The following is a 106,528-nucleotide window of genomic DNA, read 5'->3' as shown; positions in this document are numbered from 1 at the left end:
CCCCGGTGTATGAAGAGGGTGGGACACTTACCGAAACAACGTGCGGATGCCAAGACGATTCGTAAGCTGCTGTTTATCGTAAGGTTACTGGCGCGTGCCCCCGACAGGGAGGCTCATCCATGCCGTCCCTCTGCGGAAGCTTCGCTTAGCGCAGCAATTCCATGCGCACGGTCGCCTTGCCGGCGCGGTACATTCCGATCTGGTGGGCGGCGGCCAGGCTTACGTCGAGTACGCGGCGGCCGTGGAACGGGCCGCGGTCGTTGATGCGCACGACCACGCTCTTGCCGTTCGCCTTGTTGGTGACCTTGAGCTTGCTGCCGAGCGGCAGCGTACGGTGGGCGGCGGTGAGCGCCTGCGGGTTGAAGCGCTCGCCCGACGCGGTCCGGTTGCCCGCGAGTTCGCGGCCGTAGAAGCTCGCCACCCCATCGCCGACATGTTCGACGTTCGCCTGAGCACTTTCGTCGATCACGACTTCCGCTTCGGGCAGCACGGGGGCTACTTCCTCCAGCGAGCGGATCACTTCGGCCGTTGCCATCGGAATTGTGGCGTTACCCGCGCTGGAGGTCATGAGACCCGCAGTCGCGAGCGCAAACAAGGCCTTGGCGCCAAAACGCGCTTGAAAAACGGTCATTCGGAAGCCCCTCCGTATGTCTGGGGGGAGCTAACCTCGACAATCTTACCGAGTCCCCAACTGAGAGATGCGCCGGGCGTGACTTGCGGTGAAACGAGCCAAATATAGTTAAGAATCGTGGAACATGTCGCTTCTCGACTTGTTCACATGCTCCTGTCACCTTCGAATCCATGCGCGAGAAGGAGCTTCGGCTCGCCCTCATCTGCTATGGCGGGATCAGTCTTGCCGTTTACATGCACGGCATCACCAAGGAGGTGTGGCGCCTCGCCCGCGCAAGCCGTGACTGGCACGCCGGCGAGCCCGGGGGCGAGGATTGCGCCTATCGCGCGTTGCTCGACACGATCGCTTCGGAGGGAGAGGTCGAGCTTCGAGTTCTGGTCGACATCCTCACTGGCGCGAGCGCGGGCGGGATCAACGCCATCTTCCTCGCCGAAGCGATCTCGACCGGCCGCTCGCTGGAGCCACTGACCGATCTTTGGCTCGATACCGCCGATATCGATCGGCTGCTCGATCCGGACGTCAACCGCGTGTCCCGCTTCGCCAAGAGCGCGGCGGTGCCGGTCGCCTGGGCGCTGTCCGCCAGGCGCGGCGGGGCGGCGCTGAGGACGGTCGAGCCCGAGCATCGCGACGAGGTGCGAACCAAGCTCGCGCATTTCGTCCAGGCGCGCTGGTTCGCGCCGCCGTTCAGCGGTCCGGGTTTCACGAACATGCTGCTCGACGCGCTGGCGGCGATGCGCGCGGCGCCTTGCGGGCCGCCGCTGCTTCCCGATCACCAGCCGCTCGACCTGTTCGTGACCGTGACCGACTTCCACGGCTATCCGGAGCGGCTGCGGCTCAACTCGCCAGTCGAGGTGGCGGAGACCGAGCATCGGCTCACCCTGTCTTTCCGGGACGCAGGCGGCCCCGCCCGCAAGCTTGCGGATGCCGCCGAACTCGCGTTCGCCGCGCGTGCGACAGCGAGCTTCCCCGGAGCCTTTCCACCCTTTCGCGTGGGCGAACTCGATTCGGCGCTGGCAACACGCGATCAGACCTGGCCCGGCCGGGACGAGTTCCTCGCCCGCGCCTTGCCTCGTCACCATGCGCTCGGAGAGGTCGGCCGGGCGGTGTTGATCGACGGCTCGGTGCTGGCCAACGCGCCGTTCCGGCCCGCCATGGACGCCCTGAAGAGCCGACCAGCCCAGCGCGAGGTCGATCGCCGGTTCGTCTATATCGATCCCAAACCCGGTATCCGGAGCGTCCGCCTGGGGCCGGCCGGCGAGGCCCAGGCGCCCGGCTTCTTCGCCACCCTGTTCGGCGCCTTGTCCGATATTCCCCGCGAACAGCCGATCCGCGACAATCTGGAGGCGATCGACGGGCGCTCGGCACGGATCCGGCGGCTGCGCCACATCGTCGAGGCAATGCGCCCGGAAGTGGAGGCGGCGATCGAGCGCGCCTTCGGCGCCACCTTGCTGCTGATGCGGCCGACCCCGGCGAGACTGGCCGCGTGGCGCACGCGCGCCCAGAACGTCGCCGCGCGCGAGGCCGGTTACGCTTACGCCGCTTACGGGCATCTGAAGCTCGCCACCATTGCCGAGGAAGTGGCGGCCAACCTGTTCCGGCTGGGCGGAGGGGGCGATCGGGCAAGGCAGGAGAGCGTGCGAGAGGCGGTCTGGCGCGAGGTGCGCCGGGCCGGGCTGACGGAGGCGGCGGCGATCACCGGCGGGGCCGCGCGGCGCGACGTGGTGGATTTCTTCCGCGCCTTTGACTTCTCCTACCGCACTCGTCGCCTCCGGCTCATCGCGCGCCGGATCGGAGAACTTGACCTGCAGCCGAATGCGCCGCGCGAGTCGCTGCAAGCAGCGCGCGCGATCGTCTATGAGATGATCGGGCGCTACCGGCAGGCTGCGGACGGAGATGGCAGCATGCTGGTCGGCGCCGAGCATGACGCGCCTGGCGCGATGGCGGCCTTGGCCGACCGGCTTGGGTTCAAGGGGCTGGACGACGAGGCAGATGCGCGCCTGACCGAAGCGCTCGCCGCCCTGCCCAAGCTCGAGCGCCGCGCGCTGATCCTGACCTATCTCGGCTACCCGTTCTACGACATCGCCACCCTGCCGCTGCTCCAGGGCGAGGGGCTGGACGAGTGGGACCCGGTCAAGGTCGACCGCATCTCGCCCGACGACGCGACCGCGATCCGGAGCGGAGGCGCGGCCGCCACACTGAAAGGCATCCAGTTCAACAGCTTCGGCGCCTTTTTCAGCCGCGCTTATCGCGAGAACGATTATCTGTGGGGCCGGCTGCATGGGGCCGACAGGCTGATCGACATCGTCGCCTCGACCCTGCCCGAGGACCGTCGCCTGTCCGCGGAGCGGATCGGGGAGCTCAAGAGCATGGCGTTTCGCGCCATCCTCGACAAAGAGGCGGAGCGACTTACGCTGATCGCCTCGCTCATCGATCAACTCCGCGCCGAAATCGGTCCACCCCCGTCATGCCGGACTTGATCCGGCATCCACCTTCTTGTCGGAGCTACAAAGCAAAGAGGACCCCGGATCAAGTCCGGGGTGACGTGACTGTGAACTGAAATGGGCTGTGGACGTCCCGATCCATTTGCTAGACGCTGGCGCGGCCAGGCGGGAGAGGTTTGACATGCAATTCCTGAAAACGCTCTTCTGGGTGGCGCTGGCCGTGGTCCTGGTCCTGTTCGCGCACGTGAACTGGAAGCCGGTGACGCTGGACCTGTGGGGCGGGCTGCAGGCCGATATCAAGCTGCCGGTCCTGATACTCGCGGCGTTTCTGCTCGGTTTTCTCCCGACCTTGATCGTGCATCAGGCGCGGATGTGGACGATGAAGCGGCGGCTGGAGGCGCTCGAGCGCCAGGCCACCGCGACGGCGCTGGCCGCCCCCGCGCCCTCGCAATCCCTGCCAGCGTTCGCCGAACCAGTGCCGGCGCCGCCTGAGCTCCGGCCGGAAGCCGAACGGATCGCCACCGACAACAAGGTCTGGCCGGCGCCGTGAGCAGTCCGATCTTCGTTGCGATCGACACGCCGGATATCGACCGGGCGGAAGCCATCGTCACCCGCGTCCGCCGCCATGTCGGCGGGATCAAGCTCGGTCTCGAATTCTTCGCTGCCAATGGGCGGCAAGGCATCCGCGCGATGGCCGATCTCGGCCTGCCAATCTTCCTCGATCTCAAGCTCCACGACATTCCCAATACGGTCGGCAAGGCCGTCCAGGCGTTGAGGGCGCTGGAGCCGGCAATCCTGACGGTCCACGCGGCCGGCGGCCGGGCGATGATGGAGGACGCCAAGGCGGCCGCCCCGGCCGGCACCAAGGTGGTCGCCGTGACGGTGCTGACGAGCCTCGACGGCGACGATCTCGCCTCCATCGGTCTTCAAGCCGACCCGCACGTCCAGGTCCAGCGGCTGACGGCGCTGGCGCGGGAGGCGGGCCTGGACGGCGTGGTCTGCTCCGGCAACGAAGTCGCGGCTGCGAGGAAGCTCTGGCCCAGCGGCTTCTTCGTCATCCCCGGGCTCCGCCCCGGCGGCGCGGGCGACGGCGACCAGAAGCGCGTCATGACGCCGCGCAAGGCGCTTGACGCCGGCGCCTCCATTCTCGTCATCGGCCGCCCGATCACAGGCGCCGAAGATCCGGACCAGGCGGCGCGGGAGATCGGCGCCACGCTGTAGGAAAGGGTTGCTTTGAGGAAACTGGACAAAGCCAAAGGCTTGATCCATCGCTCCGGCCCGAGGAGTATTCCATGAGCTGGCTCACCCGCGTCCGGCAATCGATCCCGTTTCTTCCCAAGCGCGAGACGCCTGACAATCTCTGGCACAAGTGCCGCAGCTGCGATTCCATGATCTTCACCAAGGAATGGGAGGAGAGCGATTTCGTCTGCCCGAGCTGCGATCATCACGATCGGATTGGCCCGCGCCAGCGTTTCGAGCGGTTGCTCGATCCCGGCTACTCCATCCTGCCAACGCCGCCGGTGCGCGAGGACCCGCTCAGGTTTCGCGACCAGAAGAAGTATAGCGACCGCATCAAGGCGGCGCGCCAGCAGACCGGCGAGCCGGACGCGTTGCTGAACGCGCGCGGGACGATCGAGTCCCACAAGGTGATCGTAGGCGTGCAGGATTTCGCCTTCATGGGCGGATCGATGGGCATGGGAGTCGGCGCAGCCTTCGTCGCCGGCGCGCGCGCCGCGATCGATCAGGGCTCGCCCTATATCGTCTTCACCGCCGCGGGCGGCGCACGCATGCAGGAGGGAATCCTCTCACTGATGCAGATGCCGCGCACCACGGTGGCGATCTCCGAATTGAAGGAAGCGGGGCTGCCGTACATCGTCGTCCTCACGGATCCGACAACCGGCGGCGTCACCGCCTCGTACGCCATGCTGGGCGACGTCCACATCGCCGAACCCGGCGCGTTGATCGGCTTCGCCGGCCAGCGCGTGATCGAATCCACCATACGCGAGAAACTGCCGGAAGGCTTCCAGCGCGCCGAGTATCTGCTGGAGCATGGCATGGTCGACATGGTCGTCCACCGCCGCGAGCTGAAGCCGATCCTGGCGCAGCTGATCGGCTATCTCACGCCTGCGAGAGAAGCGGCCTAGCCGTCATGCTGAACTTGTTTCAGCATCCATCTTCGCACCCGGGCGAGGGTGGAGAAATGGACCCTGAAACAAGTTCAGGGTGACGGGCGGTGCCCGACTTCGCCCGTTCCGATTCGCCGCTCGTTCAGCGCCAGCTCGATCGCCTGGCCGCGCTCACTCCGCCGGCGGACGTGCTTGGCCTGGAGCGCATCACCGCCCTGCTCGCCCGGCTCGGCAACCCGCACCGGGCCCTTCCGCCCGTGTTCCATGTCGCCGGCACCAACGGCAAGGGTTCGACCTGCGCCTTTCTTCGCGCGGCGATCGAGGCGGCCGGCCTGTCCGCCCATGTCTATGCCAGCCCGCATCTGGTCCGCTTCAACGAGCGTGTCCGACTGTCGGGCAGGCTGATCGACGACGAGGCGCTCGCGAACCTGCTGGATGAAGTGCTCGGCCATGCCGACGGCATCGGCGCGACCTTCTTCGAGGTGACCACCGCCGCGGCCTTTCTGGCCTTTTCGCGCGAGCCGGCGGACGCCTGTGTGATCGAGGTGGGGCTGGGCGGCCGTCTGGACGCCACCAACGTGATCGAACGCCCCGCGGTCTGCGGCATCGCCCATCTGGGGCTCGATCACCAAGCCTTCCTCGGCACCCGGATCGAGGCAATCGCGGCTGAAAAAGCCGGCATCGCCAAGCGCGGCGTGCCGCTCGTCACCCAGCTTTACTCGACGCAGGTGGCAAGCCGGGTTGCCGAGGCGGCGAAGGCCAACGGCGCGCCCTGGCTGCCGCGGGGTGGGCCGTGGGATGCGATCGGCCAGGGTCAGCAGCTCCGCTATCGCGACCGCGAGGGCAAGTTAGACCTTCCCTTGCCCCGCCTTCCAGGCGCGCATCAGGCGATGAACGCGGCGCTGGCAGTTGCGATGATCCGCCATCAGGACGCGATCGCCATCGGAGAGTCGGCGCTGCGCGCGGCGATGGGCTGGGCAGAATGGCCGGCGCGCCTGCAGCGGCTTGGCGCCGGGCCGTTGACCGCCATGCTCCCGCGCGGCTCCGAACTCTGGCTGGATGGCGGACATAATCCCGGAGCAGCGCGCGCCGTGGCCGATCATTTCCGCTCGCACGTCCCCGCCGACCGGCCTTTCCACATCGTCCTCGGGCTTCTCGAGGCGAAGGACGCGACCGGCGTGCTGAAGCCGTTTCGCAATCGCTCCATCACGCTCCATACCGTGCCGATCGCGGGTCACGCTCATCACGCTCCGGCCGCGGTCGCCGCGGCCGCGCGCGAGGAAGGCATCACCGCCCTTCCCGCCACCGGCTTCCTTGAGGCGCTCGGCTGGATCGGCCGTCATGCCGACCGCGCGGCGCCGCCGATCGTGCTGATCCTCGGCTCGCTTTACCTGGCCGGCGAGGTGCTGAAGGCGAACGGCCAGGAACCCGCCTGAGCGGATCAGTTCGGGCGCTTGCTCGCGGGGCGCGGCCTGGCCGGGGTCGCCCGATGGCGCGGCGGCGCGCCTGCCGGCTTATGGCGAAGCGGCGCGCGCGGGGCGCCCTGCATCGGCTCGATCAGCACGCCGCCTTCGCCGTCGGGATCGCCGCCCGCAGTGCGCTTGACCGAAGCGGCAAATCGGCTCGCCACCGCGCGCGGAACTTCGAACGCGGTCTCGGTCGGCTGAATGCGGATCGCGCCGATCTCCGACTTGGTGATGTGGCCGCGTCGACAGATCAGCGGCAGCAACCAGCGCGGATCGGCATTGTGCCGCCGGCCGATATTCATGTGGAACCAAACGGTATCGTCGAAGCCGGCGCGCGGCCCTTCGGCGCGGGCCGGCGCAGCGGCTTGCGGACCCCCATCGACCAGATCCTCCGGCGAAGGCATGCTGGCACGATGCGCGCGAACCAGGGCGGCCGCGATGTCCTCCGGCGAGCGCTCGGTCAGCAATCGTGCGCCGAGCTCGCGATCCTCATCCTCATATTCAATCGGCTCGAGCAGGGCCCCGAGCAGACGCTCGCGATCGTTCTTGCGAATGTCCTCGGGGGTAGGCGGCTGCAGCCACTCGGCCGCGATCTTGGCGCCGCGAAGCATCGCATCGACCCGCCGCCGACGCGGATAGGGAACAAGCAGGATCGCCGTACCCTTCTTGCCGGCGCGGCCGGTGCGGCCGGAACGGTGCTGCAGCGTCTCGGCGTCGCGCGGCAGCTCGACGTGGACGACCAGCGACAAGGTCGGCAAATCGATGCCGCGCGCGGCGACATCGGTCGCTACGCAGACGCGCGCACGGCGGTCACGCAGCGCCTGAAGCGCCGCGTTGCGCTCGTTCTGGCTATGCTCGCCCGACAGCGCGACCGCCTGAAACCCGCGCTCGATCAGGCTGGCATGGAGCCGGCGGACATTTTCGCGCGTCGCGCAGAACAGCATCGCCGTCTCCGCCTCGTGCAGCCGCAGCAGGTTCACCACCGCATGCTCGATATCGGACGGCGCGACCGTCACCGCCTGATAGCTGATGTCGCCATGGCCGCGCTCCTCGCCCACCGTCGAGATGCGCAGCGCGTCACGCTGGTAGCGCTTGGCGAGCGCCACGATCGGCTTGGGCATCGTCGCCGAAAACATGAGGGTCCGGCGCTCAGGCGGCGAAGCGTCGAGGATCGCCTCCAGCTCCTCGCGGAAGCCCATGTCGAGCATCTCGTCGGCCTCGTCGAGCACCGCGACGCGAAGGCCCGACAGGTCGAGCGCGCCGCGCTCCAGATGATCGCGCAGGCGCCCCGGCGTGCCCACCACGATGTGCGCGCCCCCGCTGAGCGCGCGGCGTTCCTTGGACGGGTCCATGCCGCCGACGCAGGTGGCGACGCGCCCGCCGGCCTTGCCGTACAACCAGACCAGTTCCCGGCTGACCTGCAACGCCAATTCGCGGGTGGGCGCGACGACCAATGCGAGCGGCGCAGCGGCGCGTGGCATGCCGCCGCTCTCGTCCAGCAGCTGCGGCGCCATGTTGAGGCCGAACGCGACCGTCTTGCCGGACCCGGTCTGGGCCGAAACGACGAGATCGCGCCCGCCCGCCTCCGGCTCGAGCACGGCGGCCTGGACGGGTGTGGGCGCGGTGTAGCCGCGGGCGACGAGCGCCTCCGAAAGGAGCGGCGGGAGAGAAGAGAAAGGCATAGAATTCCAGATGGGAGGCGCTGCGGCTGAGGCAAGCGGAAGTTACGTGTTCACATATCGTCGGCCCGGACTTGATCCGGGCCAGGGCTATCTCGAACCGCAAGAAGAAGAAAAGCCCAGCCCCGGATCAAGTCCGGGGTGACGAATGGTGGAAAAACCAGAGGACTCGAAACGAAAAGGGCGGCCCCGCGCGGAGCCGCCCTTTCCTGTCCGACCAAGCGGCACTCGATGGGACCCTTTGGTCCCCGTCGAAGTACCACTTTGATGGGCTTACTTGAGCTCGACGGTGCCGCCGGCTTCCTCGATGCGCTTCTTGAGTTCTTCGGCTTCGGCCTTGCCGATGCCTTCCTTGACCGCCTTCGGAGCGCCTTCGACCAGCGCCTTGGCTTCGCCCAAGCCCAGGCCGGTGATCGCACGCACTTCCTTGATGACGTTGATCTTCTTGCCACCGTCGCCGGTGAGGATCACGTCGAACTCGGTCTTTTCTTCCTCGACCGGAGCGGCGGCACCGCCACCGGCAGCCGGAGCCGCAACGGCAGCGGCGGCCGAAACGCCCCAGCGCTCTTCGAGCGCCTTGGCGAGATCGGCGGCCTGGAGGACGGTCAGCTCGGAAAGCTGATCAACGAGGGATTGAATGTCTGCCATTTTAAGTCTCCGTTTCAATTGGTGTTCCTGCGAAAGCAGGAACCCGTGCTCCTGCCTTTGCAGGAGCACGGGTTGGTTCAGTCGGTAATCAGGCGTCCTGGGTCGCCGCGTCCTTGGCCGCATAGGCCCCGAACACACGCGCCAGCATCGCTCCCGGTTCGCTGATCGTGCGCGCGATCTTGGTCGCGGGCGCCTGGATGAGACCGATGATGGTCGCACGCAGTTGATCGAGCGAGGGCAGTTCGGCCAGCGCGCGAACCCCGGCGAGATCGAGGACCGTGTCGCCCATCGCGCCGCCGACGATCTCGAACTTGTCGGTCGTCTTGGCGAAATCCACGGCGACCTTGGCGGCCGCAACGGGATCGGCGGATGTGGCGAGCGCCGTCGGCCCGGTCAGCATATCGCCGATCGGAGCGTAGGTGGTGCCCTCGAGCGCGATCAGGGTGAGCGTGTTCTTGGTCACCTTGAAGCTGGCGCCGGCATCCCGCATCCGGTTCCGCAATGTGGTGGACTGGGCCACCGTCATGCCGAGATTGCGGGTGATCACCACCACCTGCGTCTCGGAGAACGTCTGCTTCAGCGCGGCGACCTGCTCGGACTTTTGAGCTCGATCCATGCACTCTTCCTTCACTTTGCCCGCCGGATACGTCCGTCGGGCAGGTTGAACGCCACGCGGCAAGCCGCATGGCGCTTTGTGTCCGAGGGGATCGGTTGACTGCCCGACGCTATGAAGCTCGGCAGACTCGGCCACCTGGCCGGTGAAACTCTTCCCCGTCTAGGCTGGAGATTAAGGCCGGAAACCCGGCCACCAACTGTCTCGGACGGCGCAAGGCGGAACAAGCCCGCCAGGCGAAGCCAGCGCCTATACAGGCTTTTGCTTTTCGATCAAGCGCCTGACCGGCCCGTCACCAGTTCAGGTGATCCATCCCGTGGATCAGCGCGCCGCCCAACCAGCCCTGGACGAGCAGCGCGAGGGTGATCGCGCCCAGGGAAAGGCTCATGGCCCGACTGCCGATCGCCGGGCCTTGTCGCCACGCCCACATGCCGAGCGCGGCGCCGAGCAGGCCGATCAGGGTGCCGAGCCAGCGATGGGCGCGGAGCAACGGATCGGCGTCGGACAGGCTCCAGCCGGCGTTGATCCAGCCAAGCAAGGCCGCTCCTGCCGCAGCCGCGCCGGCAACCACGACCAGGGCGCGCAGCGTGTCCTCCGGCCGCCCCTTGCGGCGGCGGACCAGCAGCAGCGCCACCCACGCCACGGGAAACAGGGCAAGCGGGAAGTGCACCGCGAACGGGTGAGTGCGGCCGACCCAGTCCGCCAGCCGCTCGGGCCAGGGCCGCGCCGCCTCCGCTTCGATACGGGCGAGATCGTCCTTCACCGCCTCGTGCACCGCCGGCGACATCGGGTGCGGGATGGTCCGCGCCGCGGCCCGCGGGTGCTGGGCTGCGATTTGCACCGCTCGGCTCTGCTCCGCGATCTTCTTCGCATGGTCCTTGTGCGCCGCCGCCGAAGTGGCGGCGAGCGCCAGAACCAACAGGGCGAAGGTCCCGCGGGTCAGAACCATGCACGAAGGCCGACCAGGAAGCTCCACCCGCCGGCATCCTCGCCTTTCGCCCGCCGGAAGTCCGCCGTGCCGCCGAACGCCCGCTCATATTCGACGCCGACGTACGGCGCCAGCTGCGGCTTGAACTCGTAGCGAAGCCGCAATCCCAGCTCCGCAGTGGACAGGCCGGAGCCGATGCCGAGCTCCGGCACGTCCTGCGCGGCAAGGTCGAATTCGACGCGCGGCTGCAGGATCAGCTTCTGTGTTACGCGCTGGTCGTATTCGGCCTCCACGCGCGCGGTGAGATCGCCCTTGGCCGAGAGGAAAGCGGCGGCGTCTACCTCGAACCAGTAGGGCGCGAGGCCCTGCACGCCGAGCACGAGGTGGGCGCGGTCGGGGCGCGGGCGCAGGTCGTAGCGCGCGCCCGCCTGCAGGTCGAAAAAGGGGCCGATCGCATGGCTCCACAGCGCCTGCACTTCGGCCTGCTCAACCGCACCGCCGACCGCGCCCTCGCCCTCGGTCTTGACCCAAAGCTTGTCGATGTCGCCACCATACCAGCCCTGCCCGTCCCAGGCGTAGCCGTCGCGGCCGTCGCGGATACGCGCCTCCAGCCGGTCGACCAGCAGCTTGCCGACCCGGTGGTCCCCATGCTCCGCGCGAATGCCCTCGCGTGCAGCGGCCATGCGTTCCGCCCCGAACAGGCCATCGGCGGCATGAGCCGGCCCACTCAGCGCGGCCGGGGGTGGCGGCGCATTGGGCGGCGTCGGCGCGCCTGCTTCGTGACCGGCATGAACATCCGCCTGGCCCATGTCGTGCCCGGCGTGAGCATCGGGCTTGGCCTCCATGTCGTGCCCGGTGTGCGGGTCGGCCGTTTGCGCCTGATGCCCCGCGTGGGGATCCGGCTGCGTGGATGCCGGCATGTCATGCCCGGCGTGGGGATCGGCCACCGGTTCTTGCGCCGCCTTGTGGCCGGCGTGCGGGTCCGCCGGTCTCGGCTTAGCCCGCGCTGTCGCTGGCGTAGCGCGTTTTGGCTGGGCCTTCTTGCGCGCCGGCGCCTTGGCGGCAGCCCCTGGCTTCGCCACAGCCTTTTTCGCTGCCGGCCTTTTGGCCGTGGTCTTCCGGGCCGCCGGCTTGGCGGGGGCCGGCTTCTTCGGCGCCGGCTTTGCCTTTGGCATTGGCATGGTGTGCCCGCCATGATGGCCGTGATGCTGCGCGAGCGCCGGCGCGGTGAGCGCGGACGCCGCGGCAAGGGCGATGAGGAGCCGCATCATGCCGCCGCTCCGTCCATCGGGCGCACCGTCACGATCCGCATCATGCCGGCATGCATGTGGTAGAGCATGTGGCAGTGGAAGGCCCAGTCTCCGGGAGCGTCCGCAGTCAGGTCGACGCTGACCTTGCCGCCGGGCAGGACCATCACCGTATGCTTCATCGGCTGGTTGCCGCCATGCCCGTTAACCACCTCGAAGAAGTGGCCGTGCAGGTGCATCGGATGCGTCATCATGCTGTCGTTGATCATGGTGATCCGCACCCGCTCGTTGCGCTCGAAGCGGATCGGCTCCGGGTTCTCACTGAACTTCTCGCCGTCGATCGACCACATGAAGCGCTCCATGTTGCCGGTGAGGTGCACCTCGACATTGCGGGTCGGCGCCCTTTTGTCCGGATTGGGGCTGAGCGAGACGAGATCGCGATAGGTCAACACCTTGTGGCCGACATCCTCCAGCCCCAAGCCCGGATCACCGGTGCGGTCGACCGGATTGGGCGCGATCATGTCAACGCCGGCGCCCACCTTGACGCTTGGCGGCAGCTTGGAGGTGTCGCGCATGTCGTGGCTCATCGCGCCTGAGCCTGAGCCTGCGCTTGCGCCATGCCCCATCGCAGCATGATCCATCCCGCCGCCGCCGCCATGCGCACCATGATCCATGCCGGCCATGCCGCCCATTCCCATGTCCTTCATGCCGAGCGTCGGCCGCTTGCGCAGCGGTGGGACCGGCGCGCTCATGCCCATGCGCGGCGCGAGCGTCGCGCGGGCAAGCCCTGAGCGGTCGATGCTTTCGGCAACGAAGGTGTAGGCGCGGTCCTCCGTCGGAGTGACGATCACGTCGTAAGTCTCGGCATTGCCGATCTTGAACTCCTCGACGGTGACCGGCCGCACATATTGCCCGTCCGCTTCGACGACTGTCATGGCGAGGCCGGGGATGCGGACGTTGAAGATGCTCTGTGCGGCGGCGTTGATGATGCGCAGCCGCACCCGCTCGCCCGGCCTGAACAAAGCCGTCCAATTGTCCGCGGGGCCGTGCCCGTTGGCGAGGTAGGTGTAGGTCTCCCCCGTCACGTCGGCGATGTCGGTCGGGTCCATCCGCATCCGGCCCCACATGGCGCGCTCCGCGGCGGACATCGTGCCGGTGGTAAGCGTCTGCTTCTGCCGATTGAAGAAGCCGCCCTCCTGCTTGAGGCGGGCGATCACCTGGTGCGGGTGAAGAAAGGTCCAGTCGCTGAGCACGATCACATGCTCGCGATCATAAGAGACCGGATCGGCGCCCTTGGGATCGATGACGATCGGCCCGTACAGCCCTTGCTGCTCCTGCAGCCCGGAATGGCTGTGATACCAGTAGGTACCCGCCTGCCGGATCGGGAACTCGTAGATGAAGGTCTCGGCGGGGCGGATGCCCGGAAAGCTCACTCCGGGAACGCCGTCCATCTGGAACGGCAGCAAAAGGCCGTGCCAATGGATCGAGCTGTCCTCGTCTAGCGCGTTGGTGACGTGGATGCGAACATCCTGACCTTCGCGCAGGCGGATCAAGGGCGCGGGCAAAGTGCCGTTGACGGTCACCGCATGGCCGCTTCGGCCGCCCAGCGCGAAACCCGAATGGCCGATCTTGAGCCGGATATCGGACCCGGAAAGCGTCTGCGCCTGGGCAGCGGCGCCGGTTGAGCCAGTCTGCGCCCAGGCGGGGAACAGGCCGGAAAGGCCCAGCCCGGCGCCGCCGAGCGCCGCGCCGCGGAGCAAGGCCCGCCGGCCAAGCATGGGTAGATGTTCCATGTTCAGGTCTCGCATTCTTCCAAGCGACCTTAGGGCCGCCGATTGATCCGGAATCATGCCGGCGAACCGGCCCGTGGATCAGGGATTGCGAGGAGGTCGCGGCTCGGCTTCGGGGTCAAGTCCGGCGTTCGTCACGAAGATGCGCACGGACGGGAGGATGGCCGCAACCGTCTGCGGACGAGGCATCGGAGTGGCTACAGCCGGGATGCAGGAGCACACAATCGCGCAATCAACAGCGGTGGCAGGCGCTGCTTTATCAGGCGCGCTCTGCCCTTCCTCGCCCATTTCCATGCAATGGGACTCGGCAGCGGCCGTGTGAGACGCTCCCATGGCGACCGCCTGGTGCGAACCCAACATGCCGAGCGGCGCCAAGGTCAGCGCAAGCAGGGCAAGAAGCCGGAAGAGAAAGCCGATCCGCACCGGCATGAGTTAGGAGTTCAGGAACCCGCCCGCAACCGCGAGCGGGAGACACAAGCTCTTCAGCTCGCCCGCGCGACCTGCTTATCCGTCAGCAGCTGCTGAAGCTCGCCCGCCTCATACATTTCCATCATGATGTCGGAGCCGCCCAGGAACTCGCCCTTCACGTAAAGCTGCGGGATGGTCGGCCAGTCGGAATAAGCCTTGATGCCGCCCCGGATTTCCGGGTCCTGCAGCACGTCCACCGTCTCGAACTGCACGCCGAGATGATCGAGGATCGCCACCGCCTTGCTCGAAAATCCGCATTGCGGGAACAGGGCGGAGCCCTTCATGAACAGCACGACGTCATTCGAGCGGACGATCTCGTCGATGCGGGCATTGGTATCGGTCATATGCTGGTCCTTAATCCGGTGTCGCGGTGGTGAGCTGGAGCGCGTGGAGCACGCCGCCCATCCGCCCGCCCAAGGCTTCGTAAACACGCCGCTGCTGGGCGATGCGCGGCTGCCCCCTGAAACTTTCTGAAATCACGCGCGCGGCGTAATGGTCGCCGTCGCCGGCCAGATCGGTGATCTCCACCCGCGCGTCCGGGATACCGGCGCGGATCAGGGCTTCGATGTCTTCGGCCGCCATCGCCATCAGCCTTGCGACTCCATCATCTGCCGCCGCGCTTCGACCGTTTTGTGCTCCAGCGCGTCGCGGATCTGCGCCTCGTCGCACTCGACCCCGGCCGAAGTGAGGTCACCCAGAAGCTTGCGCACTACGATCTCGTCGCCCGCTTCCTCGAAATCGGAACGCACCAGATCGCGCGCGTAGCCGTCCGCCTCGACTTCGGTCAGCCCCATCAGCTTGGCCGCCCACAGCCCCATCAACCGGTCGCGCCGCGCCACCACCTTGAACTGCATCTCCTGGTCGCGGGCATACATATTCTCGAATGCCCGTTCACGATCGTCGAAAGTGGTCATGAGTGTCCTTGGCTGGTGTTAGGTTCAGATAAGCGCGAAGCGTGGGGCGCGCAACGACGAGGTACGAAGGTCGAAAACGAGGTTATGCAGGTCAGGAATTTACAGGTAAGCAATCTCGGATGCGAGAGCCGGATTTCGATGTCGATGGATGGTGTCTTGATGATGGCGAGGAATACCATCGAGAAGCACCTGAGACGTTCTGGATCCCCAGCAAAGCAGCTCGCGAAGGGCTATATCCAGGCGACCTCGCCAAACTGATCTTCCGTATCGATGTCGGCGGGGAGGACAAGCAGGTCGCAGTGGAGCGCATGTGGGTGCTTGTTCGCGAACGTATTCCGAACGGCTACCTCGGCATTCTCGACAACAATCCCCATGCAATCGAGGAAAACGATGAGCTTTGGAGCGGCATCGAGCTGCCGTTCTCGGCTCGTCACGTGATTGATATCGACACGGCAAATGAGAAGACGATCACTATAGCCGCCGAAGAGCCCAGGAGACGGTGGCCAATCCGATAATTGCGGATTGTCCGTTCGTGATTTCACATGGTCACCACAAGCTTTCCAACCGCCTGCCGCGCGGCCATGTGGGCGATCGCCCCGCCGCCCTGCTCCAGCGGCCACGTGCGGCTAACTTTGGGGGCGATCTTGCCCTCGTGCCACAGGCGGAACAGGGTGCGGATGTGGGCGGCGTTGGCGGCCGGATCGCGCGCGGCGAAGGCGCCCCAGAAGACGCCGCATACGTCGCAGCTCTTGAGCAAAGTAAGGTTGAGCGGCAGCTTCGGGATGCCGGCCGGGAAGCCGACGACGAGATAGCGTCCCTCCCAGGCGATGCTGCGCAAGGCCGGCTCGGCATAATCGCCGCCGACCGGATCGTAGATGACGTCCGCGCCCTGTCCGCCGACCGCTTCCTTGAACTGGACGGCGAGCGCCTTGCTCGCCTCCTTGTCGAACGGCCCCTGCGGATAGACGATGACAAGATCCGCGCCCGCCGCCCGCACCGCCTCGGCTTTCTCCTCCGACGAGACCGCGCCGATCACGCGCGCTCCGAACGCCTTGCCGAGTTCCACCGCTGCCAAGCCCACTCCGCCCGCCGCGCCGAGCACGAGCAAGGTCTGCCCCGCCTCCAGCTTCCCGCGATCGAGCAAGGCGTGGATCGAGGTCGCATAAGTGAGGATCAGCGCCGATCCCTCCTCGAAGCTGCGTTCCGGCGGCAGCGGCAGCGCGGTCGCGGCCTGCACGACCACCTTCTCCGCCAGCCCGCCATGCCCGATCATCGCGATCAGCCGGTCGCCCTCGCTCCAGCCGGTAACGCCCAAGCCGACCTGCTCGACCACGCCCGCCACTTCCCCGCCCGGAGCGAATGGCCGCGGCGGCTTGAACTGATACTTGTCCTCGATGATCAGCACGTCCGGATAATTGATCGCGCACGCCTTGACCCGCACCAGCAGCTGCCCGGGACCGGGCGCCGGATCGGGCAGGTCGGTCAGTTCGAGCGTCTCCGGCCCTCCCGGCGCGTTTGAGAGCAGGGTCCTCACTGCGCCGCCCGCGGGAATGCGGGCAGCTTCGCCACGTCTGTCGGCTCATGCTGAATGATCACCTTGGCCTTGAGGGCGCTTGCGATCGCTTCAAACCGGTCATGCGAGCCGAGCGTGTCGCTCCGATCGGCGTTGAAGCTCGGCACGCCGCGGCTGCGGCGGTTCTCGGTGAAATGGAACTGATCGCCGCTCAGCAGCACCGGGCCGCTGCGCAGGCGGACCAGGAGCGCCTGGTGCCCCGGCGTATGCCCGGGCATGTCGAGGATGGTGACGCTGCCGTCGCCGAACACGTCATGGTCGCGCCGGATCGGCTCGACCTTGCCCGCGCCGCTCGCCCACGGCGCGATCCGATTGGCGTTTTGGCCGGCCTTGGTGGCTTCGAAATCCTCGGCCCCGATCAGCAGGGTCGCCTGCGGGAAGTCCGCCGCCTGGCCGATATGATCCTGGTGATTGTGGCTGATCCCGACGAAGTTCACCTGCGCCGGACGCACGCCGATCTCGGCCAGCTGGTCGACGATGCGCCGCCGGACCACTACCGTCATGGACCCCAGCGACGAGTTTTGGCCGGCATTTTCCCCCGGCAGCCCGGTGTCCCACAGCAGCAGGCGATCGCCGTTGCGGATGAGGTAACAGCTGTTGGTCAGCGTTTTGGACTTGCCAACATAAGCGAAGGTGTCGGAGAAGACGTTGAGGTCACCGACCTGGATCGAGCCGCAATCGAGCCGCCACATCGACAGCGCGGGCCGGGTGCTCGGGGCGGCCTGCATGCCGGACAGGGCGAAAGCCGCCACGCCTGCCGAGAGCGTCTTCAACCAGCGCATGGCTGTTCCTCCTAATTTGCGCCGATCAGGAAACCGGCATTGTAGGCCCACCGCCCCGCAATGACCGCGATCAGAGCAATCGCCACGAGGATCAACAACAGTCGTGTATAGCGGGACATGCCGGTCAGCTTTCGTAAGAAGCCGTGGTTTTGGCGGCGACCTCATCAGCACCAACCCCCGGCGCCATCTCGATCAGCCGGAACGAGCTGCCATGGTCCGGCCGGTGGAACACGGCAAGGTCCGTGATCACCATGTCGACCACGTTCTTCCCCGTCAGCGGCAGCGTGCATTCGGGGATGAACTTGGGATCGCCGTTCTTGGAGACATGCTCCATCACCACGATGATCTTCTTGACGCCCGCGACCAGATCCATCGCGCCGCCCATGCCCTTGATCATCTTGCCCGGGATCATCCAGTTGGCGATGTCGCCGCCCTGGCTCACCTCCATTGCGCCGAGCACCGTCAAATCGATATGCCCGCCCCGGATCATCGCGAAACTATCGGCGGAGGAGAAATAGGAGGAGGAAGGCAGCTCCGAGATGGTCTGCTTACCGGCGTTGATGAGATCGGGATCGACCTCGTCCTCATAGGGAAACGGCCCGATGCCCAGCATTCCGTTCTCGGATTGCAGCGTGACCGTCATCCCCTGCGGGATGTTGTTGGCGACGAGCGTCGGGATGCCGATACCGAGATTGACGTAATAGCCGTCGCGCAGTTCCTTCGCAGCGCGCGCGGCCATCTGATTGCGGTCCCAGGGCATCTTTCTGTCCTTCTACCAGTAGCGGGACACGGCGAAATCGTCGAACAGAGCTTCGTTCGAAACGAGTCGCATACCCGCGATTTGCGCTTGAGCGATGAGCATCCGGTCCCAAGGGTCCTTATGCTTGATCGCCAACAGCCCCGCCCTTTGTCCATGCTCCGCGCTGATGGGGAGAATCGCGAAACCGCAACGCTCCACTTCCACGACAAAGTTTTCGGCGAGGGAAGGGCTGACTTTAAGGTTACCCAGCCTGTACTTAGTCGCAATCTCGAAAGCCGAAGCCGCGCTTACGAAGATGACGTTCTCGCCGGTTTCGATGCCGACTCTTGCCTTTTCCGACAGGAGTTCAGGCTCCTGCGCCGCCCAGATCAACGCGTGAGTGTCGAGGAGCAGCCTCATTCGTCCGGCGGCTTATAGAGCGGATCGGTCGGAAGCGACTCACCATTCCAAAGCTCGAGTTCGTCGTCGGGCAATGGATCCCAAAAGCCGTAAGCAAGAGGATCACTGCCTTTGCTATCGCCGCGTAACCAGCCAAGCTGGCGACTCTTCGGCGGTGCCGGGTTCAGAGGCACAAGCCTTGCTACCGGCGTCTTGCCGCGCGCAAGCACGATTTCCGCGCCCGCTTCGACCTCGGCCAGCAGGCGCGACAGATGGGTCTTCGCCTGATGCACCGCGACCACCCTCGCAGCCGTATCAAGGGGTGTTTCGGCGTTCATGACTAAGCCATTAGCTAAGTCGACTGGTGAATTCAAGCAGGCTCCCTCTGCCGCACCATCCGGAACTCGATCTTCTTGTCGTAGGGCGCGCCCAGGATCATCCGCTTCACGTAGATGCTCGGCAGGTGGATGCTGTCCGGATCGAGGCTGCCGACCGGCACGATCTCCTCCACTTCGGCCACACACACCCGCCCCGATGTCGCCGCCGGCTGGTTGAAGTTGCGCGCGGTCTTGCGGAACTGAAGGTTGCCCGCCTCGTCGGCGCGCCAGCCTTTCACGATCGACAGGTCCGCCCTGATGCCCCGCTCGAGGATGTAGGTCTCGCCGTCGAACTCCTTACGCTCTTTGCCCTCGGCAACTTGGGTGCCGACGCCGGTCTTGGTGTAGAAGCCCGGAATGCCGGCGCCGCCGGACCGCATCCGCTCGGCGAGCGTCCCTTGCGGACAGAATTCCACCTCGAGCTCGCCGGCCAGATACTGCCGCTCGAATTCCTTATTCTCGCCGACATAGGACGAGATCATCTTGGCGACCTGCCGCGTACGCAGCAGCTTGCCGAGCCCCTCATTATCAATGCCGGCATTGTTGGACGCGACGGTCAGGTCCTTGACCCCGCTCGCCTGGATCGCGTCGATCAGCCTCTCGGGGATGCCGCACAGGCCAAACCCGCCCGCGCATATCGTCATGCCGTCGAACAACAGCCCTTCGAGGGCCGCGGCGGCATCGGGATAGATTTTCTGCATGGCCACTCCGCTCTGGACGCTATCGCGATAAGCGGGTGAAACAGGGCGGGTCAAGGAAGGCGGAGCCAAGCGATGACGGATCAAGCCACGCCCAACCTGCCGTCGCGTGACTTCGAAGCGACCTCCCGCTTCTACGCCGCGCTAGGCTTCACCGAAGGCTGGCGCGACGAGGGGTGGATGATCCTGGAGCGCGGCGGCCTGATGCTCGAATTCTTCGCCCATCCCGAGCTCGACCCGCTCACCAGCTGGTTCAGCTGCTGCCTGCGACTCGACGATCTCGACGGCTTCTACGCCCTGTGCAGGACCGCCGGCATACCGGAGGCCCAAACCGGACAGCCGCGCCTCCACCCGCCACGCGTGGAGGCTTGGGGCGGCCGCATCGGCTATCTGGTCGATGCCGATGGAACGCTGATCAGGCTGATCCAGAACAGCCCGAAATAGACCTCAGCCCTTAAGCTTGCCCAGCACGCCCTGCAGCTGCATCGCCGCGGACATGTCGCCCTCGACCTTGAGCTTGCCCTGCATGAACGCGGTCATGCCGTCGAGCTGACCGGACGACATCGCCTCCCAATCGGCCCAGCTCACCTTGATCGTCGTGTCGGCGGTGCCGTCCTGCTCCGTCACCTGGTTGGCCTGGCCGTCCAGCATCAATGCGCCCTCCGGCCCGAAATCGATCTTCACCCGCTTGCCCGGGAGCCAGGCCTGGGCGCCGTTCATCTTCGTCGCGAGTTCACTCTTGGTCATGTTGATCTCCGCTCGTTTCGGCTCCCGTACTTTACGTCAACGTCAAGTCAAGCGCCGCCTCGACTGACATTCAGGCCAAGCGTAGAGCGCAAGCATGACACAGCGCACCGGCGGCCGCATCCTGATCGACAATCTGCTCGCCCAGGGCTGCGACCGTATTTTCACCGTGCCGGGGGAGAGCTTCCTCGCCGCCCTAGATGCGCTCCACGACACGCCTGCGATCGATCTCGTCGTCTGCCGTCAGGAAGGCGGCGTTGCCTATATGGCAGAAGCGGACGGCAAGCTGACCGGCCGCCCGGGAGTCGCGTTCGTCACCCGCGGCCCGGGCGCGGCCAACGCGGCCATCGGCGTCCATGTCGCGCACCAGGATTCGACGCCGATGCTGCTGCTGGTCGGCGATGTCGCGCGCGGCGACCGCGACCGCGAAGGTTTCCAGGAAGTCGATTTCCTGACCTTCTTCGCCCCGCTCGCCAAGTGGGTCGGCCGGGTGGAGGACGCCCGGCGCATCCCCGAATATGTCGCCCGCGCTTACTCGACCGCGATGTCCGGCCGGCCCGGTCCGGTCGTGCTGGTCCTGCCCGAGGACATGCTGCGCGACGAGGTCGAAGCAATCGACCGGCCCAAGGTCCACCCGCCGGTCCAGCCCGCCTGCGCGATGGCGACGGCGACCCTGATGGGCCTGCTCGGCGACGCCGCCGCCCCGGTCGCGATCGTCGGCGGCGCCGGCTGGGACGCCGCCGCCTCGCACCATTTCGCTGCCTGGGCCGAGCGGATCGGGCTCCCCGTAGCCGCCGCCTTCCGACGCCAGGATGCGATTCCGAACGGCTCACCCGTCTATGCCGGTAATCTGGGCTACGGACCCAATCCGAAGCTGGTTGAACGCGTCAAAGCGGCCGATCTGCTCCTCGTCGTCGGTGCCCGCCTCGGCGAGGCGACTACCGACGGCTATACCCTAGTCACCTCCGACCACCCGGACCAGATCCTGGTCCACGTCCACCCCGATCCGAACGAGCTCGGCCGCGTCTACCTGACGGACCTCGCCCTTTGCGCCGACATGCGCGAGTTCGCGGAGCTGGTCGAAAGCTGGGATGACGATGTGATCTCGTTCGATGCCGGCGCCGAGGCGCATCGCGAATGGCTGGATTGGAACGAGCCCAAGCCCCGCGAAGGCGCCGCGCTCGATCTCGGTCAGGTCGTCGCCGAACTCCGCCGTGCCCTTCCCGCCGACACAATCGTGTGCAACGGCGCGGGCAACTTCTCCGGCTGGTTCCACCGCTTCTGGCATTATGCGGCCTGCCCGAGCCAGCTCGCCCCCACCAACGGCTCGATGGGCTACGGCCTTCCCGCCGCGATCGCCGCCTCGCTGCGCTTTCCCGACCGCCAGGTGCTGTGCGCGGCCGGCGACGGCGACTTCCTCATGAACGGGCAGGAGCTCGCCACCGCTATGCGGCAAGGTGCCAACCTGCTCGTCCTAGTCATCGACAATGGCAGCTACGGCACGATCCGCATGCACCAGGAACGCGAATACCCCACCCGCGTCACCGCCACCGACCTCCAAAACCCCGACTTCGCCGCCCTCGCCCGCGCCTACGGCGCATGGGCGGAAACAGTGAAGCGCACGGAGGACTTCGCCCCCGCGCTCTCGCGTGCTCAAGCGGAACGCGGCTTGAAGCTGCTGCACCTCAAGACCGATGTCGAGCAGATCACCAGTGCCACGACCATAACAAAGCTGCGGGCGCGCTCGTAGGAAGCACGCCGCCGGTGATTGTGAGCGCTCACAGCTTGTTGATGACGCCCTTGATCTTGCCTTTAATTTCCTGGCCGTCGCCTTTCAGCTCCTGCGCCGCGCCTTCTTCCCGAACGCGCTCGTTGCTGCTGCCTTGCTTGAGGTTGCCGGCGACCTGATTGCCCGCGCCCTTCAGCTTGTCGGTGAATTCGCCCATTGCTCTACTCCTCGTACCTGTCGGCGCGCCGGAACTGGCGCCGATCCGAATGGGCAAGGAACGCGGCCCCGCTCGTCTCGGTTCCGTTACAACCCGAACGGGTACATCTCCTCCTCCGCGCCCGCGGGCTGCTCAGGCCCATCCAGCGGCGTCACCGCTGTCGTCTCGTCGAACCACACCCAGGCGTCGAACTGGTTGGGCAGGACCGCCTGAGCATAGTGGCTCCAGCGCTCGGTTTCCGGGCGGTAGATCACGCCGATGAAGCGCTCCAGCCGGGCTTCCAGCAGCGGCTCGATCAGCGCGTCGGCCTGCTCCTCGCGTAGGTCGAGCAGGAAGCGCTCGATGCCTGCATCGTGGCACTGTCGTTCGTAGCTGCCGGCGAGTGACGGCCGCACCTGCTTCACCTCCATGGGATCGTCCCAGTCCGTCGCTGCCGCCACGGTGCCGGTGTGGGTGCCGAAGCCGATCAGCCGCGCCTGGTGGCCCCATTTCTCTTTGCACAATTGCCCGATGTTGAGCTCGTCCCGCTGCTGGCCCATCTCGGTATGTGCGGCGTTTCCGATATGGCTGTTATGCGCCCAGACCACCGCCTTCGCGTCCGGGCCCTTGGCGTCGAGCAGCTGGCAGAGCGTCTCGAACATGTGCGTGTCGCGCAGGTTCCAGCTCTCCGCCGCGCCGTGATACATGACGCGGTAATAAGCCTCAGCATTGGCGACCAGCCGCGCATTGGCCGCAGCGTCGAGATATTCGTCGCCATTCTCCTCGACATATTCGGCGCGCTTACCGAGCAGCTCGCGCAGCATTTGGACGACCTGCTGCTCGCATTGCGCATAGCCCTTGGTCAGCGCCATCCGGCCATAGCTCTGGGGATTGCGGGCGTAGGGCCCGAGGCACCCGTAACGCTCGCGCGCCACTGCCGCGGCTTCCGGATCGACATCGTCGAGATAGTCGATCACCGCCCGTATCGAGCCGCCGAGATTGTACAGATCCAGGCCGTAGAAGCCGGCCATCCGCTCGGCCTCTACCACCCCATTTCGGCTGCGCATCCAGCGCACGAAGGCCTGCACGTCGGTGTTGCGCCACATCCAGGTCGGGAAACGCTCGAACGCCTTCTCCTCGCCCTCGCGAGGCGGGCGGTTACGGACATAGCGGTCGATCACCGCCGCGTCCGGCCAGTCCGCCTCCACCGCCACAATCGTGAATCCATGCTCCTCGATCAGCCGTTGCGTGATCGCCGCGCGCGCCCGGTAGAACTCGCTGGTGCCGTGGCTCGCCTCGCCGAGCAGCACGACCTTGGCGTCAGCGAAGCGATCGAACAGCGCACCGAAGGCCGGGTCATCCAGCTCGGGCAGCGGCTCGGCATGGTCGCGGATCAGCTCGGGCAAGGACCGCGGGTCCGCCCGTTCGCCCTTCTCCGTCCAGGCATGGGCGCCGATCAGCGGCACGAAGCGGACCGCGCCGATCTCCTCCTGCTCGAACTCGTCCTCGCTGGTCCGGGTCACCTTGACGAGCTTCTGCACCTCCTGCGGCTCGCCGACCGGCATGACCAGCCGCCCCCCCACCTCCAACTGCATCAGCAAAGGCTCCGGGACATGGCTCCCACTCGCCGAGACGATGATCGCGTCGAAGGGCCCCTTGTCGGGATAGCCGCGCGTGCCGTCGCCTTCGTAGATCGAGACATTCTCGTAACCGAGCCGCTCCAGCCGCTCGCCCGCGATCTTCGCCAGTTCCTCATGCCGCTCGATCGCGATCACTTCGTCCACGACCCGCGCGATCAGCGCCGAGGCGTAGCCGGAGCCCGCACCCACTTCGAGCACCTTGTCGGCGGAGCCGAGCTCCGCCGCCTCCATCATGAGTGCAACGATGTAAGGCTGCGAAATGGTCTGCTCCGCCTCGATCGGCAGCGGCCCGTCCTCGAACGCGAACTCACGAAGGTGCTCCGGCACGAACGCCTCGCGCGGAACCGTGCGGAAGGCGTCGAGGATCGCCGGGTCCGAGATGCCGCGAGCAGCGATCTGCTTCTCGACCATTCGGGCGCGGGCGGCTTCTGTCATGGCGGAGCAAACGGCCGCGATGCGGGCGCGTTCCTGGGCAATCCTCAGGCTTCTTCGTGGAGGCTCAACCCCGCCGGCAGCCGCTTCACTCGCTTACCCTGCATCATCTCATCGACCGCTTCGAGCGCGGCTTTCAAGCCCTTGTCGCTATACGGCTTGGCCAGCCAGCCGACCGCAAGCTTACGCGCTTCCTCCGGCAAGTCCGCGGTCACGAACAGGACGGGGACGTTCCGGGCCGCCGCGGCGCGCGCAACGTCGGTGCCGTCGCCATCGCCCGACAGGCTGATGTCGCTGAGGACCAGATCGATCTGCTCTTCATCGATCAGGCGGGTGGCGTCTTCCAGATTGTCGACCGTCCCGACGACCTTATAACCCGCCTCGCCGAGCAGATGCTCGTTGTCGAACGCGACCAGCGGCTCGTCTTCGACGACGAGGATCCGGCTGATCACTCTTTTACGCTTACCGAACATCATGGGGGTGCCCTGTTCCTTCCTCCCGCGTAACGAGCATTCGGGCGACTTGTGCCGGAGCCGCCAAGCGATTCGGCGCGTTCCGCCTTCGACACACATCAAACCCGATCACTGTTGCACGGAGAACACTCTGCCCCCGCCCCCATCCCCCCGCGAAGAACAACGTATCGCCAAGCTGCTCGCCCGAGCAGGGGTCGCCTCGCGCCGCGACATCGAGCGCATGATCGCGGATCGCCGAATCTCGATCGACGGCAAGCCGGTCGAGACGCCCGCGACCCTGCTCACCTCGCTGCGCGGCGTCACGGTGGACGGCAATCCCGTCCAGGCTGCGGCCCCCGCCCGCCTGTTCCGCTATCACAAGCCGACCGGGCTTCTGACAGCGGCGCGCGATCCCAAGGGCCGGCCGACCATCTACGACAAGCTCCCGCCCGGCCTGCCGCGCGTGATGCCGGTCGGGCGGCTCGACATGAACACGGAAGGGTTGCTGCTGCTCACCACAGACGGCGAGTTGAAGCGCCAGCTCGAACTCCCCTCCTCGGCGGTGGAGCGCACCTACCGCGCCCGCGTGTTCGGCGACGTCAGCCAGGAACAGCTCGAGCAGCTGATCCACGGTGTCGAAATCGAAGGCATCCGCTATGGTGCGATCGACGCCAATCTGGAGCGCCGCACCGGCCGCAACGGCTGGGTCGAAATGCGCCTGACCGAGGGCAAGAACCGCGAAGTCCGCCGCGTGCTCGAATATCTGGGGCTCCAAGTCTCCCGCCTGATCCGCGTCGCCTACGGCCCGTTCGTCCTCCAGGACATGCCCGCCGGCGCCGTCGACGAAGTGCGGCAACATGACCTCGTGATGTTCCGGAAGACAATGAAAAGCCCCTCTCCCCTTGTGGGAGAGGGTAAGGGAGAGGGGCGCGCCGCGTCTGCGGCGCAGGAGACTCAACGGGCCCCGTCGAAAGCGCCGGTCGCGGCATCGAGCCGCGCCCGCCGCTCCCCCTCTCCCAACCCTCTCTCACGAGGGGGGAGGGCTTAGATGAGGATCATCGCCGGTGAATGGCGCGGCCGCCCGCTCGTCGCGCCCGAAGGCCGCGCCACCCGCCCGACCAGCGACCGCGCCCGGGAAGGCCTCTTGTCCATGCTCGCCAGCCGCCTCGGCAGTTTCGACGGCCTTCGCGCCGCCGACCTGTTCGCCGGCACCGGCGCGCTCGGCCTGGAAGCCCTCTCGCGCGGCGCCGCCCATTGCCTGTTCGTCGACAATAACGGCAACGCCGTCGCCGCGATCGAGCGCAATCTGAAGTCCTTCGTCGCCGACGATCGTGGCGACGTCCGCGCTCAGGCCGTCGAATATGCCCCGCCGCCGCCCGCGCCCTGCAACCTCGTCTTCCTCGATCCGCCTTACTCGGCCGGGATGTCCGAAGCCGCCCTCGCCCGCATCGCCAACCCCGCCTGGCTCGCCCCCGGCGCCCTCGTCAGCCTCGAAACCGACCGCACCCGCCCCGCCCCGCCGCCCGGCCTGGAGATCGAAACCGAACGCCGCTTCGGCAAAGCGCACCTGACCCTGTTCCGCTGGGCCGGCTGAGCGCGTTCGTCGCTCCGGCGGCGACGCCCGTCACATTGCGCTCGCCCCGTGCTCTTGATTGTCCAAAGCACGTCAAATGAGCGCTCCCGGCCCGGACCCGAACATCGATTGCCTCGCCCGCGCCCTCGCGGCGAGCGCCGGGCTGAACTGGGAGCGGCTCGATCACTACCCCGGATTCACGCGTGGCCGCTGGCGCTCGGAAGCCGAGCGGCTCATCGGCAAGATGGGGCGCCGGGAGAACCGGGCCGCCTAGCTCTTAACTCAGGCGAAAAGGTTGCCGAGCGCCGCTCCGTTCCCTAGCTGTTCAGGGGTGACCCAAGCCGTAGCCGCGACATCTGATCCCATGGCCGAACCCGCTTATCTGCGCGGCCTCAACGCCCCCCAGCGCGAGGCGGTGCTGACCACCGAAGGCCCGGTGCTCGTTCTCGCCGGCGCCGGCACCGGCAAGACGGCGGCGCTTACCGCCCGCCTCGCCCATCTGATCGCTACCCGCCGCGCCTGGCCGTCCGAGATCCTTGCCGTCACCTTCACCAACAAGGCCGCGCGCGAGATGCGCGAGCGCGTCGGCCGCATCGTCGGCGACGCGGTAGGGGGCATGCCCTGGCTCGGCACCTTCCACTCCGTCGCCGCCAAGATGCTGCGTCGCCATGCCGAGCTGGTCGGGCTTCAGGCCAATTTCACAATCCTCGACACCGACGACCAGCTCCGCCTGCTCAAGCAGCTCATCACCGCCGCCGATCTCGACGAGAAACGCTGGCCCGCCCGCAGCCTCGCCGGCCTGATCGACCGCTGGAAGAACCGCGGCTGGACTCCGCGCGAAATCGACGCCGCCGAGAGCGAAGCCTTCGCCAACGGCAAGGGCGCGCAGCTCTACGCCGCCTATCAGGAGCGCCTCAAGACGCTCAACGCCTGCGATTTCGGCGACCTGCTGCTCCACATGCTGGTGATCCTGAAGACCCACCGCGACGTGCTCCAGCACTATCAACAGCGTTTCAAATATGTGCTGGTCGACGAGTATCAGGACACCAACCAGTCCCAATATCTCTGGCTCCGCCTGCTCGCCCAGGAGCGCAAGAACATCTGCTGCGTCGGCGACGACGATCAGAGCATCTATTCCTGGCGCGGCGCGGAGGTCGCCAACATCCTTCGTTTCGAGGTCGACTTCCCCGGCGCCGCGATCATCCGGCTCGAGCAGAATTACCGCTCCACCCCCCACATCCTTGCCGCCGCGTCCGGCGTCATCGCGAACAATGGCGGCCGCCTCGGCAAGACGCTCTGGACCGAGGAAGCGCAGGGCGAGCAGGTCAGCGTGATCGGCGTCTGGGACGGGCCGGAGGAAGCGCGCCGCATCGGCGAGGAGATCGAACGCATCCAGCGCCCCGGCGGTAAACTGGACTCAGTCGCGATCCTAGTCCGCGCACAGTTCCAGACGCGCGAACTCGAAGACCGCTTCATCGCAATCGGCCTGCCTTACCGCATCGTCGGCGGCTTCCGGTTCTACGAACGCGCCGAGATCCGCGACGCGCTCGCTTATCTGCGCGTCATCGCCCAGCCCGCCGACGATCTCGCCTTCGAACGCATCGTCAACACGCCCAAGCGCGGCCTCGGCGACAAGGCGGTCGCTAAGGTGCACGGCTTCGCGCGCGCCGCCGGCGTCTCGCTCTTCTCCGCCGCCGCCCAGATCCTCGACACGGACGAGCTCGCGGGCGCCGCCCGCAATTCGCTCGGCCGCCTCGTCGCCGACTTCGCCCGCTGGCGCCAACGCCTGAACGAGCTCCCCCATCCCGAGCTCGCCCGCCTCGTCCTCGACGAGAGCGGCTACACCGCCATGCTCCAGGCCGACCGCTCGGCCGAGAGCGCCGGCCGCCTCGAGAACCTCACCGAGCTTACGCGAGCCATGGAGGAATATGAGACTCTCGGCGCGTTCCTGGAGCATGTCAGCCTCGTCATGGAGAATGACGCCGAGCGCGATGTCGAGAAGGTCACGATCATGACCATCCACGCCGCCAAGGGGCTGGAGTTCGACACCGTCTTCCTCGCCGGCTGGGAGGAAGGCGTGTTCCCCTCGCAGCGCTCGCTGGACGAAGGCGGCACGGCCAGCCTGGAGGAGGAGCGCCGCCTCGCCTATGTCGCGATCACCCGCGCGCGGCGAAAATGCTTCATCATCCACGCCGCCAATCGCCGCATCTACGGCCAGTGGACCAGCTCGATCCCGAGCCGCTTCGTCGCCGAACTGCCCGCCGCCCACATCGCCCAGGAAACCACAATGAGCGGCGGCGAGAGCCTATGGCGCGCCAACTGGTCCGAGCGCGCCGATCCCTTCGCGGACCTGCAACGCGGCTCCGGCCGCGGCCCCGGCTGGCAACGCGCCGCGACCGGCGGCTTCGAACGCACGCCTCCCCGCGTGGTGGAAGCAAGAGCCAGCGCCGTCAGCCTCGGCAACCCCGGCCGCACCGACATCGCCCTCGGCGCCCGCGTCTTCCACAGCAAGTTCGGCTACGGCAATGTCGCGCAGATCGAGGGCAACAAGCTCGAGATCGACTTCGAGCATGCGGGTAGGAAGCGGGTACTGGATAGCTTTGTGAGTTTGGGATGAGCTACTCTCGCAACCCCAAATTGTCCCGATTCGCCAGATGGGCAACCGCAAGACCGTTGTAGTCAAACCAGTTCCGTGTCGTGCTTGCCACTGCCCCTATTGTCGCTTTGAATTGCTCCAGCGTCGCTCCGCCGAGAACGTGACTCGAAAACGTATTGAAATACGCACGAGACTCACAGCGGGCGAATACGTCAAAGGGTCGGAAGCGTCGACCTGCAAACACTAGACTTCTCGGATACCAGCCTCTTGTGGGTTCCTGGTCGGCTAAGGAAGAACGAAGCAAGAGAATAAAGTCTGCCTGCATCATATCTTCGAATGAGGGATTCGCATTTCGATGCGCCTCCTCCATGAGGTCAGCTTGCAGATCGATTCTGTTCAGCTTAAGTCTTTGGGTGCGTCGAGTTAAGCTTTCAGCATAAGTATTGAATATAGAAAAGTCGGAGGTCGTCCGTCCCCCTGATGTTTCTTCCCGGCGGACGAGATATGGTTTTGATAGGGCCTGCCCTAATAGGTCAAATCGTTCCTCTGCAAGGAGCGCGCCACAAAACGCTAAGAAAGCCTCGTAAACAACGATCTTGTACGGGTCGTATTGCCACGCATGCCACCTACTCACTTCAGGTCCACGAAACATCAGCGTTCCTAAGCCCTTCGAAAAGGCTTAACAGTCGCTGAGCCGCAACTCCGTCATATCGCGCGATAATCAGGGTGAGGTCGGTGATCTGCCTAACGTAGGGCCTAAGTTGCTCGACCGAACGCAGAACAATCTCATCCGCTTCCTCCTCGTCGGAGAAGGAGGGAACTCGATTGCTCATCTCTGAGATCACTGCCTCGGCGAACTCCCGCGTGGCTGCAGCGGCCGCGGGGCTTCCCTGCTTGATGGCACTTTCAGCCCGCCGCAGTTTCGACGTGGTGCCCGTTGTGGCAGAAGTCTCCGGGTCTACTATAGAGGAAGGAGGTTGGCCTAGCTTCGGCTTGATGTACCTAGGCTTGCCCAACAGCCAACGAAGCAGTTCCTCGTAACTACTTTCGTCATTCTCGGATGAGGTGAAGTCAAAGTAGATACGCCCGCCGTAGAAAGATGGTCGATAAGCTTTACCATTCTCGTCTAGCTCGGTGACGATCGCGGCATATTTGTCCTGTTTCGTATTATTGTACAGTTCAGGCGTGATTATCTGTGCCTCTGCGCCGACACCCCCGGAGCGTCCGTCTGCTTTTTCGGCGTAAGCCTTGTCACATACCATGATAACTTTGCTCACGTCCGGGTCGCTGACCATGCCCTCCATGAACGCGTAAGCGTCGTGCCCGGGACGCAGATCCCACTTGTCCAGCACCACGTTTATGCCGTCCTCCACAAGACGGCTTGCGAGGGCTATGACCCAAGCTTCGCGCGTTGGAGACGACCACGAGTAGGACATGAAGGCCTTGATGGCCTTAGAGGTGGTTTCGCTTGCGTCCATTTAGCAGGGTCCTCGTGAGGATCGTTGCACAGCGTGAGTGGCCTTCAACTATCGTGAGTTTACGTATCGACATCCGGGGAACACGGAGTTCCGGGCGAATTCAGGGACACAGTGCCTATTCCGATTCTTGTCCTACGCCGCCCCGATAGTTATTCCCTCCTCCCGCGCCCGCACCCCTGCAAGGGCGTGGGCAGCCTGCATCCGCATCAGCGTGTCGGCCTTGAGCCCGAACGCCTTTTCAAACCGGATCGCCATTTTCGCCGACAAGCCCGCTTTGCCGTTGAGCAAATTGCTTGCCGCCCGCCGGGTCACGCGCAGCCGCTGGCTGAGCGCAGTGACGCTCAGCCCCGCCGGCTCGACGATCTCTGTGCGCAGCCACGTGCCCGGATGCACCGCGAAGCTGCCGTGAAGCTTGGCTGGCATGGCGGGCGGGTTCATCTCATCTCCTGGATTGCGGTGCAACTCGGAGCGGCAGCGAATGCACTACTCGATGACCGAAGCTCGGGCGAGGTGGTTCGAGCTTGCCCGCCGTGCGGAGGCCGGAGAGGAGGTCGTACTCATGCGATACGGTCGTGCCGTGGCATCCCTGCGGCAGACGAGCTCGGTGGCTCCTCCACCGCCGACGGGCAGCCAAGCGCCCACGCGGGACTGAACTAAGCGTCTGAATTGCTGTCCTACAGCAACCCTTTCGATCCATAGTGAGGCGGTGCCGAGTCGCGCACCCGCTCTTTTTAAAGTTTAAGGTCGGAGATCCAGCTTCTTGAAGCGGCTCGAAATCAAGCGTGGACCGTGAACATCGTGAACTTCGCCACCGCTCGGCGTGATTTGATCGGTACGTGGCGTGACCTTCGTCACCTTCGCCCTCACTCATCGTCAGGGATCGTCGCTTCCTCCCAGCGGTCCGGCTCCACTCGCGCCTCCCACTCGTGGCTGCCGCTGATCGTGAACGGCACAGGTCGTCCCCATTCGTCGCGGGCGGGGCGGTAGCGGAAGCGTTGCTGGATCAGGCGGCAGGTGCCGGTGTCGAGTTCCCGCTCGCCGCTCGAGCGGGTGACGGTGCAGCTCGACACGCGGCCCGTCGGCGCCACCACGAAGCGCAGCCCGACGGTGCCGCCGCGGCACGTCTCCGGGTTCCGGCAGGGTATGTCCCGGTCGTAAATGCGCCCCGCGATCTGGCGCGGTCCGGTCGCGACACCGCCGCCCCCGCCGCCGCCCGTGCCGTTGCCGCCGCGCCCGCTGCCCAGGCCATTGCCCTGCCCGCCCGCGCCCGTTCCGGGGCCCGGCACCGGAGCCGCGCCGGCACTCGCCTGCGCCCCCGGCCCGGCGATTGGCGCCGCCACCACCGGAGTCGGCACCGGCAGCTCGATCCTGCGTTCCGGCGCGACGATCTGGGTCGGGCTGGACTTGAGGTTGGGCGGAGCGGCCGCGCCCTCTTCTCCTTTCGGAGCCGGCTTGATCCGGGGCGCCTTCTCCTTGCTCTTCTGAGGCGGCGGGATCGGTTCGGGCAAGGGCGGCGGGGGCGGCGCCTCGCTGATGTCGAACATCTTGAGCCGGTCGTCCGCGATCTGCGCCACATCAACGCCCAGCCCCACGATCAGCGCATAACCGAGCAATGCATGAAACACGGCGACCACGGCCGCCGATCGGATCCGGTCCTGTTTGTCTACTCGATGCACGGCATCACTCGCGCCATTGCTGTCACGCCCCCTTTACCACGCGGAGATGAACGCTAGGCCATATGGAATGGGAACACGGGGTCTAAGAACATGAAAAACAAGCAATGGCTGGCCGCCGCCGCGGCGTTGGGAGGCGTGGCGACGGCCGCCGGCGGGCAGCAGGCTCCAGCCGTGGGCGGAGCGGATTGCGAGCTTCACGTCTGGCCGGCCGGCGATCTCAAGGCCGTTACCCAGGGCTGGGTGTTCAATCACACGCTCAACCAGGCCTTCGATCTCGCGAAAGGCGGGACCGCGAAGCCGGCCGTGCTCGCCCCCGAACGCCAAGTCACGTTGCTTCAGGCCATGGACCTGCCGATGGCGCTCAAGCTGCCGCCGCAAACCCGGGTCGTGATGCATTCCGAACCGCTCCCGCGCAGCCGGGAAGGCGCCAAGGAACGTCAGTCCCCGTCATCATCGCCTTGCTATTCCGAGCTGGTGGTCAGCCAGATCTTCTACGATGACGCGCCGATGGCGCGCGGCGGGCTGAAGACGCTGGCGCTCTATCGCGTTTTTGCCGATGCGCCGCTCCTCCGGACGAGCTTCGCGACCTGGACGGAGACCGAACTCAGCACCTTTCCGGCCAAGTCGGCGGCCGAGGCGCGTGCGGCCGACGAGGAGCTGATCCTTGCCTATCGCAGCAACCTGCGCGGCTTTGCCGGCCACGCACTCGCGCCGCCGAAGAAGAAGGGCCGCAAGAACTAGGGATTTGCTGCAACACTCCGGAAGCAAAGCCTTTTCGGCGACCGCTCGATCTCGACAGGGAAAACCGGGGCGCTAATTTGCCGGCGCTCGGCAGCGATGCCGAAGGGGAATTGAGGGGACTGACATGATTTCGGGAAACAAGCCGGCCTTGGCGCTGGCGATCGCTGCCGCCGTTCTGGGAACCGCGGCCTCTGCGCAGATGCAGGAAGCGGCCGTACCCTCAACGGCAGCCTCGGCCGCGAGCGAATGCGAACTGCACGTCTGGCCGGCGGAGCGGTTCAATGCGATGACCACCGGATGGCTGAGCGGCTTCGGCGTCGTCGGCGCGGTGGCGGACGCGGCCGGCAATGCCGACAAGAACAAGGACAATCGCACCCAGATCGCGGCTGCGCTCGATTCTCAGGGTCAGGTCGACGCGCTGACCTCGATGAACCTGGTCGAGTTGCTCAAGGCGAAGCCGTCCAGGATCGTGGTCCATTCCGAAGCGCTGGACCGCAAGACCATCAACAAGATCGACACCCGCCGCGCCCAGTCGACATCGCCTTGCTATGCCGAACTGATCGTCGCCGACGTCTTCTACCACAAGGCGGCGATATACGGGCGGTCGCTCAAGACGCTGTTCATGTACCGCAATTTCGGCACGTCCGAAAAGAAGCCTGCCATCTACAAGGCGTGGGGCGGCAACGGCCTGAAGCTCTTCCCGCCCAAGGACGGCGAAGACGTGCAGGCTGCGAACAGCGAACTCGTCTCCGTGTTCAAGGCCAATTTCGAGGAATTCGCCAAGAACGCCCGCGGCAATGCTGCGACTTCCGGCAAGACTGCGGCCCGATAAACGGGGAACCTGCGTCGGCACGGACGCTTTGCGCTCATTGCCAACAATGAGCGGAGGGCGGACATGCCGTATTTCGAAGCGCGCGACGGGACGGAGATCTACGTCAAGGATTGGGGTCATGAGGGCGGCCGACCGGTCGTCCTGATCCATGGCTGGCCCCTGTCGTCCGACAGCTGGGACGATGTCGCCGTGCCGCTTGCCGACGCGGGCTATCGCGTTCTGGCCTATGACCGGCGCGGCTTCGGGCGCTCGGACCAGCCGTGGGAAGGCTACGATTACGACACCTTCGCGGACGATCTGGCGGATGTGCTCGAATCGGCGGAGATCGAGGGCGGCGCGGCGCTGGTCGGCTTCTCGATGGGCGGCGGGGAGGTTGCGCGCTACATGTCGCGGCACGGCGGCCAGGGCGTCACCCAGGCGGTGCTGATCGGGTCGGTGGTGCCCTATCTCCTCAAGGGCGACGACAATCCCAACGGCGCGGACGCATCGGTGTTCGAGGGCATCAAGGTCGGCATCCGGAAGGACCGCCCCGATTTCTTCCGCAGCTTCTTCAAGGCCTTCTTCGGTGTCGGCGTAATCAGCCATCCGGTATCGGACGCGACGCTGGACTGGGCCTGGCGGCTCGCGATGCAGGCGGGCCTCAAGGGCACGCTCGACTGCGTCGATGCGTTCGGCACCACCGACTTCCGCCCGGACCTCGCCAGCTTCACCGTTCCGACCCTGGTGATCCACGGCACTGCTGACGCCACCGTCCCGATCGACGCTTCCGCCCGCGCCGCTGCGGCCGGCATCAAGGGCGCGCGGCTGATCGAATATGACGGCGCCCCCCACGGCCTGTTCGCAACGCACAAGGATCGGCTTACGCAGGACCTGCTCGAGTTCCTGAGAAGCGGGACGGCAACGGTCTGAACGGTTGTCGCCCGAGGAGCCGGCCCGTAAGCGCGGGCCGGTGAGCTCGCCCTTCTCGATCCCGAACTACCGCTATTACTGGCTCGCCCGCCTGCTCTCGATGCTCGCCGGATCGGCGATGATGCTGATCATCGGTTGGCAGGTCTACAACATCGCGCGGGAGACGATGAGCCCCGCCGAAAGCGCGGCGCAACTCGGCCTGGTCGGACTGATCCAGTTCGTGCCGCTGTTCGCGCTGACCCCCGTCACCGGCTGGATCGCGGACCGGCTCGACCGGCGGCTGATCACCCGGCTGACGCTCGGCGCGCAGCTGGCCTGCGCCGCCCTGCTCGGCTGGCTGACCTATACGGATGCCCTGTCACTCCCCGCTTTGTTCGCGGTCGCCGCAGTGCTCGGCGTTGCCCGCGCCTTTGCAGGCCCGGCCTTCGGCGCACTGGCGCCCAACCTCGTTCCATCCGAGCTCCTGCCCAAGGCCATCGCGCTGAGCTCGACCGCCTGGCAGGTCGGCCTGATCGTCGGCCCGGCGCTCGGCGGCCTGTTGCACGATTGGCAGTCGGCCGCGCCCTACGCGCTGAGCGCAGTCCTGTTTGCGATCGCGATCCTGGCTATGTCCCTGATCGGCCGTGTGCCGCGACCAGAGGTCGATCGGGAGCGGCACCCTATCCGGCAGATGATCGACGGCCTCTCCTACGTCCGGACCAACCGCCTGGTGCTCGGCGCAATCACGCTCGACCTGTTCGCAGTGTTCCTTGCCGGATCGACCGCCCTCCTCCCGATCTACGCCCGCGACATCCTGAGGGTCGGTTCCGAGGGTCTCGGCCAACTCAGCGCCGCGCCGGCGGTCGGGGCCGCGCTCACCGCCCTCCTCTTCTCGTTCCGGCCGATAAAGCAGGGCGTCGGTACCAAGATGCTCGTCGCCGTCGTCGTGTTCGGAATTGCGACGATCCTGTTCGGCCTGTCCACCTCCTTCCCGCTCTCGCTCTTGTGCCTCTTCGTGGTGGGGAGCGCGGACATGTTCTCCGTCTATGTGCGCCAGTCGCTCATCCAGCTCCACACGCCTGACGCGATGCGCGGCCGGGTCGGCGCGGTCTCCCAGCTCACCATCTCCGCATCCAACGAACTGGGCGATGCCGAATCCGGCTTCCTTGCCGCGGCGATCGGCCCGGTCGCCGCGGTGGTCGCGGGCGGCGTCGGCGCGATTGCGATCACTCTTCTCTGGGCGCGGCTGTTCCCGCAGCTCAGGCTTGCGCGAAGCTTCGATCCTCCCGATTTGAGCGGCGAGTTACGACCCAAGGAGACGACGACATGAAGGCGGGCAGCATTCTCGATACGATCGGCCGGACTCCCCACATCAGGGTCAACCGCCTGTTCGGCAACGCCGAGGTCTGGATTAAATCGGAGCGCGGCAATCCCGGCGGGTCGATCAAGGACCGCATCGCGCTTGCCATGGTCGAGGATGCCGAACGGAGTGGCGCGCTCCGGCCCGGCGGCACGATCGTCGAGCCGACCAGCGGCAATACCGGCATCGGCCTCGCCATGGTCGCAGCGGTTAAGGGCTACAAGCTCGTCCTGGTCATGCCCGAAAGCATGAGCCTGGAGCGGCGCCGCCTGATGCTGGCTTATGGTGCCACCTTCGATCTCACGCCCAAGGAAAAGGGAATGAAGGGCGCAATCGAGCGCGCCGGCCAGATCGTGGCCGAGACGGACGGCGCCTGGATGCCGCAGCAATTCGAGAACCCGGCCAATATCGAAGTTCATCTGCGTACGACGGCGCAGGAAATCCTGGAGGATTTCCGGGACTCGCCGATCGACGTGATTATCACCGGCGTCGGCACCGGCGGCCACATCACCGCCTGTGCCCAGGTGCTGAAGAAGGAATGGCCGAACCTGAAGATTTTCGCGGTCGAGCCGACACTCTCGCCGGTCATTTCCGGCGGCGAGCCGGGTCCGCACCCGATCCAGGGCATCGGCGCGGGCTTCGTGCCGAAGAACCTGCACACGAATCTGATCGACGGCGTGATTCAGGTCGATCCCGCCGATGCAAAGGAGATGGCCCGCCGCTCCGCTCGCGAGGAGGGCGTGCTGGTCGGCATCAGCTCGGGCGCGACGCACGCGGCAATCGCGCAGAAGCTGAAGGAGCTGCCGGAAGGCGTGCGCATCCTCGGCTTCAATTACGACACCGGCGAGCGCTACCTGTCCGTGCCCGACTTCCTTCCGGAGCAGTGAGCTTTCAGACCACCGCCGGATCGAGATCGGGCAAGCTGTCAAGTTCGCCGTAAAGCTCTTCCAGGCCGTGGCTGAAGGTGCGGCCGAGAAGGTCTTGGAAGCTGTCGATCACGAAGTAGCTCTGCTGGAAAGCATCGGAGCGGTAGCGGGTGCGCAGGACGCGGGTCAGGTCGAACTTGGGACGATGCGGAACATCGCTTTCGAGCGAGAAGCGGGTCTCGCCGAAGCTGGACAGGATGCCCGCGCCGTAAATTTTGAGGTCGCCGTCCTCGCGGGCAAGGCCGAATTCGACGGTGTACCAGTAGAGCCGCGCCAGTCGGTGCAAGGCGCCCACTTCAAGCGCGTGAAGCCCGTGTTTTCCAATGCCCTGCATGAAGTCTGCCACTTCCGGCTGAGCCAGCAAAGGCACATGGCCGAACACGTCGTGAAAGACGTCCGGTTCTTCCAGATAATCGAGCTGGCTTGCCTTGCGGATGAAGTTTCCAGCCGGAAAGCGGCGGTTGGCGAGGTGATCGAAGAAGATGTCGTCAGGCACCAGGCCAGGCACCGAAACGACGGTCCAGCCGGTGCGGGCGAAAAGGCGTTCGTTGAGCTCCTCGAGTTGCGGGATGCCCGGATGTGACAGCCGCAGTACATCGAGCCCCTCGTGGAAAGCGCGCACCGCGCGGCCGGCGAGCAACTCCTGCTGCCTGGCGAAGAGAAGATCCCACACCCCGTGTTCTTCGGCCGTGAACCGCTCCCAATGCTGCGGAATCGTCCAATCGGCGGCGGCCCCAGGCGGCGGAGCGGAGCGGGCCGGTTCGGTACGGCCGGCGACGAGTTCTTCGATCAACATGAGATTCTCCTGAAACGAAAAACCCCGCCCGGAGTGCCGGACGGGGTGGATGATGCGTGCCTTCTTCAGATGCGCGTCAGCCGGGTCCCGCCCGTGCCATCCGGTACACATAATAAGCCGCAGCCGCGCTAAACGCCTGAAAAGAGGCCAAAGACCGGAAGGGTGCGGGTGCAATCACGGCGTTCCTCCTGCCCGAGCGCGTCTTGCCCGTCAATGAACGCGCCGCTAGCCGCGCCCGATGGCCGACATCGCGATCCTCACGCCCGACCCCGCCGACCAGGGATTCCAGACGCGCTGGCGCGATCTCCTCGCGGAGCTGGCGGCGCCGTTGCGGGCGAGAGGCCATCAGGTCTTGGGGCCCAGCTGGACCGATTGCGAGGCCCAGCGCTTCGACATCATCCTCCCGCTGCTAGCCTGGGGCTATCATCGCGCCGGTGCCGACTGGCAAAGCGCAACGCGGCGCTGGGAGGCGGCAGGCCTGCGGGTGCTCAACCCGCCATCGGTGCTGCGCTGGAATGCGGACAAGGTGTATCTCGGCCGACTGGCGGAGCGCGGGGTTCCGGTCACGCCGACCTTGTTCACGGACCGGCTCCGCCCGGATCAGCTTGCCGAAGCCGCGAGCCGCTTCGGCACCGAACGCCTGATCGTCAAACCTCAGGTCTCCGCCCTGGCCTGGCAGACGATCCGCTGGTCACCCGGCGATCCGATCGACGAGGGGCCGACGGGCCCCGCGATGATCCAGCCCTATCTGCCGGCGATCGAAGAGAACGGGGAAGTGTCGCTCATCTATCTCTCCGGGGCGTTCAGCCATGCGATTCGCAAGCAACCGCAGGCCGGCGATTTTCGTGTCCAGCCCGAATACGGCGCGGTCATTGGAGCCGCCATGCCCACTCCGGACGAGCTCGCCGCGGCCGAAGCCGCGCTGGCCGCCGGCGAGGAGCCCCTGCTCTACGCCCGCGTCGACTTGGTCCGCGACCTGCAGGGACGCCCGGTGCTGATGGAACTGGAGCTTGTCGAGCCCGACCTTTACCTGCGTTTCGATCTCGCTGCCCCGGTCCGCTTTGCCGACGCGCTCGACGCGGCGCTCACCTAAGGCCGCCATTCTCATCCGGGCGTCCGCGGCCCTGACGGAGCGTGCCGAGGATGGCGTCCCTTAACTCCCGCGCACGCTCCATGCGCAGGTCGACGATGCGCGGTCCACCGAGCAGCGGCGCGCCGGCCGTGTCGATCGACAGTGTGGCGAGACCGAGCCGGCGTTGCAGGAAGGAGCGGCTGACACTGACCGTCTGCGCATTGGCCACCGGCAGCGCCCACATCCGCCGCCGCCAGAAGCCGGCCTGGACGAACAGGAGCTCGCCGGAAAGCGCGTATCGATGGTAGCGCCGGCCGAGGAAGGCCCCTCCCAGCAGCAGCGGCAGGAGCGGGAGGAAATACAGCGCCTCGGGCCGCCATACCGCGCTTACGCCGATCGCCAGCGCGGGTAGCAGCATGACCCGTATCGCGGACCGGAGGATGTGACGGCTCGACACTTGCTCGAGCGCGGTGTGACCCGGCAGCCTGAGACCAGGCAATTCCGCCACGATCGCGTCCACCTCCGGCGTGCGCGCGAACGGCGCGGCGGTCTGCAGCCCGCCCTGGCCCTGCCCGGAACCGAGCGTCTGCAGCATCAGCTCGAAGATACCGAGGCTCCTGCGCAACGGGCCCGTCGCCAACAGCGCCAACTGCACCCGTCGCTTGGGGATCACCACTTCCGTGCGGGTGAACAGGCCGCGGACGCGTCGGAGTCGCTTGCCTTCGACAAGCAGGCGGAAGCCCCAGTCCCGCAAGGTGGTGCGAACGATACCGGTGAGGAAACCGAGCAGGAAGGCGAGCACCAGCCCGGCCAGGATCGCGCTGACCGCAATCCGGCCGGGGAGACGCTGCTCGGCAAGGCCGATCCAGCGCTCGGCATCGTAGAGGTCGAACGGCAGCCAATCGTCGAAGGTCTGAAGGAGGCCGAACAGACCAGCCACCCAGAGCAGCGAAAAGTTGAACGGCCCGGAGGCGAGCACCCGGCCCGGTCCCATGGCGAACACCATCCTGCTTTCCGGCTGCAGCGGGAGATCGGGTGACAAGCCGGTCTTCTCGGCCACGCCTACCTGTCCAGCTCGGATAGCCTGCCTAAGTCGATCGACCTCGCGGAGCGTCACACTGTCGAGCACGCCTTCATCCTTGCCGCCCGCGCCCGTCTCGATCTTGATCTTAGCCAGACCAAACAGTCGGTGCAGCGGACCACGCTCGATATCCAGGTCCTGAATGCGCTCGAACGGGATGCTGCGTCGGTTGCGGCTGAACAGGCCGCTTTCGATCAGGATCTCGCTTGCCCCAACGCCGTACTGGAAGCGGCGCCAGGCCAGCCACTGCGTGAAGCCGAGCACCACCACGGAGAGCAGGACGAGCAACGCGATCAGGCCCCAGCCTACATCGGACATTAGGGCGAGCACGGCCGGTAAACCGATCAGCGTCCGTGGCGCCTCCTTCAGGAATCGAACGGCAATCGTTCCGGGGTGGAGACGCTTGTCCGCAACCGCGGCCGTCTCCCCGCTCATTCGGGCTCCTGCCGGATCTGAGCCCGAATTTCGTCGCGGATGCCCTCCGCCGTGGTGCGGGACAGGCCCGGTAAGACAACCCGGTTGTTCATCGTGCCCGCGGTATGAAGGACGAGCCTGGTGACGCCGAACGCACGCTCGAGCGGCCCCTGCGCGACGTCCAGATGCTGGACGCGGCGGAGCGGGACGAGCGTCTCGATATGGGTCCACAGACCGTGGCGCAGCAGGAGCTCTTCAGTGTCGAGCGCGTAGCCCCAGGACCGGTAGCGTCGGACCGGCCCGATCAGCGCCGGGTAAAGAAGCAGGATCCCGAGCGGGCCCAGGATCGCGAATGGCGAAACCCCCGTTTCGTCCCGGGTCGCAAAGGCCGGGATGAAAGCCATCGCGAGGAGCAGCAGCGCGAGCACGATGCCACGGACCAGCATCACGCCCAACTGGCCCTTTTCGAGCGGCTTCAAGTCCATTGCGTCCCCCCTGCCCGCGAAGAAGCCTCTCTCCCCTCGCGGGAGAGAGGTTGGAGAGAGGGGGTCACCTGAGCAGGCTCAATGCCTGCTCAGGTGAAGCGCGGCTCCGCCGCGCGCGCCGCTTTGCGGCGCTCACCCTCTCCCAACTTCGCCTAAGCTCCTTTGTCGCTAAGGCTCCGTATCCCTCTCCCGTCAAGGGAGAGGGGCTAGAACGCTTCGACCGGCAGCGCCATCAGGCTTTCGGAGCCAGCCTCGATCTGACGCCGCAGCGCGCCGGCTTCGGGCATCAGGCGCTCGGCATAGAAACGGCCCGTGACGAGCTTGGCGCGGTGGAAGTCGGCATCCTCGGCGCCGTTGGCCAGCACCGCCGCGCTCGCCTTGGACATGCGCAGCCACATCAGGCCGAGGCAGACGATGCCCATCAGGTTCATGTAGCTGTAGGCGGCCGCGCCCGCATTGTTCGGGTTGGTCATCGCATTCTGCATCAGCCACATCGTCGATTTCTGCAGCTCACCGGTCGCGCGCTCCAGGCCGGCGGCAATGGACGCCAGCTCCGGATCGGCCTTGGCTTCGGCCACTTCGGTCGCGACGATCGCAAACAGCGCCTGCACAGCGCGGCCGCCATTCTGGCCGAGCTTGCGGCCGACCAGGTCCATCGCCTGAATGCCGTTTGTGCCTTCGTAAATCTGGGCGATGCGGACGTCGCGGACGAACTGGTCCATGCCCCATTCGCGGATATAGCCGTGCCCGCCATAGACCTGCTGCGAATTAACGGCGACCTCGAAGCCCTTGTCGGTGAGATAGCCCTTGATCACCGGCGTGAGCAGCGAGATCAGATCGTTGGCGGTCTCGCGCTCCTCTTCCGTCTGCGCCTTGCGGCTGAGATCGACCTGCAACGCGCCCCACAGGATGAGCGCGCGCGCGCCTTCCATCAACGCCTTGCCTTCCATCAGCATGCGGCGCACGTCCGGGTGGACGAACAGGGTATCGGCCTTCTGGTCGGGCTCGGCCGCGCCGGTCAGCGCACGGCCCTGGCGGCGATCCTTTGCATATTGCACCGCGTTCTGCCGCGCGACCTCGCCCTGGGCGAGGCCTTGCAGGCCGACGCCGAGCCGGGCCGCGTTCATCATGATGAACATGGCGGCGAGACCCTTATTCTCCTCGCCGATCAAATAGCCGGTCGCGCCGTCATAGTTCATCACGCAGGTCGAATTGCCGTGAATGCCCATCTTGTGCTCGATCGAGCCGCACGTGACCGGGTTGCGCGCGCCGATCGCGCCGTCGTCGCCGACCATGAACTTGGGCACGATGAACAGCGAAATTCCCTTCACATTGTCCGGCGCGCCCGTGATCTTCGCCAGCACCAGGTGGATGATGTTCTCGGACAAATCATGCTCGCCGGACGAGATGAAGATCTTGGTGCCGGTGATCTTGTAGGAGCCGTCGGACTGAGGCTCGGCCTTGGTCTTGATGAGCCCGAGATCGGTGCCGCAATGCGGCTCAGTCAGGTTCATCGTGCCGGTCCACTGACCGCCGACCATCTTGGGCAGCCACTTGGCCTTCTGCTCGTCCGAGCCCTTGACCAGGATCGACGCAATCGCGCCTTGGGTCAGGCCGTTATACATCTCGAAGCTGTGATTGGCCGCGCACAGATATTCCGAGATCGCGGTCGAGACGACGTGCGGAAGCCCCTGCCCGCCATATTCCTCGGGCGCTGAAAGCGTCGTCCAGCCATTGGCGACGAACTGCTCCCAGGCATCCTTGAAGCCCGGCGGCGTCGTCACTGAACCATCCTCGTGGCGCGTGCAGCCGTGCTCGTCGCCAATGCGGTTGAGGGGTGCAAGCACCTCCTCGCAAAAGCGCGCGCCTTCGCCCAGCACCGCATCGATCATGTCGGGCGTGGCGTTCTCGAAACCGGGCAGATTCGAGTAGCGCTCGAGCCCAAGCAGGTGATCCATGATGTAGCGCGTATCGCGAACGGGGGCGGTGTAGACGGGCATGAATGCTCCTCGGGACAGCTAGTTCTTGGGGTCGGCGATCTGCGCGATGAAGCCGGTAAGCTCGCCAATGGTCGAGTCGATGTCGCGGCGCTGCTTCTCGAGCAGTTCGATCCGCTCGCGACACTTGGAGATGGTCACGCGTCGCTGCGCCTCACGGCCGTCGTCGCGGTCGTAAAGGTCGATCATCTCGCGAATGTCGGCGAGGCTGAAGCCGACCCGCTTGCCGCGCAATATCCATGCGAGGCGCGCACGATCACGCCAGCTATAAACGCGCGAAAGGCCGACGCGCTTGGGTGCGATCAGCCCCTCATCCTCGTAGAAGCGGAGCGCGCGGGCGGTGACCTCGAATTCCTCGCACAGATCGGTGATGGAATAGGTGTCGGTGCTCGAGTCCGCATGGCGGAAATCGGAGTGGAGCGCGGATTGCGGCATGCGCATCCAACTACTTTACGTTTACGTTTACGTCAACCAGTTCAGCTACGGCCCCCGCCCCGATCAACAGAGCGAATCGCCGACGAGGTCCTTCGCCTTGGCGGCATCGTCGCGGCCGGTCCCGACTTGAGTGAAGCGGGCGCCATCCATGCGCGCTCGCTCGCCGCAATAATAGGCGCATCCTTCCGGCACGGAGTTCGGCAGCACGATCATGTTGCCCTCGATCCGGGCCTCGATCGTGCAGGCCTCGTCGCCAGTCATCTTGAGCTGGACCCGGCCAGCGCTGCGGGTCGCGGTCCCGCTACCGGAACAGCTGTGATCGTTGGAACCCCACACCACCAGCCCGAACTGCGCCGTTTCTCCGGCGGGATCGACCATGCAGAGCCTGCTCGTCGGTCCCGCCTGCCCCGCTCCCTCGTATAGGCCTGTGAGGGTGGCGATCTTGCCGTCCGGCCGCCCCTGGACCGGGCGAGCCGCGCTCCCCGCCCCGCCCCTGCCCACTGCCTCATTGCCGCCGCCGTCCGACTGCCCCTGGCAACCGGCGAGAAAGGCGAGCGCGAACAGCAGCTTCTTCATGCCTCCCCTGTGACAGCCAGCGACCATTCAGACAAGCGCGGCTAAGGCACGGCTCGTTCCGCATAATCCACATCAATTTGTTACAGCCCGGCGACAAAGGCGGGAGGGCCGACTATATGGCGGCTATTCACACAATCAGACGAGCGACGGGGACTGCCGCGATGCTGACCACCCATCCCTTTGACGACGACAAGTTGCGCGAGGAATGCGGCGTGTTCGGCATTTGGGGCGCCGACACCGCCGCGGCAGTGGTCGCGCTCGGCCTGCATGCGCTGCAGCATCGCGGCCAGGAAGCGGCCGGCATCACCAGCTTCGACGGCCGCAACTTCCATAGCCACCGCGGCCAGGGACATGTCGCGGGCACTTTCGACAAGGACGACGTGATCCGTCGGCTGACCGGGCAAGCCGCGATCGGCCACGTCCGCTATTCAACCACCGGGGAGACGGCGCTGCGGAACGTCCAGCCGCTGTTCGCCGAGTTTTCGTCGGGCGGCTTCGCGATCGCGCACAATGGCAACATCTCGAACGCGATGAAGATTCGCCGCGAGCTCAACCGGCGCGGATCCATCTTCCAATCGACCAGCGACACGGAGGTCCTGATCCATCTCGTCGCAACATCCACCTACCGCACGCTGCTCGACCGGTTCATCGATGCCTGCAAGCAGGTGGAGGGCGCCTACAGCCTGGTCTGCCTGACCAGCGAAGGCATGCTCGCCTGCCGCGATCCGCTCGGCGTTCGCCCGCTGGTGATGGGTCGGCTCGGCGAGGCCTATATTTTCGCTTCCGAGACGGTCGCGCTCGACGTGGTCGGAGCGACTTACTTGCGCTCGGTCGAGCCCGGCGAACTGATCGTGGTGTCCAGCCGCGGGGTCAGCTCTCACCGCCCGTTCGCGCCGGTTCGGCCGCGGCCGTGTATCTTCGAACATGTCTATTTCTCGCGGCCGGACAGCATCGTCGATGGATCGTCCGTCTATACTGTGCGGAAGCAGATCGGCGCGGAACTCGCGCGTGAGAACCCCGTGGACGCGGATTACGTCGTCCCGGTGCCCGATTCCGGGGTTCCCGCCGCGATCGGCTATGCCCAGCAGTCCGGCATCCCGTTCGAACTCGGCATCATCCGGTCGCATTATGTCGGCCGAACGTTCATCCAGCCGAGCGACCAGGTCCGCCATCTCGGCGTGAAGCTCAAGCACAACGCCAATTCGTCGCTCATCCAGGGCAAGCGGATCATATTGGTCGACGACTCGATCGTGCGCGGCACGACCAGTCTGAAGATCGTCCAGATGATGCGCGATGCCGGCGCGCGCGAGGTCCATATGCGGATCGCGAGCCCGCCGACCCGCCACAGCTGCTTCTACGGCGTCGATACGCCCGAGCGTGCGAAGCTGCTCGCCGCCCAGATGAACGTTGCCCAGATGAACGAATATATCCGGGCCGACAGTCTCGCCTTCGTCTCAATCGAGGGCCTCTACCGCGCAGTGGGCGAGGAAGAGCGCGACGAAGCTCAGCCGCAACATTGCGACGCCTGCTTCACGGGCCAGTATCCGACCCGGCTGACCGACCATGAGGAGCATGACGCGGTGGATCAGTTCGCGCTTCTGGCAGAACGTTACGCCTGACCTTCCGCCATCACCCTGAACTTGTTTCAGGGACCATCTTCGAGCATCGCCGCGCGTCAACAAGACGGATGCTGAAACAAGCTCAGCATGAAGGAGAGCAATGTCGAAGCTTTTGGAAGACCAGCTCGCGCTTGTGACCGGGGCCAGCCGCGGCATCGGGGCGGCGACGGCTGAGGCGCTTGCGGCCGAAGGGGCGCACGTGATCCTGGTCGCGCGGACCGCCGCGGGCCTGGAGGAGGTCGAGGATCGCATCCATCAAGTGGGTGGCAGCGCCACGATCGCGCCGCTCGATCTCACCGAGGGTGAAAGCATCGCCAGGCTCGCCGCAGCGATCGCGGAGCGCTGGAACAAGCTCGACATCCTGGTCTTGAACGCGGCAACTCTCGGAACTCTAACTCCGGTTTCGGCGATCGACGGCAAGGAGTTCAATAAGGTCCTCACCCTCAACCTGGTCGCCCAGCAGGCGCTGATCGCCGCCTTCGACCCTCTCCTTCGCAAAAGCGGCGACGCTCGGCTGCTCGCGATTACGTCCAGTGTCGCTCGCCAGCCGCGCGCTTACTGGGGCGCCTACGGCGCATCCAAGGCGGCGCTGGAGGGATTGGTGCTGAGCTATGCGGAAGAGGTGCGCAGTTTCGGGGTCAAGGCGGCAATCGTCGATCCCGGTGCGACGGCGACGATCATGCGCGCCCGCGCCTTTCCTGGAGAGGACCAAGCGACGCTCAAGAGCCCGTCCGTGGTGGGACAGGCGATCGCAGAGGCGTTGAGCTCTGACTTCGACACAGGGCACCGCCTCGTCGTGCGCTGACTTACTGCTTCACGAGCGTAACCTGCGCGACATCGATGCCGCGCCCACGAAAGCCCCCTTCGCAATACATGAGATAATAACGCCACAGGTCGTGAAAGGCGGGGTCGAACCCGAGCGGCAGATGGTCTTGCTCGACCGCCGCATCGTAACGTTCCCGCCACAGTTTCAGCGTTTCGGCATAATCCAAGCCGAAGCCGGTCCGATCGCGCCAGCTTAGCCCCGCCAGCTCGGCCAGGGCCTGGAAGCGCGGCTCGCTGATCAGCATGCCGCCGGGAAAGACATAGGTTTGGATGAAGTCGGCGCTCGCCGCATAGGCGTCGAACAGTTCCTCCCGGATCGAGATCAATTGCAGCGCCGCACGGCCGCCGGGCCCGAGCACGCGCGCGATCGCCTGAAGGTAGGAGGCCCAATAATCCTGGCCGACCGCTTCCACCATCTCGACGCTCGCGACCGCGTCGAAACTGCCGGTGACGTCGCGATAGTCGGCAAGCTCGATCGAGACCCGGTCCGAGAGGCCCGCCTTGCCCATGCGCGCCTCGGCCCAGGCTTGCTGCTCCGCCGACAGGGTGAGGCCGACCACCTCCACGCCGTAATCCCGCGCCGCGATCTCGGCGAGCGAGCCCCAGCCGCAGCCGATCTCGAGCAGCCGCTGGCCGGGGCGCAGATCCAGCCGGTCGAGCAAGGCCCTAATCTTCCGCTCCTGAGCCTGCTCCAGACTATCGCCGGGCGCGAAGATCGCGCTCGAATAGGTCATCCCGGGATCAAGCCAAGCGCGATAGAAATCGTTGCCGAGATCATAATGAAAGGCGATGTTCGCCCTGGCGCGCGCCTTGCTGTTGCGCCGCAGCAGGTGGGCGAGGCGGTTGACGCTCCGCCACACCCCCTTCGCCCGCGCGACGGCGCCAAGGCTTTCGCCGTTGCGCATGAAGAGGTCGAACAGCGGGACGGGATCGGGGCTCGACCATTCGCGCAGCGCCCAGGCCTTGTACCAGCCGACCGAGCCCGAGCTGATCAGCCGGACCAGCGCGCGCCAGCTGTGCAGGGTGACGATCGGCACGGGGCCGGGTCGGCGTCCGCCGAGCAGGCGCCGGGAGCCATCCGGCAGGGCGGCGTCGATGCCTCCTTCAAGCAGGCCCGCGTCAATCCGGTCGAGGATGCGATGGAAGCCGCCGCTCCCGAGCCGCGCCAACACGCCGCCGCCGGTCGCGAAGGCGCGATCGGCGGCCACGAGATGGCGGCCGCGCGGCTGCCGGTTCAAGCCGGCGCCCTGCTCAAGCGGACTTGGCTACCCCGACCAGGGCCGGGCGCAGCAGGCGATCCTTGATCATGTAGCCGGCCTGCATCTCCTGCACGATCGTGCCGGGCTCCGCGTCAGCGCTCGGAAGCTCCATCATCGCCTGATGGCGGTTCGGGTCGAGCGGCTGGCCGAGCGCCTCGATCCGGGTGATGCCGTTGCGCTTGAAGACGTTGTCGACCTCGCGTCCGGTCGCCTCGATGCCGGTCAGCAAGGACTTGATCCGCTCGTCGGCGCGCAATTCCTCAGGCACCGCGGCGAGCGCGCGATCGAGATTGTCCTTCACGCTCAGCATGTCGCGCGCGAAGCTCGTCGCCGCGTAATTAGCGGCGCTCTGCTTGTCCTGCTCAAGCCGGCGGCGGACGTTCTGGGTTTCGGCTTGGGCGTAGAGGACGTTCTGCCGCGCTTCCTCCAGCTCCCGCTGAAGATCGGCGATGCGCTTTTCGTCGTTGCTTTCCGCGTCGAGATCGACCGCGTCGTGAATGTCCTGGTGTTCGTCCAAACTCTGGTCTTCGTTCATGCCAACAATCTCGATAATGCTTTTGCGGTGAAATCCACCATGGGCACGACCCGCGCATAGTTCAACCGAGTTGGGCCGATCACGCCCACCACGCCGACCACCTTGCCGTCGCCGCCGCGATAGGGCGCGGCAATGACGGAAGAGCCGGACAGGGCGAACAGCTTGTTCTCCGATCCGATGAAGATCTTCATGCCCTGCCCCGCCCGGGCCCTGTCCAGTAACCGGGCGATCTCCTGCTTGGTCTCGAGTTCGTCGAGCAGCTGGCGCACTCGCTCCAGGTCTTCCGCGGCATGGCCGTCGATCAGGTTTGCCTGGCCCCGCACGATCAGCACCGGGCGGCTGTCCCCATCCTCCGACCACACCGCCAATCCGCGCGCAATCAACTGCTGCGACACCGCGTCCAGCGCGGCGCGTCCGTCCTTGATCTCGCCGCTGAGCCGGGCCTGCGCCTCGCTCAGCGTCAGCCCGGACAGACGTGCGCTGACATAGTTTCCGACCTCCGTCAGCGCACTCGGTCCGACGCCGGGCGGCAGATCGACCACTCGGTTCTCGACACTGCCGTCGCTGCCGACCAGCACCGCAAGCGCCTGCCCCGGCGAAAGCGGCACGAAGCCGAATTGCTTCAGCACCGGCTCGCGCTTCGGTACCAAAACGATGCCGGCGCAGGCGGAAAGGCCGGACAGCGCCGACGTTGCCGCCGCCAACGCCTCCTCGATCGGCCCGGCCGCGCGCGTCATCCGCCCCTCGATCGCGGCCCGCTCCTCAGCGCTCGGCTCGGCTGCCTGCATCATGCCGTCGACGAACAGGCGCAAACCGCTTTCCGTCGGGATGCGCCCGGCCGACGTGTGCGGGTGGCTGAGCAGGCCCAACTCTTCGAGGTCCTGCATGACGTTGCGGATCGAGGCGGGAGACAGGTTCATGCCGGGCAACTTGGAGATCGTCCGCGAGCCCACCGGTGCGCCATTCTTCAGATACCCGTCGACCACCATCCGGAACACCTCCCGAGCGCGATCGGTGAGTTCGGTGATGGGTGTGGTGGCCATGAGGGCGATGTAGGCTGCTAGCCACCACCCCTCAACACTCTTCCCCCGTTCGGGCTGAGCCTGGCCGAACGGAGTGGGTGGCGATCCGTGTCCCCATGCTGCTAAGGCCCGCGCCGAACCACGAAAGGAACAACATGCGCCCATCCGGACGCGCGCCCGATCAGATGCGGGCGATCAGCATGGAGCCCGGCTTCACCCGGCACGCCGAAGGCAGCTGCCTGGTCAGCTTCGGCGACACACGGGTGCTGTGCACCGCTTCGGTGGAAACCAATCTGCCGCCCTGGCTGCGGGGCAAGGGCAAGGGCTGGGTCACCGCCGAATATGGCATGCTCCCGCGCGCCACCCACACGCGGGGACGTCGCGAAGCCGCGTCCGGCAAGCAATCCGGCCGTACGCAGGAGATTCAGCGCCTGATCGGCCGCTCGCTGCGCGCAGTGGTTGACCTCGAGAAATTTGGCGAGCGCCAGATCACGCTCGACTGCGATGTGATCCAGGCCGATGGCGGCACCCGCACGGCCGCCATCTCCGGCGCCTGGGTTGCGCTGCGTATCGCGGTCGACAAGGCGATCGCCGCCGGCCAGATCGAAGGCGATCCGATCCGCGGCAAAGTGGCGGCCGTCAGTTGCGGCATTCACAATGGAGCGGCCGTGCTCGATCTCGACTATGTCGAGGACTCAGCCGCGGGCGCCGACGGCAACTTCGTGCTCACCTCCGAGGGCAACATCGTCGAAGCGCAGGTCACCGCCGAGGGCGAGACCTACGACGAGGAGGCTCTCCTCCGGCTGCTGCGCCTCGCCCGCATCGGCTGCGCCGACATCTTCGCCGCGCAGGACCGGGCGACCGGCCGATGATGCGGAGGCTCGGACCTGGCAAGCTGGTCATCGCCAGCCACAATCGCGGCAAGATTCCGGAGATTGCGGAGCTGCTTGGGCCGCACGGCATCGAGGCCGTCTCCGCGATCGATCTCGACCTGCCCGAGCCGGAGGAGATCGGCACGACGTTCGTGGACAACGCGATGCTCAAGGCCAGGGCTGCAGCGGACCTTTCGGGCCTGCCGGCAATCGCCGATGACAGCGGAATTTGCGTTGATGCGCTGAGCGGACGGCCGGGAATCTACTCGGCCCGCTGGGCCGAACGCACTATCGACCTGCCGCCGGACGCGGCACCGGGGGAGGCCAAGGTGGAGCGGGATTTCCGCTTCGCGATGCAGCGCGTCCATGACGAAGTACTGGCGCAAGGGCCGGAAGCGTCCCGCGACGCGCATTTCATCTGCGCGCTCGCGGTGTGCTGGCCCGAGGACGGGCAATGCGAAGTGTTCGAAGGCCGCGTTGACGGCCTGCTCGTCTGGCCGCCGCGGGGGGACAGGGGCTTCGGCTACGATCCGATGTTTCAGCCGATCGGGTACGATCAGACCTTCGGCGAGATGGAGCCCGGGGCCAAGCACGCCATGAGCCATCGGGCGGACGCGTTCCGCAAGCTCGTGGCGGCGCTGATCGACACTCCCTCGTTGCCCTGAACTTGTTTCAGGGTCCATCCGATCACCCGCACCAAGCGGTGGAGGAATGGATGCTGAACCGAGTTCAGCATCACGAAGAGGCGATTGCCCTCTACATCCACTGGCCGTTCTGCGTCTCCAAATGCCCTTATTGCGACTTCAACAGCCACGTCCGCGCCTCCGTGGACCAGGAACGGTGGCGCGCCGCGTTGCTGCAGGACCTGGCCCATGAATCCGCCCAAGCGCCGTCGGGACGGATTACCTCGATCTTCTTCGGCGGGGGCACGCCATCGCTGATGCCCCCGGAGACCGTGTCGGCGCTGATCGAAGCGGCAGACGCGCACTGGAGTTTCGCCGACGGGATCGAGATCACGCTGGAGGCCAATCCGTCCTCGGTCGAATCCTCCCGCTTCGCCGATCTTGCCCGCGCTGGAGTCAACCGGGTCTCGCTGGGCCTCCAGGCGCTCGATGACAGAGCGCTCCGCTTCCTCGGCCGCGCGCACGGGGTGGCGGAAGGCCTGGCGGCGCTTGGAACCGCACAATCGGCTTTTCGCCGCGTCAGCTTCGACCTGATCTACGGCCTACCGGGCCAAAGCGACGCGGCGTGGGACGCGGAGCTCGCCCGCGCCCTGTCCTTCGGCACCGGGCACATTTCCCTCTATCAGCTGACGATCGAACCGGGGACTCGCTTTGCGGCGCTCGCCGCCAAAGGCGCGCTCACGGAAGCCGATCCTGACCACCTGGCCGCGCTTTACGAGCTCACCCAGGAGCGGAGCGAAGCCGCAGGCCTGCCCGCCTATGAGATCAGCAATCACGCGCGCCCTGGCGAAGAGAGCCGCCACAACCTCGCTTATTGGCGCTACCAGCCTTATCTCGGCATCGGCCCGGGCGCCCACGGACGTCGCGGCGGCCAGGCCACACAGCGCCACCGCAAGCCAGAAAACTGGCTCGCCGCCCTGGCCCGCAACGGCCATGGCGTCTCGGACGAGACTGAGATCGCCGGGAGAGAACGGGGCGCGGAGGCGCTGCTGATGGGGCTTCGCCTGCGCGAAGGCGTCGATCTGAGCCGAATTGCGAGTCTCGCCGAGACGGAAGTGGATGAGGTCGTCGATCGTGCCGCGATCGAGCGGCTCGAACGCCATCGCCTGTTGCAGCGCGACGGACCGCGCCTGCGGCTCACATCGGCCGGGATGCTGCTGCTCGATCGCGTCCTTGCTGAAATCGTGCGCTGAAGCTTAGTTTGGGTCCTGAAGGGCGGCGGAGACGGTCCTGACGCCGCCAGGGCCGACCTCCTGAACTTCTAGGCTCCGATCCGCCACGCCATCGCTCCAGAAGCGAAACGGGCCGTCGATTCCGGTGAAGATCTGGGTTCGCAGGACCCGCTCCGGAAGAGGCTGGCCGGAGGGCCACTCGGCCGTGATCCGGACGGTCATCAGCACCGCATCATAGCCAAGACTGGCGAGCCGGTACGGATCGTTGCCGAAGCGGCTACGGTAGCGGCTGCTCAGTGGCTCGAACATCCCGCCCGGCGCGGCGGCGAACCAGGCGCCGTGCAGCGGCCGCTGGGCCACGAGGTTTGTTTCCGTCCCCCATAGCTCCGTGCCGAGGATGCGCGCGTTCCGCCGGATTGCCGGAGCTACAGCGGCCGCGATCCGGCTGGTATCCGCGATCAGCACCGCGTCGTACGCGCCTTGCGCGTTCAGCCGCCCGGCTGCGGCGCGCGCCGAGGCGGGAGTGCGATCGTAGCTCTGGATCGCGGTGACTTGGCCGCCGGCGCGCTGAACGGCAGAGGTAAATGCCTGGCGCGCCCGCTCGCCATAGACGCCGGTCGGGACGAGCCCGCCGAAGCGATGGACGCCTTGGCCGCGCGCATAGGCGACCACGCGCTCGATCGACTGGGCGGGCACGAAGCCCATCAGGTAGACGCCGCTCCTGGCGACGCTCGCATCGTTGGAAAAGGCGATCACCGGCGCTCGCGCCGCCCGCGCGAGGGGAGCGACCGCCCGCACATCCTCGGCAAGCAGTGGGCCGAGGAAAAGTCGGTTGCCTTCGGCCAGCGCCTGGTTCGCGGCCGCAGCCGCTCCGCCAGCCGTATCGTAGACGCTGATCCGGATCCGCTCCGTTCCGCTGTCGGTGAGCGCGAGAGTGGCAGCGTTTGCGATCGACTGGCCGATGCCGGCGTTCGGCCCGGTGAGCGGGACGAGCAGAGCCACCTGGTTGCGCTGCGCCTCACGATTGGCGACCGGAACTGGCGCGGCGGCGGATGGCTGGGTGACCGTCGCCGCGGGCGCGGCTTGCGCGCTGGTCTGGGGCGCCGCCGGATCGGGCACGATCTCGCACCCGCCGAGCAGCATCGCAAAGCCGAGCGTCGCGCCCTTCAGGACCCAGCGCCGCGCTTGCCCTGACTTGACTCGCTCTGCCATGACCCTGAGCCTGTGACCGACAACGCACTCGCCCCCGGCCTTTACATCGTGGCCACGCCGATCGGCAATCTTTCCGACCTCAGCGCGCGCGCTGCCGACATCCTGACCCGCGCCGACCTGCTCGCAGTCGAGGACAGCCGCGTCACCGCCAAGCTGCTCGCCCACATCGGTGTGAAACGGCCGATGATGTCCTATCATGACCACAATGCGGACCGGGTCCGGCCCCAGCTTATCGCGCGCATGGCTCTTGAAGCGGTAGCGCTTGTTTCTGACGCAGGCACTCCGCTCATCTCGGATCCGGGCTACAAGCTGGTGCGCGATGCCCGGGCGGCGGGTCGGCAAGTCCATACTGTGCCAGGGCCTTCCGCCGTGATCGCCGCCCTGACGCTGGCAGGGCTGCCGACGGACCGCTTCCTGTTCCTTGGCTTTCTTCCATCGAAGCCGGGCGCTCGCGGAGGCGCCATCGCCGAACTGGCCACGTTGCGTGCGACTCTGGTCCTTTTCGAAAGCGGGCCCCGGCTCGGCGCCACCCTGGCCGCGCTTCGTGACGGGCTTGGCGCTAGAGAGGCCGCGGTGGTCCGGGAGATCAGCAAGCGGTTCGAGGAAACGGTCACCGGCACGCTTGAGGAACTTGCGCAGCGTTACGCGAGCGAGCAGCCGAAGGGCGAGATCGTGGTGGTGGTCGGCCCTCCAGGCGAAGCGGAGCCGGCCAGCGAGGAGGAGATCGACAGGGCGCTGCGCGACGCGATGACCCGGCTCTCCGCCTCCCGGGCCGCCGCCGAAGTGGCGCAGGCGCTGGGGCTTCCTCGGCGCGAGGTCTATGAGCGGGCGCTGAGGCTCAAATGAAGCGACAGCGCGCCGAGCGCGGCGGGCGGCGGGCGGCGGGCGGCGGGCCGAAGCGCTGGCCGCACTGTGGCTTCAGCTAAAGGGCTGGAGCATCCTCGCCCGCCGCGCCCGCACACCGCTTGGCGAAGTCGATCTGGTCGCCAGGCGCGGCCGCACTCTGGCGTTCGTCGAAGTGAAAGCGCGGGCGAGCCAGATCGAGGCCGAACGCGCGCTCGACGAGTATCGCCTGCGCCGCGTGGCAGCCGCGGCTCAGGCGCTAGCGGCGCGTTACGAACGCGTCGGAGACACGCTACGCATCGACGCCATCTTTATCGTGCCCCGGCGCTGGCCGATGCACATGAAGGATGTGTGGCGGGGATGAGAAGTCATAGCTTTTAGTCATCCCGGGGCAAGCCGGGACCCAGAAGTTCAACAGCAGAAGCTGGGTCCCGGCTTTCGCCGGGATGACTATCTTCAATCAACGCGCCGCCGTCTGCGTCACGCCCATCTCGGTCAGAAGCCGCTGCGCGCCATCGACCTTGTCCATCGTCCACAGCATGAAGCGGCTGTCGACGTGGATCGTGCGGTTGATCGAGGGGTCGTACATCCAGTCGGAGACGACGCCCTCCAGTGTGCCGTCGAAGGCCAGGCCGACGAATTCGCCGCGCGCGTTCAGCGTGGACGAGCCCGAATTGCCGTTGGTGATGTCGACGGTGGACAGGAAGTCGACCGGCAAAGTGCCGAGCTCGGGCGAGACGTAGCGGCCGTAATCCTTCGCCTTGATCAGCTGGATCGCCTTGTCGGGTGCGGCGAACTCGCCCTTGCCGGTTTGCTTGGCGGCCAGCCCCTCGGCGGTGGTGAACGGCTCCCACTTCTCGCCGTCCACATCCTTGCCGGTCACCTTGCCGTGGGTGAAGCGGAGCGACCCGTTGGCGTCCGGGTAGAGCGCCTTGCCGGTGGCCTCGGCGTGGGCGAGCATGCCGCGCATATAGGCCGAGCGCGCAGCCTGGAGCTGGCCGGAACGCTCCTTATTCTCCCGCTCGCGGGCGATGTCGGCCGGGTACATGGCGACGGCGAGCTGGATGAACGGATCGGTCGAGGCCTCGAATTCGGCCGGCGACTTGCCGAGCCAGGCGAGCCGGGTGGCGGTGTCGCCGAGCTTGGTGTCGGCATAGAGGCGATCCATGCCGATCTGGCTGAGCTTGGCCGCGAAGGCCGCATCGCGCTTGGCGGCATCGACCTTATTATATTCGGTCACTGCCTGCTCGAGCACGGCGCGATCCACGGTCGGCACATAGCGCCGCTCGATCGCGGTCAGGCGCTGCTCGGTCGGCAGCCGGTCGCGATCCTGATAGCCGGACTCGCGCTGCGCGTCGGGCTTCTGCCGCTCCTTTGACCAGCGGTAGAGGTTGCGGGCGGCGGAAAGCAGCTGGGCGCGCGAAAGCGTGCTCATGCGGGCGCCGTCGAGCGCGGCCTGGTTGGCCTGGGTGACGAGGGCGTCCAGCCGGGCCGGATCATATTGGCTCGCCCGCTTCGGGTCCGCGGCGATCCAGGCACGATATTCGTCCTCGGTCGCCTGCTTGCGCGCGGCAAGGCCGATCCGATCGGCGCCGGCCATCTCGCCGAGCGCCTTTTTCTTGTAATTGTCGGAGCCCTTGAGGATCGACGCGTACTTGATCTCCGCGTCCGGGTTGCCGGCGGTCTGGCGGACGATCAGGTCGGAATAGTCGTTGAGCAGCTTCTGCGATGCCGGGAGCATGGTCTCGAAATTGAACTTAGCCTCGGCGGCAGTGACCAGGCGGCTGGTGGTGCCCGGGAAACCGGCGACCATGACGAAGTCGCCATCCTTCACGCCCTGGCTCGCGACCTTGAGATGGGCCTTCGGACGGTAGGGGACATTCTCCTTCGCGAACGGCGCGGACGAGCCGTCCGGGGCGACATAGGCGCGGTAGAAGCCGAAATCGCCGGTGTGGCGCGGCCACATCCAATTGTCGGTCTCCCCGCCGAAATTGCCGATGCCGCCGGCCGGCGCATAGACCAGACGCACGTCCTTGATTTCGAGCTGCTGCTGGAGATAGTAGGTCGCGCCGCCATGATAAGCGCGCACGTCGCAGCGGCGGCTCGGCTGTTTCTCGCAGGCGGCGATCAGCGCCTTGCGGTTGCGATCCATCGTCTCGAAGCGCTCAAGCCCGGAGAGCTTGGACGTGACGCCCTGATTCATCTCGGTGGTGACGTCGCGCAGATCCTCGATCACGTAGATCCGGCTGCCCGGCGCGGCCGGAAGCTCGTCGGTGAGGCTCGCCGCGAGGAAGCCGTCGGTCAGGTAATCCTGACCCGGTTTAGAATTATACTGGATCGAGCCGTAGACGCAGTGATGGTTGGTCGCGACCAGCCCCTGCGGGCTCAGGAACGCCGCCGAGCAGCCGCCGAGCGAAGCGATCGCGGTCAGCGGCGCCGATTTAAGATTGCCGAGCACTGCCGGATCGAGCTGCAGGCCGGCGGCCTTAAGCTCGTTCGCAATACCCGCCGTCTGGCGCGGCAGCCACATGCCTTCTTCGGCCGCGGCCGGAGCGGCCAGGCTGAGCAGCGCGCAGGTCGACAGGGCGTAAGTTCTTAAAGTCATTAGGCATCCTCTGTTTTATGCGAGTGCGTCTAGCAGATCGGCACGGCTGCGCAACGGCGGCGCCACGTGACATTGCTCTGGCGCTCGCTTAGGGGGCCGTCGCTGAACCCAGACTGAAAGCCCCGATGTCCCTCCGCGTAGCCGTTCAGATGGACCCGATCCAGGGCATCAACATTGCCGGGGACTCCACCTTCGCGATCATGCTCGGTGCGCAGGCTCGCGGGCACGAACTCTACGAATACCAGGCACCCGACCTGACGTGGGAAGGCGGGCGTCTCTACGCGATGGCGAGGCCGGTGACAGTGCGGCGCGAGCCGGGCAATCACTTCACGGCGGAAGAGCCCATTCTCCTTGATCTTGGCCGCGACATCGACGTGGTGTGGATGCGCCAGGATCCGCCGTTCGACCTCGGCTACATCACCGCCACGCACCTGCTCGAGCGTATCCAGGGCGAAACCTTTGTCGTGAACGATCCGGCCGCCGTCCGCAACGCGCCGGAGAAAGTGTGGGTGCTCGATTTCGCCCGGTTCATGCCGCCGACTATGGTCACGCGCTCGCTCGGGGCGGCACGGCACTTCCTTGCCAAGCATGGCGAGATGGTCGTCAAGCCGCTTCACGGAAATGGCGGCAAGGCGATCTTCAAGATCGGCCCGGACGGCGCGAACCTGTCTGCGCTGATCGAAGTGTTTAACGATGCGTGGCGCGAACCGCACATGATCCAGGCGTTCCTGCCGGAGGTGGCGCAGGGCGACAAACGAATCGTGTTCGTTGACGGCGAGGTGGTCGGCGCGATCAATCGGCTACCCGGCCAGGGCGAAATTCGGTCCAACCTCGCGGTCGGCGGCTCCGCCGAGAAGACGGAGCTGACCACGGCGGAGGAGGAGATTTGCGCCGCGATCGGGCCGGAGCTGAAGGCGCGCGGGCTGCTCTTCGTCGGCATCGACGTGATCGGCGGCAAGTGGCTGACCGAGATCAACGTCACGTCGCCGACCGGAATCGTCGCGATCGACCAGTTTAACGGCAGCGACACCCCGGCCCGCATCTGGGACGCGATCGAGGCGAAGCTCGCTCGTGGCTGATTGGGTCATCCGCCTGATCGAGCAGACCGGATATGTCGGCGTGTTCCTGCTCATGTTCCTGGAAACGGTGTTTCCGCCCGTGCCGTCCGAGGTCATCATGCCGATCGCCGGTCTCGGCGCGGCGCGCGGGCAGATGACGCTGTGGGGCGTGATCCTGTGCGGCACAGCGGGCGCGATGTTCGGCAACTTCTTCTGGTATCTTCTCGCCCGCGTGATCGGGATCGAGCGGTTCCGCCCGTTTGTCGAGAAGCATGGCCGTTGGCTGACGCTGGACTGGTACGATGTCGAAAAGGCCGAAAAGCTGTTCGGTCGCTTCGGCGGGATCGTGGTCGGAATTGGCCGCATGCTGCCCACCGTCCGCTCGGTCGTGTCCGTCCCGGCTGGCCTGCTCCGCATGCGACTGAAAAGCTTCCTCATCTGGTCGACCATCGGCACCGCGGGGTGGAGTTCCGCGCTGGCCGTCGCGGGCTATCTGCTCGGCCAGCAGTTCGAGGACATAGAGAAAGTGGTGGGGCCGCTCTCCGCCGCGGTGATCGCGCTGATCGTCCTCGCCTACATCTATCGCCAGCTCACCTGGCGCAAACGTCACCCGCGCTGATCACGCCCGCGGGTGCGCGTTCCGGTACACGTCGAGCAGATGGGCCGCGTCGACAGCTGTGTAGATCTGGGTCGAGGAAAGGCTGGCATGGCCGAGCAGTTCCTGCAGCGAGCGAAGATCCGCGCCGCGGCCGAGCAGGTGAGTGGCGAAGCTGTGGCGCAGCGCATGCGGGGTGGTGCGCTCCGACAGGCCCAGCCGGGCCCGCGCGCCGCGCACCGCACGGCGCACCAGCTCACCGTTGAGCGGGCCGCCGCGTGCTCCCAGGAAAAGCGGCTGTTCGTTGCTGGTTGGGTAGGGACAGAGCGCGATGTAGCGTTCGATCGCTTCGCGGACCGGCGCGAGCAGCGGCACGACGCGTGTCTTGTTGCGCTTGCCGATTACCTGGATCGTTTCACCGAGCGGCAGCGCCGCCCCGCTCAGCCCGAGCGCTTCGGCGATCCGCAGCCCGCTTCCATATAGCAGCAGCAACACGGCCTCGTTGCGTGCGGCGATCCATTCCTCGCTCGCGTCCTCGGCCACGTCCCCGGCGAGCGCGATCACCTCCGCGGGCGCAATCGGCCGCGGCACGCTGCGAGACTTCTTCGGACCTTTGACACGCGGCAGGCTGGTGCTGCGACGATCCTGCGCGGCGACAAAGCCGAGGAAGCCGCGCACTGCGGAGAGCTCGCGCGCGGCCGAACTGTTGCCAAGCCCCTCGCCCCGCCGCACCGCCAGATAGGCGCGCAGGTCGGACGCTTTGAGGTCGCGCAACAGATTTGCGTCGACGCGCTCGCCGAAATGGCCGCCGATGAATTGGATCAGCCGATGAGCCGTGGCGACATAAGCCCGCACCGTATGCGCGGAACGGCGGCGATCATGCGTGAGATAGTCTCCCCAGCGCGCCGCGATTTCTCGCGCGGGGTGATGAGCCGGGTCGCCCTGTCCCCCGGACAGGGCTGAATGATGCGGGGCATCATTCACCCGGTTCATTTCAGGGGATCAGCCACCGGCCCATGCAGCGCGTCAGCACCCGGCCGAGGAAAACCAGCAACTCGGACCCGTGCCGGGTCTCAAAGCCCTGCTCGCCGCGCTGGCCGAGCGCGAGCAGCCCGTTGGGCAAGGGCGCTTCGCTGTCCAGCCGAACCAGCGCCTCAGCCCGGATCAGGCTGCTGGCGGGTCCGAACATCGGGTGCCCCCGCTTAACGCCCCTCAGAACGACGCCTTCGAACCGCGCCACCGAGCGCTGAATCACACGGGGGTCGACGAATTGAAGCCCGGACGCATCGGCGCGCATGCCCCGCTCGCCCGCGTAGAGCGCAACCGCGACGGCATCCAGGCCCAAAATCTGCGGCCAGTCCTGCGTCACGATGTGGATCAGGTGATCGAAGCCCTCGGCCTCCACGGCCGCGAGCACTGCTTCATGGATCGAGGAGACCGCCCCCGAATGGCCGCGAGCAAAAGCGATCAGGTCCTGGTTGGCCTCCTCAGCGGCGGCACAGCGCGCGCGCAGGCTGGCGACCGCCCGTTCCTCGAAGTTGATCACCGTTCCCATCGCGAGCGAGGCTAACCCGGAAGTGGTTAAGAAGCGATGGGGAAAAGTTGCGGTCTTCAGACCGGAGCGGGCACCGAGCTGACCGGCTGTATGAGGAGACCCCGAACGACCGTTGCCCCGTTCTGCGGACGCCCTCAGGAGACCCGATTTGCGAGTGGTAGCGTCAGCCCCGCAAGCGGATCTAGCCCGAGCAAGCGCTCGAACGCCTGCTGCATCGGGGGCAGGCAGGTCTCCACATAGGCGAATTCGGGGAGCGCCGAGAAAGGAAAGAAGTTCATCGATGCGTTGGCTTCGAACAGGAGCAACTTGCCTGCGCCTGTGATCCCAAAATCCACGCCGAAGAAATCGAGGCCGAACACGGCCCGAATGTTCCGCAGAGCTGTACCGACTTGGCTGCCGAGCCGCTCAGCCGGGTCAGAGAGGACCTGGCGCTCCTCCTCGCGCAACGCGGGCCTGTCGAGCATCACTCGACTACGGTCCGCCATGTGCACGTTCCAGCGGTCCGACACGATCATGTGCCGAACGAACCAGCGCTCGCCGATGAAGAACACGCGATACTTGCGATAAAGGCCGTCAGCGCTCCGGAAATCGACAAACTCGGTGAGGTAATGATCCTGCTTGGCCGCGAGCTGCGGCAGCAGCGCCTCGATCTCGTCGAAGACGCCGATCACCTTCCCGTCATGCACCCCGGCGCTTCTCGCGATCACGGGAAAGCGCATTCCCACTTCCGACACTGCGGTGCGGACAGCGGCCTGCTTGTTGGTGCGCAGCCGGATGACCTTGGGGACATGTGCACCGGGCAGCCCAGCCAGGCGCTGCGCGACCTGCTCGCGAGACGTGCGGAGAACGGCTTCCGGCCGGTTGATCACACGCCCGCCATACCTCTGGAGCATCCGGACCAAGGTCGAAAGCACCCGCGGATGCTGGTCAGCATCGGTGACCTGATTGAGCAGCACATCGAATTTGCTCAGATCGTATCGGTAGGATTGTCGATAATAGCCTTTGGTGACGTGGATGCGCGCGAAGTCATATGGGTTGTTCTCGCGCAGCAGCGCTATATCGGTGCTGCCCAGCACGATGACGTTCTTCTCTGTGTCGAGTTCGATCCGATCGAGGAGATCGGATCCGATCAGATAGCCAATGCGGCTCTTGCCCGTCCCGGCGATGCTAGGCGCGGCCAGCACCTTTTGCCCCTCCGGCCGAGCTCCCGGGAGGATCGGACGTGTTGACTCCTGCTTAAGCCAGATGCTCATCCTCAGCGGTGTTTAAAACTTACGAGAACATCTTCCAAGAGCGCGCTGATTCATATCACGCGGCGATGCAGATGTGCCCGGACGCCCGCGCGGCCGAGTTCGCGCTGGTGCTCGAGCCGCTGAAATTAGAACCGGGCCAGACCCTGTGCGACGTCCCCGCGGGCGCGGGTTATTTGTGGCGGTACGTCGGTGACGCACAGGTTCGCTATGTCGGAGTGGAGCCCTCCGACCTCTTCGCCAGCCTCTTCCCGTCCCATCCGGGCGCGATCTCATTGCGCTGCGCGATGGACACGCTCTCGCTGCCGGACGCTTCGCTCGATCACCTCATCAGCTTGGCCGGCTTGCATCACGAGCCGGATCTTCCCGCCATCTTTCGTGAAATGCGGCGCGTGCTGCGACCCGGCGGCCTGGCCGTGGTCGCCGACGTTCAGCAAGGCAGCAGCACCGATCGCTTCCTCAACGGCTTTGTCGCCGACTACAATCCGATGGGACACGAGGGCGTGTTCCTGAACGGGTCCACTTCGGCCTTCCTGGAAGGGGCAGGCTTTCGCGTGCTGGAAGACGCAGTGCATCGCCCACAATGGCAGTTCGCGACGCGCGAGGAGATGGGCGAATTCCTGCGCCTGCTGTTCGGGATCACCAAGGCCAGCGCCGCAGCGACCGCCCGTGCGGCGGAAGACATTCTGGGTCTGGAGGACGCCCACGGCGCGATCAATCTCGCTTGGCCGCTGCGCCGGCTGGTCTGCCAGGCGGTTTAGCCGATCGACTGCCCGGTCTTGGCCCAATCGGCCGCGAACCCTTCGAGGCCGCGGTCGGTCAGCGGATGCTTGAACAGCTGCCGGATGACTGCCGGCGGCGCGGTGATCACGTCGGCGCCGATCTTGGCCGATTGCAGGATGTGCACCGGATGGCGGATGCTCGCCACCAGGATCTCGGTTGCGAAATCGTAATTGTCGTAGATGATGCGGATGTCGGAGATGATCTCCATCCCGTCGAAGCCGATGTCGTCATGGCGCCCCACGAACGGCGAGATGAAGCTCGCGCCGGCCTTGGCGGCGAGCAGCGCCTGGTTGGCGGTGAAGCAGAGCGTCACGTTGACCATCGTGCCGTCGCCCGTCAGCGCCCGGCAGGCCTTGAGCCCATCCAGCGTAAGCGGCACCTTGACCGCGATATTGTCCGCGAGCTTCCGCAGGATTTCCGCTTCCCGCATCATCTCGTCATGATCGGTCGCGACCACTTCAGCCGAGACCGGCCCCGGAACCAAGTCGGCGATCTCCTTCACCACTTCCAGGAAATTGCGTCCTGATTTGTGGATCAGCGAAGGGTTGGTGGTTACCCCATCGAGCAGCCCGGATTCGGCCAACTCGCGAATGTCGCCGATATCGGCGGTGTCGACGAAGAATTTCATCGCGCGGCCTTAGCGACAAGCAAGCACGGCGGATAGGGTCACAGGAAGCTGTACGGGTCCACGTCCACCGCCACGCGAACACCGCGCGGATGCTCGAGCGCGTCCAGCCACTCGCGAATGATGTCCTGGACCGGGAGCGACCGGGCGGCATGGACCAGCAGGCGCTGACGGTGCCTCCCGCGCAGCATGGCGAGCGGCGCCGGCGCCGGGCCGAACACGGCCATGTTCTCGACACGCGGCGCGGTGCGCCCGATCAGGCGCGCTGCTTCGGTTGCCTCGGCCAGGTCCTCGGACGAGACGATGATACCGGCAAGGCGCCCGAACGGCGGCATGGCGGCCTCGCGCCGCGAATCGGTCTCGGCTTCGTAGAAGCCCTCGGCATCGCCGCTGATCAACGCGCTGATCACGGGCGCCTGCGGCTCGTGAGTCTGAACAAGGACGCGTCCTGGCTTCTCGCCCCTCCCGGCGCGGCCCGAAACCTGGCTGATCTGCTGGAAGCTGCGCTCCGCGGCGCGCAGGTCGCCCCCTGAAAGGCCCAGGTCTGCATCGACGACGCCGACCAGCGTCAGGTTCGGAAAATGGTAGCCCTTGGTAACGAGTTGGGTGCCGACCACGATGTCGATCGCCCCTGCCTCCATGCGCCCGACGAACTCGGCCGCCTTGGCCGGCGACCAGATCGTGTCGGACGTCACGATGGCGGTCCGCGCATCTGGAAACAGCGCCTTCACCTCGTCGGCAATACGCTCTACGCCAGGACCGACCGGCACGAGACTATCCACCTCCTCGCACTCCGGGCAGGCGCGGGGCGGCGGCATCAGGTGACCGCAATGGTGGCAGGCGAGGCGGTGCACGAGCCGGTGCTCGACCATCCAGGCGGTGCAGTTCGGGCATTGAAAACGGTGTCCGCAGGCGCGGCAAAGAGTGAGCGGCGCATAGCCGCGGCGGTTGAGGAACAGCAGGCTCTGCTCGCCCGCATTGAGATTGACCTCGATCTCGCGGACCAGGCTCGGTGCCAGCCAGCGGCCGCGCGGCGGCGGATCCTGGAGTAAGTCCACGGCGCGGATCTCGGGAAGCTCAGCCGCCCCGTAGCGATCCGGCAGCTTCAGCTCTCGATAGACGCCGATCTCGGCCATGTGGCGCGTCTCCAGCGCGGGCGTTGCCGAGGCCAGCACGACCGGCACCCGCTCCAGCTTGGCGCGCATCACCGCGACATCGCGGGCGTGGTACTGAACCCCGTCCTCCTGTTTGAAGCTCACCTCATGGGCCTCGTCGACGACGATGAGGCCGAGCTGGCGGTACGGCAGGAACAGGGCCGATCGTGCGCCGACCACGACCTTGGCCTGGCCGGTTGCCACCGCTCGCCAAGCCCGCCGCCGCTGAGACTGCCGCAAACCCGAATGCCACGCCACCGGCTCGCACCCAAAGCGGGCCGCAAAGCGCTTCAGGAAGGGCTCGGTCAAGGCGATCTCCGGCAACAGCACCAGCGTCTGGCTGCCCATGCGAAGGCTTTCCGCTATCGCCTCGAAATAGACCTCGGTCTTGCCCGAGCCGGTTACCCCGTCGAGCAGGAACGGCGCGAACTCCGCCTCCTGCACGGCCAGCACGAGCTCGCGGGCGGCCGCCTTCTGCGCATCTTCAAGCTGGGGCGGAGCATGCTGTGGGTCGGGACGCGGGAATGGATCGTCGATCGAGACCTCCACGGCCTCGACCGCGCCAGCCTTGACGAGGCCGCGGATAACCCCGTCCGACACATCAGCCGCAAGCGCCAGCTCCCTTACAAGGCCCTGCCGGCCCTCGATGCGCTCCAGCGCCTGCGCGCGCTGCGGTGTCAGTCGCTCAGGCACATGGCCGGTCGGGCGATATTCTGTCACGCTGCGCGCCCCATCGAGCGCGCTCGCCGACGCCAGGGTCATCCGCAGCACCGCGGCAAGCGGGGCGAGGTAATAATCGGCCGTCCACTCGATCAGTCGCCGAAGCGGTTCCGCAACGGGCGGCAGGTCGTAGACCTGGATGAGCGGTCGCAGACGATTGTCCCCCACCTCCTGCGTTTCGGCCCGTTCTGGCTCCCACACGACGCCGGCGAGTTGCCGCGGCCCAAGCGGCGCCAGCACGATCGAGCCCGGCCCGGCCACCATGCCGTGCGGCAGCCGGTAATCGAGCGGGCCGAGCGCTGCATTGAGCAGAATGACGCGAATGCGGGACATCGAGCATTCGAGATCGAGTCTGGGCAATCAAAGCACAAGGGCTTTTGGATACCCAAGGGCGAACCTGGCGCTCCGATGGGGTCGCCCGGCACCGGCTAACCCACGATGGATCTATTTCAGCGCGGAGCCATCCTAATCGCGCCGTCCAGCCTCACATATTCACCGTTGAGGTAAGTGTTCTCGGCCATGAAGACGGCGAGGCGGGCATATTCCTCGGCGCGGCCGAGACGCTTTGGAAAAGGCACCTGGGCGGCGAGCGCGTCCTTCACGTTCTGCGGCATCATAGCCACCATCGGCGTTTCGAACACGCCGGGCAGGATGGTGTTGACCCGGATCCCCTCACTCATCAGGTCGCGGGCGATCGGCAGAGCCATGCCCAGCACGCCAGCCTTGGATGCGCTGTAGGCGGCCTGGCCGATCTGGCCGTCCTGCGCGGCCACCGAGGCGGTGTTGACGATCAGGCCGCGCTCGCCATCCTCCAGCGGATCGAGCGTCACCATGCCCGCGGCGGAAGCGGCGAGCACGCGGAAGCTGCCGATCAGGTTGATCTGGATAGCCAATTCGAACTGATGGATCGGGTAGCGCTTGATCTCGCCGGTCTGCTTGTCGCGGCCGACCGTCTTCACCGCATTGGCCACGCCCGCGCAATTGACGCAGATCCGCTCCTGCCCATGCGCCTCGCGAGCACGGGCAAAACCGGCATCGACCGCCTCGTTCGACGTCACGTCCACCTCGGCGAACACCCCGCCGATTTCGGAGGCGACCCGCTCGCCCTTCTCGGCGTCGCGGTCGAACACCGCGACCTTGACGCCGCGCTCGGCGAGCGCGCGCGCGGTCGCCTCGCCGAGGCCGGAGGCAGCGCCGGTGACAACGGCGGCGATATTGTTGTCGAGCTTCATGGATGCGTCTCCCTGTTCGGCTCGCCCCTAGAAGCAACGCGGTCCCTTTCACAAGATCGGCTCCATTCCGGAGGCGAAACTTGGAGGCGGACCGACGCGTTCCGCAGGGGTGGCCGATCCCGCTCAGCCTAGCACCAAGTCGAGCTTGCTCGAGCCGGGGCGCAATTGCTGGCGCCACGCCAAGGCGAGCCGGGCGGCGCTGATCGTCGATGCGGCGGATTATTTCCGGACCGCGCGCCAGGCGATGCTGCGCGCCAGGCAGCAGATCATGCTGGTCGGCTGGGACGTCGACACCCGCGTGCGGCTCGACGAGGAGAAAGGGGCGTCGGGGGCTCCGCTGGCGCTCGGGCCGCTGCTCACCTGGATCGCGCGCCGACGGCCGGAGCTTCAGATCTACATCCTCGCCTGGGACGAGGGGCTGATCAGTGTGCCCGGCCGCGGCACCACCTTCTTCCGGATGATGCGCTGGTGGGTCGATCCGCAGATCACGATCAAGTGGGACAGCTCGCATCCGCTGGACGCGAGCCACCACATGAAACTGCTGGTGATCGATAACGCGCTCGCCTTCTGCGGCGGCATCGACATCACCGGCGAGCGCTGGGACACGCGCGACCATCGGGATGAGGAGCCGGGACGGAAGGCGCCTTTCACGCGGCGCAGCTACGAGCCGTGGCACGATGCGACTATGGCGGTGGACGGAGATGCGGCCGCTGCGCTCGGCGCGCTCGCGCGCAAGCGCTGGGATGCGGCGACGACGGGCGACGATCTGGCCGTTCCTGCACCCGGCGGCGACCCCTGGCCGGACGGACTCAAGGCCAATTTCCGCGATGTGGACGTCGTTATCGCCCGCACCCGGGGCCACGAGGCGGAGAATGAGGAGGTCCGCGAGATCGAGGCGCTGTTCCTCGACCTCATCGAGACCGCCCGGCGCTTCGTCTATTTCGAGACGCAATATTTCGCTTCGCGGGGTGATTGCGGAGGCGATCGCCAGAAGGCTGGAGGAGCCGGACGGGCCGGAATTCGTGGTGATCAATCCCAAGACGGCCGAGGGCTGGCTGGACGAGGAGGTGATGAGCCCGGCCCGTTACCACCTGATGCAAGCGCTGAAGCAGCGCGACCGGCACGGCCGCTTCCGCATCTACACGCCGGTGACGAAGGGCGGGCTCGACATCTATGTGCACGCCAAGATCATGATCGTCGACGACGAGATCTTCCGGGTCGGCTCGGCCAATCTCAACAACCGATCAATGGGCCTCGACAGCGAGTGCGACCTGATGATCGACGGGCGCGGCCGCGACGATGTGTGCGGCGAGATCGCGCGCATCCGCACCGGCCTGTTCGCCGAGCATCTCGGCAAGACCCGCGAGGAGGTGGCAGAGTGTTTCGGGAAAGCGGGCTCGCTGATCGGCTGCATCGAGGCGCTGCGCGGCGAGGAGCGCAGCCTGGTGCCGCTCGTGCCGAAGCCGCCCAACAAGGCCGAACGGGCGATAGCGGAGAGCAAGCTGCTCGATCCCGAAGCGCCGGACGAGCTGTTTGAGCCGCGGGTGCGACCCGGGCTGCTGGCGCGGCTAGGGCGGAGGAGGCGTTAGAGAATATCCAGAGTAGCCTTTGGGTCGACAGGCCCCAGAATTCTGCGTCTCTAATTGACCGAGCGTTCGGACCCGAAAAAGGAACAATGCACCTCGATCTCACCAAGTGCGGCCTGATACTCCGCTTCGTCTACGAGTTCATTCTCTCTGAGCCACTGGAACTTCGCTGCCTCGCGCTGCGCATCGTTATCTGGATCGATCACGGCGTGCAGGCTTCGAAGCCGGGCCCGCCATCGCGATTCGAGCTCATCCAACACCTTTTGTCCCAGTGCGTCGTCCCACACCCATACCGGTGGCCCTTGGCCGCCGAATGCATCGGATGACACTGGGATGAGCACGAAGTGGTGAGCGAAGGGGGTGAGCAAACGAACGATGAGGAAGCTCACAGGAACCACCCACATCGGGATCACCACCAACCAAGGCTCCATCTGGTAGGCGAGGATCACCGTCATGCTGACGACGAAAAACGAGACCGCCACTGCCAAGGACACTGCGGTAAACCCGCGATACTGAGGGTGAGATAGGCAGGATCACCTCTCCCGATATCCTCGTAGCGGGCGTAGCAGCGATGCGTCTCAGAGAAATTGGACCTCGTGTGGATCAGCTCCTCAGGCCCGAATTCGTACCGAAGCTTAGTTCCGAAGCGGGATTGCACGATTTTCCTGTCGCTCCTCGGTGCATCTTCCACTTCCACCCTTCCTTGTTGGAGGAAGAGCCGGATGGCCGCAACCGGTGGAGAGCAGACGTTACTTCCTGTTCGGTGCCGGCACCTCAGCCTTGGGCGGGAGCTCGAAGATGGCGCGGAAGTGTTCGGCGAGGGCTTGGTCGCCCGTGACGACCAGCGCCGGCTCGAGCTGATCGAACGGCACCTTGCCGTAAATGGCGGCGGCGATCCGCTCTGGCGGGCCGGTGAAGATAGCCTGTCCTTGCCACGCATCACCCCTCTCCAGCTTCATCACGCCGTCTTCAAGTTCGGCCAAGAAGGTCTCGTGGCCGAGTCGAAAACCGATGCTCGCCCGCAGCCCCCGGGCGCGCTCGGGGCTGAACATGGTGCGCAAGGAGAGCATGATGGAGGTGGCGCTGATCGGCAGCGTTGGATCGTGCGTCGGTGACCGCGCGGCCCAGCGCCCGAGCGTCTGAACGATCGGCTCGACCTCATAACCCCAGGGCGTCAGCTCATAGACCTGGGCAGAGACGGGCGGCGGCAGCCGGCGCCGGACGAGCAGGCCCGAGGCCTCCAGCCCTTCCAGCCGCTGGGTCAGCACATTGGCGCTAATGCCCGGAAGATCGGCGCGCAGATCGCTGAAGCGCTTCGGGCCGAGCAGCAGCTCGCGCAGCACCAAGAGCGCCCAGCGCTCGCCGATCAGCTCCAGCCCATGCGCCGTACCGCAAGCGTCGTCGTAGCGGCGCCGGTTTGGACCCAGGTCCGAGTTAGTTATCTTTTCTAACTTCATAGTTGCTTTCCTTAACTCGGAAGCGCATCACAGTCAAACAGGTGATTCGCCGGCTGAGGAGAATTGAGATGTCTAGGATGATTTTCGTGAACCTGCCGGTGGCGGACCTGCCCCGCTCCGTCGCCTTCTACAAAGCGATCGGCGCCGAGCAGAACCTGCAGTTCAGCAACGAGTCGGGCGCGATGATGGTGTTTTCCGACACGATCCACGTGATGCTGCTGACCCACGGCTTCTTCAGCACGTTTACGCCCAAGCGGATCGTCGATGCGCGCGAAGCGAGCGAGGTGCTGCTGTGCATCTCCTGCGATGATCGCGCGGCAGTGGACGAGATCACCGAGCAGGCGCTCGCCGCCGGCGGACGCGAGCCGCGCGCCGCTCAGGACATGGGCTTCATGTACAGCCGCAGCTTCGAGGATCTCGACGGCCATATCTGGGAGCCGATGCACATGGACGTGGCCGCCGCGACGGAGGCGATGGCGCAGCCGCAGCCGGCCTGATCCAATCAACCAAGCAGGAGACGCGAGATGACCGACACAGCCAGTTCCACGCCCGCTCTGACCCCGCATCTGGTGTGCGACGGCGCGGCGGACGCGATCGACTTCTACAAGCGCGCATTCGGCGCCGAGGAGCTGATGCGCCTGCCCGGGCCCGATGGCCGGCTGATGCACGGCGCCGTCCGGATAAACGGCGCGACCGTGATGCTCACCGACGAGAACCGTCCGTGGGGGGCGCTCGGGCCCAACACGCTCGGCGGATCGCCGATCACGCTCAACCTCGCCGTGCCGGACGTCGACGCGGCATTCGAGCGAGCGCTCGGCGCCGGCGCGACCGCCGTGATGCCGGTGGCCGATCAGTTCTGGGGCGATCGCTACGGGATCGTGCGCGACCCCTTCGGACACAGCTGGGCGCTGCTGACGCCGATCCGGACGATGACTGAAGCCGAGCTGCGCGAAGCCGCCGCGGCTATGTTCACCGGCTGCGGAGCGGAAGCCGCGAGCCATGCCGAACCGGTCCCGGCCTGATCGACCATCAACTTTGCAGAGACGGAGCAAAGCAGTGACTGACCAGAATCTCGAACTCTCGACGACGCGCTACATCGATGCCCCGCCGGAAGTGGTGTATCGCGTCTGGACCGAGCGCACCGCCGAGTGGTTCGCGCCCAAGCCGTGGAAGACGCGGGTGATCGCGCAGGAACTGCGCCCGGGTGGTCGGTCGGCGATCGAGATGCAGGGGCCGGACGGATCGGCGCATCCCGAGGAAGGCGTGTTCCTGGAGGTGGTGCCGAACGAGCGGATCGTGACCACCAATCTGTTCGCCGCCGGCTGGGAGCCGCGCACCACCAAAGCGAGCGAGTGCGACTTCGCCATGGTCGCGATCACCACCTTCGAGCCGGAGGGGAACGGCACCCGCTATACGGCCCGCGCGCGCCACTTCGATGCCGAGGCGGTGCGCCAGCACAAGGAGATGGGCTTCGAGCAAGGCTGGGGCATGGTCGCGGACCAGCTGGCAGCCCTCGTCGAAGCGGACGCTGCCGGCGCGCAGCGGGCGGCCTGACCATGCCCGTCGACCCCAATGCCGCAATCGAGATCAGCGCATTCAACTGGGTGCCGGACTTCGCCAAGGGCGTGGTGCGGGATCTGAGGGTCCGCTGGGCCTTAGAGGAGATAGGGCTGCCTTACCGCGTCCGGCTGCTCAGCCCGATGGGCGACAAGCCGCAGGATTATCTGCTCGAGCAGCCATTCGGGCAGGTACCGGTCTTCGTCGAGGGCGCCCTCCACCTGTTCGAAAGCGGCGCGATCCTGCTCCATCTCGGGGAGCGGTCCGAGGCGCTTCTGCCGCGCGATTCGGCCGGCAAAGCCCGCGCGACTTGCTGGTTGATCGCGGCGCTGAACAGCATCGAGCCGATGATGTTCGAGCTCGTCAACATCGACGTCTTCAACGCAGGCGCGGCGTGGGCGAATGAGCGCCGACCGGAAGCCGAACGAACGGTGCGCACGAGATTGCAGCGCCTGTCCGACTGGCTCGGCGACCATGAGCATCTGGAAGGCCGCTTCACCGTCGCAGACCTGATGATGACGACCGTGCTGCGCAACCTGCGCCACACCAGCATCATCGCGGACTATCCCAATCTCGCAGCTTACCAGGCGCGCTGCGAGGCGCGCCCGGCCTTCGGGCGCGCCCTGGCGGCGCAGCTGGCCGACTTTCAGGACAAGCCCGACGCGCCGCGTGCTGCGGCTTGATGGAGGACAAAGGCGTGGGCGTCCGATTTCCAGGCGAAACAGCCGACTACAGGAAAGCACGGGAGCGCCTCCTGGAGCAGGAGATTGAGCTGCGCCGGGCGATGGAGGCTGTCGCGGTCGCGCGGCGCTCGCTGCCGCCCGGCGGGATCGTGCCCGTCAACTACGTCTTTCAAGGGCGGAAGGGGGACGGATCGCTCGGCAATGTACTCATGTCCGATCTGTTCGGTGCAGGCCACCGATCGCTGGCCATCTACAACTTCATGTTCCCGCGCCACCCGCACGATGATCGACCCGGCCCGAGAACGGGAGCGACCGCGCTGCTGCCGCTCGGCGAAGGTCCCTGCCCCTCGTGCACCGCGCTGTTGGATCAGCTGGACGGGGCAGTGCCGCATTTGCAGCAGCGCATGAGCTTCGTCGTGGTCGCGCGAGCCCCGCTGCCGCGCTTGCTTGCCTTTGCCGAAGAACGCGGCTGGCGGCATCTGCGGCTGCTCTCCTCGGCCGGGAACACGTACAATCGAGATTATCTCGGTGAAAGCGAGAGCGGCTCTCAGCAGCCGATGATGAACGTGTTCCGCAAGGAAGGGGAGCTTGTCCGCCACTTCTGGGGCGCCGAGATGCTCTACGCGCCGACGGATCCAGGGCAGGACATGCGCCATGTCGGCACGCTGGAGCCGGTCTGGAACATGCTCGATCTGACGCCGGAAGGCCGCGGGACGGATTGGGACGAACAGCTCGACTATGAGTGCTGCTGCCGGGCCTCACAGGCGGTGAGCGGGGAGCCGGTATGCTGAAGCTTTACTACCACCCGTTTGCCTCCTTCTGTCAGAAGGCGCTGATCGCGCTTTATGAGAAGGACATGGCATTCCAGCCGGTGTTCATCGATCTGGGCGATCCGGAGCATCGGGCGCGGCTGGCCTCCGTCTGGCCGATGATGAAGTTCCCGGTGCTGCGCGACGAGGCGGCGGCGCGGATCATTCCCGAATCCAGCCTCATCATCGAATATCTGGATGAGCTCGTGCCGGAGCGGGCGCGGATGATCCCGGAGGATGCACGCGGCGCGCTGCAGGCGCGGATGTGGGACCGCTTCTTCGACGGCTTCGTCGCGGCCAATGTAGGCAAGATCGTCATCGACAGGCTCCGGCCCGAAGGGCGCGGCGATGCGGACGGGGTGGCGCAGGCAGAGGCTCAAATTGTCCAGGCGCTGGAGCTGTTCGAGCGTGAGATTGCCGGGCGCGAATGGGCGATCGGCAACCGCTTCAGCTTGGCCGATTGCGCGGCGGCGCCGGCGCTCTTCTATGCCGGCACGATCGTGCCGGTGGAGCGGTACCCGCACGTCCGCGACTATTTCGGGCGCCTGCTCGCGCGGCCGTCATTCGCCCGGGTGGTCGAGGAAGCACGGCCTCATCGTGGGCTCTTCCCACTGCCCTGGCCGGAATCCTATCACTGAAGAGGAGAAGCGACATGACCTACGTAGAAGGCTTCGTCTGCCCCGTGCCCGATGCGAACCGGGATGCGTATCGCGACCATGCGGCGGCGGCCTGGAAGCTGTTCCAGGAATTCGGCGTGCGACGCCATGTCGAGGCCTGGGGCACGGATGTGCCGGACGGCACTGTCACCGATTTCCGAAAGTCGGTCGCGGCGGAGGACGGCGAAAACGTGGTGTTCGCCTGGTTCGAATATCCCGACCGGGCCACGCGGGACCAGGCCAACGCCAAGATGATGAGCGATCCGCGGATGGGCGAGCTGATCGACATGCCGTTCGACGGCAAGCGCATGATCATGGGCGGCTTCCAGTCCATACTCGACACGGGTGGACGGCGCGGCGGTTTTGTCGACGGCTTCGTGCTGCCGGTGCCCGAGGGCAATCGCGATGCTTACCTCGCCTTGGCCCAGAAGGCCGCCGCGATCTTCGCCAAACATGGTGCGCTACGCCTCGTCGAAGCCTTCAGCGATGATGTGCCGCGGGGCAAGGTGACCGACTTCCATCGGGCAGTGAGGTCCGAGGAGGGCGAGGGCGTCGTCTTTTCCTGGATCGAATGGCCGGACCTCGCGACGCGCGATGCCGCCTGGGCCAAAATGAGGGCCGACGACGAAATGAAGGACGAGCCGATGTCGTTCGACGGTAAGCGCATGTTCTGGGGCGGCTTCGAGATGATCCTCGACGAGCAATCGGAAGCGCATGCCGAGCCGGAGCGCGAGTTGGCCTAAACTGGGCTCCTCCCGGGCACGGCTTGGGGAGGAACCAACAAGGAGAAGCGACATGCAGACCAAGATCAAGCCGTGCCTGTGGTTCAACGGAAATGCGGAGGAGGCCGCCAATTTCTATGCGGGCCTGCTGCCGGACAGCCGCATCGACGGCGTGCACCGCGCCCCGTCCGATTATCCGAGCGGAAAGGCGGGTGACGTGCTGACCGTGGAGTTCACGCTGGCCGGGCAGCCGTTCGTGGGGCTCAATGGCGGGCCATATTTCCAGTTCAACGAGGCGGTGTCGTTCCAGGTCTTCACCGACGGCCAGGCCGAGAACGATCGGCTGACCGACGCCCTATCGGCCGTGCCGGAAGCGGAGCAATGCGGCTGGGTGAAGGACCGGTTCGGCCTGTCTTGGCAGATCGTGCCGCGCGTGCTGATCGAGCATATGAGCGACCCCGATCCGGCCAAGGCCAAGCGCGTGATGGACGCGATGATGGAGATGAAGCGCATCGATATCGCGGCCATCCAGCGGGCTTATCAGGGCGAGAGCGTTGACGCGTAGCATCATCGGCGCGGCGTTCGTCTCGCTGGACGGCGTCATGCAGGCGCCTGGCGGTCCTGAGGAGGACCCCACCGGCGGCTTCGACCTCGGCGGCTGGGTCTTTCCTTTCTGGGAAGGCGCGATCGAGGAGGGCATGGCGCCGCTCTTCTCCGGGCCGCGGGACCTGCTGCTTGGCCGCAGAACCTACGACATCTGGGCCACGCACTGGCCCTACCAGAAGGATGACCCGATCGGTGAGGCATATAACCGGGCGGCCAAATATGTCGTCACGTCCCAGACCGGACCGCTGAGCTGGGCCAACTCGCACGCGCTGAACGACGCGTTCGACGGCGTGGCACGGATCAAGGAGCAGGACGGGCCAGACATTCAGGTCTGGGGCAGCAGCACGCTTTACGCGGGGTTGATCGCGCAAGGCTTGCTTGATCGCCTGTACCTAATGACTTTTCCGGTTCTCCTCGGGAAGGGAACGCGTTTGTTCGAGCGTGGCATGCCGGCCAAGACGCTGACGCTGGTCGACAGCACGGTCTCAAAGAATGGCGTGATCATTGCCATTTACGAGCCGGCCGGCCCGGTCGAGCTTGGCTCGTTCGCGTCCGAGCCCTCCGAAGCCGAGCTTGCGCGGCGGGAGAAGCTCAGGCGCGGAGGCTGAAACTGTCCCGCTCTGGTATCCCGAGCCGTCTCCGGCGCGGGACGGCAGAAACGGCCGCTGCTAAACTGATGCGGTCGTGCAACCGGAGGTCGCCATGGTCCGCTTTCTCGCTTTCGCCGCCCTGATCGGGGCCGCCAGTCCGGCTCTCGCCAGCCAGGACAGGATCGGCTGGTCGGAATTCGACGCGCCTTATTCGATCGACCGGGCCAGCCAGCGCGGCAGAGTTCATGTCTTTTTCGGCCAGAACGATTGGGGTCCGCGCGTGTTCAGCCGCGACGACGGCTATTTCCAGGGCCGCGGCGGCGGGGCGAGCGTTGCCGGCGGGCAGGCGATGTTCGAATACGATCGGGATTATCCTTACGACTTCCCGGCCCGCTGGGGCGCGCAGCGCAAGGAACTCGGCTTTGCCGGCAATGAGGTCATGCCCGAGCCCGCGTGCATCGACGAGCCGGTGCGGGATCGGCGGTCGGGACGGAGCGCAAGCGTGAGGGTCTGCCGCTAAATTGCGGCCAAGGCGGCCGCGAAGCGCTCGGCATCGCCCGCTTTGAGCCCGGCGAGATTGGCGCGGCCCGACGGCGCCATGTGGGTGGCGTGATCGCGGGCGAGCCGATCGATCTGGTCGCGGGAGAGCGGCAACAGCTTGAAGATGCCCTTCTCGCGGTCGACGCCCCGCAGCATCGGAGCGGTGTTCGTCAGCGCGGCGAGTTCGGCCCGCAGGGCGAGCATGCGGGCGCGCATTCCGGCAAGCTCGCTTTCCCAGGATGCGCGCAGCCCAGGCTGCGTGAGCACCAAGGCAACGGTTGCGGCACCGTGGGCGGGGGGCATGGACACCAGGGTGCGGCTGATCCGCTCAAGCTGGCCTTGAACCCGGTCGCGTTCGGCCGCGCTGGCGCAGATCGCGAACAGGATGCCGGTGCGCTCGCGATAAAGGCCGAAGCTCTTGGAGCAGGCAACGGAGACCAGCGCGCGCGGGCTGGCGGCGACGTCATCGCGGAGCAGCTCGAGATCCGCGGCGAGACCGTCGCCAAGCCCGTAATAAGCCGCGTCGATCAACGGCACCGCGCCGCGTTCGGCAAGGGTGGCGTGGAGGGAGGCGCGCTGGGCAGTAGTAAGATCCGCGCCGGTAGGGTTGTGGCACGGCCCGTGTAGCAGGAAGAGGTCGCCCTCCCCTGCCGCATCCGCCGACTCCTCGATGGCGGCCAGATCAATCCGCCCTTCCTCCACATCGAAATAGCGATGGCTGAGAAGCTCGACCTCCGCCGCCTCCGCCAGGCCAAGGTGATTGGGCCAACTCGGCAAGCCGAGGTGCAGGCGCGTTCTGGCCGCGGCGAGCTTGGCCAGTTCGAGTGCGATCCGCAGCGATCCCGTGCCGCCGGTGCCCTGGATCGCGGCAACCCGCCCCTCCCGCACCGCAGGGCCGTCCACCCCGAAGACGAGGTCAGTCATCGCCTCAATGAACAGGTGGTCGCCTGCCAACGCCTGGTAGGCCTTCGTGTCCTGGTGCTCGATGCGGAGCCGCTCCGCATCCCGCACCGCCGCCATCACCGGCGAGGCGCCCGTCTCGTCGCGATACACGCCGACGCCCAAATCGATCTTGTTCGGGCGCGGATCAGCCCTGAACCGGGCCATCACGCCGTGCAGCGCATCGCCGGACGGTTCGGCGAGCCGGTCAAACATCATCATCTCCGCTAGGCAAAGCGCGGGCGCTTGTGAGATAGGGGCTAGAGGCAGGAGACGGGCACGGCAATGGCGAACAATCCTTTGACCCGGCATCTCGACGAGGTCGGCGAAAGCTATGGCGCACACATGGTCCAGGCAGGGCGTTTCGGCTTCAAGATGATTGGCGGCGGGCTGGCCTGCCTCGTCCACGGCGTGTTCCCGTTCCTGTTCAGCACCACCGGCAGCCGCACCATCCGCGAGCTCCACAGCGGCATGACCAAGCGCGTCGACGCCCCCAATTGGGAACGCCACCCGATCATCTGATGAGCCTGCCAAGGACCCGAACGTCACCCTGAACTCGTTCCAGGGTCCATCTGTTCACCCGCACTGCCGCCACCGAGCTGGATGCTGAACCGTTCAGCAGGACGTGAGAACCCGGATCTGAGCTAGTCGTCCTCATCCTCGTAGCCGACCAGGTTAAGCTCGCGGGCCTTGATCTGGTGGAGGGCGCACCAGTGTTTGAGGGCGTCTTCCCGGCCGTGAGTGATCCAGACTTCCTTTGGCGCCACTTCTCGAAGCGTGGCGGTGAGTTCGTCCCAGTCGGCGTGGTCGGAGATGATCAGCGGCAGTTCGACATTGCGCTGGCGCGCGCGCTGGCGGACGCGCATCCAGCCGGAGGCCATCGCGGTGATCGGATCGGGCAGGCGTCGTGACCAGCGATCGTTGAGCGCGCCGGGTGGGCACAGGATAATCTTGCCCTTGAGTTCGTCTTTCTTGACGCCGGTCGCGGGCCAGATGTCGCCGAGCGGGACGCCGTGGGCCTCGTAGAGATCGCACAGGCGCTGGAGCGCCCCGTGGATGTAGATCGGGTCGTGGTGGCCGCGGCCGCGCAGCTCGACAATAACGCGCTGCGCCTTGCCAAGGGCGTAGGCGCCGACCAGCACACAGCGATCTGGGTTGGCGTGAAGGCGCTCGAGCAGCCGGTCGATCTCGCTGCCCGCGTCCGGGTGGCGGAAGACCGGGAGGCCGAATGTGGCTTCGGTGACGAAGATGTCGCACGGGACCGGCTGAAAGGTGGCGCAGGTCGGGTCTGGGCGGCGTTTGTAGTCACCGGAGACGACGACTCGTTCGCCGCCATGTTCGAGCACGATCTGCGCGGAGCCGAGCACGTGGCCGGCGGGCACGAAGCTGACGTCGACCTGGCCGAGCCGAATGACTTCGCCGTATTGAATGCCCCTGCCGTTCTGCGGGCCGTAGCGGCATTCCATGATGGCGAGCGTCTCCGGGGTCGCCCAGACCTGGCCGTGGCCGCCGCGGGCGTGATCGGCATGGCCGTGGGTGACCAGCGCACGCGCCTTGGGCTGGCTCGGATCGACCCAGGCGTCGGCGGGCTTGACGTAGATGCCTTCGGGAAAAGGCTCGATCCAGGAACCGAGACGGGCCATGGGGAGCTATATGGGGAGAAAGGGCGCGGCCGCCACGCCGGCCCGATGACGAAAGGAGCGCGACATGGATTGGGGTTCGTTCAACTGGAGCCTGCTCACGATTGTGGGCCCTGCCCTGCTGTTCATCGCAATCCTCTATGCGACGCTCAAGAACCGCAAGGCGAAGCAGGGCGAGATCGAGCGCACCGAGCAGGCGACGCATGAGCTTTACCAGGAGGAAGACGCCGCGCACCGCAAGCGGAGCGATGTCGTTCCTTAAGCCGATCTCCGCATGCTGACCACGCCCGGCGCGCTGTCGCCGGTGATCGCGGACTGGTTCGCGGCCAAGGGGTGGGCGCCGCGGCGGCATCAGCTTGAGATGCTGGCGGCGGCGCGGGCGGGGCGGAATGCTCTGCTGGTTGCGCCGACGGGGGCGGGCAAGACGCTGGCGGGATTTCTGCCGAGTTTGGTTGCATTGTCCTCCCCACGCAGTGGGGAGGGGACCCGCGATCCGAAGTCGCGTGGTGGAGAGGGGGTGGCGGAGGGCTCGGAGCCCCCTCCACCGGCTTCGCCGGTTCCCCTCCCCGTCCCGGGGAGGATCTCTCCGCTTCACACCCTGTATGTCTCTCCGCTCAAGGCGCTCGCGGTCGACGTGCAGCGCAATCTGCTGACGCCGATCGCTGAAATGGGGCTCGATATTCGGGTCGAGACCCGGACGGGGGATACGCCGGCCGACCGCAAGGCGCGGCAGCGGGTCAAGCCGCCGCAGATCCTGCTGACGACGCCGGAATCGCTCAGCCTGATGCTCTCCCACGAGGACAGCGCGACCCTGTTTGCGGACTTGAGCACGATCGTCGTCGACGAGGTGCATGCCTTTGCTTCCGGCAAGCGCGGTGACCTGCTCTCGCTGGCAATGGCGCGATTGCAGCGGCTTGCGCCACGGCTTCGGCGGGTGGCGTTGTCGGCGACGGTTTCGGACCCGGAGGCTTATCAGGGCTGGCTCGCGCCAGATGCGGATATCGAGACGGTCGACGTGGTGATCGGCGATCCGGGCGCGGAGGCGGAACTCTCGATCATGCTGCCCGAGGATGAGCGCATCCCCTGGTCGGGCCATTCGGGCCGTTGGGCGACCGAGAACGTGATGCGACAGATCGAGCGGCACAAGACGACGCTGATCTTCTGCAATACGCGATCGCTGGCGGAACTCGCCTTCCAGGATTTGTGGGCGGTCAACGAGCAGCACCTGGCGATCGGTGTGCATCACGGCTCCTTGTCGCTCGAAGCGCGGCGTAAGGTCGAGGCGGCGATGGCGGACGGGCGGCTGCGGGCTTTGGTGTGCACGTCGAGCCTCGATCTCGGCGTCGATTGGGGCAATGTCGATCTCGTCGTTCAGATGGGCGCGCCAAAGGGGTCGTCGCGGCTGACGCAGCGGATCGGTCGGGCGAACCACCGGCTCGACGAAGCGTCGGAAGCGATCGTCGTGCCCGGTAACCGCTTCGAATATCTGGAAGCGCGGGCGGCGCTGGACGCGATCGAGGGCGGCGAGCTCGACCCAGAGATCTTCCGCCCCGGCGCGCTCGACGTGCTCGCCCAGCACATCATGGCGGCGGCTTGCGCTGGCCCGTTCCGTGAGGAGGAGATGCTGGCCGAGGTGCGCTCGGCCGCGCCTTATGCGGGGCTCTCGGAAGAGCTGTTCGGCCAGGTGCTGAGCTATATCGAGAGCGGCGGCTATTCGCTCAAAGCCTATGACCGCTTCAAGCGCCTGTCCCGCGACGCAGACGGAACCTGGCGGGTGTCGCACCCGCGCTTCATCCAGCAGCACCGGATGAACGCCGGCATCATCGTCGACGCGCCGCTGCTCGACGTGCGCTTCCGCAACGGCCGCAAGCTCGGCACCGTCGAGGAATATTTCGCCTCGACGCTGAGCGTGGGCGACACCTTCTATTTCGCGGGCCTGACGCTGGAGGTGGAACGGATCGAGGGCATCGACCTCATGGTGAAGGCAACGAGCAAGCCCGCGCGCATCCCGACCTATGTCGGCGCCCGCATGGCGATGACGACCAACCTCGCCGACCGGGTCCGCGCCTATCTTCACGACCGCGAGCAATGGCCGCGCTTTCCGGACGACGTGCGCGACTGGCTGGAGGTGCAGGATCGCCGCTCCGCCCTGCCCCGCCCCGATCAGCTGCTGGTCGAGACCTTCCCGCACGAGCACCGCCACTACATGGTAGCGTACAGCTTCGAGGGCTGGAACGCGCACCAGTCGCTCGGCATGCTGATCACGCGGCGGATGGAGAGCGCGGGGCTGAACCCGCTCGGCTTCGTTTCCAACGATTATGCGCTGGCCTGCTACGGGCTGGAGCCGATTACCGATCCGGCGGCACTGTTTTCGCCCGACATCCTTCAGGACGAGTTCGTCGAATGGGTGCAGGGATCGAACCTCTTGAAGCGCGCCTTTCGCGAGGTCGCCGTGATCGGCGGCCTCGTCGAGCGCCACCATCCCGGCAAGCGCAAATCGGGCAAGCAGGTCACCTTCTCCACCGACCTCATCTACGACGTGCTGCGCCGCTACGAGCCCGATCACCTGCTGCTGAAAGCCGCCTGGAACGACGCGCGCGAGCGGATGACGGATGTGGGCCGGCTCGCGCGCCTGCTCGACAGGGCGGCAGGGACGATGCTGCACGTCGACCTCGACCGGGTCTCGCCGATGGCGGTGCCGGTGCTGGTGATCATCGGGCGGGAACGCACGTCGGTCGGTGCCGCAGACGACCAGCTACTTATCGAGGCGGAGGCGCTGGCGGAGGAGGCAATGCGGTTGGAGTGATTGTGAGCTGCAAGCACAAGCATCGCAGCAGCTCAAAGAATCAGCTATGGGAGGCTCGAGCGGAGCCGCTGACCTCTCCTCCCTCCGAGCGCTAGTACTCACACCATCCTTTTCGGCCGGCTAAATACGCGGGTGATCTCCGGCTCGAAGCTCTCCAGCGGGTCGACTTCGAAATCCGGATCGAAAGCCGGAGCGTCCCAATCGTCGACGAGCTTCTCGGCCAGTGCGAACCACGGTTCGTCGCGGAAGCGATCCCTCGCGCCGGCGTCCTTGCCGAGGTGCTCGTAATAATAGCGGCCCTGGAAATCCTGGTGCCAGTAGATGGCGTGGTAGATGTCTTCCGAGACGTAGGGCTTGAGCATCTCGGCGGCGATCGGGCCGTGATTGGGGATCGAGAAGAGCTTGCCGATGTCGTGGCAGAGCGCGGCGACCACCTCCTCGTCGGATGCGCCGTCGCGGCGGGCCTGGGTGCCGGCCTGCAGGCTGTGATGGAGCTGGCTGACGCCGAAGCCGACTTCGATGTCTTCAAGGCGGCGTAAGTTGTCCATGATCTGGCGCGGCGCGGTGCTGGCCTGATGCTTGCCGTGCTCGCGCGCGATGTGCGCCCAATCCTCGGCGCGGCCTTCCTTCATGGTGGTGAACATCACGGTTCTCCTCGAAGCTTCGGGGAGATAGCGACTTGGTGCTTCTCGGTCGAGCGCGCGCCCTATCGTGCTGATCCAGTTTAAGGGCGGGAACGTGGCTCGCCGAGCCCGGTTCGTCGAACATGCCGACGCATCGTCCCATCCTCACGGCCGCAATCGTGCTCGGGATCGGGCTGGGCGGGTCCTTCGACGGCATCCTGCTGCATCAGGTGCTGCAATGGCATCATCTGCTGAGCCTCGTGCCGGGCGAGGCGTTTCGCGATCTTGGGACGCAGATTCTCGCCGACGGGCTGTTTCATGTGCTGATGTATGGAATCACGGCGTCGGGGTTGTGGATGCTGTGGCGACGCCGCGGCGGGCTAAACGAAGCGGGCGCGGGTCGCGCGGTAGCGGGCGGAGCGGTGCTTGGATTCGCGTTGTGGAACGTGATCGACGTGGTGTTCTTCCACTGGACGCTGGGCATCCACCGCATCCGGCTGAGTGTGCCCGATCCGATGGCCTACGATCTGGGCTGGCTGTTCCTGTTCGGAGTCGCGCCGCTCGGCCTCGCCTGGTGGGCGCTGCGGCGAGGATCGGGCGGGGGCGGCAATCGTGCCGGTGCAACCCTGGCGTTGCTCGCCCTGATCGCCGCGCCGCTCGCCGCGCTGCCGCCTCGGGGAAGCCGCAGCGCGATCGTGCTGTTCGCACCGGGGACGCCGCCCGGCGCGCAGGTGAACGCGATCCTGTCTTCCGGCGGCCGTTTGATCTGGGCGGACCCAAGGGGACGCATGATGGCTGTCGAACTCCAGACCGACCAGGACGGCCGAGCGCTCTACCGGGCGGGCGCGATGCTGGTCACCCGCTCTCCGCTCCTTGCCGGCTGTGCCGCGGCGGCGAGCTGAAGCGCCCGCCGCCGGGACTCGCCCTGGACTTCAGCCGCGCCGGCCGTCCCAATCGCGGCGTTCCAAACGCAGACGCTGGCGCAAGTCGTTGACGCGCATCTCCAGGGTGGCGACTTCCGCCCGGCTGAGCCCGTTGCGGCTGTAGCGGGCGAGCAGCTGGCGGACGTTCGCCGCTTGCCGGCGAAGGCCCGTCGCTTCGCGCTCTGAAATCCTGCCGTTCCGTTGCGAACGCTGGATCTGGTTTTGAAGCTGGTTGATGTCGGCGCGGATCTCGCTGCGGACAGTGGGCCGCAGGACCCAGGTCTGGGCCGAGGCCGGAACGGATGAAACTGCCGCCGAGGCGGCGAGGATCAGGAAAGCCAATTTACGCATACGCACTCCTTGCTCGTCGGCGAACAGCGCCGACGCTCGGAGCAATGGAACCTGCTTGTCGCAGGATTGTGCCCGCTCGCTGCCGAAATCGTCGCAGTTTGTCTTCGACTGGGCGAAGATCAGGCGCCGAGTGCCTGGAGTATTTCGGCGTCCGTCAGGTTCGGATGGGTGAGCCGGTTGGTGCCGTTGACGTGCGCATACCATTGCCGGGGCGGGAAAGACGGAGCCTTGGGCCGCTCGAAGCGGATTCAGTCCACTTCGAAGGTCATGTCGACCTTCGCCTGCTTGTTCACCGACGCGTTCTCCTTGACCGGGTCTTCCGGGCCAGGCGGCACGTCCGGGCTGTTGGTGTAGGCGATCAGGCCGACCTGCATCATGGGCGAGGATTCCATCCGGTAGAAGCGGTCGCGCACCTCCCACTCGCTGCCCCCGTCCGGACGGGCGAGCACGAACAGTGCCATGCCGACCCGCACCATGCGCAGCTCGATCCAGCCGCTGCGATACGGCCGAAGCTTGAGCGAAGAGTAGCTGTTGTAGGTGCCCTTGGTCTCTGTCATCACCTTGCCGGGCTCGAGCCCCACGCCGGTGGTGATGAAGTGCCAGTTCTCGCGGCGCGGCTCCCAGGTCGCAGCCTTGAGGCCGTTCGGCACGCGCGCCATCAGCCCGCCCAGCGACCATGTCCCGCCCGGCACCTCGCCGTTCAGCCCGCGTGTGCGCACGCGGGCGCGCACGTCGAAGTCGCCCTCGACAGTCTTGAAGATGAAGGGGGCATTGAGGTCACGAACCCAGCCGCTGTGGAGGGGCTGCATGCTGAGCGCTCCCTTGGTCGTCTGGCCGACATCCATCGCCTTGAGCTTGTTGGGCCAGCCATAGACGTCGTGGAACAGGGCCCAGCCCGGGCCCAGCGCATCGCCCTCGAATTCGTCGCTCAAGGTGGTGATGTCGCCGGGCGGCGGCGGGGCCGCCTGGCCGGACAGGAGCGCGGCGGCGAGCGGCATCGTAAGGAGATAGAGGCGGCGCAAAGTGGGTGTCATGACTCATCCCCCGGGGTTGAAGTTCTTGCCTTCCGACCCTGACCGGGAGCGCGGCGCCGGTCCCGCTTGATGCGACAAATGGCCGGTGCGCGCGACGAAGGCAGGCCTAGCGGGCACCTCGCGCGCGTCGGGGCGTTGCGACCCCACATGACCCACAGCCTCCCCTCCGTTCCCGGCGGCCCGCATCTTCGCACCATCGCCATGCCGCGCGATTCAAATCCCGCCGGAGACATTTTCGGCGGCTGGACGGTGAGCCAGATGGACCTGGCCGGTGCGACCTTCGCGGCCGAGCGCTCAGGCGGCCGAGTCGCCACCGTTTCGATCGACGCGATGCACTTCCTCAGGCCTATCGCGGTCGGCGACGAAGTGAGCTGCTTCTGCGCGATGGAGGAGCAAGGCAAGGCTTCGATCAAGGTCAGGATCGAGACCTGGACACGCTCGCGGGGCGGCCAGGACGCGGAAAAGGTGACGGAGGGCATCTTCACCTTCGTGGCGCTGGATGAGCGCGGCAAGCCGCGCCGCATCGAGTCTCAGACGGACTGATGGGTGACCCGCGCTGCCCTCCTTGCCGCCACCTGCCTGCTCCTGGAGCCGGCCTGCATGCCCGCCGTTGAAACTCCCGCAGCCGCTGCGGATGCTTCGGCCGGCGAACTCGGCGCGCGCCCTGCGAGGTCGACGCGACCCGGCCCGAACGGCCTGCACGAGCTCAGCGGCGGCGCCTTGCTCTACGTGCCGGACGGCGTCGAACCTGCCAAACCGGCGCCTCTGGTCCTGATGCTGCACGGCGCTGGCGGACGGGCGCAGCACAGCCTTGATCTAGCCCGCGCCCAGGCCGATCGCCACCGCTTCATCCTGCTCGCCCCGGCCTCCCGGCTGGCAAGCTGGGACATCATCTCCCAGCGCCGCTACGGCGCCGACGTTGCGGCTATCGACACCGCTCTTCGCGTAGTCTTCGCCAGCTACACCGTCGATCCGAAGCGGATCGCCATTGCCGGCTTCTCGGACGGCGCCTCCTATGCCTTGTCGCTCGGCCTCACCAATGGCGGCCTGTTCAGCCATGTCATTGCCTTCGCGCCGGGCTTCATGGCGCCCGGCGAGCCGAGCGGCCGGCCCGACATCTTCATCACCCACGGCACCGGAGACCGTGTGCTGCCGATCGACAGGTGCAGCCGCACAATCGTGCCGCAGCTCAAGCGGGCGGGCTATCCGGTCCGCTATGTCGAGTTCGACGGCGGCCACACCGTTCCCGATACGCTGGCGAGCGAAGCTTTCGGCCGGCTCTGACAGGCATTCCGCGTGTCGGCACAGCGGAACGGGCTGGGGCGAAACCCCGGGCTCTTGAAATTCGGAGTCGTTTCGGCTATAAAATCGCCGCGGACCGGGCCCCTCTGGCGGATGTTCTTGGAAACATTCGCGATGTCGGACCGCATCGGGTTAGCTCGATGCAGTCCTTGATGCCCCTGCCAGACTCGCATCGCAGCTAGCCCGATCGATGAAACCATCGTTTGGAGAGAGGCTATGAATGCGACTTTGTACCGCCTGACCGTGATCCACCGCCGGCTGGACGAGGAAATCCGCCGCGAGCTGAAACGGCGATTTCCCGATACCGTCCGCCTGCTGCGGCTGAAGAAGCTGCGGCTGGCAATCAAGGACCGGCTCTACCGGATCGCGCCGCGCAGGCTGAGCCGGACTTAGACAGCAGATCAGCACGCCCAAGGCCTTCTCCCGCTTGCGGGAGAAGGTTTGATGAGGGTCTTCTTTCTTCTGCTTCGCTGGCGTTGCCGGCGCCGCGAGTGCGGCAAGAAGAAGACCCTCACCCTGCCCTCTCCCGCATGCGGGAGAGGGTAATGCACCTGACGCGGACCGGGCCCCTCTGGCGATCGCATGATCGCGATGTCGGACCGCAATAATCAACGGAGGCCCCATGGAATTCCTGTACGCCGACTGGCTCGGCACGCCGCTCTGGTTCTGGCTCGCCTTTCTCGGTCTGGTGGTCGCGCTGACCGCGTTCGATCTCGGCGTCCTTCACAAGGAGGACAAGGAGATGGGCATCGGCGAGAGCCTCAAGCTTTCGGCCTTCTACATCGGTATCGCGCTGCTGTTCGGCGCCTGGGTCTGGGCCCAGAAAGGCGCCGATCTGGGCATGAAATATTATACGGGCTTCTTCATCGAAAAGGCATTGTCGATCGACAACGTGTTCGTGATCAGCCTGATCTTCACCTATTTCGCGATTCCCAGGATGTACCAGTATCGCGCGCTGCTGTGGGGCATCGTCGCGGTGATCGTGCTGCGCGGCATCATGATCGCGGCGGGCGCGGCGCTGGTGCAGCAATGGTATTGGCTGCTCTATATCTTCGCCGCCTTCCTGGTGTTCACAGGCATCAAGATGCTGTTCGCAGTCGACAAGCCGATGGACGTCCAAAACAACCCGGTGGTGAAGTTTATCTCGAACCGCATGCGGGTGACGCCCGAACTCCACGCGCAGCATTTCTTCGTGCGGGTGCCGGACGGCAAGACGGGCAAGCTGGTGCTGGCGGCGACGCCACTTTTCCTGGCGCTGGTGGTGATCAACCTCGCCGATCTGGTGTTCGCCGTCGACTCGGTGCCGGCGATCTTCGCGATCACGACCGACACCTTCATCGTCTACACGTCGAACATCATGGCGATCCTGGGCCTTCGCGCGCTCTACTTCGCGCTCGCGGCGATGGTGCACCGCTTCCACTATCTGAAATATGCGCTGGCGCTGGTGCTGGTGTTCATCGGATCGAAAATCTTCGTGTCCGACTTCCTAATGGGCGGCGACAAATTCCCGCCGGTGGCGAGCCTCGCCGTCACCTTCGGCCTGATCCTGGGCGGCATCGGCTATTCGCTGTGGAAGACCAAGGGCGCGGAGGAGCCGGAGTGGCCGGCGGCAAACGGACCGCGGAGTGCGACCGATTCAGTGTAGGGGGTTCCCGGCGCCCAGACCCAGGGTGGCTGCCGCAGCGCAGTGACCAGGAGCGACCGGCGGCGCGTGCCGCCGGTCGCTTCGTCTTAGCGCCAGGCCGTCAGCCGGCCCTCGTCGTGGAGAACGTAGAGCGTGTTGTTGGCGACGACCGGCGCGATCGAGACCGGCATCTTCGAGTCATATTGGACCTGCACCTTTCCGTCGGTCGGCGAGACATGGGCGATATGACCGCGATTGTTGGCAAGGATCAGCCGGTCGCCCGCAAGGACCGGTCCGACCCAGCGTAGCGGGCCTTTCTTGTCCTCGACGTCGCGCCACCTGGGCAGCTGGGTCATCCACTTCACCTTGCCGGTCGCGCGGGCGATGGCGAGCAGCTGCGCCTGATCCGTGACGACGAACACCCAATCCCCCGACACCCAGGGCGTCGAAATGCCGGCGACGTTGATCTCCCAGATGCGCTGACCGCTGTTCAGCTCCAGCGCCACCATGCGCCCGCCCTGTCCGACCGCGTAGACGCGCCCGTTGTCGATCACCGGATTGGCGTCGATGTCGGATATAGTCGACACGGTGGTCGAGATGCTGGTGCGCGACAGGGCGTCCTGCCAAAGCACGCGGCCATTCTCGTAGCGGTAAGCGGTCAGCTCGCCCGAGGAAAAGCCCGCCACTACCGTGCCTTGGGCTGCCGCCGGCGCCGCCGCGCCGAACACGCCGGCCGTCTCCAGCGTGCCCGAGGCGGTCCAACGAATCGAGCCGTCGGCCGGGTTGAGCGCGAACAGCTGATTGTCCTGGCTCGTCACATAGACGTTGTCGTTCGCAATGGTCGGGGAACCGCGCAGCGGGCCGCCCGGGCGCACGCGCCAGATCGGCGCGCCGGTCGCAGCGTCGAAAACCCCTACGTCACCGATCCCGGTGGTCGCGTAGATGCGCCCGTTGTCGAACGCGACTCCGCCTCCGAACAGCAGGCCGATCGAGCCGTCGGAACCGCTGCCGACGATAGGAAGACTGATGCCGCCCCCGCGCCGGTCCTCGGCCCGGCCAACTCCCGTCGCCCAGACCTGCGCCCCGGTGCGGGCGTCGAAGGCACGAAGGTTAGCAAGCGTGTCGATCGTGTAGATGCGCCCGCCGGCGACAACCGGCGTCGCGGCCAGGCGGGCGCGATTGTTGCTGCCCTGGCCGATGCTGACCGCCCAGGCTTGGCCCGTCGCCGGCCCAAGCGCCAGGTGACCGAGCGACTTGGACGCGCTGCCACCGGGCTGGGCCCAAGCAAGGTTCGTCTCCGCCGGCGGCAGGCTGATGGCGACGCTGGCGAGCGACGGATCGACTTCGACCCCCGCTTCATTGCCGAGCACGGAAATACGCTGGCCGACGGTCGGCGTCTTGGGCTTGCCATCGCCTTTGAGGATGCCGCAGCCGCTCAGCAGAGCCGCACTCGTCAGCATCCACACTAGTCGTTTCATTCCGATCATTCCTTCGTTGCGGCAGCGCCCGCGCCGGCGATGTCCGTTGCCTGCACCGCATCGATGCCAAGCGCGCCGGCCATCTGAACCGCGCGCGAACGGATGCTCGACGGCAGTTTCTCATCTTTGGCCAATGCGGCGAAAATGGGGGCGGCCTGCGCCTGCTGGCCCTCTTTCATGTGTGCGATCGCGACCAGTTCGCCCGCGCTGCCGAACCAGGGTCCGCCTGCGACGGCGAGCGGCGACAAGCGGCGGATCACTTCCGCGGGGGCGATCCGATCGAACTCGATGGTGGTCTGGCGGATGAGGGCGAGCTGCCGGTAGGGCTCGGCGAACTCCTGATTGTCCGCGACCGATTTGAACGCGGCGACGGCGGCGGGCAGATTGCCGTCCTGGATCGCCAGGTCCGCCTTGGTGATCAAAGCGGCGGCGCGAATCCCGTCGGAATCCTCGGCCGCCAATTGGTCGAGCTTAGGATTGGCGGCCTTGGAACGGCCTGCCTGCACGTCCTCGAACGCCGCGACCAGCCGTTCGCCGCGTTCGCCGGCTTCGGCCTGTTGGCGCTGCTGCCACCAAAGATAGCCCGCGATCGCGGCGAGCAAGAGCAGCACGCCGCCGCCGATCAGGAAACCGTAACGCTTCCAGACATTGGTCAGCTGTTCCTTGCGAAGCTCCTCGTCAACCTCGCGATAGAAGCTCTCATTGTCCCTGGGCTTGATCGCCAAGCTTATTCTCCAATGGCACCGGTGGGCCGAACGGCCGGAAGCCCGCCCAAAGCTTCGCCGCTGAATTAGCAGGATCGAAGATGAACGGGAGATTGGCGCGCCCGGTGGCCCCTTGCCGGCCTATGTAGAAGCGTGTTGCGCCCGAGCAAAGCGTTACTTGGTGCGGTAGATCTGGTCTTCGGTCGGAAAGGCGCGCGAACGCACCTCGCCCGCATAGGTCGCGGCCGCCTCGCTGATGCGGGCGGCGAGATCGTCGTAGCGCTTCACGAAGCGCGGCGTGCGCTCGAACAGGCCGAGCATGTCTTCCGTCACCAGCACCTGCCCGTCGCAAGTGGCGGACGCGCCGATGCCGATGGTCGGGCAGGAGACGGCGCGGGTCGCCTCGGCGGCGATCTCCTCCATCACGCCCTCCAGCACCAATGCGAAGCAACCCGCCTCGGCAACGGCGCGGGCATCGGCCAGGATTTTGGCCGCCTCGGCTTCGTCCCGCCCGCGCGCGCGATAGCCGCCGAGCGCGTTCACCGCCTGGGGAGTAAGGCCGACATGCCCGACCACCGGAATTCCGCGCTTCACCAGAAAGGCGACGGTTTCGGCCATCGCCTCGCCCCCCTCCAGCTTCACCGCGGCCGCGCCGGTCTCCTTGAGCACGCGCGCGGCGCTGGCGAACGCCTGTTCGGGGCTGGCCTCGTAAGAGCCGAACGGCATGTCGATCGCCACCACCGCATGCCAGCTTCCCCGCACCACCGCCGCGCCGTGGGCGCACATCATCTCCAGCGTCACCGGAACCGTGGAGGGCAATCCGTAGATCACCTGCCCCAGGCTGTCGCCCACCAGCAGCAGATCGCAGTGTGGATCGAGCAGCTGCGCCATCCGGGCCGTATAAGCGGTCAGCATCACGATCGGTTCGCTGCCCTTCATCGCCTGCAACTTCGGCACGGTCAGCCGCTTCAGCGGCGAGGGGACCGGATTGGCGCGGCTGGTGGAGGTGTCGAGCGAGTGCGTGACGGACATGCGCACGTTCTAACCCTCGGGCGCGCGCTTAGCCAGCACCGGGCGCAATCAGGGCTGGTCGAGCAGATCGCGGACGCGGCCGGCCAGGTCAGCGTAGCTGAAGGGTTTGGTGATCAGTTCCACACCCGGATCGAGCCGGCCCTGGTGGACGATGGCGTTGCGGGCATAGCCGGTCGTGAACAAGACCTTGAGACCCGGGCGGATCGCCCGCGCTTCCGTCGCCAGCTGATCGCCCAGCATCCCGCTCGGCAGCACGACGTCGGTGAAGAGCAGGTCCACCTCCCCCCCCTGCCGCTCGAGCAGGCGCAGCGCCGATGGCCCGTCATGCGCCTCCAGCACCCGATAGCCGAGCTCGCGCAGAACCTCGACCGAATAGGTACGCACGTCGTCGTCGTCCTCGCAAACGAGGATCGTCTCCTCGCGCGTGCCTTCCGGGACAAGCGGATCGGCCACAGCCTCTTCCTCGGCGACGGCGCCGATCAGTCGCGGCAGGTACAGCTTCACACTCGTGCCCTGGCCCGCTTCCGAATAGATCTTCACGTGCCCGCCCGATTGCTTGACGAAGCCGTAGACCATCGAAAGCCCGAGCCCGGTTCCGCGGCCGACATCCTTGGTGGTGAAGAAGGGCTCGAACACCCGCTGGAGCGTCGCCTCGTCCATGCCGCTGCCGGTGTCGGAGACGCAGATCACGACATATTGGCCGGGCGCGACCCCGGTATTCTGCGCGGCATAGCCGTGATCGAGGTGAGCGTTGGCGGTCTCGATAGTGAGCTTGCCGCCCTCGCCCATCGCGTCGCGCGCGTTCACCGCCAGGTTGATGATGGCGTTCTCGAGCTGGTTCGGATCGGCCTCGACGCTCCACAGGCCGGACGCCAGCACCGTTTCGATCTCGAAAGCCTCGCCAAGCGTCTGGTGCAGCAGCTCCGACATCCCGCCGACCAGGCCGTTGAGGTTGATCGGCCGGGGCTCGAGCGGCTGGCGCCGTGCAAAGGCGAGCAGCCGCTGGGTCAGAACCGCCGCGCGCTCGGCGCCGCGCATCGCATTCTCGGCCGAGCGGCGCAGGCGCGCCTGATCTTGCGGCAGGTTCCGCTGCAGAATTTCCAGGTTGCCCGTCACAATCTGGAGCAAGTTGTTGAAATCGTGGGCGACCCCGCCAGTTAATTGGCCTAGCGTCTCCATCTTTTGCGCTTGGCGCAGCTGCTCTTCCAGATGCTTGCGCTCGGTGACGTCCCGGCCAGCGGCGTAGAACACGTCCCGTTCGGGCACACAGGTCCAGCTGTACCAGCGATAATCGCCGTTTGCGGCGCGCAGCCGGATATCGAAGTTCTGGACGACTTCGCCGCCGACCAGGCGTTCGAACTCGCGTCGGGTGGCGGCAAGATCCGACGGGTGCACCAACGCGTCGAATGCCGTTCCAACCAAGGTATCACTTTGGTAGCCGAGCTGCTCGGCCCAGGCGGGATTGGCCAGGCGATAGAATCCGTCGAAACCGCAGATCACGAACAGGTCTTGGCTGACGTTCCACACTCGATCGAGCTCGCGCGTGCGTTCCTCGATGCGTAGTTCCAGCGTGTCGTTCAGTTCCCGCAGCCGCTCCTGGGCCGCGACTCGCTCCCCCAATTCCTTCTGCGCAGTTTTATAGAGCCGAGCATTGTCGATCCCAATCGCGGCCTGGCCGGCGATCCCGACTACCAGCCGCTCATGCCGTTCCGCGAAGCGCCCCGGCGCGGGATGTCCGAAGAACAATCCGCCGATCACCTCGCCCGATCGGCTCGTCACCGGCACGGCGAGGTAGCTTCTGACGGGCAGATGCCCCTCGGGCATGCCCTTGTGCGGATGGTTCTTGCCGTATCGCGGATCCGTCAGGATGTCGTCGGACCGGATCGGCCCTTCGCCGGCAAAGGTGGGGCTGAAGATCGCCGTAGCACGGGGCATGCCGAAAGCGTCGAACTGCGACCGCTCCGCGCCGGAAAGGGTATAGAGCATCATCAGCTCGCCGCCCTCCGCGACATTGTAGAAGAACGCCCCGAAATGTGCGCCAGTCAGCGACACGCCGGCGTCGGTCACCATCTGCACCAGCTTGTCGAGATCGAGCTCCGCGGCGAGCGCCGCCCCGGTCTGGTTCAGGGTTTCGAGCGTGCGGCTTTCCTCGCGCAGCGCCTCTTCGGCGGCGCGGCGGCCGGTCACGTCGATGTTTCCGCCGACATAGCGCCAAGGGCGGCCGTCGGCGTCGAACACCACGTTCGCGCGGCCCGATAGCCAGCGCACCTCTCCCGTATCGGCCCGCACGATCCTGTATTCGTAGTCAAAGGGGCGCCGCTCCGAGATCGAGCTTTGCAGCGCCGCGACCGCTTGCTCCCGGTCTTCGGGATGAATGACCGCGTTCCAGGTCGCCAGGGTTATCGGCGCGCCCTCCGGAAGACCGAACAAGGCGTAATATTCCGGCGAACATATCGCCTCGTCCTTGCGCAGATCGTAGTCGAAGCTGCCGATGCCGCCGGCCGCCTGCACGATACGCAGCCGCGCCTCGCTGTCCCGCAGGGCCGCATCGGCCGCGCGCCGCTCGGTGTCGTCCTGCACGATCTTGATGAAGCCCCGCTCACGCCCATTCACATCGGGCGGGAGCGGGTGAACCGACCCGCTCATGAACACCAGACTGCCATCCGCGCGAACGTGCCAGCGTTCGTCGCTGGCGCAGCCTTCCTCGCGCGCCGTCTCGGTCTCGTGATCGGGTGCCCCCGCCGCACGATCCTCAGGCGTGAAGATGATGTCGGCGGACTGGCCGACCACTTCCTCAGCGGAAAAGCCGAAGATCGCGGCGGCGCCTTTCGACCAACTTGTGATCCGCCGGTCGGGGGCCATGGTGATGATTGCGTAGTCGCGCGCGCCATCGACTACGAGCCGCAGCCTTTCCTCGCTTTCCCGCAGGGCCTGCTCGGCCGAGAAACGCTGAGTGTCGTCGCGCGCTGTGAGGACTGCTCCGCTGGTCTCGCCGGAGGGGAGCCGGATCGGACGGGCGGAGCCGATCGCGAGCACCTCGGTTCCGTCCGGTCGCCGGATCCGCCAGCGCGCGTCAACCACTGTTTCGCCCTTGATGGCGGCGCGGGCCAGCGGCAGCTCGTGCGGCGGGTGCGGCTCGCCGGCCTCGGTCAGCAGGTGATAGGTTTCGGTATAAGCGTCCGGTGCGACGCCGAGCAGCTTGACGCCATGCAGCCGCTCCGCCGCTTCGTTAACAAAGCTGATCCGTCCTTCCGGATCGGTGACGATCACGCCTTCGCTCAGTTGGCCCAGAATGGCGGACTGTTCCGCGGCGATCTTCTCGCTGCGCGCGCTAGCCGCCTCGACTTCAGCTTGCGCGTGCTTTCGCGCGCTGATGTCGCGGTAGAATACAGCAAGGCCGGTCGCGACCGGGTAGGCGCGAACCTCGAGCCAGACGTCGTGCTGGTCGGACAGGTGTCGGTATTCGATCAGCTGCGGCCGCTGTTCGGCCAGTGCCCGCTGGTAAGCCGGAAGGGTCGGCAGCTTTTCGCTTTCCGGCCAGAGCTCCAGCAGGTGCTTTCCGATTATCTCCGCCTTGGGACGCCCGTCGATCCGCTCGCCTTCCGCATTGATGTCGAGCAGGCGAAGCTGCGGCGAAAACAGGACAAAGCCCTCGCCCATCCCCTCGAGGACCTCGCGGACCCGCGCCTCGCTCGTCAGCAGCCGCTCTTGGGCGATCTTGAGGTCATGGATGTCGGTGCAGGTGCCATACCAACGCACGATCTCGCCGGCCTCGTTCCGGACCGGCTGGGCCCGGCCGAGCACCCAGCGATACTCGCCCGAACGGTGTCGCAGCCGATATTCGATGTGGTACGGCTCGCCGGTGTCGAGGCAGTGCGCCCACACCGCCCAGGCGCGTTGCTGGTCGTCGGGGTGGAACATGCCGTTCCACTCCTCGCCGTCGGTGGAGCCCTCGGGCACGCCTGTATATTCATACCAGCGCCGGTTGAAATAATCGTGGAACCCGTCCGGCCGGGTCGACCAGATCATCTGGTCGATCGAATCGGCGACCGTTTGGAAGTGGCTTCCCACGACCGGATTGCCGTCTGCAGAGACAAGGGCGGGGTCGTCGGCGCGCCGGAACCGGAGGTCACCCGCCTCCGGCCCGTTCCGCCGTCCGCTACCCTCGCCTTCCGAATTCGCCACGCGTGCCGCTACCCTCGTGCAAGAGGCGGACGAGTAGAGACTTCCGTCGCAAGTTCAAACTCTTTGGAGAAGCTCGATCATTCCCACTCGATCGTGCCCGGAGGCTTGGAAGTATAGTCGTAGACCACGCGGTTGATACCGCGCACTTCGTTGATGATTCGGGTGGCGACTTGGGCGAGAAAGGCGGAGTCGAACGGATAGATGTCCGCGGTCATTCCATCGGTCGAGGTGACGGCCCGAAGCGCGCAGACATATTCGTAGGTGCGGTGGTCGCCCATCACGCCGACCGTGCGGACCGGGAGCAAGACTGCGAACGCCTGCCAGATCGCGTCGTAGAGGCCGGCGCGGCGGATCTCGTCGAGATAGATGGCGTCGGCCTTGCGCAGGATGTCGCAGCGCTCCTTGGTGACCTCGCCCGGGATGCGGATGGCGAGGCCGGGGCCGGGGAAGGGATGGCGGCCGACGAACGCGTCGGGCAGGCCCAGCTCCTTGCCTAACTCCCGAACCTCGTCCTTGAACAGTTCGCGCAGCGGCTCGACCAGCTTCATGTTCATGCGCTCGGGCAGGCCGCCGACATTGTGGTGGCTCTTGATCGTGACGGATGGGCCGCCGGTGAAACTGACGCTCTCGATCACGTCGGGATAAAGCGTGCCCTGCGCCAGGAAGTCGGCCCCGCCGATCTCGCGCGCTTCCTCGTCGAAGATGTCGATGAAGGTCTTGCCGATCAGCTTGCGCTTGGCCTCCGGGTCGGTGAGCCCGGCCAGCCCGTCCAGGAAGAGCTGCTCGGCGTCCACATGGACCAACGGGATGTTGTAGTGGCCGCGGAACAGCGCGACGACCTGCTCCGCCTCGTTGGCGCGCAGGAGGCCGTGGTCGACGAAGACGCAGGTCAGCTGCTCGCCGATCGCCTCATGAATCAGCACGGCGGCAACTGCGCTGTCCACTCCGCCGGAAAGTCCGCAGATCACCCGGCCGGTGCCGACCTGCTCGCGGATCTCGGCGAGCTTCGCTGCGCGAAACTCGGCCATCGTCCAGTCGCCGGCAAGCCCGCAGACATGACGGACGAAGTTGGCAAGGAGCTTGCCGCCGTCGGGCGTATGGACCACCTCGGGGTGGAACATCAGGCTGAAGAAGCGTCGCTCCTCGTTGACCGCGACTGCGTAGGGCGCGCCGGGCGATTGGGCGACGACGCGGAAGCCCTCGGGCAAGGTCTCGACCCGGTCGCCGTGGCTCATCCACACCTGGTGGAGTTCGCCGGGCGTCCACAGGCCGTCGAACAGCACGGACTCGCCAGTGATCTCGATAAAGGCGCGGCCGAACTCCCGGCTGTCGGAGGGCGCGACGAGGCCGCCGAGCTGGTGCGCCATCGTCTGCTGGCCGTAGCAGATGCCGAGGATCGGCACGCCGGCGTCGAAGAAATGCTGGGGTGCGCGTGGGGAATCGTCCCACATTACCGAAGAGGGACCGCCGGAGAGGATGATGCCCCTGGGCCGGAGCCGCTCGAACGCGGCGTCGGCGGCGTTGAACGGAGCGATCTCGCTGTAGACGCCGCATTCGCGCACGCGGCGGGCAATGAGCTGGGTGACCTGGGACCCGAAGTCGACGATGAGAATGGTGTCGGCCGGCTGGACGGTCATGCGGGGCCCGTGCGATGCAAGAATGCGCGCGAGCCCTAGGACCCGCGCGCACCCTTTGTCCAGCAAGCTGACCGCTTAGTAGCGGTAGCCCCCGTGGTTCAGCCGGAAATCGCGAATCCGGCCATTGCCGTAGGCGATGCAGGTGAAACGCTCGCCATCGTAGCGAACGCCGCCGCCATAGCCGTAGCCACGATCATAGCGATCATAGCGGTCATAACGGTCGTAATAGCCGCCGCCCTCGATCACGCCGCGGACTCGGAAGCGATCGCCGCCGGTCTGGTCGACATCGAGAATGCGCACGCGGCCCCGGCCATACCGCTCCGCCTCATAGGCGCAGCTGTTGACCGCGTAGCGATAACCGTCCCGGTACCGATATCGATAGTTGTAGCCATAGCGATGGCTGTCGCGGTCGAGCGCGGACGCGATCGCGGCAATGCCGCCGATCACCGCAACGCCGGTGATGATGTCGCCCGCGTCGATGCCGCGATCATAGTGGCGCCGATAATATTGGGCATCGGCCGGAGCGGCCATCGACACGCTCAAAGTAGCTGCTCCGACGGCACCGGCCAGGAATTTAGAAAGCTTTTTCATGGCAATCCTCCAGAAACCGCTCAGTATCCCTGAGCTTGGGGAGGCTGATAGCCGAACGACGCTGGCCCATCGCTGAACTCTTCGTCGTCCAACATTCAGCTATACGGTCAGCTCAGTAGCGGTAGCGCCACTGATAACCGTCCCAGTAGAGGCGCGGATCGCGATACCCGCCGCCATGATAAGGCTGGCTGTAGCCGTAGCTGTAGCCTGTCGCGTAGCCATGATGAGGCTGGCTGTAGCCGTAATGCCGGCGATCGTAATAGCCGTACTGGTTGTCACGGCGATCCCGGCGGTAATCACGTCGGGCGTCCCGCAATTCGCGTCGGCATTCGCGGCGTTCCTGGCGATATTCGCGCCGGGTGTCGGCCTGCCTCAGTTCACGCCGGCATTCACGCAGTTCCTGGCGCACGTCGCGCTGATATTCCCGGTAGTCGCGGTAATCTTCGCGCCCATAATATTGGGCCTGGGCCGCCGAAGCCGGCAGCAAAACCGCCGCTGCGCTCGCGGCGAGGGTAAGGATACGCATACTCACTCTCCTGACAATACTCGGATGACGTCCGACACGACGGACGCTGCCGCTAGAACGAGCAGAGCGGGCAAGCCGTTGCATGAACAGGAGACAACAAGCGTGCCGGAGCGCTTCTGATGCGCTGATCTGGCTGGCTTGTTCGTTCGGGCCGACGCGCCTAGCAGGGCTCGAACTCCAGTCTGCGGTTGCAAGCACGCGGGATAGCATTTTGAGCAGCGATCGAGCCGATATCGAGATCAACACGGGCGAGGATACCGGCGCCGCACCGGCTCCGCGGGAGTTGCCGATAGCCTCGGCGCAGGAGCCCTCGCCTGAAGCATGGGCGGCGTTGGCGGCTAAGGAGGTGAAGGGGCGCGACCTCACCTGGGAGACGCCGGAGGGGATCGCGGTCAAGCCGCTCTACACGGCGGAGGATGCTGCCGGGATCGACCCCGGCCTGCCCGGCTTCGCGCCGTTCACACGGGGCGTTCGGGCTAGCATGTATGCCGGGCGGCCGTGGACTATCCGGCAGTATGCGGGTTTCTCCACGGCCGAAGAGTCCAACGCCTTTTACCGGCGCAATCTCGCCGCGGGGCAGAAGGGCCTGTCCGTCGCATTCGATCTTGCGACGCACCGCGGCTACGATTCCGATCACCCGCGCGTGCAGGGCGATGTCGGCAAGGCGGGGGTGGCGATCGACACGCTCGACGACATGAAGATCCTGTTCGAGGGCATCCCGCTCGACAAGATGTCGGTGTCGATGACGATGAACGGCGCGGTGATCCCGATCCTAGCTTTTTTTATCGTTGCGGCGGAGGAACAGGGCGTTTCTCAGGAGCAGCTGGACGGCACCATCCAGAACGACATCCTGAAGGAGTTCATGGTCCGCAACACCTACATCTATCCGCCCGCGCCCAGCATGCGGATCGTGTCGGACATCATCGCCTACACCTCGGCGCACATGCCGAAGTTCAACTCCATTTCCATCTCCGGCTACCATATGCAGGAGGCGGGGGCGACGCAGGTGCAGGAGCTTGCCTTCACCATCGCCGACGGGAAGGAATATGCCAAAGCGGCGATGGCGACCGGACTGGATATCGACAAGTTCGCCGGCCGCCTCTCCTTCTTCTTCGCGATCGGCATGAACTTCTTCATGGAAGTCGCCAAGCTGCGCGCCGCGCGCAAGCTCTGGCACGGCGTGATGACGGAGCTCGGTGCCAAGGACGAGCGAAGCAAGATGCTGCGTACGCATTGCCAGACGTCGGGCGTCAGCCTCACCGAGCAGGACCCGTACAACAACGTCATCCGCACGACGGTGGAGGCGATGGCGGCGGCGCTCGGCGGCACCCAGTCGCTCCACACCAACGCGCTTGACGAGGCGATTGCGCTACCGACCGACTTTTCCGCCCGGATCGCGCGCAACACGCAGATCGTGCTGCAGGAGGAGACCGGGATCACCAAGGTCGTCGATCCGCTCGGCGGCTCTTATTATGTCGAGGCGCTGACCCAGGAGCTGCACGACCGCGCGCTGGAGATCATCGCCCGCGTCGATGCCGAGGGGGGCATGGCCAAGGCGGTCGCGGCCGGCTGGCCCAAGGCGATGATCGAGGAAGCTTCTGCCGCACGCGCGGCGCGGGTCGATAAAGGCGAGGATGTGATCGTCGGAGTCAACCGGTACCGGCTGGCGGACGAGGCGGCGGTAGAATTCCGCGCGATCGACAATGCCGCAGTGCGAGATGCGCAGATCCGGCGCATCGAGGCGACCAAGGCAGGGCGGGATGAAGCGCAGTGCCGGGCGGCGCTGGATGCGTTGAGAGAGGGAGCACGCCAAGGTCCTCCCCGGGACGGAGAAGGGGAACATGCGCAGCATGGTGGAGGGGGTCCCGAGACCCGCAGTGCGGGCGACGAGCCCCCTCCACCACTCGGCTTCGCCGAGCGGTCCCCCTCCCCGTCCCGGGGAGGATCGAACCTCCTTGCCCTCGCCGTCGAATGCGCTCGCGCGCGCGCGACTTTGGGTGAGATCAGCCAGGCGATGGAGGATGTCTTCGGACGATACGATACCGTGCCGACCCCGGTCAGCGGCGTCTATGGCGGCGCGCATGGCGACAGCCCGGGGTGGCTCCAGGCTGGCCAGGGCGTCGAGGCGGTCGGCCGCCGGCTCGGCCGCAAGCCGCGCATGCTCGTCGCCAAGATGGGGCAGGACGGACATGATCGCGGCGCCAACCTGGTGTCGTCCGCATTCGCCGATCTGGGCTTCGAGATCGTTCCCGGACCGCTATTCCAGACACCGGAGGAAAGCGCCCGGCTCGCCGTCAGCAAGGATGTGGACGTGGTCGGCGCGTCCAGCCTCGCGGCGGGGCACAAGACGCTGGTGCCCGAGCTGATCGGCCACTTGCGCGATCTCGGCCGGCCCGACATCAAGGTGGTGGTCGGCGGGGTCATCCCCGCCCAGGATTACGACATGCTGCGCGAGGCGGGCGTGCAGGCGATCTTCGGACCGGGTACAAACCTTGTGCAGGCGGCGGCGGAAGTGCTGAAGCTGCTCGGCCATAACCTGCCCCCGCTTGAGGAAGCTGCCCAATGAACCCCCTCACCCGTCATTCCCGCGAAAACGGGAATCTCGCTTCCTCTCTTGTTGCGCCCGAAAGGAAGCGGGATTCCCGCCTTCGCGGGCATGACGAGATTAGGACGGATTGGACGCGCGCGGAGATTGGCGCTTTTTTCAACCTCCCCTTCCTGGACCTTCTCTACCAGGCCCATACTGTCCACCGCCGCTACCACGCGCCGAACCACGTCCAACTCTCCACCCTGCTGTCGATCAAAACCGGCGGCTGTCCGGAGGATTGCGGCTACTGCTCCCAATCCGCTTTCGCCAAGACGGGGCTGAAGGCCGAGAAGCTGATGGACGTTGAGGCGGTGCTGCAAAGCGCCGCCGAGGCGAAGGCGAACGGCTCCGGCCGCTTCTGCATGGGCGCGGCCTGGCGCGAGCCCAAGGAGCGCGACATGGACGCGCTGTGCACGATGGTGGCGGGCGTCAAGGCGATGGGGCTGGAGACCTGCATGACGCTCGGCATGCTGACCGGCGACCAAGCGGAGCGACTGAGTGCGGCCGGGCTCGATTATTACAATCATAATCTCGACACCTCGCCCGAACATTATGGGGAGGTCATCACCACCCGCACCTATCAGGAGCGGCTCGACACGCTGGGCCATGTCCGCGCGTCCGGCATGGCGGTCTGCTGCGGGGGAATCGTTGGCATGGGCGAGAGCCGGGAAGACCGCGTCGGCTTCCTCCACGCGCTTGCCACCCTGCCCGAGCATCCGCAAAGCGTGCCGATCAACGCGCTCGTGCCGGTGCCCGGCACCGTGCTTGGCGACATGCTCGCCGGCACGCCGCTGGCCAAGATCGACGACATCGAATTCGTCCGTACCGTTGCCGTGGCCCGCATCACCATGCCGCGCAGCATGGTCCGCCTTTCCGCCGGCCGCGAAAGCATGAGCGAGAGCACGCAAGCCCTCTGCTTCCTTGCCGGCGCGAACAGCATCTTCACCGGCGACAAGCTCCTCACGACCGGCAATGCCGGCGCAGGCGCGGACGCGGCTTTGTTCGAGAAGTTGGGGCTGGTGCCGATGACGAGCGAGGAGCCGGCGCGGGTGGCGGCGGAGTGAAGGTCCCGAACAAACGGAAGGCAATCCTGTTTGGAAGCCTTTCTGCTGCTTATTGGTCGCTCGGCACGATTGTGGTTATGTTCATGGCGATCAGGACATGCAGCATGCACCCTGATTACGCTGCGACTTGTGATGCAACTCCCATTATTGTGACGGCGGCCCTAGTTACCTTCGTCTATCTCTCCGGAACCATCCTGTACTTCTCACGGCAGATCTCGGGAGTCGATTGAGTGTTCTCTAAAATCCTGATCGCCAATCGCGGCGAGATTGCGTGCCGGGTGATTCGCACCGCGAAGCGGATGGGCATCAAGACGGTAGCGGTCTATTCGGACGCGGACGCGCGGGCGCCGCATGTGAGGATGGCCGACGAGGCGGTGCGGCTCGGGCCGGCGCCCGCGAGCGAAAGCTATCTCAAGGCCGAACTGATCCTGCTCGCGTGCAAGGAGACCGGCGCGGAGGCGGTGCATCCGGGCTACGGCTTCCTGTCCGAGCGCGAGAGCTTCGCGCGGCTGCTGGCCGAGAACGGCATCGCCTTCATCGGCCCGCCGCCGAACGCGATCGCGGCGATGGGCGACAAGATCGAGTCCAAGAAGCTCGCCAAGGCGGCGGGCGTCAACGTCGTGCCAGGCTTCCTCGGCGACATCGCCACCACCGACGATGCGGTGCGCATCGCCGGCGAGATCGGCTATCCAGTGATGATGAAGGCCTCGGCCGGCGGCGGCGGCAAGGGGATGCGGCTGGCCTGGTCCGAGCAGGACGTGCGCGAAGGTTTCGAGGCGACCAAGCGCGAGGGCCTCGCCAGCTTCGGCGATGACCGCGTGTTCATCGAGAAGTTCATCGAGAGCCCGCGCCATATCGAGATCCAGCTGATCGGCGACCAACACGGCAACATCATCTATCTTGGCGAGCGCGAATGCTCGATCCAGCGCCGCCACCAGAAGGTGGTCGAGGAGGCCCCCTCACCGTTCGTCACGCCCGAGATGCGCCGCGCCATGGGCGAGCAGGCGGTCGCTCTCGCCCGCGCGGTCGGCTACTATTCCGCCGGTACCGTCGAGCTGATCGTCTCGGGCGCGGACCCGACCGGCAAGAGCTTCTACTTCCTCGAGATGAACACCCGGCTGCAGGTGGAGCATCCGGTGACGGAATGTGTGACCGGGCTCGATCTGGTCGAGCAGATGATCCGGGTGGCGGCGGGCGAAAAGCTCGCGTTCACGCAGGACGACGTGAAGCTCAGCGGCTGGGCGGTTGAGAACCGGGTCTACGCCGAGGACCCGTATCGCGGGTTCCTGCCGAGCACGGGTCGGCTGGTGCGCTATCGGCCTCCGGAGCAGGTCCTTCGAGACGCGTCTTCGACAAGCTCAGCCGCTCCTCAGGATGAGCGGATAGTTGGATCAGCTTACACCAGAACCGCTCATCCTGAGGAGGGACTGAGCTCCGGCGAAGGCCCGTCTCGAAGGATCACCCGCGTCGACGACGGCGTGTTCGAGGGCGGCGAAGTCTCCATGTTCTACGATCCGATGATCGCCAAGCTGATCACCTGGGCCCCAACGCGGGAAGAGGCGATCGACCGCCAGATCGGCGCGCTCGACAGCTTCGTGATCGAGGGGATCGGCCACAATGTCGATTTCCTGTCCGCTTTGATGCAGCATCCGCGCTTCCGGTCGGGAAACATCACAACCGGTTTCATCGCCGAGGAATATCCGGAAGGGTTCCAGGGCGCCCCCGCCGAGCCCAAGCTGCTGTGCCGCCTGGCGGCGCTTGCCGGGCTGCTGTCCACAGAGGCGGCCGGGCGGGCGCTCGAGATCGAAGGCCAGCTCGGCACGCCGCTCTCCGTCCCCAGCGACTGGGTGGTGCGGATCGGGGATAAGAGCTTCCCGGTCAGCGTCGCCGCCGAGGGCGTCCATGCCGGTGACGGGGAGATGGCGGTGGACGCTTTCTGGGTTCCGGGCCAGCGGCTCGTTCAGGCACAGATCGACGGCGAGGAGCTGACCGTCCAGGTTGAGAAGCGAGTCAATGGCTGGCGGCTCATTACCCGCGGCGCGCGCTTCGATGCACAGGTGCTGACGCCCCGAGTCGCTTTGCTGGCCGACTTCATGATCGAGAAGGTGCCGCCGGACCTGAGCCGCTTCCTGCTCTGCCCGATGCCGGGCCTGCTGACCGCGCTCAACGTCGGCGAGGGCGACCGCGTCGAGGCCGGGCAGCCGCTTGCGGTCGTCGAGGCGATGAAGATGGAGAATATCCTGCGCGCGGAGAAAGCCGGGAGGGTCGCGAAGGTCGCGGCCAAGCCGGGCGACAGCCTGGCGGTGGACGCGGTGATCCTCGAGTTCGAATGAAATCGTCACCCCGGAAGACGGCTCACATCTAAGGTCAATCTCATGCGCATCTGTGTATACACCGGCTCCCGCCCCGGCAGCCGGCCTGAGTACGAGGCCGCCGCGCGCGGTTTCGGGACTTTGCTGGCCGAGCGCGGGATCGGGCTGGTCTATGGCGGCGGGCATCTCGGGCTTATGGGCGTGATCGCCGATGCAGCGCTCGCGGCAGGCGGCGAGGTGGTCGGCGTGATCCCGCAGAAGCTGGTCGAGTGGGAGGTGGCGCATAGCGGCCTGACCGAACTCCACGTCGTCCACTCGATGCACGAGCGCAAGCAAATGATGGCCGACCTGGCCGACGCTTTCGTCGCGCTACCCGGCGGGATCGGGACCATGGAGGAATTGTTTGAAGTCTGGGCCTGGCTCCACCTGGGCTACCACGACAAGCCCTGCGCGCTGCTCAATGTGGCCGGCTTCTATGACCCGCTGATCGCTTTCCTGGACGGCATGGTAATCGAGGGCTTCCTCAAGACCGGCACGCGCGAGATGCTTCTGACCGGAACCGATCCAGATGAGCTGCTCGAGCGTCTGCAAGAATATCGGGCGCCCGCCACGCTTCCGATCCTCGAGCGCGACGAGCTTTAGCCGCTTATCAGGCCGGAAATCCCCGACACGTCGGCGAGCAACTTGACATTGAGCGCGACGATCACGGCGGCGATGATCCAGGCGCCGAGCTTCAACCATTGCGGGTTGGCGAACTCACCCATCTTGGTGCGATCGCTGGTGAAGTAGACGAGCGGGATCACGGCGAAGGGGAGCTGCATGCTGAGGATAACCTGGCTCAGCACCAGCAGCTTGGCGGTGCCGCTCTCGCCATAAAGCACGGCCACGGTGACCGCGGGAACGATCGCGATGAGGCGCGTGATCAGGCGGCGGAGCCAGCCCGGCAGGCGGATCGAGAGGAAGCCTTCCATCACGATCTGGCCGGCGAGAGTGGCGGTGACCGTGCTGTTCTGGCCCGAGGCGAGCAATGCAACGGCGAACAAAGTGCTGGCGGCTGCCGCGCCCAGAGCGGGAGCGAGCAATTGGTGCGCCTGCTGGATCTCGGCGACATCGGTGCGGCCGGAGAAGTGGAAAGCGGAAGCCGCGAGGATCAGGATGGCGGAGTTGATGAACAAGGCCAGCATCAGCGCGATCGTGCTGTCGATCGTGGCGAACTTGATCGCCTCCCGCTTGCCGGGTGGGGTGCGGTCGAAGGCGCGGGTCTGGACGATGGCGGAGTGAAGGTAGAGGTTGTGCGGCATCACGGTCGCGCCGAGGATGCCGATCGCGATGTAGAGCATGGCCGGGTTGGTAACGACCTCCGAGCTGGGCACGTAGCCACCGAGCACGGCGCGCAGGTCCGGCTGGGCGAGCGCGAGCGTGTAGATGAAGCAGCCGGTGATGATGATCAGAAGCGCGATGATGAAGGCTTCCAGGTAGCGGAAGCCGCGCTGCTGCAGCAGCAGGATCAGCAGCACGTCGAGCGCGGTCAGGACGACGCCCCAGACGAGCGGCAGGCCGAACAGCAGTTGCAGCGCGATCGCGGTGCCGATCACTTCGGCCAGGTCGCAGGCGATAATGGCGAGCTCGCACGCGAACCAGAGCGCGAGGTTGACCGGGCGGCTGTAATGGTCGCGGCAAGCCTGGGCGAGATCGCGGCCGGTGACGATCCCCAGCTTTGCGCTGAGCGACTGCAGCACGATCGCCATGAAGTTCGACAGGAGGATGACGCTGAGCAAGGTGTAGCCGAAGGCGGAGCCGCCGGCGATGTCGGTCGCCCAGTTGCCCGGATCCATATAGCCGACCGCGACGAGATATCCGGGGCCGGCGAAGGCGCCGAGCTTGCGCCAGAAGCGCGCGTCCTTGGGCACCGATATCGTGCGGAACACTTCGGGCAGGCTCGGCCCGGACTTGGACCGCCAGGCCGGCCTTGCTTGCGGTTGATCCATTCCGCCCCCTGTCTCTGGCCAGCTTAGCGTCTGCACTACAAGTTAGCCAAAGCTAAATTGTTCCGTCCAGGCTTATGTGCGATGGAGCGCCATGGTCTTACCCGATCCCAAGGAACAGGCGCGGCGCTTCGCGCGAGTGCGCTCGGCGCATCGGGCGGAGATGCAGGAGGATTATCTCGAGCTGATCGCCGAGCTGATCGCCGAAACGGGTGAAGCCCGCGCGGCCGATCTTGCCGAGCGGTTCGGGGTGACGGCGGCGACTGTGGCCAACACGCTGGCGCGGCTGCGGCGTGACGGTTTGATCGAGACGCAGCCCTACCGTTCAATTTTCCTCACCGAGGAAGGCCGGCAGGTCGCCGCGCGATCACGAGCGCGGCACCTGCTCGTCTTAGACTTCCTCCTCAGCCTCGGCGTCAGCCGCGAGGTCGCCGAAATGGACGCGGAGGGGCTGGAGCATCATCTCAGCCCGGAGACGCTGGCGGCGATGAAAGCATTCAGCTCGCGGGGTTCGGATGCCCCTGGGGATCCGCCACCTTCTCGATCTCCGAATTGAGCTCGCCGCCCATCAGCAGGATGTAGGCGGTGAGGTAAAGCCAGGTCAGGAAGACGACGACGGCGCCGAGGGAACCGTAGGTCGCGTTGTAGCTGCCGAAATTGGTGACGTAGAAGCCGAAGCCCAAGGTTGCCGCGATCCAGAGCAGGGTGGCGGTGATCGAGCCCGGGGTGAGCCAGGCCCATTTGGCCTTGGGACGATTCGGGGCGTAGCGGTAGACGAGTGCGATGACGGCGCTGACGCCGGCCGCGGCCAGCACCCAGAGCAGGATCTGGAGCAGCGTGTGGACCAGCGGTGAGGAGAAAGGCAGCAGCCGCTCGATGAACCCCATTACGGAGATTGCCAGCATGCCGAGGAGCAGCGCCGCAACCGCGCCCACCGTGATCAGCGCTGCAAGCATGGTCGTCTTAACGAAGCCACGATCCTCCTCCACGCCATAGACGATGTTGAGCGCGGTGATGATGGAGGTCGCGCCGCGCATTGCGCCGTAGAGCGACAGGAGCAAGGCAAGGAGCAGCCCAAAGCCCTGCTTGCTGGTTGCGGTCTTGCTGATGCTGATCAGCTGCTCGCCGATCAGCTTCGCGGCATCCGCCGGCATGACGGCGGTGAGCCCCTGAACATGGCTCATGACCGAAGCGGGATCGGCGACGAGGCCATAGGTCAGCACCAGCGCGCCGAGCAGCGGCACGAAAGCAAGGAACGCGTAGAAAGCAACGCCCGCCGCGACGATGCTGACGTTGTCCTTGTTGGACTCGGCGTAGGTCCGTTTCAGGATCTGGAACCAGCCGGCGGGCGGGATCTTCGCAGGGCTGGCCGCCGCCTTGGTGTCTGCAACTGCTTCGGCCATCTGGTGTCGCTCCGCGTGATGGGCGCTGAAAAGACTGGGCTTGGCCAAGGGTTCCCGCACCTTGCCTCGCTTCTCTCGCTCCGGCACGGTGCAGGCGATTGCCGGAGGATTTGATTCCAATGAGACCCGCCCTGTTCGCGCTTCTTGCGCTCGCGCTCGCCATCCCTGCTTCGGCGGCGCAGGACGGGGTGACCATGGCCGACCGGCTGCTGCACGATCGACTGCTGACGCTCGACACGCATCTCGACACGCCGAGCCGGTTCGAGCGGCCCGGCTGGCGATTCGACCGGTGGCACGACTACGATCAGGACGGCAGCCAGGTCGACCTGCCTCGCATGGAGCAAGGTGGGCTCGATGGCGGCTTTTTCGTTATCTACACCGCGCAGGGGCCGACCACGCCCGAAGCTTACGCCAGCGTCCGCGACCAGGCGCTGCTGCGGGCGATGGCGATCCAGCGCGTCGTCGCCGAGAACGAGGACAAGCTTGCGCTCGCCACCACCGCCGCGGACGCCGAGCGGCTGCACCGCCAGGGCAAGCGCATCGTCTACCAGTCGATCGAGAACAGTTATCCGCTCGGAACCGACCTTTCGTTACTGACCACCTTCCATAAGCTCGGCGTGCGAATGGCGAGCCCGGTCCACAACGGGCCGAATCAGTTTTCGGACAGCGCGCGCGGCGACGTGAAGCACCGCGGCCTGTCGCCGCTCGGCCGGCGCTGGGTGGCCGAGATGAACCGGCTGGGCATGGTAATCGACGGCAGCCACGCGTCGGACACGGCGATAAGCCAGATGATCGACCTGTCACGCACGCCGCTGGTGCTATCGCACCACGGCCCAGACGCGATCTTCGATCATCCCCGCAACATACCCGACGCGCTAATGCGCAAGCTCGCCAGGTCGGGCGGCGTCATGCAGATGAACACCCTGTTCCTCCGCACCACCACCAGCGCGGATTGTCGCGACGGGATCGAAGATCGACAGGAACGGTGGGAAGTGCTCAGCGCCAGCGAGCGGGCGCGGCTGGTTGCCGACCGGGCCGCGTGCCCGCCGCTCGAGCTGGCGAACCTCGACCTGTTCATGCGCGCCCTGCTCCACGCCGTGCGTGTGATGGGCGTAGACCATGTCGGCATCGGCGCGGACTGGGACGGCGGCGGCGGGCTCACCGACATGAAGGACATCGGCGGCCTGCCCACGATCACCGCGCGAATGCGGCAAGCGGGACTAAGCGAAGCCGACATCGCCAAGATCTGGAGCGGCAACACGCTGCGCCTGCTCCAGGCGGCGGAGCGGGGCGCGGCGACACGCTGATGAGCGCGGCCG

Annotated in this window: 110 protein-coding genes and 2 pseudogenes; 54 read left to right on the top strand and 58 right to left on the bottom strand. The window is 66.2% G+C overall.

The window, feature by feature from the left end:
• Positions 1-145: 145 nt before the first annotated feature.
• A complete protein-coding gene (locus tag VF631_RS15215) occupies positions 146-631 on the bottom strand; it encodes a septal ring lytic transglycosylase RlpA family protein (RefSeq protein ID WP_431851172.1) in 486 nt (161 codons plus the stop codon).
• A gap of 170 nt (positions 632-801) precedes the next feature.
• Here VF631_RS15215 and VF631_RS15210 point away from each other — a divergent pair, with 170 nt between their 5' ends.
• The 5 genes from VF631_RS15210 to VF631_RS15190 all read left to right on the top strand — a co-directional run bounded on the left by VF631_RS15210 (position 802) and on the right by VF631_RS15190 (position 6,634).
• Positions 802-3,108, top strand: coding sequence for a patatin-like protein (locus tag VF631_RS15210; RefSeq protein WP_431851171.1), 2,307 nt, complete (start codon positions 802-804; stop codon positions 3,106-3,108).
• Between the two features lie 145 nt (positions 3,109-3,253).
• Positions 3,254-3,622 (top strand): lipopolysaccharide assembly protein LapA domain-containing protein, encoded by a 369-nt coding sequence (locus tag VF631_RS15205; protein ID WP_431851170.1) that lies wholly within the window; start codon positions 3,254-3,256, stop codon positions 3,620-3,622.
• A complete protein-coding gene (gene pyrF, locus VF631_RS15200; RefSeq protein ID WP_431851169.1) occupies positions 3,619-4,293 on the top strand; it encodes an orotidine-5'-phosphate decarboxylase in 675 nt (224 codons plus the stop codon). Before VF631_RS15205 ends, pyrF begins: the two co-directional genes overlap by 4 nt.
• A 71-nt stretch (positions 4,294-4,364) precedes the next feature.
• Positions 4,365-5,216: an acetyl-CoA carboxylase, carboxyltransferase subunit beta gene (accD, locus tag VF631_RS15195; protein WP_431851168.1), complete on the top strand. Its 852-nt coding sequence runs from the start codon at positions 4,365-4,367 to the stop codon at positions 5,214-5,216.
• A gap of 89 nt (positions 5,217-5,305) precedes the next feature.
• Complete coding sequence (locus VF631_RS15190; RefSeq protein ID WP_431851167.1) at positions 5,306-6,634, top strand: bifunctional folylpolyglutamate synthase/dihydrofolate synthase; 1,329 nt, start codon at positions 5,306-5,308, stop codon at positions 6,632-6,634.
• Positions 6,635-6,639: 5 nt separating this feature from the next.
• On the opposite strand, the gene VF631_RS15185 is transcribed toward VF631_RS15190, so the two are convergent.
• The 10 genes from VF631_RS15185 to VF631_RS15140 form a co-directional block, all read right to left on the bottom strand.
• Entirely contained in the window at positions 6,640-8,346 is a 1,707-nt protein-coding gene (locus VF631_RS15185; protein WP_431851166.1) for a DEAD/DEAH box helicase, read from the bottom strand.
• Between the two features lie 270 nt (positions 8,347-8,616).
• Complete coding sequence (rplL, locus tag VF631_RS15180) at positions 8,617-8,991, bottom strand: 50S ribosomal protein L7/L12 (protein WP_431851165.1); 375 nt, start codon at positions 8,989-8,991, stop codon at positions 8,617-8,619.
• 88 nt (positions 8,992-9,079) lie between these two features.
• Positions 9,080-9,607 (bottom strand): 50S ribosomal protein L10, encoded by a 528-nt coding sequence (gene rplJ, locus VF631_RS15175; RefSeq protein ID WP_431851164.1) that lies wholly within the window; start codon positions 9,605-9,607, stop codon positions 9,080-9,082.
• Positions 9,608-9,896: 289 nt separating this feature from the next.
• Complete coding sequence (locus VF631_RS15170; RefSeq protein WP_431851163.1) at positions 9,897-10,553, bottom strand: DUF2231 domain-containing protein; 657 nt, start codon at positions 10,551-10,553, stop codon at positions 9,897-9,899.
• The gene (locus tag VF631_RS15165; protein ID WP_431851162.1) at positions 10,544-11,803 is read right to left on the bottom strand and encodes a copper resistance protein B; all 1,260 of its coding nucleotides are present in this window, start codon (positions 11,801-11,803) and stop codon (positions 10,544-10,546) included. The genes VF631_RS15170 and VF631_RS15165 overlap by 10 nt, the downstream gene beginning before the upstream one ends.
• The gene (locus VF631_RS15160; protein WP_431851161.1) at positions 11,800-13,572 is read right to left on the bottom strand and encodes a copper resistance system multicopper oxidase; all 1,773 of its coding nucleotides are present in this window, start codon (positions 13,570-13,572) and stop codon (positions 11,800-11,802) included. Before VF631_RS15160 ends, VF631_RS15165 begins: the two co-directional genes overlap by 4 nt.
• A 78-nt stretch (positions 13,573-13,650) precedes the next feature.
• Positions 13,651-13,998, bottom strand: a complete 348-nt coding sequence (locus tag VF631_RS15155) for a hypothetical protein (RefSeq protein WP_431851160.1) — start codon at positions 13,996-13,998, stop codon at positions 13,651-13,653.
• A gap of 53 nt (positions 13,999-14,051) precedes the next feature.
• Positions 14,052-14,381: a Grx4 family monothiol glutaredoxin gene (gene grxD / locus VF631_RS15150; protein ID WP_431851159.1), complete on the bottom strand. Its 330-nt coding sequence runs from the start codon at positions 14,379-14,381 to the stop codon at positions 14,052-14,054.
• Positions 14,382-14,391: 10 nt separating this feature from the next.
• The gene (locus tag VF631_RS15145) at positions 14,392-14,625 is read right to left on the bottom strand and encodes a BolA/IbaG family iron-sulfur metabolism protein (protein WP_431851158.1); all 234 of its coding nucleotides are present in this window, start codon (positions 14,623-14,625) and stop codon (positions 14,392-14,394) included.
• Positions 14,625-14,951 carry a DUF1476 domain-containing protein gene (locus VF631_RS15140; RefSeq protein WP_431851157.1) on the bottom strand — a complete coding sequence of 109 codons (327 nt, stop codon included), beginning with the start codon at positions 14,949-14,951 and terminating at the stop codon, positions 14,625-14,627. Before VF631_RS15140 ends, VF631_RS15145 begins: the two co-directional genes overlap by 1 nt.
• A 119-nt stretch (positions 14,952-15,070) precedes the next feature.
• On the opposite strand from VF631_RS15140, the gene VF631_RS15135 reads away from it, so the two are divergent.
• Positions 15,071-15,466 (top strand): hypothetical protein, encoded by a 396-nt coding sequence (locus tag VF631_RS15135; protein ID WP_431851156.1) that lies wholly within the window; start codon positions 15,071-15,073, stop codon positions 15,464-15,466.
• A gap of 23 nt (positions 15,467-15,489) precedes the next feature.
• On the opposite strand, the gene VF631_RS15130 is transcribed toward VF631_RS15135, so the two are convergent.
• The 6 genes from VF631_RS15130 to VF631_RS15105 form a co-directional block, all read right to left on the bottom strand.
• On the bottom strand, positions 15,490-16,485 hold the full coding sequence (locus VF631_RS15130) for an NADPH:quinone oxidoreductase family protein (RefSeq protein ID WP_431851155.1): 996 nt from the start codon (positions 16,483-16,485) through the stop codon (positions 15,490-15,492).
• A complete protein-coding gene (locus tag VF631_RS15125) occupies positions 16,482-17,306 on the bottom strand; it encodes an N-acyl homoserine lactonase family protein (protein ID WP_431851154.1) in 825 nt (274 codons plus the stop codon). The genes VF631_RS15130 and VF631_RS15125 overlap by 4 nt, the downstream gene beginning before the upstream one ends.
• A gap of 124 nt (positions 17,307-17,430) precedes the next feature.
• Positions 17,431-18,066, bottom strand: a complete 636-nt coding sequence (locus VF631_RS15120; protein ID WP_431851153.1) for a 3-oxoacid CoA-transferase subunit B — start codon at positions 18,064-18,066, stop codon at positions 17,431-17,433.
• Between the two features lie 12 nt (positions 18,067-18,078).
• Positions 18,079-18,465 carry a type II toxin-antitoxin system VapC family toxin gene (locus VF631_RS15115; RefSeq protein ID WP_431851152.1) on the bottom strand — a complete coding sequence of 129 codons (387 nt, stop codon included), beginning with the start codon at positions 18,463-18,465 and terminating at the stop codon, positions 18,079-18,081.
• Positions 18,462-18,782 carry a type II toxin-antitoxin system Phd/YefM family antitoxin gene (locus VF631_RS15110; protein WP_431851151.1) on the bottom strand — a complete coding sequence of 107 codons (321 nt, stop codon included), beginning with the start codon at positions 18,780-18,782 and terminating at the stop codon, positions 18,462-18,464. Before VF631_RS15110 ends, VF631_RS15115 begins: the two co-directional genes overlap by 4 nt.
• Positions 18,783-18,814: 32 nt before the next feature.
• Positions 18,815-19,522 carry a CoA transferase subunit A gene (locus VF631_RS15105; RefSeq protein WP_431851150.1) on the bottom strand — a complete coding sequence of 236 codons (708 nt, stop codon included), beginning with the start codon at positions 19,520-19,522 and terminating at the stop codon, positions 18,815-18,817.
• 72 nt (positions 19,523-19,594) lie between these two features.
• On the opposite strand from VF631_RS15105, the gene VF631_RS15100 reads away from it, so the two are divergent.
• Positions 19,595-19,963 (top strand): bleomycin resistance protein, encoded by a 369-nt coding sequence (locus tag VF631_RS15100; RefSeq protein ID WP_431851149.1) that lies wholly within the window; start codon positions 19,595-19,597, stop codon positions 19,961-19,963.
• A 3-nt stretch (positions 19,964-19,966) separates the two neighbouring features.
• Here VF631_RS15100 and VF631_RS15095 read toward each other — a convergent pair whose 3' ends face one another.
• On the bottom strand, positions 19,967-20,266 hold the full coding sequence (locus VF631_RS15095) for an SCP2 sterol-binding domain-containing protein (RefSeq protein ID WP_431851147.1): 300 nt from the start codon (positions 20,264-20,266) through the stop codon (positions 19,967-19,969).
• 94 nt (positions 20,267-20,360) lie between these two features.
• On the opposite strand from VF631_RS15095, the gene VF631_RS15090 reads away from it, so the two are divergent.
• Positions 20,361-22,013, top strand: coding sequence for a thiamine pyrophosphate-binding protein (locus VF631_RS15090; protein ID WP_431851146.1), 1,653 nt, complete (start codon positions 20,361-20,363; stop codon positions 22,011-22,013).
• Positions 22,014-22,041: 28 nt separating this feature from the next.
• Here VF631_RS15090 and VF631_RS15085 read toward each other — a convergent pair whose 3' ends face one another.
• The 3 genes from VF631_RS15085 to VF631_RS15075 all read right to left on the bottom strand — a co-directional run bounded on the left by VF631_RS15085 (position 22,042) and on the right by VF631_RS15075 (position 24,736).
• The gene (locus VF631_RS15085) at positions 22,042-22,209 is read right to left on the bottom strand and encodes a CsbD family protein (RefSeq protein WP_431851145.1); all 168 of its coding nucleotides are present in this window, start codon (positions 22,207-22,209) and stop codon (positions 22,042-22,044) included.
• Positions 22,210-22,295: 86 nt separating this feature from the next.
• Positions 22,296-24,263 carry a protein-L-isoaspartate(D-aspartate) O-methyltransferase gene (locus VF631_RS15080; RefSeq protein ID WP_431851144.1) on the bottom strand — a complete coding sequence of 656 codons (1,968 nt, stop codon included), beginning with the start codon at positions 24,261-24,263 and terminating at the stop codon, positions 22,296-22,298.
• Positions 24,264-24,307: 44 nt separating this feature from the next.
• Positions 24,308-24,736 carry a response regulator gene (locus VF631_RS15075; protein WP_431851143.1) on the bottom strand — a complete coding sequence of 143 codons (429 nt, stop codon included), beginning with the start codon at positions 24,734-24,736 and terminating at the stop codon, positions 24,308-24,310.
• A gap of 217 nt (positions 24,737-24,953) precedes the next feature.
• On the opposite strand from VF631_RS15075, the gene VF631_RS15070 reads away from it, so the two are divergent.
• The 4 genes from VF631_RS15070 to VF631_RS15055 all read left to right on the top strand — a co-directional run bounded on the left by VF631_RS15070 (position 24,954) and on the right by VF631_RS15055 (position 28,902).
• A complete protein-coding gene (locus VF631_RS15070; RefSeq protein WP_431851142.1) occupies positions 24,954-25,760 on the top strand; it encodes a pseudouridine synthase in 807 nt (268 codons plus the stop codon).
• Complete coding sequence (gene rsmD, locus VF631_RS15065) at positions 25,761-26,306, top strand: 16S rRNA (guanine(966)-N(2))-methyltransferase RsmD (protein ID WP_431851141.1); 546 nt, start codon at positions 25,761-25,763, stop codon at positions 26,304-26,306.
• Positions 26,307-26,382: 76 nt separating this feature from the next.
• Entirely contained in the window at positions 26,383-26,559 is a 177-nt protein-coding gene (locus tag VF631_RS15060; RefSeq protein ID WP_431851140.1) for a hypothetical protein, read from the top strand.
• 90 nt (positions 26,560-26,649) lie between these two features.
• Positions 26,650-28,902, top strand: coding sequence for an ATP-dependent helicase (locus tag VF631_RS15055; protein WP_431851139.1), 2,253 nt, complete (start codon positions 26,650-26,652; stop codon positions 28,900-28,902).
• Position 28,903: 1 nt separating this feature from the next.
• Here the strand turns inward: VF631_RS15055 and VF631_RS15050 are convergent, their stop codons facing one another.
• The 4 genes from VF631_RS15050 to VF631_RS15035 all read right to left on the bottom strand — a co-directional run bounded on the left by VF631_RS15050 (position 28,904) and on the right by VF631_RS15035 (position 31,993).
• Positions 28,904-29,533 (bottom strand): hypothetical protein, encoded by a 630-nt coding sequence (locus VF631_RS15050; RefSeq protein ID WP_431851138.1) that lies wholly within the window; start codon positions 29,531-29,533, stop codon positions 28,904-28,906.
• Positions 29,517-30,359, bottom strand: a complete 843-nt coding sequence (locus VF631_RS15045) for a TIR domain-containing protein (RefSeq protein WP_431851137.1) — start codon at positions 30,357-30,359, stop codon at positions 29,517-29,519. The genes VF631_RS15050 and VF631_RS15045 overlap by 17 nt, the downstream gene beginning before the upstream one ends.
• Before the next feature lie 132 nt (positions 30,360-30,491).
• Positions 30,492-30,797, bottom strand: coding sequence for a HigA family addiction module antitoxin (locus tag VF631_RS15040; RefSeq protein WP_431851136.1), 306 nt, complete (start codon positions 30,795-30,797; stop codon positions 30,492-30,494).
• Between the two features lie 425 nt (positions 30,798-31,222).
• Complete coding sequence (locus VF631_RS15035) at positions 31,223-31,993, bottom strand: TonB family protein (protein ID WP_431851135.1); 771 nt, start codon at positions 31,991-31,993, stop codon at positions 31,223-31,225.
• 132 nt (positions 31,994-32,125) lie between these two features.
• Here VF631_RS15035 and VF631_RS15030 point away from each other — a divergent pair, with 132 nt between their 5' ends.
• The 5 genes from VF631_RS15030 to cysK all read left to right on the top strand — a co-directional run bounded on the left by VF631_RS15030 (position 32,126) and on the right by cysK (position 36,743).
• Entirely contained in the window at positions 32,126-32,776 is a 651-nt protein-coding gene (locus tag VF631_RS15030) for a hypothetical protein (protein WP_431851134.1), read from the top strand.
• A gap of 124 nt (positions 32,777-32,900) precedes the next feature.
• Positions 32,901-33,608, top strand: coding sequence for a hypothetical protein (locus VF631_RS15025; protein WP_431851133.1), 708 nt, complete (start codon positions 32,901-32,903; stop codon positions 33,606-33,608).
• A 63-nt stretch (positions 33,609-33,671) separates the two neighbouring features.
• Positions 33,672-34,517: an alpha/beta fold hydrolase gene (locus tag VF631_RS15020; RefSeq protein WP_431851132.1), complete on the top strand. Its 846-nt coding sequence runs from the start codon at positions 33,672-33,674 to the stop codon at positions 34,515-34,517.
• Between the two features lie 40 nt (positions 34,518-34,557).
• Positions 34,558-35,826, top strand: a complete 1,269-nt coding sequence (locus tag VF631_RS15015) for an MFS transporter (RefSeq protein ID WP_431851131.1) — start codon at positions 34,558-34,560, stop codon at positions 35,824-35,826.
• Positions 35,823-36,743 (top strand): cysteine synthase A, encoded by a 921-nt coding sequence (gene cysK / locus VF631_RS15010; RefSeq protein ID WP_431851130.1) that lies wholly within the window; start codon positions 35,823-35,825, stop codon positions 36,741-36,743. The genes VF631_RS15015 and cysK overlap by 4 nt, the downstream gene beginning before the upstream one ends.
• A 4-nt stretch (positions 36,744-36,747) precedes the next feature.
• Here the strand turns inward: cysK and phhA are convergent, their stop codons facing one another.
• The gene (phhA, locus tag VF631_RS15005; protein ID WP_431851129.1) at positions 36,748-37,578 is read right to left on the bottom strand and encodes a phenylalanine 4-monooxygenase; all 831 of its coding nucleotides are present in this window, start codon (positions 37,576-37,578) and stop codon (positions 36,748-36,750) included.
• Between the two features lie 238 nt (positions 37,579-37,816).
• On the opposite strand from phhA, the gene VF631_RS15000 reads away from it, so the two are divergent.
• On the top strand, positions 37,817-38,671 hold the full coding sequence (locus VF631_RS15000) for an ATP-grasp domain-containing protein (protein ID WP_431851128.1): 855 nt from the start codon (positions 37,817-37,819) through the stop codon (positions 38,669-38,671).
• Here VF631_RS15000 and VF631_RS14995 read toward each other — a convergent pair.
• From VF631_RS14995 to VF631_RS14975, 5 genes are all read right to left on the bottom strand, one after another.
• Positions 38,664-40,166 (bottom strand): PH domain-containing protein, encoded by a 1,503-nt coding sequence (locus tag VF631_RS14995; RefSeq protein ID WP_431851127.1) that lies wholly within the window; start codon positions 40,164-40,166, stop codon positions 38,664-38,666. The two genes, VF631_RS15000 and VF631_RS14995, sit on opposite strands and share 8 nt — an antisense overlap.
• Positions 40,163-40,630, bottom strand: a complete 468-nt coding sequence (locus tag VF631_RS14990; RefSeq protein ID WP_431851126.1) for a PH domain-containing protein — start codon at positions 40,628-40,630, stop codon at positions 40,163-40,165. The genes VF631_RS14995 and VF631_RS14990 overlap by 4 nt, the downstream gene beginning before the upstream one ends.
• A 206-nt stretch (positions 40,631-40,836) precedes the next feature.
• Positions 40,837-42,630 carry an acyl-CoA dehydrogenase C-terminal domain-containing protein gene (locus VF631_RS14985; RefSeq protein WP_431851125.1) on the bottom strand — a complete coding sequence of 598 codons (1,794 nt, stop codon included), beginning with the start codon at positions 42,628-42,630 and terminating at the stop codon, positions 40,837-40,839.
• A gap of 18 nt (positions 42,631-42,648) precedes the next feature.
• Complete coding sequence (locus VF631_RS14980; RefSeq protein WP_431851124.1) at positions 42,649-43,062, bottom strand: MerR family transcriptional regulator; 414 nt, start codon at positions 43,060-43,062, stop codon at positions 42,649-42,651.
• Positions 43,063-43,125: 63 nt separating this feature from the next.
• The gene (locus tag VF631_RS14975) at positions 43,126-43,638 is read right to left on the bottom strand and encodes a hypothetical protein (RefSeq protein WP_431851123.1); all 513 of its coding nucleotides are present in this window, start codon (positions 43,636-43,638) and stop codon (positions 43,126-43,128) included.
• A 161-nt stretch (positions 43,639-43,799) separates the two neighbouring features.
• On the opposite strand from VF631_RS14975, the gene purF reads away from it, so the two are divergent.
• Together purF and VF631_RS14965 are read left to right on the top strand one after the other, a co-directional pair.
• On the top strand, positions 43,800-45,257 hold the full coding sequence (gene purF / locus VF631_RS14970; RefSeq protein WP_431851122.1) for an amidophosphoribosyltransferase: 1,458 nt from the start codon (positions 43,800-43,802) through the stop codon (positions 45,255-45,257).
• A 100-nt stretch (positions 45,258-45,357) separates the two neighbouring features.
• Entirely contained in the window at positions 45,358-46,062 is a 705-nt protein-coding gene (locus VF631_RS14965; protein WP_431851121.1) for an SDR family NAD(P)-dependent oxidoreductase, read from the top strand.
• Between the two features lies 1 nt (position 46,063).
• Here VF631_RS14965 and VF631_RS14960 read toward each other — a convergent pair whose 3' ends face one another.
• From VF631_RS14960 to hrcA, 3 genes are read right to left on the bottom strand one after another with little or no spacing between them, the layout of a single operon-like run.
• A complete protein-coding gene (locus VF631_RS14960) occupies positions 46,064-47,320 on the bottom strand; it encodes a class I SAM-dependent methyltransferase (RefSeq protein WP_431851120.1) in 1,257 nt (418 codons plus the stop codon).
• A gap of 13 nt (positions 47,321-47,333) precedes the next feature.
• Entirely contained in the window at positions 47,334-47,876 is a 543-nt protein-coding gene (grpE, locus tag VF631_RS14955; RefSeq protein WP_431851119.1) for a nucleotide exchange factor GrpE, read from the bottom strand.
• A complete protein-coding gene (hrcA, locus tag VF631_RS14950; protein ID WP_431851118.1) occupies positions 47,873-48,919 on the bottom strand; it encodes a heat-inducible transcriptional repressor HrcA in 1,047 nt (348 codons plus the stop codon). The genes grpE and hrcA overlap by 4 nt, the downstream gene beginning before the upstream one ends.
• Positions 48,920-49,053: 134 nt before the next feature.
• Here hrcA and rph point away from each other — a divergent pair, with 134 nt between their 5' ends.
• The 3 genes from rph to hemW are packed head-to-tail and all read left to right on the top strand — an operon-like array spanning position 49,054 to position 51,646.
• Positions 49,054-49,770: a ribonuclease PH gene (rph, locus tag VF631_RS14945; protein ID WP_431851117.1), complete on the top strand. Its 717-nt coding sequence runs from the start codon at positions 49,054-49,056 to the stop codon at positions 49,768-49,770.
• On the top strand, positions 49,767-50,435 hold the full coding sequence (gene rdgB / locus VF631_RS14940; RefSeq protein ID WP_431851116.1) for an RdgB/HAM1 family non-canonical purine NTP pyrophosphatase: 669 nt from the start codon (positions 49,767-49,769) through the stop codon (positions 50,433-50,435). Before rph ends, rdgB begins: the two co-directional genes overlap by 4 nt.
• 50 nt (positions 50,436-50,485) lie before the next feature.
• Positions 50,486-51,646, top strand: a complete 1,161-nt coding sequence (gene hemW / locus VF631_RS14935) for a radical SAM family heme chaperone HemW (protein WP_431851115.1) — start codon at positions 50,486-50,488, stop codon at positions 51,644-51,646.
• A gap of 3 nt (positions 51,647-51,649) precedes the next feature.
• Here the strand turns inward: hemW and VF631_RS14930 are convergent, their stop codons facing one another.
• Complete coding sequence (locus VF631_RS14930) at positions 51,650-52,837, bottom strand: penicillin-binding protein activator (RefSeq protein WP_431851114.1); 1,188 nt, start codon at positions 52,835-52,837, stop codon at positions 51,650-51,652.
• 12 nt (positions 52,838-52,849) lie between these two features.
• Here VF631_RS14930 and rsmI point away from each other — a divergent pair, with 12 nt between their 5' ends.
• Positions 52,850-53,683: a 16S rRNA (cytidine(1402)-2'-O)-methyltransferase gene (gene rsmI / locus VF631_RS14925; RefSeq protein WP_431851113.1), complete on the top strand. Its 834-nt coding sequence runs from the start codon at positions 52,850-52,852 to the stop codon at positions 53,681-53,683.
• Between the two features lie 13 nt (positions 53,684-53,696).
• Positions 53,697-54,044, top strand: a pseudogene (locus tag VF631_RS14920) (YraN family protein); the annotation flags it as partial.
• A gap of 96 nt (positions 54,045-54,140) precedes the next feature.
• Here VF631_RS14920 and VF631_RS14915 read toward each other — a convergent pair.
• Entirely contained in the window at positions 54,141-56,285 is a 2,145-nt protein-coding gene (locus VF631_RS14915; protein WP_431851112.1) for a S46 family peptidase, read from the bottom strand.
• 125 nt (positions 56,286-56,410) lie between these two features.
• Here VF631_RS14915 and gshB point away from each other — a divergent pair, with 125 nt between their 5' ends.
• Together gshB and VF631_RS14905 are read left to right on the top strand one after the other, a co-directional pair.
• On the top strand, positions 56,411-57,364 hold the full coding sequence (gene gshB / locus VF631_RS14910) for a glutathione synthase (protein ID WP_431851111.1): 954 nt from the start codon (positions 56,411-56,413) through the stop codon (positions 57,362-57,364).
• Positions 57,357-57,962 (top strand): DedA family protein, encoded by a 606-nt coding sequence (locus tag VF631_RS14905; RefSeq protein ID WP_431851110.1) that lies wholly within the window; start codon positions 57,357-57,359, stop codon positions 57,960-57,962. Before gshB ends, VF631_RS14905 begins: the two co-directional genes overlap by 8 nt.
• Here the strand turns inward: VF631_RS14905 and VF631_RS14900 are convergent, their stop codons facing one another.
• From VF631_RS14900 to VF631_RS14890, 3 genes are all read right to left on the bottom strand, one after another.
• Positions 57,963-58,931 (bottom strand): tyrosine recombinase XerC, encoded by a 969-nt coding sequence (locus VF631_RS14900; RefSeq protein WP_431851109.1) that lies wholly within the window; start codon positions 58,929-58,931, stop codon positions 57,963-57,965.
• A 1-nt stretch (position 58,932) separates the two neighbouring features.
• Positions 58,933-59,493: a DUF484 family protein gene (locus VF631_RS14895; protein WP_431851108.1), complete on the bottom strand. Its 561-nt coding sequence runs from the start codon at positions 59,491-59,493 to the stop codon at positions 58,933-58,935.
• Positions 59,494-59,627: 134 nt separating this feature from the next.
• Positions 59,628-60,677 carry an ATP-grasp domain-containing protein gene (locus VF631_RS14890; RefSeq protein ID WP_431851107.1) on the bottom strand — a complete coding sequence of 350 codons (1,050 nt, stop codon included), beginning with the start codon at positions 60,675-60,677 and terminating at the stop codon, positions 59,628-59,630.
• Positions 60,678-60,754: 77 nt separating this feature from the next.
• Here VF631_RS14890 and VF631_RS14885 point away from each other — a divergent pair, with 77 nt between their 5' ends.
• Positions 60,755-61,504 carry a class I SAM-dependent methyltransferase gene (locus VF631_RS14885; protein ID WP_431851106.1) on the top strand — a complete coding sequence of 250 codons (750 nt, stop codon included), beginning with the start codon at positions 60,755-60,757 and terminating at the stop codon, positions 61,502-61,504.
• Here VF631_RS14885 and fsa read toward each other — a convergent pair.
• From fsa to VF631_RS14870, 3 genes are all read right to left on the bottom strand, one after another.
• Positions 61,501-62,154, bottom strand: coding sequence for a fructose-6-phosphate aldolase (gene fsa, locus VF631_RS14880; protein WP_431851105.1), 654 nt, complete (start codon positions 62,152-62,154; stop codon positions 61,501-61,503). The genes VF631_RS14885 and fsa overlap by 4 nt on opposite strands.
• Positions 62,155-62,192: 38 nt before the next feature.
• Entirely contained in the window at positions 62,193-64,358 is a 2,166-nt protein-coding gene (locus VF631_RS14875) for a primosomal protein N' (RefSeq protein ID WP_431851104.1), read from the bottom strand.
• A gap of 116 nt (positions 64,359-64,474) precedes the next feature.
• The gene (locus VF631_RS14870) at positions 64,475-65,257 is read right to left on the bottom strand and encodes an SDR family NAD(P)-dependent oxidoreductase (RefSeq protein ID WP_431851103.1); all 783 of its coding nucleotides are present in this window, start codon (positions 65,255-65,257) and stop codon (positions 64,475-64,477) included.
• Positions 65,258-65,501: 244 nt separating this feature from the next.
• Between VF631_RS14870 and VF631_RS14865 the strand changes: the two are divergent.
• Positions 65,502-65,819 (top strand): annotated as a pseudogene (locus VF631_RS14865) (phospholipase D-like domain-containing protein); the annotation flags it as partial.
• 406 nt (positions 65,820-66,225) lie between these two features.
• Positions 66,226-66,846: a phospholipase D-like domain-containing protein gene (locus VF631_RS14860; protein WP_431851102.1), complete on the top strand. Its 621-nt coding sequence runs from the start codon at positions 66,226-66,228 to the stop codon at positions 66,844-66,846.
• A gap of 50 nt (positions 66,847-66,896) precedes the next feature.
• Here VF631_RS14860 and VF631_RS14855 read toward each other — a convergent pair whose 3' ends face one another.
• Both VF631_RS14855 and VF631_RS14850 read right to left on the bottom strand, forming a co-directional pair.
• Positions 66,897-67,298 carry a hypothetical protein gene (locus VF631_RS14855; RefSeq protein WP_431851101.1) on the bottom strand — a complete coding sequence of 134 codons (402 nt, stop codon included), beginning with the start codon at positions 67,296-67,298 and terminating at the stop codon, positions 66,897-66,899.
• Between the two features lie 294 nt (positions 67,299-67,592).
• Entirely contained in the window at positions 67,593-68,300 is a 708-nt protein-coding gene (locus tag VF631_RS14850) for a winged helix-turn-helix transcriptional regulator (RefSeq protein WP_431851100.1), read from the bottom strand.
• 68 nt (positions 68,301-68,368) lie between these two features.
• On the opposite strand from VF631_RS14850, the gene VF631_RS14845 reads away from it, so the two are divergent.
• From VF631_RS14845 to VF631_RS14800, 10 genes are all read left to right on the top strand, one after another.
• The gene (locus tag VF631_RS14845; RefSeq protein ID WP_431851099.1) at positions 68,369-68,797 is read left to right on the top strand and encodes a VOC family protein; all 429 of its coding nucleotides are present in this window, start codon (positions 68,369-68,371) and stop codon (positions 68,795-68,797) included.
• 27 nt (positions 68,798-68,824) lie between these two features.
• Entirely contained in the window at positions 68,825-69,322 is a 498-nt protein-coding gene (locus tag VF631_RS14840) for a VOC family protein (protein ID WP_431851098.1), read from the top strand.
• A gap of 34 nt (positions 69,323-69,356) precedes the next feature.
• Positions 69,357-69,854, top strand: coding sequence for an SRPBCC family protein (locus VF631_RS14835; RefSeq protein WP_431851097.1), 498 nt, complete (start codon positions 69,357-69,359; stop codon positions 69,852-69,854).
• 2 nt (positions 69,855-69,856) lie between these two features.
• Complete coding sequence (locus VF631_RS14830; protein ID WP_431851096.1) at positions 69,857-70,540, top strand: glutathione S-transferase family protein; 684 nt, start codon at positions 69,857-69,859, stop codon at positions 70,538-70,540.
• A gap of 14 nt (positions 70,541-70,554) precedes the next feature.
• Positions 70,555-71,331 carry a DUF899 family protein gene (locus tag VF631_RS14825; protein WP_431851095.1) on the top strand — a complete coding sequence of 259 codons (777 nt, stop codon included), beginning with the start codon at positions 70,555-70,557 and terminating at the stop codon, positions 71,329-71,331.
• On the top strand, positions 71,325-71,987 hold the full coding sequence (locus tag VF631_RS14820) for a glutathione S-transferase family protein (protein ID WP_431851094.1): 663 nt from the start codon (positions 71,325-71,327) through the stop codon (positions 71,985-71,987). The genes VF631_RS14825 and VF631_RS14820 overlap by 7 nt, the downstream gene beginning before the upstream one ends.
• Before the next feature lie 14 nt (positions 71,988-72,001).
• Positions 72,002-72,748, top strand: a complete 747-nt coding sequence (locus VF631_RS14815; RefSeq protein WP_431851093.1) for a DUF1428 domain-containing protein — start codon at positions 72,002-72,004, stop codon at positions 72,746-72,748.
• A gap of 52 nt (positions 72,749-72,800) precedes the next feature.
• Positions 72,801-73,292 (top strand): VOC family protein, encoded by a 492-nt coding sequence (locus VF631_RS14810; protein WP_431851092.1) that lies wholly within the window; start codon positions 72,801-72,803, stop codon positions 73,290-73,292.
• Positions 73,282-73,941, top strand: a complete 660-nt coding sequence (locus VF631_RS14805; RefSeq protein WP_431851091.1) for a dihydrofolate reductase family protein — start codon at positions 73,282-73,284, stop codon at positions 73,939-73,941. The genes VF631_RS14810 and VF631_RS14805 overlap by 11 nt, the downstream gene beginning before the upstream one ends.
• 94 nt (positions 73,942-74,035) lie before the next feature.
• Positions 74,036-74,443 (top strand): hypothetical protein, encoded by a 408-nt coding sequence (locus VF631_RS14800; protein WP_431851090.1) that lies wholly within the window; start codon positions 74,036-74,038, stop codon positions 74,441-74,443.
• On the opposite strand, the gene VF631_RS14795 is transcribed toward VF631_RS14800, so the two are convergent.
• On the bottom strand, positions 74,440-75,624 hold the full coding sequence (locus VF631_RS14795; RefSeq protein ID WP_431851089.1) for an aromatic amino acid transaminase: 1,185 nt from the start codon (positions 75,622-75,624) through the stop codon (positions 74,440-74,442). The two genes, VF631_RS14800 and VF631_RS14795, sit on opposite strands and share 4 nt — an antisense overlap.
• Before the next feature lie 63 nt (positions 75,625-75,687).
• Between VF631_RS14795 and VF631_RS14790 the strand changes: the two genes are divergently transcribed.
• The gene (locus VF631_RS14790) at positions 75,688-75,924 is read left to right on the top strand and encodes a DUF6356 family protein (protein WP_431851088.1); all 237 of its coding nucleotides are present in this window, start codon (positions 75,688-75,690) and stop codon (positions 75,922-75,924) included.
• 122 nt (positions 75,925-76,046) lie between these two features.
• Here the strand turns inward: VF631_RS14790 and VF631_RS14785 are convergent, their stop codons facing one another.
• Complete coding sequence (locus VF631_RS14785; RefSeq protein WP_431851087.1) at positions 76,047-77,045, bottom strand: ligase-associated DNA damage response exonuclease; 999 nt, start codon at positions 77,043-77,045, stop codon at positions 76,047-76,049.
• 64 nt (positions 77,046-77,109) lie between these two features.
• Here VF631_RS14785 and VF631_RS14780 point away from each other — a divergent pair, with 64 nt between their 5' ends.
• Positions 77,110-77,304 carry a hypothetical protein gene (locus VF631_RS14780; protein WP_431851086.1) on the top strand — a complete coding sequence of 65 codons (195 nt, stop codon included), beginning with the start codon at positions 77,110-77,112 and terminating at the stop codon, positions 77,302-77,304.
• 12 nt (positions 77,305-77,316) lie between these two features.
• Entirely contained in the window at positions 77,317-79,848 is a 2,532-nt protein-coding gene (locus tag VF631_RS14775) for a ligase-associated DNA damage response DEXH box helicase (protein ID WP_431851085.1), read from the top strand.
• A gap of 98 nt (positions 79,849-79,946) precedes the next feature.
• Here VF631_RS14775 and VF631_RS14770 read toward each other — a convergent pair whose 3' ends face one another.
• Positions 79,947-80,492 carry an HD domain-containing protein gene (locus VF631_RS14770; RefSeq protein ID WP_431851084.1) on the bottom strand — a complete coding sequence of 182 codons (546 nt, stop codon included), beginning with the start codon at positions 80,490-80,492 and terminating at the stop codon, positions 79,947-79,949.
• 122 nt (positions 80,493-80,614) lie between these two features.
• Here VF631_RS14770 and VF631_RS14765 point away from each other — a divergent pair, with 122 nt between their 5' ends.
• Complete coding sequence (locus VF631_RS14765; RefSeq protein WP_431851083.1) at positions 80,615-81,373, top strand: DUF2243 domain-containing protein; 759 nt, start codon at positions 80,615-80,617, stop codon at positions 81,371-81,373.
• A 30-nt stretch (positions 81,374-81,403) separates the two neighbouring features.
• Here VF631_RS14765 and VF631_RS14760 read toward each other — a convergent pair whose 3' ends face one another.
• Together VF631_RS14760 and VF631_RS14755 are read right to left on the bottom strand one after the other, a co-directional pair.
• The gene (locus tag VF631_RS14760; RefSeq protein WP_431851082.1) at positions 81,404-81,745 is read right to left on the bottom strand and encodes a hypothetical protein; all 342 of its coding nucleotides are present in this window, start codon (positions 81,743-81,745) and stop codon (positions 81,404-81,406) included.
• A gap of 248 nt (positions 81,746-81,993) precedes the next feature.
• Positions 81,994-82,779 (bottom strand): hypothetical protein, encoded by a 786-nt coding sequence (locus VF631_RS14755; protein WP_431851081.1) that lies wholly within the window; start codon positions 82,777-82,779, stop codon positions 81,994-81,996.
• 147 nt (positions 82,780-82,926) lie between these two features.
• Between VF631_RS14755 and VF631_RS14750 the strand changes: the two genes are divergently transcribed.
• The 4 genes from VF631_RS14750 (at position 82,927) to VF631_RS14735 (ending at position 85,726) form a co-directional block, all read left to right on the top strand.
• Positions 82,927-83,322, top strand: a complete 396-nt coding sequence (locus VF631_RS14750) for an acyl-CoA thioesterase (protein ID WP_431851080.1) — start codon at positions 82,927-82,929, stop codon at positions 83,320-83,322.
• Positions 83,323-83,379: 57 nt separating this feature from the next.
• Positions 83,380-84,063 carry an alpha/beta hydrolase gene (locus VF631_RS14745; protein ID WP_431851079.1) on the top strand — a complete coding sequence of 228 codons (684 nt, stop codon included), beginning with the start codon at positions 83,380-83,382 and terminating at the stop codon, positions 84,061-84,063.
• Between the two features lie 234 nt (positions 84,064-84,297).
• Positions 84,298-84,474: a DUF465 domain-containing protein gene (locus tag VF631_RS14740; RefSeq protein ID WP_431851078.1), complete on the top strand. Its 177-nt coding sequence runs from the start codon at positions 84,298-84,300 to the stop codon at positions 84,472-84,474.
• Positions 84,475-84,703: 229 nt separating this feature from the next.
• On the top strand, positions 84,704-85,726 hold the full coding sequence (locus VF631_RS14735) for a TerC family protein (RefSeq protein WP_431851077.1): 1,023 nt from the start codon (positions 84,704-84,706) through the stop codon (positions 85,724-85,726).
• A gap of 86 nt (positions 85,727-85,812) precedes the next feature.
• Here the strand turns inward: VF631_RS14735 and VF631_RS14730 are convergent, their stop codons facing one another.
• From VF631_RS14730 to VF631_RS14700, 7 genes are all read right to left on the bottom strand, one after another.
• Positions 85,813-87,183, bottom strand: coding sequence for a PQQ-binding-like beta-propeller repeat protein (locus tag VF631_RS14730; protein ID WP_431851076.1), 1,371 nt, complete (start codon positions 87,181-87,183; stop codon positions 85,813-85,815).
• 5 nt (positions 87,184-87,188) lie between these two features.
• Positions 87,189-87,908, bottom strand: coding sequence for a tetratricopeptide repeat protein (locus tag VF631_RS14725; protein ID WP_431851075.1), 720 nt, complete (start codon positions 87,906-87,908; stop codon positions 87,189-87,191).
• 153 nt (positions 87,909-88,061) lie between these two features.
• Positions 88,062-88,919, bottom strand: coding sequence for a 3-methyl-2-oxobutanoate hydroxymethyltransferase (gene panB, locus VF631_RS14720; protein WP_431851074.1), 858 nt, complete (start codon positions 88,917-88,919; stop codon positions 88,062-88,064).
• Between the two features lie 48 nt (positions 88,920-88,967).
• A complete protein-coding gene (locus VF631_RS14715) occupies positions 88,968-93,104 on the bottom strand; it encodes a PAS domain S-box protein (RefSeq protein WP_431851073.1) in 4,137 nt (1,378 codons plus the stop codon).
• A gap of 77 nt (positions 93,105-93,181) precedes the next feature.
• The gene (gene guaA, locus VF631_RS14710) at positions 93,182-94,741 is read right to left on the bottom strand and encodes a glutamine-hydrolyzing GMP synthase (protein ID WP_431851072.1); all 1,560 of its coding nucleotides are present in this window, start codon (positions 94,739-94,741) and stop codon (positions 93,182-93,184) included.
• 75 nt (positions 94,742-94,816) lie between these two features.
• A complete protein-coding gene (locus VF631_RS14705; protein ID WP_431851071.1) occupies positions 94,817-95,332 on the bottom strand; it encodes a hypothetical protein in 516 nt (171 codons plus the stop codon).
• 112 nt (positions 95,333-95,444) lie between these two features.
• Positions 95,445-95,858 (bottom strand): hypothetical protein, encoded by a 414-nt coding sequence (locus VF631_RS14700; protein ID WP_431851070.1) that lies wholly within the window; start codon positions 95,856-95,858, stop codon positions 95,445-95,447.
• A gap of 283 nt (positions 95,859-96,141) precedes the next feature.
• Here VF631_RS14700 and scpA point away from each other — a divergent pair, with 283 nt between their 5' ends.
• From scpA to VF631_RS14680, 4 genes are all read left to right on the top strand, one after another.
• Positions 96,142-98,424 (top strand): methylmalonyl-CoA mutase, encoded by a 2,283-nt coding sequence (gene scpA / locus VF631_RS14695; protein WP_431851174.1) that lies wholly within the window; start codon positions 96,142-96,144, stop codon positions 98,422-98,424.
• A 98-nt stretch (positions 98,425-98,522) separates the two neighbouring features.
• Positions 98,523-99,509, top strand: coding sequence for a biotin synthase BioB (gene bioB, locus VF631_RS14690; protein ID WP_431851173.1), 987 nt, complete (start codon positions 98,523-98,525; stop codon positions 99,507-99,509).
• A gap of 230 nt (positions 99,510-99,739) precedes the next feature.
• Positions 99,740-101,842 (top strand): biotin carboxylase N-terminal domain-containing protein, encoded by a 2,103-nt coding sequence (locus tag VF631_RS14685; RefSeq protein ID WP_431851069.1) that lies wholly within the window; start codon positions 99,740-99,742, stop codon positions 101,840-101,842.
• Positions 101,843-101,884: 42 nt separating this feature from the next.
• Positions 101,885-102,463 carry a TIGR00730 family Rossman fold protein gene (locus VF631_RS14680; protein ID WP_431851068.1) on the top strand — a complete coding sequence of 193 codons (579 nt, stop codon included), beginning with the start codon at positions 101,885-101,887 and terminating at the stop codon, positions 102,461-102,463.
• On the opposite strand, the gene VF631_RS14675 is transcribed toward VF631_RS14680, so the two are convergent.
• Positions 102,460-103,809: an Nramp family divalent metal transporter gene (locus tag VF631_RS14675; RefSeq protein WP_431851067.1), complete on the bottom strand. Its 1,350-nt coding sequence runs from the start codon at positions 103,807-103,809 to the stop codon at positions 102,460-102,462. The genes VF631_RS14680 and VF631_RS14675 overlap by 4 nt on opposite strands.
• A 91-nt stretch (positions 103,810-103,900) precedes the next feature.
• Here VF631_RS14675 and mntR point away from each other — a divergent pair, with 91 nt between their 5' ends.
• On the top strand, positions 103,901-104,362 hold the full coding sequence (gene mntR / locus VF631_RS14670) for a manganese-binding transcriptional regulator MntR (RefSeq protein WP_431851066.1): 462 nt from the start codon (positions 103,901-103,903) through the stop codon (positions 104,360-104,362).
• Here mntR and VF631_RS14665 read toward each other — a convergent pair.
• A complete protein-coding gene (locus tag VF631_RS14665) occupies positions 104,304-105,209 on the bottom strand; it encodes a YihY/virulence factor BrkB family protein (RefSeq protein ID WP_431851065.1) in 906 nt (301 codons plus the stop codon). The genes mntR and VF631_RS14665 overlap by 59 nt on opposite strands.
• A 119-nt stretch (positions 105,210-105,328) precedes the next feature.
• On the opposite strand from VF631_RS14665, the gene VF631_RS14660 reads away from it, so the two are divergent.
• Positions 105,329-106,516 carry a dipeptidase gene (locus tag VF631_RS14660; RefSeq protein ID WP_431851064.1) on the top strand — a complete coding sequence of 396 codons (1,188 nt, stop codon included), beginning with the start codon at positions 105,329-105,331 and terminating at the stop codon, positions 106,514-106,516.
• The last annotated feature ends 12 nt before the right edge of the window (positions 106,517-106,528 follow it).

It is taken from the genome of Allosphingosinicella sp., from assembly GCF_036387615.1.
In the GTDB taxonomy this organism is placed as follows: domain Bacteria; phylum Pseudomonadota; class Alphaproteobacteria; order Sphingomonadales; family Sphingomonadaceae; genus Allosphingosinicella.
The sequence above is the reverse complement of the archived record's forward strand: the minus strand, read 5'-3'. Positions and strand labels throughout refer to the sequence as shown.

What these genes read in the sequence shown, in the direction of transcription:
- rplJ (WP_431851164.1), bottom strand. Translation starts at nt 9,607, where the DNA reads ATGGATCGAGCTCAAAAGTCCGAGCAGGTCGCCGCGCTGAAGCAGACG.
- VF631_RS14750 (WP_431851080.1), top strand. Translation starts at nt 82,927, where the DNA reads ATGACCCACAGCCTCCCCTCCGTTCCCGGCGGCCCGCATCTTCGCACC.
- VF631_RS14895 (WP_431851108.1), bottom strand. Translation starts at nt 59,493, where the DNA reads ATGGGAACGGTGATCAACTTCGAGGAACGGGCGGTCGCCAGCCTGCGC.
- VF631_RS15215 (WP_431851172.1), bottom strand. Translation starts at nt 631, where the DNA reads ATGACCGTTTTTCAAGCGCGTTTTGGCGCCAAGGCCTTGTTTGCGCTC.
- VF631_RS15155 (WP_431851160.1), bottom strand. Translation starts at nt 13,998, where the DNA reads ATGCCGGTGCGGATCGGCTTTCTCTTCCGGCTTCTTGCCCTGCTTGCG.
- accD (WP_431851168.1), top strand. Translation starts at nt 4,365, where the DNA reads ATGAGCTGGCTCACCCGCGTCCGGCAATCGATCCCGTTTCTTCCCAAG.
- VF631_RS15050 (WP_431851138.1), bottom strand. Translation starts at nt 29,533, where the DNA reads ATGTTTCGTGGACCTGAAGTGAGTAGGTGGCATGCGTGGCAATACGAC.
- rsmD (WP_431851141.1), top strand. Translation starts at nt 25,761, where the DNA reads ATGAGGATCATCGCCGGTGAATGGCGCGGCCGCCCGCTCGTCGCGCCC.
- VF631_RS15120 (WP_431851153.1), bottom strand. Translation starts at nt 18,066, where the DNA reads ATGCCCTGGGACCGCAATCAGATGGCCGCGCGCGCTGCGAAGGAACTG.
- fsa (WP_431851105.1), bottom strand. Translation starts at nt 62,154, where the DNA reads ATGAAATTCTTCGTCGACACCGCCGATATCGGCGACATTCGCGAGTTG.
- VF631_RS14700 (WP_431851070.1), bottom strand. Translation starts at nt 95,858, where the DNA reads ATGCGTATCCTTACCCTCGCCGCGAGCGCAGCGGCGGTTTTGCTGCCG.
- VF631_RS15090 (WP_431851146.1), top strand. Translation starts at nt 20,361, where the DNA reads ATGACACAGCGCACCGGCGGCCGCATCCTGATCGACAATCTGCTCGCC.
- VF631_RS14785 (WP_431851087.1), bottom strand. Translation starts at nt 77,045, where the DNA reads ATGGCCCGTCTCGGTTCCTGGATCGAGCCTTTTCCCGAAGGCATCTAC.
- VF631_RS14740 (WP_431851078.1), top strand. Translation starts at nt 84,298, where the DNA reads ATGAATGCGACTTTGTACCGCCTGACCGTGATCCACCGCCGGCTGGAC.
- VF631_RS14830 (WP_431851096.1), top strand. Translation starts at nt 69,857, where the DNA reads ATGCCCGTCGACCCCAATGCCGCAATCGAGATCAGCGCATTCAACTGG.
- VF631_RS14815 (WP_431851093.1), top strand. Translation starts at nt 72,002, where the DNA reads ATGACCTACGTAGAAGGCTTCGTCTGCCCCGTGCCCGATGCGAACCGG.
- hemW (WP_431851115.1), top strand. Translation starts at nt 50,486, where the DNA reads ATGCTGAACCGAGTTCAGCATCACGAAGAGGCGATTGCCCTCTACATC.
- VF631_RS14850 (WP_431851100.1), bottom strand. Translation starts at nt 68,300, where the DNA reads ATGAAGTTAGAAAAGATAACTAACTCGGACCTGGGTCCAAACCGGCGC.
- VF631_RS15115 (WP_431851152.1), bottom strand. Translation starts at nt 18,465, where the DNA reads ATGAGGCTGCTCCTCGACACTCACGCGTTGATCTGGGCGGCGCAGGAG.
- grxD (WP_431851159.1), bottom strand. Translation starts at nt 14,381, where the DNA reads ATGACCGATACCAATGCCCGCATCGACGAGATCGTCCGCTCGAATGAC.
- rph (WP_431851117.1), top strand. Translation starts at nt 49,054, where the DNA reads ATGCGCCCATCCGGACGCGCGCCCGATCAGATGCGGGCGATCAGCATG.
- guaA (WP_431851072.1), bottom strand. Translation starts at nt 94,741, where the DNA reads ATGACCGTCCAGCCGGCCGACACCATTCTCATCGTCGACTTCGGGTCC.
- VF631_RS15160 (WP_431851161.1), bottom strand. Translation starts at nt 13,572, where the DNA reads ATGGAACATCTACCCATGCTTGGCCGGCGGGCCTTGCTCCGCGGCGCG.
- VF631_RS14790 (WP_431851088.1), top strand. Translation starts at nt 75,688, where the DNA reads ATGGCGAACAATCCTTTGACCCGGCATCTCGACGAGGTCGGCGAAAGC.
- VF631_RS14985 (WP_431851125.1), bottom strand. Translation starts at nt 42,630, where the DNA reads ATGCCCGTCTACACCGCCCCCGTTCGCGATACGCGCTACATCATGGAT.
- VF631_RS14735 (WP_431851077.1), top strand. Translation starts at nt 84,704, where the DNA reads ATGGAATTCCTGTACGCCGACTGGCTCGGCACGCCGCTCTGGTTCTGG.
- VF631_RS15205 (WP_431851170.1), top strand. Translation starts at nt 3,254, where the DNA reads ATGCAATTCCTGAAAACGCTCTTCTGGGTGGCGCTGGCCGTGGTCCTG.
- VF631_RS14775 (WP_431851085.1), top strand. Translation starts at nt 77,317, where the DNA reads ATGCTGACCACGCCCGGCGCGCTGTCGCCGGTGATCGCGGACTGGTTC.
- VF631_RS14845 (WP_431851099.1), top strand. Translation starts at nt 68,369, where the DNA reads ATGTCTAGGATGATTTTCGTGAACCTGCCGGTGGCGGACCTGCCCCGC.
- VF631_RS15085 (WP_431851145.1), bottom strand. Translation starts at nt 22,209, where the DNA reads ATGGGCGAATTCACCGACAAGCTGAAGGGCGCGGGCAATCAGGTCGCC.
- panB (WP_431851074.1), bottom strand. Translation starts at nt 88,919, where the DNA reads ATGTCCGTCACGCACTCGCTCGACACCTCCACCAGCCGCGCCAATCCG.
- VF631_RS15055 (WP_431851139.1), top strand. Translation starts at nt 26,650, where the DNA reads ATGGCCGAACCCGCTTATCTGCGCGGCCTCAACGCCCCCCAGCGCGAG.
- VF631_RS15110 (WP_431851151.1), bottom strand. Translation starts at nt 18,782, where the DNA reads ATGAACGCCGAAACACCCCTTGATACGGCTGCGAGGGTGGTCGCGGTG.
- VF631_RS14680 (WP_431851068.1), top strand. Translation starts at nt 101,885, where the DNA reads ATGCGCATCTGTGTATACACCGGCTCCCGCCCCGGCAGCCGGCCTGAG.
- grpE (WP_431851119.1), bottom strand. Translation starts at nt 47,876, where the DNA reads ATGAACGAAGACCAGAGTTTGGACGAACACCAGGACATTCACGACGCG.
- VF631_RS15125 (WP_431851154.1), bottom strand. Translation starts at nt 17,306, where the DNA reads ATGCGCTGGTTGAAGACGCTCTCGGCAGGCGTGGCGGCTTTCGCCCTG.
- mntR (WP_431851066.1), top strand. Translation starts at nt 103,901, where the DNA reads ATGGTCTTACCCGATCCCAAGGAACAGGCGCGGCGCTTCGCGCGAGTG.
- rplL (WP_431851165.1), bottom strand. Translation starts at nt 8,991, where the DNA reads ATGGCAGACATTCAATCCCTCGTTGATCAGCTTTCCGAGCTGACCGTC.
- VF631_RS15020 (WP_431851132.1), top strand. Translation starts at nt 33,672, where the DNA reads ATGCCGTATTTCGAAGCGCGCGACGGGACGGAGATCTACGTCAAGGAT.
- VF631_RS14820 (WP_431851094.1), top strand. Translation starts at nt 71,325, where the DNA reads ATGCTGAAGCTTTACTACCACCCGTTTGCCTCCTTCTGTCAGAAGGCG.
- VF631_RS14660 (WP_431851064.1), top strand. Translation starts at nt 105,329, where the DNA reads ATGAGACCCGCCCTGTTCGCGCTTCTTGCGCTCGCGCTCGCCATCCCT.
- VF631_RS14975 (WP_431851123.1), bottom strand. Translation starts at nt 43,638, where the DNA reads ATGAAGAAGCTGCTGTTCGCGCTCGCCTTTCTCGCCGGTTGCCAGGGG.
- VF631_RS15185 (WP_431851166.1), bottom strand. Translation starts at nt 8,346, where the DNA reads ATGCCTTTCTCTTCTCTCCCGCCGCTCCTTTCGGAGGCGCTCGTCGCC.
- VF631_RS14755 (WP_431851081.1), bottom strand. Translation starts at nt 82,779, where the DNA reads ATGACACCCACTTTGCGCCGCCTCTATCTCCTTACGATGCCGCTCGCC.
- VF631_RS14965 (WP_431851121.1), top strand. Translation starts at nt 45,358, where the DNA reads ATGTCGAAGCTTTTGGAAGACCAGCTCGCGCTTGTGACCGGGGCCAGC.
- VF631_RS15045 (WP_431851137.1), bottom strand. Translation starts at nt 30,359, where the DNA reads ATGGACGCAAGCGAAACCACCTCTAAGGCCATCAAGGCCTTCATGTCC.
- gshB (WP_431851111.1), top strand. Translation starts at nt 56,411, where the DNA reads ATGTCCCTCCGCGTAGCCGTTCAGATGGACCCGATCCAGGGCATCAAC.
- VF631_RS15025 (WP_431851133.1), top strand. Translation starts at nt 32,901, where the DNA reads ATGATTTCGGGAAACAAGCCGGCCTTGGCGCTGGCGATCGCTGCCGCC.
- VF631_RS14915 (WP_431851112.1), bottom strand. Translation starts at nt 56,285, where the DNA reads ATGACTTTAAGAACTTACGCCCTGTCGACCTGCGCGCTGCTCAGCCTG.
- VF631_RS14745 (WP_431851079.1), top strand. Translation starts at nt 83,380, where the DNA reads ATGCCCGCCGTTGAAACTCCCGCAGCCGCTGCGGATGCTTCGGCCGGC.
- VF631_RS15095 (WP_431851147.1), bottom strand. Translation starts at nt 20,266, where the DNA reads ATGACCAAGAGTGAACTCGCGACGAAGATGAACGGCGCCCAGGCCTGG.
- hrcA (WP_431851118.1), bottom strand. Translation starts at nt 48,919, where the DNA reads ATGGCCACCACACCCATCACCGAACTCACCGATCGCGCTCGGGAGGTG.
- VF631_RS14730 (WP_431851076.1), bottom strand. Translation starts at nt 87,183, where the DNA reads ATGAAACGACTAGTGTGGATGCTGACGAGTGCGGCTCTGCTGAGCGGC.
- VF631_RS15030 (WP_431851134.1), top strand. Translation starts at nt 32,126, where the DNA reads ATGAAAAACAAGCAATGGCTGGCCGCCGCCGCGGCGTTGGGAGGCGTG.
- VF631_RS15105 (WP_431851150.1), bottom strand. Translation starts at nt 19,522, where the DNA reads ATGCAGAAAATCTATCCCGATGCCGCCGCGGCCCTCGAAGGGCTGTTG.
- VF631_RS14875 (WP_431851104.1), bottom strand. Translation starts at nt 64,358, where the DNA reads ATGTCCCGCATTCGCGTCATTCTGCTCAATGCAGCGCTCGGCCCGCTC.
- rdgB (WP_431851116.1), top strand. Translation starts at nt 49,767, where the DNA reads ATGATGCGGAGGCTCGGACCTGGCAAGCTGGTCATCGCCAGCCACAAT.
- VF631_RS14990 (WP_431851126.1), bottom strand. Translation starts at nt 40,630, where the DNA reads ATGGACTTGAAGCCGCTCGAAAAGGGCCAGTTGGGCGTGATGCTGGTC.
- phhA (WP_431851129.1), bottom strand. Translation starts at nt 37,578, where the DNA reads ATGTTGATCGAAGAACTCGTCGCCGGCCGTACCGAACCGGCCCGCTCC.
- cysK (WP_431851130.1), top strand. Translation starts at nt 35,823, where the DNA reads ATGAAGGCGGGCAGCATTCTCGATACGATCGGCCGGACTCCCCACATC.
- VF631_RS15100 (WP_431851149.1), top strand. Translation starts at nt 19,595, where the DNA reads ATGACGGATCAAGCCACGCCCAACCTGCCGTCGCGTGACTTCGAAGCG.
- VF631_RS15135 (WP_431851156.1), top strand. Translation starts at nt 15,071, where the DNA reads ATGCGAGAGCCGGATTTCGATGTCGATGGATGGTGTCTTGATGATGGC.
- purF (WP_431851122.1), top strand. Translation starts at nt 43,800, where the DNA reads ATGCTGACCACCCATCCCTTTGACGACGACAAGTTGCGCGAGGAATGC.
- VF631_RS14980 (WP_431851124.1), bottom strand. Translation starts at nt 43,062, where the DNA reads ATGCCGCAATCCGCGCTCCACTCCGATTTCCGCCATGCGGACTCGAGC.
- VF631_RS14840 (WP_431851098.1), top strand. Translation starts at nt 68,825, where the DNA reads ATGACCGACACAGCCAGTTCCACGCCCGCTCTGACCCCGCATCTGGTG.
- VF631_RS15210 (WP_431851171.1), top strand. Translation starts at nt 802, where the DNA reads ATGCGCGAGAAGGAGCTTCGGCTCGCCCTCATCTGCTATGGCGGGATC.
- VF631_RS15070 (WP_431851142.1), top strand. Translation starts at nt 24,954, where the DNA reads ATGATCGCGGATCGCCGAATCTCGATCGACGGCAAGCCGGTCGAGACG.
- VF631_RS14855 (WP_431851101.1), bottom strand. Translation starts at nt 67,298, where the DNA reads ATGACGGTGATCCTCGCCTACCAGATGGAGCCTTGGTTGGTGGTGATC.
- VF631_RS15170 (WP_431851163.1), bottom strand. Translation starts at nt 10,553, where the DNA reads ATGGTTCTGACCCGCGGGACCTTCGCCCTGTTGGTTCTGGCGCTCGCC.
- VF631_RS15075 (WP_431851143.1), bottom strand. Translation starts at nt 24,736, where the DNA reads ATGATGTTCGGTAAGCGTAAAAGAGTGATCAGCCGGATCCTCGTCGTC.
- VF631_RS14780 (WP_431851086.1), top strand. Translation starts at nt 77,110, where the DNA reads ATGGATTGGGGTTCGTTCAACTGGAGCCTGCTCACGATTGTGGGCCCT.
- VF631_RS14765 (WP_431851083.1), top strand. Translation starts at nt 80,615, where the DNA reads ATGCCGACGCATCGTCCCATCCTCACGGCCGCAATCGTGCTCGGGATC.
- VF631_RS15080 (WP_431851144.1), bottom strand. Translation starts at nt 24,263, where the DNA reads ATGACAGAAGCCGCCCGCGCCCGAATGGTCGAGAAGCAGATCGCTGCT.
- VF631_RS14770 (WP_431851084.1), bottom strand. Translation starts at nt 80,492, where the DNA reads ATGTTCACCACCATGAAGGAAGGCCGCGCCGAGGATTGGGCGCACATC.
- VF631_RS14995 (WP_431851127.1), bottom strand. Translation starts at nt 40,166, where the DNA reads ATGAGCGGGGAGACGGCCGCGGTTGCGGACAAGCGTCTCCACCCCGGA.
- VF631_RS14800 (WP_431851090.1), top strand. Translation starts at nt 74,036, where the DNA reads ATGGTCCGCTTTCTCGCTTTCGCCGCCCTGATCGGGGCCGCCAGTCCG.
- VF631_RS15145 (WP_431851158.1), bottom strand. Translation starts at nt 14,625, where the DNA reads ATGGCGATGGCGGCCGAAGACATCGAAGCCCTGATCCGCGCCGGTATC.
- VF631_RS14760 (WP_431851082.1), bottom strand. Translation starts at nt 81,745, where the DNA reads ATGCGTAAATTGGCTTTCCTGATCCTCGCCGCCTCGGCGGCAGTTTCA.
- VF631_RS14900 (WP_431851109.1), bottom strand. Translation starts at nt 58,931, where the DNA reads ATGAACCGGGTGAATGATGCCCCGCATCATTCAGCCCTGTCCGGGGGA.
- VF631_RS15060 (WP_431851140.1), top strand. Translation starts at nt 26,383, where the DNA reads ATGAGCGCTCCCGGCCCGGACCCGAACATCGATTGCCTCGCCCGCGCC.
- VF631_RS15000 (WP_431851128.1), top strand. Translation starts at nt 37,817, where the DNA reads ATGGCCGACATCGCGATCCTCACGCCCGACCCCGCCGACCAGGGATTC.
- VF631_RS14705 (WP_431851071.1), bottom strand. Translation starts at nt 95,332, where the DNA reads ATGAAAAAGCTTTCTAAATTCCTGGCCGGTGCCGTCGGAGCAGCTACT.
- VF631_RS14810 (WP_431851092.1), top strand. Translation starts at nt 72,801, where the DNA reads ATGCAGACCAAGATCAAGCCGTGCCTGTGGTTCAACGGAAATGCGGAG.
- VF631_RS14665 (WP_431851065.1), bottom strand. Translation starts at nt 105,209, where the DNA reads ATGGCCGAAGCAGTTGCAGACACCAAGGCGGCGGCCAGCCCTGCGAAG.
- VF631_RS14930 (WP_431851114.1), bottom strand. Translation starts at nt 52,837, where the DNA reads ATGGCAGAGCGAGTCAAGTCAGGGCAAGCGCGGCGCTGGGTCCTGAAG.
- VF631_RS14870 (WP_431851103.1), bottom strand. Translation starts at nt 65,257, where the DNA reads ATGAAGCTCGACAACAATATCGCCGCCGTTGTCACCGGCGCTGCCTCC.
- VF631_RS15165 (WP_431851162.1), bottom strand. Translation starts at nt 11,803, where the DNA reads ATGATGCGGCTCCTCATCGCCCTTGCCGCGGCGTCCGCGCTCACCGCG.
- VF631_RS15140 (WP_431851157.1), bottom strand. Translation starts at nt 14,951, where the DNA reads ATGACCACTTTCGACGATCGTGAACGGGCATTCGAGAATATGTATGCC.
- VF631_RS14675 (WP_431851067.1), bottom strand. Translation starts at nt 103,809, where the DNA reads ATGGATCAACCGCAAGCAAGGCCGGCCTGGCGGTCCAAGTCCGGGCCG.
- VF631_RS14795 (WP_431851089.1), bottom strand. Translation starts at nt 75,624, where the DNA reads ATGATGATGTTTGACCGGCTCGCCGAACCGTCCGGCGATGCGCTGCAC.
- VF631_RS15040 (WP_431851136.1), bottom strand. Translation starts at nt 30,797, where the DNA reads ATGAACCCGCCCGCCATGCCAGCCAAGCTTCACGGCAGCTTCGCGGTG.